The sequence below is a fragment of the Chitinophaga sp. RAB17 genome, from assembly GCF_052114225.1.
Classification (GTDB): domain Bacteria; phylum Bacteroidota; class Bacteroidia; order Chitinophagales; family Chitinophagaceae; genus Chitinophaga.
Window position 1 is genome coordinate 1 of record NZ_JBFREI010000007.1, and the last position, 115,343, is coordinate 115,343.

Annotated in this window: 103 protein-coding genes and 1 pseudogene (1 of these 104 running past the window's edge); 55 read left to right on the top strand and 49 right to left on the bottom strand. The window is 45.9% G+C overall.

Annotation, left to right across the window (positions count from 1 at the left end; genetic code table 11):
* The 4 genes and pseudogenes from AB4Z08_RS22255 to AB4Z08_RS22270 all read right to left on the bottom strand — a co-directional run.
* Nucleotides 1-257, bottom strand: a pseudogene (locus tag AB4Z08_RS22255) (acyl-CoA desaturase); the annotation flags it as partial.
* Between the two features lie 112 nt (nt 258-369).
* The gene (locus tag AB4Z08_RS22260) at nt 370-969 is read right to left on the bottom strand and encodes a Crp/Fnr family transcriptional regulator (protein ID WP_441575989.1); all 600 of its coding nucleotides are present in this window, start codon (nt 967-969) and stop codon (nt 370-372) included.
* A gap of 148 nt (nt 970-1,117) precedes the next feature.
* Nucleotides 1,118-1,531: a VOC family protein gene (locus tag AB4Z08_RS22265; protein ID WP_441575990.1), complete on the bottom strand. Its 414-nt coding sequence runs from the start codon at nt 1,529-1,531 to the stop codon at nt 1,118-1,120.
* Between the two features lie 70 nt (nt 1,532-1,601).
* Nucleotides 1,602-2,027, bottom strand: a complete 426-nt coding sequence (locus AB4Z08_RS22270) for a helix-turn-helix domain-containing protein (protein ID WP_441575991.1) — start codon at nt 2,025-2,027, stop codon at nt 1,602-1,604.
* Nucleotides 2,028-2,459: 432 nt separating this feature from the next.
* Here AB4Z08_RS22270 and AB4Z08_RS22275 point away from each other — a divergent pair, with 432 nt between their 5' ends.
* On the top strand, nt 2,460-3,740 hold the full coding sequence (locus AB4Z08_RS22275; protein WP_441575992.1) for a TCR/Tet family MFS transporter: 1,281 nt from the start codon (nt 2,460-2,462) through the stop codon (nt 3,738-3,740).
* A gap of 425 nt (nt 3,741-4,165) precedes the next feature.
* Here the strand turns inward: AB4Z08_RS22275 and AB4Z08_RS22280 are convergent, their stop codons facing one another.
* Entirely contained in the window at nt 4,166-4,909 is a 744-nt protein-coding gene (locus AB4Z08_RS22280) for a hypothetical protein (RefSeq protein ID WP_441575993.1), read from the bottom strand.
* Nucleotides 4,910-5,222: 313 nt separating this feature from the next.
* Between AB4Z08_RS22280 and AB4Z08_RS22285 the strand changes: the two genes are divergently transcribed.
* Complete coding sequence (locus AB4Z08_RS22285; RefSeq protein WP_441575994.1) at nt 5,223-5,894, top strand: DUF7691 family protein; 672 nt, start codon at nt 5,223-5,225, stop codon at nt 5,892-5,894.
* Nucleotides 5,895-5,918: 24 nt separating this feature from the next.
* On the opposite strand, the gene budA is transcribed toward AB4Z08_RS22285, so the two are convergent.
* A complete protein-coding gene (budA, locus tag AB4Z08_RS22290) occupies nt 5,919-6,713 on the bottom strand; it encodes an acetolactate decarboxylase (protein WP_441575995.1) in 795 nt (264 codons plus the stop codon).
* A 189-nt stretch (nt 6,714-6,902) separates the two neighbouring features.
* On the opposite strand from budA, the gene AB4Z08_RS22295 reads away from it, so the two are divergent.
* The 3 genes from AB4Z08_RS22295 to AB4Z08_RS22305 all read left to right on the top strand — a co-directional run bounded on the left by AB4Z08_RS22295 (nt 6,903) and on the right by AB4Z08_RS22305 (nt 10,872).
* The gene (locus tag AB4Z08_RS22295; RefSeq protein WP_441575996.1) at nt 6,903-8,162 is read left to right on the top strand and encodes a cation:dicarboxylate symporter family transporter; all 1,260 of its coding nucleotides are present in this window, start codon (nt 6,903-6,905) and stop codon (nt 8,160-8,162) included.
* 35 nt (nt 8,163-8,197) lie between these two features.
* Complete coding sequence (locus AB4Z08_RS22300; protein WP_441575997.1) at nt 8,198-9,001, top strand: helix-turn-helix domain-containing protein; 804 nt, start codon at nt 8,198-8,200, stop codon at nt 8,999-9,001.
* A 71-nt stretch (nt 9,002-9,072) separates the two neighbouring features.
* The gene (locus AB4Z08_RS22305; RefSeq protein ID WP_441575998.1) at nt 9,073-10,872 is read left to right on the top strand and encodes a DUF885 domain-containing protein; all 1,800 of its coding nucleotides are present in this window, start codon (nt 9,073-9,075) and stop codon (nt 10,870-10,872) included.
* A 136-nt stretch (nt 10,873-11,008) separates the two neighbouring features.
* On the opposite strand, the gene AB4Z08_RS22310 is transcribed toward AB4Z08_RS22305, so the two are convergent.
* Nucleotides 11,009-13,291: a glycosyl hydrolase family 95 catalytic domain-containing protein gene (locus AB4Z08_RS22310; protein ID WP_441575999.1), complete on the bottom strand. Its 2,283-nt coding sequence runs from the start codon at nt 13,289-13,291 to the stop codon at nt 11,009-11,011.
* 186 nt (nt 13,292-13,477) lie between these two features.
* On the opposite strand from AB4Z08_RS22310, the gene AB4Z08_RS22315 reads away from it, so the two are divergent.
* Nucleotides 13,478-13,852 carry a hypothetical protein gene (locus AB4Z08_RS22315; RefSeq protein WP_441576000.1) on the top strand — a complete coding sequence of 125 codons (375 nt, stop codon included), beginning with the start codon at nt 13,478-13,480 and terminating at the stop codon, nt 13,850-13,852.
* On the opposite strand, the gene AB4Z08_RS22320 is transcribed toward AB4Z08_RS22315, so the two are convergent.
* Nucleotides 13,849-14,532, bottom strand: a complete 684-nt coding sequence (locus AB4Z08_RS22320) for a response regulator transcription factor (RefSeq protein ID WP_441576001.1) — start codon at nt 14,530-14,532, stop codon at nt 13,849-13,851. The genes AB4Z08_RS22315 and AB4Z08_RS22320 overlap by 4 nt on opposite strands.
* 1 nt (nt 14,533) lies before the next feature.
* Nucleotides 14,534-16,126, bottom strand: a complete 1,593-nt coding sequence (locus AB4Z08_RS22325; RefSeq protein WP_441576002.1) for a sensor histidine kinase — start codon at nt 16,124-16,126, stop codon at nt 14,534-14,536.
* A gap of 149 nt (nt 16,127-16,275) precedes the next feature.
* Here AB4Z08_RS22325 and AB4Z08_RS22330 point away from each other — a divergent pair, with 149 nt between their 5' ends.
* Nucleotides 16,276-17,076 (top strand): GLPGLI family protein, encoded by an 801-nt coding sequence (locus AB4Z08_RS22330; RefSeq protein WP_441576003.1) that lies wholly within the window; start codon nt 16,276-16,278, stop codon nt 17,074-17,076.
* A gap of 64 nt (nt 17,077-17,140) precedes the next feature.
* Here the strand turns inward: AB4Z08_RS22330 and AB4Z08_RS22335 are convergent, their stop codons facing one another.
* Nucleotides 17,141-19,942: an outer membrane beta-barrel protein gene (locus tag AB4Z08_RS22335; protein WP_441576004.1), complete on the bottom strand. Its 2,802-nt coding sequence runs from the start codon at nt 19,940-19,942 to the stop codon at nt 17,141-17,143.
* A gap of 157 nt (nt 19,943-20,099) precedes the next feature.
* Complete coding sequence (locus AB4Z08_RS22340; RefSeq protein ID WP_441576005.1) at nt 20,100-20,771, bottom strand: hypothetical protein; 672 nt, start codon at nt 20,769-20,771, stop codon at nt 20,100-20,102.
* 176 nt (nt 20,772-20,947) lie between these two features.
* Here AB4Z08_RS22340 and AB4Z08_RS22345 point away from each other — a divergent pair, with 176 nt between their 5' ends.
* The 4 genes from AB4Z08_RS22345 to AB4Z08_RS22360 are packed head-to-tail and all read left to right on the top strand — an operon-like array spanning nt 20,948 to nt 23,572.
* The gene (locus AB4Z08_RS22345; RefSeq protein WP_441576006.1) at nt 20,948-21,904 is read left to right on the top strand and encodes an SPFH domain-containing protein; all 957 of its coding nucleotides are present in this window, start codon (nt 20,948-20,950) and stop codon (nt 21,902-21,904) included.
* A 10-nt stretch (nt 21,905-21,914) separates the two neighbouring features.
* Nucleotides 21,915-22,163 (top strand): hypothetical protein, encoded by a 249-nt coding sequence (locus tag AB4Z08_RS22350; RefSeq protein ID WP_441576007.1) that lies wholly within the window; start codon nt 21,915-21,917, stop codon nt 22,161-22,163.
* A gap of 3 nt (nt 22,164-22,166) precedes the next feature.
* Entirely contained in the window at nt 22,167-22,991 is an 825-nt protein-coding gene (locus AB4Z08_RS22355; RefSeq protein ID WP_441576008.1) for a hypothetical protein, read from the top strand.
* Nucleotides 22,992-23,002: 11 nt separating this feature from the next.
* Nucleotides 23,003-23,572: a DUF6620 family protein gene (locus AB4Z08_RS22360; protein ID WP_441576009.1), complete on the top strand. Its 570-nt coding sequence runs from the start codon at nt 23,003-23,005 to the stop codon at nt 23,570-23,572.
* 60 nt (nt 23,573-23,632) lie between these two features.
* Here AB4Z08_RS22360 and AB4Z08_RS22365 read toward each other — a convergent pair whose 3' ends face one another.
* The 7 genes from AB4Z08_RS22365 to AB4Z08_RS22395 all read right to left on the bottom strand — a co-directional run bounded on the left by AB4Z08_RS22365 (nt 23,633) and on the right by AB4Z08_RS22395 (nt 32,370).
* On the bottom strand, nt 23,633-24,142 hold the full coding sequence (locus AB4Z08_RS22365; protein ID WP_441576010.1) for a hypothetical protein: 510 nt from the start codon (nt 24,140-24,142) through the stop codon (nt 23,633-23,635).
* 77 nt (nt 24,143-24,219) lie between these two features.
* A complete protein-coding gene (locus tag AB4Z08_RS22370; RefSeq protein ID WP_441576011.1) occupies nt 24,220-27,012 on the bottom strand; it encodes a hypothetical protein in 2,793 nt (930 codons plus the stop codon).
* A 63-nt stretch (nt 27,013-27,075) separates the two neighbouring features.
* Nucleotides 27,076-29,238, bottom strand: a complete 2,163-nt coding sequence (locus AB4Z08_RS22375) for a HEAT repeat domain-containing protein (protein WP_441576012.1) — start codon at nt 29,236-29,238, stop codon at nt 27,076-27,078.
* Nucleotides 29,238-30,872 carry a hypothetical protein gene (locus AB4Z08_RS22380; protein WP_441576013.1) on the bottom strand — a complete coding sequence of 545 codons (1,635 nt, stop codon included), beginning with the start codon at nt 30,870-30,872 and terminating at the stop codon, nt 29,238-29,240. Before AB4Z08_RS22380 ends, AB4Z08_RS22375 begins: the two co-directional genes overlap by 1 nt.
* Before the next feature lie 36 nt (nt 30,873-30,908).
* Nucleotides 30,909-31,106: a hypothetical protein gene (locus AB4Z08_RS22385; RefSeq protein ID WP_441576014.1), complete on the bottom strand. Its 198-nt coding sequence runs from the start codon at nt 31,104-31,106 to the stop codon at nt 30,909-30,911.
* A 63-nt stretch (nt 31,107-31,169) separates the two neighbouring features.
* Entirely contained in the window at nt 31,170-31,694 is a 525-nt protein-coding gene (locus AB4Z08_RS22390; protein ID WP_441576015.1) for an SRPBCC family protein, read from the bottom strand.
* A 175-nt stretch (nt 31,695-31,869) separates the two neighbouring features.
* The gene (locus AB4Z08_RS22395) at nt 31,870-32,370 is read right to left on the bottom strand and encodes a hypothetical protein (protein WP_441576016.1); all 501 of its coding nucleotides are present in this window, start codon (nt 32,368-32,370) and stop codon (nt 31,870-31,872) included.
* A 152-nt stretch (nt 32,371-32,522) separates the two neighbouring features.
* On the opposite strand from AB4Z08_RS22395, the gene AB4Z08_RS22400 reads away from it, so the two are divergent.
* The 3 genes from AB4Z08_RS22400 (at nt 32,523) to AB4Z08_RS22410 (ending at nt 35,254) form a co-directional block, all read left to right on the top strand.
* On the top strand, nt 32,523-33,101 hold the full coding sequence (locus AB4Z08_RS22400; RefSeq protein ID WP_441576017.1) for a Crp/Fnr family transcriptional regulator: 579 nt from the start codon (nt 32,523-32,525) through the stop codon (nt 33,099-33,101).
* Nucleotides 33,102-33,188: 87 nt separating this feature from the next.
* The gene (locus tag AB4Z08_RS22405; RefSeq protein WP_441576018.1) at nt 33,189-33,635 is read left to right on the top strand and encodes a DoxX family protein; all 447 of its coding nucleotides are present in this window, start codon (nt 33,189-33,191) and stop codon (nt 33,633-33,635) included.
* A gap of 68 nt (nt 33,636-33,703) precedes the next feature.
* A complete protein-coding gene (locus tag AB4Z08_RS22410) occupies nt 33,704-35,254 on the top strand; it encodes an MFS transporter (protein ID WP_441576019.1) in 1,551 nt (516 codons plus the stop codon).
* Between the two features lie 37 nt (nt 35,255-35,291).
* Here AB4Z08_RS22410 and AB4Z08_RS22415 read toward each other — a convergent pair whose 3' ends face one another.
* Both AB4Z08_RS22415 and AB4Z08_RS22420 read right to left on the bottom strand, forming a co-directional pair.
* On the bottom strand, nt 35,292-35,918 hold the full coding sequence (locus AB4Z08_RS22415) for a hypothetical protein (RefSeq protein WP_441576020.1): 627 nt from the start codon (nt 35,916-35,918) through the stop codon (nt 35,292-35,294).
* Nucleotides 35,919-35,931: 13 nt separating this feature from the next.
* Nucleotides 35,932-36,381 (bottom strand): hypothetical protein, encoded by a 450-nt coding sequence (locus tag AB4Z08_RS22420; protein ID WP_441576021.1) that lies wholly within the window; start codon nt 36,379-36,381, stop codon nt 35,932-35,934.
* A 77-nt stretch (nt 36,382-36,458) separates the two neighbouring features.
* Between AB4Z08_RS22420 and AB4Z08_RS22425 the strand changes: the two genes are divergently transcribed.
* Together AB4Z08_RS22425 and AB4Z08_RS22430 are read left to right on the top strand one after the other, a co-directional pair.
* Nucleotides 36,459-36,644, top strand: a complete 186-nt coding sequence (locus AB4Z08_RS22425) for a hypothetical protein (RefSeq protein WP_441576022.1) — start codon at nt 36,459-36,461, stop codon at nt 36,642-36,644.
* Between the two features lie 212 nt (nt 36,645-36,856).
* Nucleotides 36,857-37,675 (top strand): HAD-IIA family hydrolase, encoded by an 819-nt coding sequence (locus AB4Z08_RS22430; protein ID WP_441576023.1) that lies wholly within the window; start codon nt 36,857-36,859, stop codon nt 37,673-37,675.
* A 66-nt stretch (nt 37,676-37,741) separates the two neighbouring features.
* Here the strand turns inward: AB4Z08_RS22430 and AB4Z08_RS22435 are convergent, their stop codons facing one another.
* Complete coding sequence (locus AB4Z08_RS22435; protein ID WP_441576024.1) at nt 37,742-38,146, bottom strand: hypothetical protein; 405 nt, start codon at nt 38,144-38,146, stop codon at nt 37,742-37,744.
* A 137-nt stretch (nt 38,147-38,283) separates the two neighbouring features.
* On the opposite strand from AB4Z08_RS22435, the gene AB4Z08_RS22440 reads away from it, so the two are divergent.
* On the top strand, nt 38,284-38,637 hold the full coding sequence (locus tag AB4Z08_RS22440; protein WP_441576025.1) for a hypothetical protein: 354 nt from the start codon (nt 38,284-38,286) through the stop codon (nt 38,635-38,637).
* A 30-nt stretch (nt 38,638-38,667) separates the two neighbouring features.
* On the opposite strand, the gene AB4Z08_RS22445 is transcribed toward AB4Z08_RS22440, so the two are convergent.
* The 3 genes from AB4Z08_RS22445 to AB4Z08_RS22455 form a co-directional block, all read right to left on the bottom strand.
* On the bottom strand, nt 38,668-39,051 hold the full coding sequence (locus AB4Z08_RS22445; protein ID WP_441576026.1) for a response regulator: 384 nt from the start codon (nt 39,049-39,051) through the stop codon (nt 38,668-38,670).
* 238 nt (nt 39,052-39,289) lie between these two features.
* On the bottom strand, nt 39,290-40,210 hold the full coding sequence (locus tag AB4Z08_RS22450) for a dihydrodipicolinate synthase family protein (RefSeq protein ID WP_441576027.1): 921 nt from the start codon (nt 40,208-40,210) through the stop codon (nt 39,290-39,292).
* A gap of 36 nt (nt 40,211-40,246) precedes the next feature.
* Nucleotides 40,247-40,723: a cupin domain-containing protein gene (locus AB4Z08_RS22455; RefSeq protein ID WP_441576028.1), complete on the bottom strand. Its 477-nt coding sequence runs from the start codon at nt 40,721-40,723 to the stop codon at nt 40,247-40,249.
* A 116-nt stretch (nt 40,724-40,839) separates the two neighbouring features.
* Here AB4Z08_RS22455 and pdxR point away from each other — a divergent pair, with 116 nt between their 5' ends.
* Nucleotides 40,840-42,285 (top strand): MocR-like pyridoxine biosynthesis transcription factor PdxR, encoded by a 1,446-nt coding sequence (pdxR, locus tag AB4Z08_RS22460; RefSeq protein WP_441576029.1) that lies wholly within the window; start codon nt 40,840-40,842, stop codon nt 42,283-42,285.
* Between the two features lie 236 nt (nt 42,286-42,521).
* Entirely contained in the window at nt 42,522-44,294 is a 1,773-nt protein-coding gene (locus AB4Z08_RS22465) for an ATP-binding response regulator (protein ID WP_441576030.1), read from the top strand.
* A gap of 16 nt (nt 44,295-44,310) precedes the next feature.
* Here AB4Z08_RS22465 and AB4Z08_RS22470 read toward each other — a convergent pair whose 3' ends face one another.
* The 4 genes from AB4Z08_RS22470 to AB4Z08_RS22485 all read right to left on the bottom strand — a co-directional run bounded on the left by AB4Z08_RS22470 (nt 44,311) and on the right by AB4Z08_RS22485 (nt 48,695).
* A complete protein-coding gene (locus AB4Z08_RS22470; protein ID WP_441576031.1) occupies nt 44,311-45,438 on the bottom strand; it encodes a terpene synthase family protein in 1,128 nt (375 codons plus the stop codon).
* A 574-nt stretch (nt 45,439-46,012) separates the two neighbouring features.
* A complete protein-coding gene (locus AB4Z08_RS22475; protein ID WP_441576032.1) occupies nt 46,013-46,216 on the bottom strand; it encodes a helix-turn-helix transcriptional regulator in 204 nt (67 codons plus the stop codon).
* 112 nt (nt 46,217-46,328) lie between these two features.
* Nucleotides 46,329-47,480, bottom strand: coding sequence for a serine hydrolase domain-containing protein (locus AB4Z08_RS22480; RefSeq protein ID WP_441576033.1), 1,152 nt, complete (start codon nt 47,478-47,480; stop codon nt 46,329-46,331).
* Nucleotides 47,481-47,483: 3 nt separating this feature from the next.
* Nucleotides 47,484-48,695, bottom strand: coding sequence for a 6-bladed beta-propeller (locus AB4Z08_RS22485; RefSeq protein WP_441576034.1), 1,212 nt, complete (start codon nt 48,693-48,695; stop codon nt 47,484-47,486).
* A gap of 261 nt (nt 48,696-48,956) precedes the next feature.
* Between AB4Z08_RS22485 and AB4Z08_RS22490 the strand changes: the two genes are divergently transcribed.
* The 5 genes from AB4Z08_RS22490 (at nt 48,957) to AB4Z08_RS22510 (ending at nt 58,152) form a co-directional block, all read left to right on the top strand.
* Nucleotides 48,957-49,532, top strand: coding sequence for an RNA polymerase sigma-70 factor (locus tag AB4Z08_RS22490; protein WP_441576035.1), 576 nt, complete (start codon nt 48,957-48,959; stop codon nt 49,530-49,532).
* 64 nt (nt 49,533-49,596) lie between these two features.
* Nucleotides 49,597-50,781, top strand: a complete 1,185-nt coding sequence (locus AB4Z08_RS22495; RefSeq protein WP_441576036.1) for a FecR domain-containing protein — start codon at nt 49,597-49,599, stop codon at nt 50,779-50,781.
* A gap of 248 nt (nt 50,782-51,029) precedes the next feature.
* Nucleotides 51,030-54,353, top strand: a complete 3,324-nt coding sequence (locus tag AB4Z08_RS22500) for a TonB-dependent receptor (protein ID WP_441576037.1) — start codon at nt 51,030-51,032, stop codon at nt 54,351-54,353.
* Between the two features lie 18 nt (nt 54,354-54,371).
* Entirely contained in the window at nt 54,372-55,805 is a 1,434-nt protein-coding gene (locus AB4Z08_RS22505; protein WP_441576038.1) for a RagB/SusD family nutrient uptake outer membrane protein, read from the top strand.
* A 1-nt stretch (nt 55,806) separates the two neighbouring features.
* Nucleotides 55,807-58,152, top strand: a complete 2,346-nt coding sequence (locus AB4Z08_RS22510; RefSeq protein ID WP_441576039.1) for a peptide-binding protein — start codon at nt 55,807-55,809, stop codon at nt 58,150-58,152.
* A gap of 80 nt (nt 58,153-58,232) precedes the next feature.
* Here AB4Z08_RS22510 and AB4Z08_RS22515 read toward each other — a convergent pair whose 3' ends face one another.
* Nucleotides 58,233-59,066, bottom strand: a complete 834-nt coding sequence (locus AB4Z08_RS22515) for an alpha/beta fold hydrolase (protein ID WP_441576040.1) — start codon at nt 59,064-59,066, stop codon at nt 58,233-58,235.
* 103 nt (nt 59,067-59,169) lie between these two features.
* On the opposite strand from AB4Z08_RS22515, the gene AB4Z08_RS22520 reads away from it, so the two are divergent.
* Nucleotides 59,170-59,766, top strand: coding sequence for a TetR/AcrR family transcriptional regulator (locus tag AB4Z08_RS22520; RefSeq protein ID WP_441576041.1), 597 nt, complete (start codon nt 59,170-59,172; stop codon nt 59,764-59,766).
* 6 nt (nt 59,767-59,772) lie between these two features.
* Here the strand turns inward: AB4Z08_RS22520 and AB4Z08_RS22525 are convergent, their stop codons facing one another.
* Nucleotides 59,773-60,333 (bottom strand): dihydrofolate reductase family protein, encoded by a 561-nt coding sequence (locus AB4Z08_RS22525; RefSeq protein ID WP_441576042.1) that lies wholly within the window; start codon nt 60,331-60,333, stop codon nt 59,773-59,775.
* 103 nt (nt 60,334-60,436) lie between these two features.
* Here AB4Z08_RS22525 and AB4Z08_RS22530 point away from each other — a divergent pair, with 103 nt between their 5' ends.
* Nucleotides 60,437-61,018, top strand: coding sequence for a PhnA domain-containing protein (locus tag AB4Z08_RS22530; protein WP_441576043.1), 582 nt, complete (start codon nt 60,437-60,439; stop codon nt 61,016-61,018).
* A 108-nt stretch (nt 61,019-61,126) separates the two neighbouring features.
* Here the strand turns inward: AB4Z08_RS22530 and AB4Z08_RS22535 are convergent, their stop codons facing one another.
* The 4 genes from AB4Z08_RS22535 to AB4Z08_RS22550 form a co-directional block, all read right to left on the bottom strand.
* Nucleotides 61,127-62,341, bottom strand: a complete 1,215-nt coding sequence (locus tag AB4Z08_RS22535; protein ID WP_441576044.1) for a glycosyltransferase family 87 protein — start codon at nt 62,339-62,341, stop codon at nt 61,127-61,129.
* A 207-nt stretch (nt 62,342-62,548) separates the two neighbouring features.
* Nucleotides 62,549-63,535 carry a transglutaminase family protein gene (locus AB4Z08_RS22540; RefSeq protein WP_441576045.1) on the bottom strand — a complete coding sequence of 329 codons (987 nt, stop codon included), beginning with the start codon at nt 63,533-63,535 and terminating at the stop codon, nt 62,549-62,551.
* Nucleotides 63,536-63,547: 12 nt separating this feature from the next.
* A complete protein-coding gene (locus AB4Z08_RS22545) occupies nt 63,548-64,483 on the bottom strand; it encodes an alpha-E domain-containing protein (protein WP_441576046.1) in 936 nt (311 codons plus the stop codon).
* A gap of 17 nt (nt 64,484-64,500) precedes the next feature.
* Complete coding sequence (locus AB4Z08_RS22550; protein ID WP_441576047.1) at nt 64,501-65,949, bottom strand: circularly permuted type 2 ATP-grasp protein; 1,449 nt, start codon at nt 65,947-65,949, stop codon at nt 64,501-64,503.
* A gap of 340 nt (nt 65,950-66,289) precedes the next feature.
* On the opposite strand from AB4Z08_RS22550, the gene AB4Z08_RS22555 reads away from it, so the two are divergent.
* Both AB4Z08_RS22555 and AB4Z08_RS22560 read left to right on the top strand, forming a co-directional pair.
* A complete protein-coding gene (locus AB4Z08_RS22555; protein WP_441576048.1) occupies nt 66,290-68,680 on the top strand; it encodes a glycoside hydrolase family 2 protein in 2,391 nt (796 codons plus the stop codon).
* Nucleotides 68,681-68,866: 186 nt separating this feature from the next.
* Nucleotides 68,867-70,054 carry a hypothetical protein gene (locus AB4Z08_RS22560; RefSeq protein ID WP_441576049.1) on the top strand — a complete coding sequence of 396 codons (1,188 nt, stop codon included), beginning with the start codon at nt 68,867-68,869 and terminating at the stop codon, nt 70,052-70,054.
* 60 nt (nt 70,055-70,114) lie between these two features.
* Here the strand turns inward: AB4Z08_RS22560 and AB4Z08_RS22565 are convergent, their stop codons facing one another.
* Together AB4Z08_RS22565 and AB4Z08_RS22570 are read right to left on the bottom strand one after the other, a co-directional pair.
* On the bottom strand, nt 70,115-70,948 hold the full coding sequence (locus AB4Z08_RS22565) for a ThuA domain-containing protein (protein WP_441576050.1): 834 nt from the start codon (nt 70,946-70,948) through the stop codon (nt 70,115-70,117).
* Between the two features lie 71 nt (nt 70,949-71,019).
* Nucleotides 71,020-71,910 (bottom strand): LysR family transcriptional regulator, encoded by an 891-nt coding sequence (locus tag AB4Z08_RS22570; RefSeq protein ID WP_441576051.1) that lies wholly within the window; start codon nt 71,908-71,910, stop codon nt 71,020-71,022.
* A 116-nt stretch (nt 71,911-72,026) separates the two neighbouring features.
* On the opposite strand from AB4Z08_RS22570, the gene AB4Z08_RS22575 reads away from it, so the two are divergent.
* Together AB4Z08_RS22575 and AB4Z08_RS22580 are read left to right on the top strand one after the other, a co-directional pair.
* Entirely contained in the window at nt 72,027-73,199 is a 1,173-nt protein-coding gene (locus tag AB4Z08_RS22575; protein ID WP_441576052.1) for an MFS transporter, read from the top strand.
* Nucleotides 73,200-73,320: 121 nt separating this feature from the next.
* The gene (locus AB4Z08_RS22580) at nt 73,321-73,794 is read left to right on the top strand and encodes a VOC family protein (RefSeq protein WP_441576053.1); all 474 of its coding nucleotides are present in this window, start codon (nt 73,321-73,323) and stop codon (nt 73,792-73,794) included.
* 6 nt (nt 73,795-73,800) lie between these two features.
* Here AB4Z08_RS22580 and AB4Z08_RS22585 read toward each other — a convergent pair whose 3' ends face one another.
* Complete coding sequence (locus AB4Z08_RS22585) at nt 73,801-74,220, bottom strand: VOC family protein (RefSeq protein ID WP_441576054.1); 420 nt, start codon at nt 74,218-74,220, stop codon at nt 73,801-73,803.
* A 122-nt stretch (nt 74,221-74,342) separates the two neighbouring features.
* On the opposite strand from AB4Z08_RS22585, the gene AB4Z08_RS22590 reads away from it, so the two are divergent.
* The 4 genes from AB4Z08_RS22590 to AB4Z08_RS22605 all read left to right on the top strand — a co-directional run bounded on the left by AB4Z08_RS22590 (nt 74,343) and on the right by AB4Z08_RS22605 (nt 79,167).
* Nucleotides 74,343-75,335: a GlxA family transcriptional regulator gene (locus AB4Z08_RS22590; protein WP_441576055.1), complete on the top strand. Its 993-nt coding sequence runs from the start codon at nt 74,343-74,345 to the stop codon at nt 75,333-75,335.
* Between the two features lie 2 nt (nt 75,336-75,337).
* Nucleotides 75,338-75,778, top strand: a complete 441-nt coding sequence (locus AB4Z08_RS22595; protein ID WP_441576056.1) for an SRPBCC family protein — start codon at nt 75,338-75,340, stop codon at nt 75,776-75,778.
* 91 nt (nt 75,779-75,869) lie between these two features.
* Complete coding sequence (locus AB4Z08_RS22600; protein WP_441576057.1) at nt 75,870-78,494, top strand: glycoside hydrolase family 2 protein; 2,625 nt, start codon at nt 75,870-75,872, stop codon at nt 78,492-78,494.
* 196 nt (nt 78,495-78,690) lie between these two features.
* Nucleotides 78,691-79,167, top strand: coding sequence for a GNAT family N-acetyltransferase (locus tag AB4Z08_RS22605; protein ID WP_441576058.1), 477 nt, complete (start codon nt 78,691-78,693; stop codon nt 79,165-79,167).
* On the opposite strand, the gene AB4Z08_RS22610 is transcribed toward AB4Z08_RS22605, so the two are convergent.
* Together AB4Z08_RS22610 and AB4Z08_RS22615 are read right to left on the bottom strand one after the other, a co-directional pair.
* Nucleotides 79,159-80,238: a mechanosensitive ion channel family protein gene (locus AB4Z08_RS22610; RefSeq protein WP_441576059.1), complete on the bottom strand. Its 1,080-nt coding sequence runs from the start codon at nt 80,236-80,238 to the stop codon at nt 79,159-79,161. The two genes, AB4Z08_RS22605 and AB4Z08_RS22610, sit on opposite strands and share 9 nt — an antisense overlap.
* 44 nt (nt 80,239-80,282) lie before the next feature.
* The gene (locus AB4Z08_RS22615; RefSeq protein WP_441576060.1) at nt 80,283-81,314 is read right to left on the bottom strand and encodes an NADP-dependent oxidoreductase; all 1,032 of its coding nucleotides are present in this window, start codon (nt 81,312-81,314) and stop codon (nt 80,283-80,285) included.
* Between the two features lie 81 nt (nt 81,315-81,395).
* Here AB4Z08_RS22615 and AB4Z08_RS22620 point away from each other — a divergent pair, with 81 nt between their 5' ends.
* Entirely contained in the window at nt 81,396-81,779 is a 384-nt protein-coding gene (locus AB4Z08_RS22620; RefSeq protein WP_441576061.1) for a winged helix-turn-helix transcriptional regulator, read from the top strand.
* Nucleotides 81,780-81,894: 115 nt separating this feature from the next.
* On the opposite strand, the gene AB4Z08_RS22625 is transcribed toward AB4Z08_RS22620, so the two are convergent.
* A complete protein-coding gene (locus AB4Z08_RS22625) occupies nt 81,895-82,563 on the bottom strand; it encodes an NAD(P)H-dependent oxidoreductase (protein ID WP_441576062.1) in 669 nt (222 codons plus the stop codon).
* 92 nt (nt 82,564-82,655) lie between these two features.
* On the opposite strand from AB4Z08_RS22625, the gene AB4Z08_RS22630 reads away from it, so the two are divergent.
* Nucleotides 82,656-83,015, top strand: a complete 360-nt coding sequence (locus tag AB4Z08_RS22630; RefSeq protein ID WP_441576063.1) for a winged helix-turn-helix transcriptional regulator — start codon at nt 82,656-82,658, stop codon at nt 83,013-83,015.
* Here AB4Z08_RS22630 and AB4Z08_RS22635 read toward each other — a convergent pair.
* Nucleotides 83,010-83,651: a VOC family protein gene (locus tag AB4Z08_RS22635; RefSeq protein ID WP_441576064.1), complete on the bottom strand. Its 642-nt coding sequence runs from the start codon at nt 83,649-83,651 to the stop codon at nt 83,010-83,012. The genes AB4Z08_RS22630 and AB4Z08_RS22635 overlap by 6 nt on opposite strands.
* A gap of 82 nt (nt 83,652-83,733) precedes the next feature.
* On the opposite strand from AB4Z08_RS22635, the gene AB4Z08_RS22640 reads away from it, so the two are divergent.
* From AB4Z08_RS22640 to AB4Z08_RS22650, 3 genes are all read left to right on the top strand, one after another.
* Nucleotides 83,734-84,318 carry a TetR/AcrR family transcriptional regulator gene (locus AB4Z08_RS22640; protein WP_441576065.1) on the top strand — a complete coding sequence of 195 codons (585 nt, stop codon included), beginning with the start codon at nt 83,734-83,736 and terminating at the stop codon, nt 84,316-84,318.
* A 112-nt stretch (nt 84,319-84,430) separates the two neighbouring features.
* Complete coding sequence (locus AB4Z08_RS22645; RefSeq protein ID WP_441576066.1) at nt 84,431-85,075, top strand: hypothetical protein; 645 nt, start codon at nt 84,431-84,433, stop codon at nt 85,073-85,075.
* Between the two features lie 31 nt (nt 85,076-85,106).
* A complete protein-coding gene (locus AB4Z08_RS22650; protein WP_441576067.1) occupies nt 85,107-85,565 on the top strand; it encodes a GNAT family N-acetyltransferase in 459 nt (152 codons plus the stop codon).
* Here the strand turns inward: AB4Z08_RS22650 and AB4Z08_RS22655 are convergent.
* Nucleotides 85,531-86,070 carry a hypothetical protein gene (locus tag AB4Z08_RS22655; RefSeq protein ID WP_441576068.1) on the bottom strand — a complete coding sequence of 180 codons (540 nt, stop codon included), beginning with the start codon at nt 86,068-86,070 and terminating at the stop codon, nt 85,531-85,533. The two genes, AB4Z08_RS22650 and AB4Z08_RS22655, sit on opposite strands and share 35 nt — an antisense overlap.
* A gap of 304 nt (nt 86,071-86,374) precedes the next feature.
* Here AB4Z08_RS22655 and AB4Z08_RS22660 point away from each other — a divergent pair, with 304 nt between their 5' ends.
* Entirely contained in the window at nt 86,375-86,695 is a 321-nt protein-coding gene (locus AB4Z08_RS22660) for a hypothetical protein (RefSeq protein ID WP_441576069.1), read from the top strand.
* A gap of 397 nt (nt 86,696-87,092) precedes the next feature.
* On the opposite strand, the gene AB4Z08_RS22665 is transcribed toward AB4Z08_RS22660, so the two are convergent.
* The 3 genes from AB4Z08_RS22665 to AB4Z08_RS22675 all read right to left on the bottom strand — a co-directional run bounded on the left by AB4Z08_RS22665 (nt 87,093) and on the right by AB4Z08_RS22675 (nt 89,092).
* Nucleotides 87,093-87,836, bottom strand: a complete 744-nt coding sequence (locus AB4Z08_RS22665) for a hypothetical protein (protein ID WP_441576070.1) — start codon at nt 87,834-87,836, stop codon at nt 87,093-87,095.
* 277 nt (nt 87,837-88,113) lie between these two features.
* Nucleotides 88,114-88,578 (bottom strand): glycine zipper domain-containing protein, encoded by a 465-nt coding sequence (locus AB4Z08_RS22670; RefSeq protein ID WP_441576071.1) that lies wholly within the window; start codon nt 88,576-88,578, stop codon nt 88,114-88,116.
* 52 nt (nt 88,579-88,630) lie between these two features.
* A complete protein-coding gene (locus tag AB4Z08_RS22675; protein WP_441576072.1) occupies nt 88,631-89,092 on the bottom strand; it encodes a GNAT family N-acetyltransferase in 462 nt (153 codons plus the stop codon).
* A gap of 221 nt (nt 89,093-89,313) precedes the next feature.
* On the opposite strand from AB4Z08_RS22675, the gene AB4Z08_RS22680 reads away from it, so the two are divergent.
* Both AB4Z08_RS22680 and AB4Z08_RS22685 read left to right on the top strand, forming a co-directional pair.
* Nucleotides 89,314-90,267: a pectinesterase family protein gene (locus tag AB4Z08_RS22680; RefSeq protein WP_441576073.1), complete on the top strand. Its 954-nt coding sequence runs from the start codon at nt 89,314-89,316 to the stop codon at nt 90,265-90,267.
* The gene (locus AB4Z08_RS22685) at nt 90,264-91,880 is read left to right on the top strand and encodes a glycoside hydrolase family 43 protein (protein WP_441576074.1); all 1,617 of its coding nucleotides are present in this window, start codon (nt 90,264-90,266) and stop codon (nt 91,878-91,880) included. Before AB4Z08_RS22680 ends, AB4Z08_RS22685 begins: the two co-directional genes overlap by 4 nt.
* Before the next feature lie 9 nt (nt 91,881-91,889).
* Here AB4Z08_RS22685 and AB4Z08_RS22690 read toward each other — a convergent pair whose 3' ends face one another.
* Nucleotides 91,890-92,930, bottom strand: coding sequence for a LacI family DNA-binding transcriptional regulator (locus tag AB4Z08_RS22690; RefSeq protein WP_441576075.1), 1,041 nt, complete (start codon nt 92,928-92,930; stop codon nt 91,890-91,892).
* Nucleotides 92,931-93,154: 224 nt separating this feature from the next.
* Between AB4Z08_RS22690 and AB4Z08_RS22695 the strand changes: the two genes are divergently transcribed.
* From AB4Z08_RS22695 to AB4Z08_RS22730, 8 genes are all read left to right on the top strand, one after another.
* Nucleotides 93,155-96,112 carry a SusC/RagA family TonB-linked outer membrane protein gene (locus AB4Z08_RS22695; RefSeq protein ID WP_441576076.1) on the top strand — a complete coding sequence of 986 codons (2,958 nt, stop codon included), beginning with the start codon at nt 93,155-93,157 and terminating at the stop codon, nt 96,110-96,112.
* Between the two features lie 17 nt (nt 96,113-96,129).
* On the top strand, nt 96,130-97,770 hold the full coding sequence (locus AB4Z08_RS22700; protein WP_441576077.1) for a RagB/SusD family nutrient uptake outer membrane protein: 1,641 nt from the start codon (nt 96,130-96,132) through the stop codon (nt 97,768-97,770).
* Nucleotides 97,770-100,001: a glycosyl hydrolase family 28 protein gene (locus AB4Z08_RS22705; RefSeq protein WP_441576078.1), complete on the top strand. Its 2,232-nt coding sequence runs from the start codon at nt 97,770-97,772 to the stop codon at nt 99,999-100,001. Before AB4Z08_RS22700 ends, AB4Z08_RS22705 begins: the two co-directional genes overlap by 1 nt.
* The gene (locus tag AB4Z08_RS22710) at nt 99,991-101,169 is read left to right on the top strand and encodes a glycoside hydrolase family 88/105 protein (RefSeq protein ID WP_441576079.1); all 1,179 of its coding nucleotides are present in this window, start codon (nt 99,991-99,993) and stop codon (nt 101,167-101,169) included. The genes AB4Z08_RS22705 and AB4Z08_RS22710 overlap by 11 nt, the downstream gene beginning before the upstream one ends.
* 4 nt (nt 101,170-101,173) lie before the next feature.
* Entirely contained in the window at nt 101,174-102,637 is a 1,464-nt protein-coding gene (locus AB4Z08_RS22715) for a tagaturonate reductase (protein ID WP_441576080.1), read from the top strand.
* Nucleotides 102,638-102,656: 19 nt separating this feature from the next.
* A complete protein-coding gene (locus AB4Z08_RS22720; protein WP_441576081.1) occupies nt 102,657-104,312 on the top strand; it encodes a UxaA family hydrolase in 1,656 nt (551 codons plus the stop codon).
* A gap of 19 nt (nt 104,313-104,331) precedes the next feature.
* On the top strand, nt 104,332-105,735 hold the full coding sequence (uxaC, locus tag AB4Z08_RS22725) for a glucuronate isomerase (RefSeq protein WP_441576082.1): 1,404 nt from the start codon (nt 104,332-104,334) through the stop codon (nt 105,733-105,735).
* 136 nt (nt 105,736-105,871) lie between these two features.
* Nucleotides 105,872-106,396 carry a DinB family protein gene (locus AB4Z08_RS22730; RefSeq protein WP_441576083.1) on the top strand — a complete coding sequence of 175 codons (525 nt, stop codon included), beginning with the start codon at nt 105,872-105,874 and terminating at the stop codon, nt 106,394-106,396.
* A gap of 2 nt (nt 106,397-106,398) precedes the next feature.
* Here AB4Z08_RS22730 and AB4Z08_RS22735 read toward each other — a convergent pair whose 3' ends face one another.
* Nucleotides 106,399-107,370 carry a GlxA family transcriptional regulator gene (locus AB4Z08_RS22735; RefSeq protein ID WP_441576084.1) on the bottom strand — a complete coding sequence of 324 codons (972 nt, stop codon included), beginning with the start codon at nt 107,368-107,370 and terminating at the stop codon, nt 106,399-106,401.
* A 141-nt stretch (nt 107,371-107,511) separates the two neighbouring features.
* Between AB4Z08_RS22735 and AB4Z08_RS22740 the strand changes: the two genes are divergently transcribed.
* Together AB4Z08_RS22740 and AB4Z08_RS22745 are read left to right on the top strand one after the other, a co-directional pair.
* A complete protein-coding gene (locus AB4Z08_RS22740) occupies nt 107,512-108,006 on the top strand; it encodes a DinB family protein (protein ID WP_441576085.1) in 495 nt (164 codons plus the stop codon).
* 17 nt (nt 108,007-108,023) lie between these two features.
* Nucleotides 108,024-108,236, top strand: a complete 213-nt coding sequence (locus AB4Z08_RS22745) for a hypothetical protein (protein WP_441576086.1) — start codon at nt 108,024-108,026, stop codon at nt 108,234-108,236.
* 36 nt (nt 108,237-108,272) lie between these two features.
* Here the strand turns inward: AB4Z08_RS22745 and AB4Z08_RS22750 are convergent, their stop codons facing one another.
* Together AB4Z08_RS22750 and AB4Z08_RS22755 are read right to left on the bottom strand one after the other, a co-directional pair.
* Nucleotides 108,273-109,850, bottom strand: a complete 1,578-nt coding sequence (locus AB4Z08_RS22750; RefSeq protein ID WP_441576087.1) for a RagB/SusD family nutrient uptake outer membrane protein — start codon at nt 109,848-109,850, stop codon at nt 108,273-108,275.
* A 20-nt stretch (nt 109,851-109,870) separates the two neighbouring features.
* On the bottom strand, nt 109,871-112,945 hold the full coding sequence (locus AB4Z08_RS22755; RefSeq protein WP_441576088.1) for a SusC/RagA family TonB-linked outer membrane protein: 3,075 nt from the start codon (nt 112,943-112,945) through the stop codon (nt 109,871-109,873).
* 183 nt (nt 112,946-113,128) lie between these two features.
* Here AB4Z08_RS22755 and AB4Z08_RS22760 point away from each other — a divergent pair, with 183 nt between their 5' ends.
* The 3 genes from AB4Z08_RS22760 to AB4Z08_RS22770 all read left to right on the top strand — a co-directional run.
* Nucleotides 113,129-114,010, top strand: coding sequence for an AraC family transcriptional regulator (locus tag AB4Z08_RS22760; RefSeq protein ID WP_441576089.1), 882 nt, complete (start codon nt 113,129-113,131; stop codon nt 114,008-114,010).
* Nucleotides 114,011-114,152: 142 nt separating this feature from the next.
* The gene (locus tag AB4Z08_RS22765; protein WP_441576090.1) at nt 114,153-114,842 is read left to right on the top strand and encodes an RraA family protein; all 690 of its coding nucleotides are present in this window, start codon (nt 114,153-114,155) and stop codon (nt 114,840-114,842) included.
* Between the two features lie 18 nt (nt 114,843-114,860).
* Nucleotides 114,861-115,343 carry the 5' portion of a glycoside hydrolase family 2 TIM barrel-domain containing protein gene (locus tag AB4Z08_RS22770; RefSeq protein ID WP_441576091.1) on the top strand. The gene runs 2,382 nt beyond the window's last position, so 483 of the gene's 2,865 nt are visible here — the first part of the coding sequence; it begins with the start codon at nt 114,861-114,863; its stop codon lies beyond the right edge, outside the window.

Consider the following 115,343-nt stretch of genomic DNA (forward strand, 5'->3'; position numbering starts at 1 on the left):
ACGTCTTTAAAGAAGTGTGGAGAATGCGGATCGTGCTCGGTATCGCTGAATTCATGGTGCATGCGGTGCATAACGCCATAAGCTCTTGGAATCAGGTATGATGAACCCTGGAAAAACCAGGTACTGAAATAAAAGAAACGTTCCCAGAATTTACTGGTAGTATACATCTGGTGAGATGCATACCTATGTAAATAGAAAGTGTGAAAGAACAATGAAAAGAACCAATGCACACAAAAGAATATCAGAATAGCTGTCATTTCTATACGTTGATATGTGATGAAAAATTGTTAGGGGAGAATTGATGTCTCCTGCTTTACGCAACAAAAATAAATCTTCCCTATCTCCTTTTCGTTCACAAATGTGAAGAAATCAACCTCCGTTCATAATTTCTCTTCTTAAGCGGCTTAAGCTCTGTGGAGCAATGCCCAGGTAGGAAGCAATGTAGTAGTGGGAGAACTTATTTAACAAATAAGGCGTTTCTTTTAACAATTGGAGGTAGCGCTCTTTGGCGGATTTTGTAAATAGGTTGAAAGCGCGCTGATACGTATAGCTAAACCCGTTGTCGGTAAATATTTTTACGATGTCGTGCATTTTGGCGGATGCAGCCATCATAATTTCAAAGTCTTTGTACTGCAGCTCTACCGCGTCCAGGTCCTTGATCACTTCTACTGTAAGTGCGGAAGGTGTTTGGTTAATGAAGCTATGATGGTCTATGATAATGGAATTTTCGAAGGTGGCATCTTCGTCATTGAAATTGAATGTCCAGGTATATTCCTGTCCCTGATCGTTGACAAAAAAGGATCTGGCGGAGCCTGAAATAACAAAATACATCGCTTCACATACATTGCCTCCTTTAAATATCACCTCGTTTGCTTTATATTTTTTCTCTGTCAGAAAGCTGGATAGATATTCGGCATCTTCATCACTCACTGTGGTGAACTTAGAAATAAAGTCAACAATCATTTTCATTGGCCAAAGATAGATGTAAGGGTGGTAAAATAGCCACTAACTTACACATTTTAGGCATTTGGAGCTAAAAAATATAACATAGTCCGACTAACACGGCTCCGTATTAAATGAAATGCCAGGGAATAGTCCCTGGCATTTGGCCGATGATTTATTTTTCCAGCTGGGCGAGCGAAGCCCAGTTACCTGAGTCATCTTTGAATAATGCTTCCAGTCCATAGAACTCCTGTTTAGGCGCTTTAATAAATTCAACACCTTTGGCTTTTAATTCCTCATAGGTAGCGTAGATATCTTCGCAGGTAAAAACACCAAATCCAAAGGTACCGTTTCTCACCAGGTCTTTCACTACTTCGATGGTTTCTTTGGGGAATTGTTTGCTTTCCACGATGGGGGTTAACACAATTTCGAAACCCGGTTGCTCAGGCGGCGAAACGGTTAACCAGCGGGTATCTTTTCCCATAGGAACATCCGTGATAACTTTAAATCCCAGCTTGTTAACGTAGAAATCGTAGGCGCTGTCCTGGTTAATAACATGTATACCTACATGCGTTAATTTAGTGATCATGGCTTGTATGTTTTAATTACTTGAACAAAGAAAATGTATCCAGTGAGATTCCATTTCTCCGAAATTGCTATTATTGTAACCAACCGTTTTTATCAGCAATACAGGCGGGTATAAAGTTTAATGGCGATGTCAATATTTGCGTTTTTATTTTTTGTTGCTGTGCTAAATAGGCAGAAGGCGTAATGCCCATCATACGTTTAAACAAGCTGCTAAAGGAGCCCAGGCTTTCAAATCCGACGGCATAACAAACATCTGACACGGGCATATTGGCTTTCAGTAATTCTTTTGCTTTTTCTATTCTTACAGATACGAGGTACTGATGTGGTGTTTTCCGGTAAATAGTTTTGAACAGCCTGATGAAATGAAATTTAGAGAAGTACGCTTCATCTGCAATATTTTCCAGGTCAATAGGTGCTGCGTAGTGCGCATCAATGAAAAGTTTTGCCTGCACCAACCTTCTGTATAAATATATTTTAGGGTACTGCTCTTCCATCATTTTCATTTTTTATTTTGCTGTAGCTGTCTTGTAAAATTAGGCTAACAAACGTAATAGTAAGCGGTGTGAATGGGCCTAATACAGGGCAAATCAGGACATTTAAGCGGCTTTTGGGGCAATGTCGTAAACAGCCCGTTTATTGTCTCATATCCCCCTTTTGATTCCTGGAAGAACGAATACCTTTGTGAGGTGATGATGATTGATGCGTGTGATAACATCTACCAGGTTCCGTCATTTTTACCGGTAATATCAAGTCTTTCACCGGTAAAACGATGATGCTGACCGGAAAGTTTTTTGATTAGTGTGAGTCATCTATATCTTTGAAGAAAGATTGCCACTTTTCACCACAACGATCTGAAAGTCCCGGTAGAAAGAAAGTCTATGTAAGTCGTCATCCAACTAGAAATCTATTTACGTTTCCAAACAAGTACTATGCATACGTCCAAAAAAGCCGCTATTAGCTTTATTTTCGTCACGCTGCTAATTGACATTATGGGGTGGGGGTTGATTATTCCCGTAATGGCAGATTTGATTGCCCAGTTAAAACATATCCCGGTTAACCAGGCCAGCACCTATGGTGCATTGTTATTATCCGTTTTTGCGATTGCGCAGTTTTGTTTTGCGCCAGTAATCGGCAACCTGAGTGATAAATATGGACGTCGTCCTGTTTTATTATTGTCTTTATTCGGCTTTGGGGTGGATTATATCATCCTGGCGCTGGCTCCGGCCTATGGTTGGTTATTTGTAGGACGGGTGATTGCCGGTATTACAGGTGCCAGTTTTACCACTGCTACCGCCTACATTGCGGATGTGAGTACAGATGAGACATCCAGGGCCAAGAATTTTGGGTTGATTGGTGCTGCTTTCGGTCTTGGTTTTGTGCTGGGACCTGCACTGGGAGGCTTGCTCGCCCACTGGGGTATTCGGGCTCCTTTTTATGCTGCCGCGGCACTCTGCCTGTTGAATTGTTTGTACGGCTACTTTTTCTTACCTGAGTCGCTCAGTAAAGAAAACAGACGTCCATTTGAATGGAGAAGGGCTAATCCACTTGGTTCGCTGAAATTTTTAACCCAACATAAAGAAATAGGCGGGCTGGCATTGAGCTTTTTCCTGATTTACCTGGGCGCCCAGGCGGTGCAGGGCAACTGGAACTTCTTTACGATCTATCGTTTCAACTGGAGCGAGACAATGGTAGGTATTTCCCTGGCCGTAGTAGGCGTGCTAGTAGGTGCTGTGCAGGCCGGGTTAACGAGGGTCGTTAATCCTAAAATCGGTAACGAAAAAAGTATCTACCTGGGATTATCACTTTATACACTGGGGCTGGTCCTGTTTGCCTTTGCCACACAGGGCTGGATGATGTTTGCTTTCCTGATCCCTTACTGCCTGGGAGGTATCTGCGGACCCTCACTGCAATCAGTCATATCAGGCCATGTACCACCTAATCAACAAGGGGAATTGCAGGGAGCACTTACCAGTTTAATGAGTCTTACTGCCATTATAGGCCCGTTGATGATGAATGGTACGTTTGCTTATTTCACTTCCGCTAAAGCGCCATTCTATTTCCCTGGCATACATTTCTTAATTGGTGCCGTGTGCATGTTGCTCAGCATCATTATTACGTATAAGGTGCTGAACCGGGAAAAAATAACCCGCCCGGAATTGTTGAGCGTAATTAAAGGGAGCGAAGAATTAAAAGGTACACCAATGCACTAAGGATTGGTGGATTCATTATAAACAAGCGGCCTTCCAATCGAAAGATTGGAGGGCCGCTTGTTATGTTTTATTGCTAACCATTAGAGGGAATGCAAAACTCTCAGCACTGCCGGGAGACATTAGTGCATCAGGAACACTCATCATTATAGTCAGTATTACCCTTTCATTATGTAGCATCCGGTTATGCTATGCTTAGCACCCGCTTAGTACCTATAGAAGCAGTGCAGCAGAGGTGGACTTGATGCGGGGATGAGTTCCGGGTGTATAACTCCGATGAAATTCTATCAGAAGACGGATGGAGGTTAGCACTGGCCATAGCAGGACCGCTTCAGTACCTGACTGTAGCTGTGGGAAGAGATGTACTATTAAAAGAAAGCTGGTATAAGGGGTTTATTCATCAAAATATCTCCAGGGACAGGATCGCTTTATTCCAGTTGAATGATAGCTGGATATGCGTATGTATAGGTAAGTTTGGGAAGCAATGTCGTCCGCTTTGGATAAGTACGTTTTTTAGCATATTTGGGTACCTGTGGGGCTGCCACCGCAATGATATCGGCGGCCATGTATTGTCTGCTGTTGGATGGGCCATCTTTGTACAAGCCTCTTACCTGGAAAACTACTACCAGTGAACCTTCTCCAGGTACATCCAGTGAAACATTTGTTTCCTGGAAAGTGGTATCGGGGGCTATCAAGAGTGTAGCCGTTTCGCTACCTACTACCTGACGTGATGTAAAATCAATACGCGTGGCGATCACTTTTACTTCCAGGGCAGCCATACCTTTATACCCAGCGATGGTTTGTGCGGGAATATTTAATATTCCGTTACTCAGAAGCCGGGGAGCCACCGGAAAAAAACGATCTATTCCGGTATGCTGATTGAAGCGGAAGCCTGTCAGGGCGGCATGATGATCGCCGGCAGTAATGAGCAGCCTGTTCAGCCGATTGATGTGCCCGCCATCGCAATGGATATCCAGGTGGGGGTAGAACGCCTTACGGATAAAAGCGCCTTTCCTGCTGGCGATGCCAAAGCGCCGGGATGCGCGGCGGGTAGCAGCCGTTTGCTGCACGCTTTGAGGCATGGAGCGCAGGAAGTATTGGCCATTGCGCTTATACCCAATGAGAGGACCGAGTTTTCCCGTAAAGGGAAGGATAGACATTTGCTTTGCCATAAGAGATTATTTTGATTACTATAAATATAAGATAATCCGGGGAACGTGTTTTCGGGGCAGATGGAAGATTCGCTAAAGGGAGTGTATTGAGCATTAGATAATATTCAAAGGGAGTGTATTAAGGATTTGAGAATGGCAAATGGGAGTGTATGGGCATTTAGTGAATATTGAAAAACGATATTCCCAACTTTTCAACCTGATCAGCAATTCATCGGACCAGGTTTTAGACGGTTGGTAGGTATAGGATTTGACAACTTTTGTGTATTTTAATGCTGACGAAGAATTGATATAAATATTTAAAACAGGGCAGTTTATGGGTACAGTAGCCATCCCTTTTGCGGTTGACATTAAAAAGGTGCAGCAGGTTTTTGGGTCAAAAGACCGGGAGCTGCTGGATAAAATTAAAACAGCTAAATTATATAAGCATTATTCCCGTGATGATAGTACCCCTGCTGAATATCGGTATGATTTTGACCAGCTCCTGGAAGACATTATATTTAGATATATTCCACCTGGTGAAAGGAAAGTATCCACCGGTTTTTTAGGAATGTTTAAATCGCCTCCGGATACCGGATTGAATAAAAAAATGGGTTATGCTTATGGCTATGTTCTGCTGGTGATTTGTGATTATTTAGGCACCCACTTAATGCCTCAGTGTGATGGATTTTATTATGGACGGGATTGGGATTCGGCCTGTGAAATACTGAATGAAAATGGGTTGACCATTAACCTCAGTAAGATTTTTGAGGCGCAGCCCATTTTCGATATTCCTATTTCAATAGATGATTTTCCTGCCATCAGCAGCTTGTCAAAGGAAGAAATTGCTCATATTTACGCGGTGTCCAAAACGATTGAAATAGATGAAGCCGCCGCAGATATGAATAGAAATGATTTTGATGAAGTGCAGGTGATGTTAAAGGATATCCGGAATAGTATCAGTACTTGCTATGATGCGCAGCTTGATTTTATATCTTTTGCGCACTAGGACATCCTACTACAAAAATGACGCTTACTTCGCCGAACCCCGTTCCACGCTTTTAATATCTTCTTCCCTGTTCTTTTTAAAATCAAAATGATTAAAAGCAGGTGTGCTGGGTACTTGAATCGTATAGCTGTCCAGTAATGATATCTCCACGATAATGTCGCTGGTGATCAGGTCTACGATATGTCCGCCTGCATCTTTCTGGTTGGATAGATAATGAAAATGATAACCGGAGATGTTGGTATTGTCCATGTACACAGGTAAACGATATCCAATGAGATCGCCGCTGCTTTCTTTGTATTCGAAGAAATGTTGGCGGTCCAGCATACCCGCCAGCTGTGGGTAGGGTTGTTTGTTTACCGGTGGGAAAGCCCGTGTTTTGATATACTGAAATGTACCTTTTATATGGATGGCATACATGCCATTTGCATTGGGCATAAGACTGTCCAGGTAGTGGTAGAAGTCGGCCTTGCTCATATTTTTTCGTACGTGCAGCACCGTATTAGCTTCAAAGTAATTGACCATGCAGAAAGGAACCAGGTCCTGCGAATGGGGCATTTCAAAAGTTTTGCCGCTGGACTGTGTCTGGTAGAACTTTCCGTTTAGTACCATGATTTCCCCATCCAGCTTATCCGGTGCGCCCAGGCCAAAATCTCCTTTTGTTTTTAAAGAGTCAATGGAGTAGAAGCCATCGTATAAACCACCCATTAATCCGCTGGCTACGCCTGCTGTAAAAAGGTGGTGATGATCAGGATGAAAAGTAGTATCCTGTTTGTTGACAGCTGCGGTTGCAAATGCTGGCAATACCAGTAAAAGAACCATTATTTTGTAATAAATTCCTTTTGTATGTTGCATAAGTAATGTCGGAAGAAGTGTAAGAAAACAGGCCATAGCGGCCTGAAACAAGGTACTAAGTTATATGATTATAAATTACCATAAAAATAAACGTTCGTTATTTCTACAGGAATTTCGTTAATTAAAGGATGATTTCAACAAAATCTATAGAAACCTATGCTTGAAAATATTTCATCGGGGCAACCGGCCGCCCCGCGAAAATTACATATCCGTATTATTACCAATCTCACCTTTTGGGTGCTGATCGCCATTATTGCCGGCATATTGCTGGGCAGCCTGGCGCCCGCCACTGCCGTGAAAATGGAAATTATCGGCAAAACCTTCATCGATATCATCAAGCTGTTTATAGCACCGATCATATTTCTGACCATTGTTTTAGGAATCAGCGGCATGGACGACCTGAAAAAGGTGGGGCGAATAGGGGTGAAGTCGCTCGTTTATTTTGAAGTGGTATCCACTATTTCCCTGGCAGCAGGAGTGCTGATGGCGCTATTGATTCAGCCGGGAAGAATTGATAAGTCCAGGTTGCAGGTCCAGAACGCGTCTAAATATACTTCCGGGGCAACAGAAAGTTTTGATTGGTTGAACTTCTTCCTGAATAACCTCACGCTACAGGTGCTGCTGGCAGCCATTGTTATTGGTATTCTGTTGAATTATTCCCGGCACCGTCAAAAAGCGGTTGCAGGGCTGAGTAAATTATCCAAACTGGTTTTCAAAGCATTGAAATATGTGATGTACCTGGCGCCATTGGGTGCTTTTGGTGGCATGGCCTATACCATCGGTAAATTTGGTTTGCATACGCTGGTGCCGCTAGCCAAGTTAATGGGAACTGTTTATCTCACCATGGCCATTTTTGTTTTCCTGGTGCTGGGAAGTATTTTGAGGTATTATAAGATGAGCATCTGGAAGTTCCTCAAATATATCCGGGAAGAACTGTTGCTGGTATTGGGTACTTCCTCTTCAGAGTCTGCATTGCCTTCTATTATGCTGAAGCTCGAGAAAATGGGCTGCAGTAAATCGGTGGTGGGACTGGTAGTACCTACCGGGTATTCCTTTAACCTGGATGGCACTTCTATCTATTTGTCGATGTCGGTTATTTTTATTGCGCAGCTATATGATGTACACCTGAGTATCGGGGAAATGCTCAGCATTATAGGGATACTGATGGTTACTTCCAAAGGGGCAGCGGGCGTAACGGGCAGTGGGTTTATTGTGCTGGCATCTACCTTAACGGCCATACATAAAATTCCGGTGGAAGGATTAGCCTTTTTATTGGGAGTAGACAAATTTATGAGTGAAGCCCGGGCGATCACCAATATTATAGGCAACGGGGTAGCGACGATTGTCATTGCCAAAAGTGAAAAGGAATTTCATCCGGAAGCAGCCACCGCACCCGAGTATGCGGATGCCGCTTAGTGGATAGGTTATAAAATATTTTTTAATTTCAGGACATGGGGGATCGTCCAGTTCAGTTTGCAACAGGCACTTATGTAGGTAAAAAGGTGAAGGAGCGTATGTTTGGGCATATTCACACCAGCGAAACTTCTTTCGCTGCCGATATGTCATCGGAGTGGCACTATCATGTTAATCCGCATTTCTCACATATCATTACCGGCGGCAGCAAAGAAGTCAGAAAGGACGGGGCGGACCGGCAGTTTGCCGGCACCGGATTGTACTATCACCCGGGTGTGCCTCATCAGAATGTTGATTACCTCCCCGGGACCCGCATCTTCAATATTGAACCGGGGGAAGCGTTTTTTAAAACCTATGGATTGTCGCATCCTCCCGCCTCCCTGATGTTTGATCATAACACCCAACTGAATACCAGCGGTATTATGAAGATGATGAAAGAACATTACCTGAACGATACGGACTCGGAAATTGCTATTGCGCAGTTGTGTATTGAGCTGCTACATCCCTACAAAGATGATTTTCGCTGCTTCCCGGAGTGGACAGAAAAGATAAAAACCATTATGTACGATCATTGGAATGTGCCGCTGTCGCTGCCCTTTCTGGCGGAACAGCTGGGACTTCATCCGGTTAGCATTTCCCGGTATTTTTCCAGATATTTTGGCTGTTCTGCGGGGGAATATCTCCGGAAGATAAAAATAGAAAAAGCCATTTCCCTGATCAGAACAAATGATCATTCCCTCACCAGCATTGCCTATGAATGCGGTTTTACGGACCAGGCGCATTTCACTAAAACCTTCCAGCGAATCACCGGATTATTGCCCCGTCAATACAGGAATATCTGACCGGACAGGTTAATTGCATACAATTTCAGGGGAGCAGTGACAGCTACCTTTGCAGGATAATCATTAGATGTATGCAAAGGGAATCTGTTGTTAAAAGAAGAAGTATCGTAACAATGCTGCTGATAGTGGGAATGTTGTTTGCCGGTCATCTGCAGGCGCAGCAAAACAACCCGCAACTCCGGCAGCTTTTTGACAGCTATTATGAAGCAAGAATGGAGCTCTTTCCGCTGGAGGCCACTGCAGCCGGCTACCATCAGTACGACAATAAACTGGCCATTGAAGGAGGTGCGCCCAATATCGCAGCTATCGCTACATTTTACAGGAAATATTTGGGAGAATTGAAAAAATATGACCGGACAGCATTGACGGAAGCAGACCGGATTTCTTATGATATACTGGTCTATACAATTAATATGGGCCTGGAATCTTTAGCCTTGCACCTGGAATACATGCCGATGAATCAGTTTGTATCTACTCCGCTGGAACTGGCAGCGTTAGGGGCAGGTAGTGGCGATCAGCCATTTAAAACAGTGGCCGATTATGAGCGCTGGTCAGAAAGAATGCTGGCCTTCATGGAATGGACAGATACCTGCATCGCCAATTTCAACAAAGGTATTTATGCAGGAATGGTACTGCCCAGGGCACTGGTCATAAAAATGATTCCTTCCCTGGAAGCGCTGGCGGAAAAAGATACTGCGAAAAATATATTTTATAAACCTTTATCGCAGTTCCCGGCCTCTTTTAGTGCCGCCGAAAAGCAACGGCTCACCACTTTGTATCACCAGGTGATTGCCACCAATATGTGTCCGGCTTATGCGAAGCTGGCTACTTACCTGAAAGACATCTATCTGCCCGCAGCGCAAACCCATGCCGGGTTAAATGCCATCCCCGGCGGGAACAGGATTTATCAGTACTGGGTGCGTTTCTTTACCACCTCACCGGAACTTATGCCGGAACAAATTTATGCCACGGGGCTGGCAGAAGTGGCCCGGATCAGAAAAGAGATGGAGCTGGTGCAGCAGCAGGAGGGGTTTAAAGGCACCTTACCCGCTTTTTTTTCGTATCTGAAAACAAATCCCCGCCTGATGCCTTTTAAAACGCCGGAAGAGGTGCTGCAGGCTTACCAGGATATCTACAACAGGGTACAACCTCATTTAAAAGAGTTATTCGGACAGCAGCCTGCCACACCTATGAACATACGCAGGGTGGAGGCCTATCGGGAGGCCGCATCAGGAGGTCCTTTCTACATAAAAGGTAACCTCGATGAAGGCCGGCCTGCTATCTTGTATGTGCCGGTACCCGATGCCCGCAAAATCAATGTTACCTTTTATGGAATGGAAGCCACTTTTCTGCATGAAGCCATACCCGGGCATCATTTCCAGATAGCTATCCAGCAGGAAAATAAGGAGATCCCCGCATTTCGCCGGCAACCAACTTTCAGCGCCTATTTCGAAGGCTGGGCTTTATATGTGGAGTCGTTAGGAGAACAGCTGGGATGTTATAAAGATCCGTATCAGAAAATGGGAGCGTTGAATAACGAAATTCACCGGGCCATCCGATTGGTATTGGATGTAGCCATTCATACCGGCAAAATGACCCGCGAAGAAGCGATAGCTTATATGATGGCCAATGAATCTGTCAGTAAAAGCATTGCTACCGCTGAAGTAGAACGATACATGGCCATGCCGGGCCAGGCGCTGTCTTATAAGATCGGTGAAATGAAGTTAAAAGCGCTGAAGACGAAATTAGCTTTACAGCTGGGAGATAAATTCAGCCTGATTAAATTTCATGATGCATTGCTGAAATACGGAGACATGCCCTTGCAGGTGCTGGAGGATTATATGAATGCCAATGGGAATTACGAATTATGAATTACGAATTACGAATTTGTGAGTAGATATAAGCGAATGTTGATCTTCGCGTTTACTATCTCCGCTAAATTCGTAATTCGTAATTCGTAATTCGTAATTCGTAATTCGTAATTCGTAATTCGTAATTCTCAATTCCTCACTCATACCCATTCTTCAGCAGCAGCACTGCTCCGGGTTTGGCTGTTAGTTCCAGGAAGCCATCGCCGATATTCTTAATTTCGAATCCCTTATTGCTGGCGGCAAAATAGGTTTTGAACGGTAGCTTCAACCGCGTATGTCCGCCTTTCTCCGCCACAATTTTTACTTCCGTTACTTGTCCATCTTTCTTTGCGCTCAGCAGAAATGCACCTTCTGCGCGCAGGTTTTCAAACGATACATCGCTCCAGGAAGCAGGAATAGCGGGCATGATGGCGATGAAGCCGGCATAACTCTGTAACAGCATTTCCTGTAATCCCGCAGCAAAAGCAAAGTTGCCTTCGAGCGTAAACGGCCGGTACTGAAATTTGGATAAGCCTGTTTTGGTTTGATCTCCATTCAGGTGAAAGCTGTTGATAGAACAAAAAGCCCTGGCAAAGATCTGTAAGTCTTTGGCGGCGCCTTCTCCATCTTTGGCCCTGGCTTTCAGGTTGGCCATCCAGGAGTAGGAATAACCGCACCAGTAATCCGGGCCTATGCTATCAGTAAGATGAATAGAGTTTTTGATGATAGCTTGTGCCTGGGCGCCATCTTCCCAACGGATGAGGCCCAACGGATGAATCGCCATCATATGGGAGAAGTGGCGGTGCGACTGATTATACGCCATTGTAGGCGCAAACATCAGTTCCTGGTTAGCCGTGAGTGCGAAATCATCAAATTCCGCCAGTATCTTATTCCAGTGGGCTGCTTCACTGGTCAGTTTTAATTCGGTAGCCAGTTCTGCGGCTTTGCTGAAAGTAAATTTCATTAGCGCCAGGTCATAGTTGGTGTTTTGTGGAAACCAGGCTTCCAGGCTGTTATCATTTATTTCAGGACTGGAGCTGATTTTCAGTTGCCGGTGTCCATCTGCATTTTTTATAGTAATGCTTTCGAGGAAGGTGGCAGCGCCTTTCAGCCAGGGATATGCTTTCTCTTTCAGAAACTGCTGATCCATGCTGTAACGCCATTGCAGGTAGTAATGCTGTGCGAGCCACGACGATACTGTAGGAGAGAGGGAATATTGTATCCAGCCACCCATTTCCGTACCATCGAGGGTGGTAACACCGGGGACGGCAATACCGGCGGCGCCGAAATAAGTTTTCGTATAGCGTTGGTAGTTAGCTTTATTCTTTTCGAGGTGATTTAAATATCCCATGGCTTCTTCGAGATGATTGGCACTATAGGAAGGCCAGTAACTCAGTTGGGTATTCAGATCGTGGTGATAATCTCCTTTCCAGGGGGCGATGCGGCCGTTGTCGGCAGTCCATACGGCCTGCAGGGAAATAGGCGGGGCATCTTTGCGGGCAGCCGCGCCAAACTTATATTGTTCCAGGTACCACTGTTTTTCCAGCAGGGTATCGGGTACATGGATGGCGGACTTGCTCCAGAACCGTTGCCACCAGCTGCTATGTGTGGTCAGCTGCCTGTTGAAGTCGGAAGTACCTGCGGCGGCAGTTACTTTGTCTGCCTTCACATTTACCGGTTGACCCGGATATTGTGAGGAAATACTCCATACGCCTTCTATTGTGGTGGCATTTATTTTCTTCCAGCGTACATTGATATCGTACGTAAATCCATTCCAGCCAGCCTGGTGATAGGTGATGCTGTTGCCGGTTTTTACAATGCTGCCCTGTTGATAGCCCAGCCTGGATAAGTCATCACCACCTACGGGATCGCCGCTATTGGTAACAGCTCCCTGGTATTGAGGGGCTAACAGTTGCGGTACTACGTCAGCGTTCACATTTTCGAAGCGGAACCACCCCAGCGGCTTATCCGCTGCTACAAAGGTTTTTAGCCGGGTACCATTGGCCCAGCGCACTTCACACAGGGCATTGGAAAGCGTAAGATGTACTGATTGTACGGCTCCCCAGCTTTTGGTATCAAACTCGAGAGCGCCTCCGGGAATTTTGGAAGGAGCTGGTTCCCGGTCATAAGGAGCATCAAAATATTGTTGTACCGGTGTATAATCTTTTTTGTTTACCTGGCCTATGACCCACTGATAGCTGAATTCTTTACGATGCAATCCTTTCATGGGCCGCAGGTCCCACAGATCGGCCCTGTCGAGCGAAAACCGCAGGTGGTCGCCTTTCTGCCAGATCAGGGCTCCCAGCACCCCATTGCCTAATGGTACGGCTTCATCCCAGCGGGGGGCCAGCTTATCAAATTGCATATCATGGGGAGACGATTGACTGTAAGAGGTCATTGTGGCGACGCACAATGCCAGGGACATCATTAACTTGTTCATCTGTTCTGTTTAATAGGACTACTATATAAGTCCAATTTAACAGGAATAATTAATATTTTTCGGAAAATAAAGGAACCGTGGAATATAGTGCTACCTAAATGTGGTTAATATCATCCATTACTAAATGTTGTTTGGGAAATAGATTATTTTATCTTTGGATGTTTTTCCCTTACCTATAGATTTTGTATGAACTATTTAGTAGCTGCCTGTTATTTAATTCCTGGCCTAATCATCATTATTGTGACCGACATACTGGGAGCCATCGCCTCCAGAAAGTATCACTTTAATTACAGTTACCTGAGTGTTGTATCCATAGCCATGTATATTATCATTGGCTTCCTGGCCTCGAGGCAGGCAGGTTTGGTAACAGCTGTTTTGGTGAATTGTCTGTTGGGACTCTTTGATAGTACGGTGGGACTCTATATATCGATTAAGTTGAAGGCAAATACAGTATTGAGTCCGGAAAGACTTGCCAGATTGTTGAATCCCAATACCGCTTTGATAATGATATTATTTGCTTTTTTATTAACGATTGCCGGCCATCTGCTCACCTTTCTTTAATCCAGTACAAACCTGTATCCAACCCCCTTGATGGTGAGGATCTGGAGGCTTTCATCATCTTTCAAACAGGTACGCAGGCGGGTAATATATACATCGAGGTTACGACTATTAAAAAAGGAATCATGGCCCCAAAGCAGGTCGAGTATACTTTTTCTGTCGATGATACCGTCACGTTTTTCATATAATAGCCGGAGCAATTCACTTTCCCGGTAAGAGAGTTTCTTTTCTTCGCCGCCACTGATCAGCACCTGCCGCTTTGTATAAAACAGGAACTTGCCTATTTTGATTTGATCCGCTGGAGGAGTGTTGGTTTTAGGTGTTTTGCGTAGTACATTTTCGATACGCACAATCAGTTCTTCCATACTGAAAGGCTTGCGGATATAATCATTGCCGCCCATTGTAAAGCCTTTTACGAGATCAGCAGTCTGTGTTTTGGCGGTGAGGAACAGGATCGGTACTTCAGGATTGATGGCACGAATTTCTGCAGCGACTTCAAATCCATCCTTGTTGGGCAGCATTACATCTAATACGCACACAGTAGGGTTTACCTGTTTGAACAGCGACAGCACGTTATCACCGTCACTTTCCATGATTACTTCAAACCCTCTGCGCTGCAGACTTGTCTTCACAATTTTACCCAGCGACAATTCATCTTCAACGTATAAAATTCTAATGCTCATCTCATATTTTTTTAAACTTTACAATCCGGCGGTTTTTATCGTAGTAAACTACCGGGGCTTCTGCAAAAGGAAGTTTCACGGAGAACGTACTGCCTTTACCTAATTCACTGTCTACCTCAATAAAGCCCATATGACGTTGTACAATATGCGATACATAGCTTAGTCCAAGTCCATACCCTTTTATATTATGGCGGTTACCATTGGGTATCCGGAAGAATTTTTCGAAGATTTTAGTTTTGTATTCCTGCGCAATACCTATACCGTTGTCGACTACACGAATTTCAAGATATTGTTTATGATCAATGATATGAACAAGGATATTCGGACTTTTGGTGCTGTACTTTAAAGCATTGTCCAGTAAATTATATAATACACTTGTGAGGTGTAATTTGTCGGCCGTAATAATGAAATTGTTACCGGTTGTTTGCAGGGCCGTAACGGTCAGCTGTCTTTCGAATTGCAGCTTCATAGAAGCCATTACTCCTCTGGCCAGTGCCCGGACATCAAACTGTTCTTTGTTCAGGGCAATCTCCCTGTTCTCAAACATCGATAATTTCAACACTTTATCTACCAGCAAACCCAGTCGTTGTATTTCCTGCGCGGAGATATCCAGGTATTCGTTGGTGGTTTCCCGGTCATCCAGCGCATCAAAACTCCTTAATGCCTCAATAGCTACGCTTACGGTGGCAATGGGCGTTTTCAGCTCATGCGTCATATTACTGATGAAATCATTCTTGAGTTGGGCCAGCTTTTGTTGCTGTTTCAGATTTCTATATAAAAGTAAAAAAGAAAAAATGGTGACGCCCAGCAGGAGTACCGAAACCAGTATAGGTTGACTGATACGTCTTAGCAGGTACCAGGTATTGTTTTGAAATAATACCTGGTAGCTCAGCGGCCGGGTAAAGCCAATAGTGACCACATTATCTTCGAAGTCATCGGGGAAGGTCCGGAAATATCTGCCGGTATCCACGGGGATGACTTTAATAGCAAAATCAGTGTTGATCTTTTCCCGCTCCAGTGCGGCGTGGTATCGGTCAGTAATTTCTTTTACGGTAATAGAATCACGCAGGGAATCCACTCCTGCCAGGAAATCATATACCCTTACTGTCTGAGCCGGCCTGGTGACCGCATATTGTACATTGAAGGAATCTCTCTCAGGGAAAGGAGGCTCTTTTAGTGCCACCATCATGGTAGCGGGCATAGCAGGCATGGCCACACCTCCAATGGCATGCACACCAGGAATGGGACACGTATCAGACAAGGGAGACAAGGGAGACGAGGCAGACACTGTGGATAAAGTATTCATAGCGATTCTTGGCATGGTGGAGTCGCGGTATCTCTCCGTCAGCACATTCGAAAAGCGCATCACGCCTTGTCGGTCCTGTATGCGCAGACTTATATTGGAGTCCAGTTTCAGCTTGGCTGCCTGCAATCGAAAAATCGTTTCCCTGAAAAGAATATTGGTACGACTGGTAAACAACTTTTCCTCTTCGCGATAATTCTTGCTTAGCCAGTAAGCCTGGAAAGCACTAATCAGCAGGATTGTTAACGCAATCAAAAAAGCAGTAACCGGTATGGAAAGTTTGTAGCGCATGTGTTGATAGTAATAGCAATACTAAGACAAATGTATCGTTTACTTTCCTCCCGCAGTAAGAACATTAACCTAAATTAACATTAAGTAAAGGCATGTTAACCTCCGTTGCAGCAGGAAGGGAATAGCTTTATTCCTTAAATGGTAATGGTATGAAAAAAGTAATTTTAACATTTTCTATGGGATTACTGCTGCTTGCTGCACATGCGCAGCAAAAACAAGGCAGGGTATTGTATGAACGCACCATACAAATGGACATGCATATAGAGGGACTGGTGCCCGCAAACGATGGACCGGCATTACCCCAGTCACATAAGGATAAGCTGGAAGTATTGTTTGGCAATGACCAGTCACTGCGCCGAACAATGGACGAAGAAATGCCCGAGGAGTTCAGCGAACGCGCAGGGGCCATGCATGCCACCATGATGGTAGGGGACGCTGCTGATGTTACCTATAACAATTTCGCTACAGGGCAGGTGATCGCTCAACGGGAATTCGGTGCAAAGAATTATATCGTGACAGACAGCGTCCACAAATTAAACTGGAAGCTCACGGGCAAAACGTCCACCATTCTCAACTATCCCTGCCAGGAAGCTGTAGCACAGCTCATCGGTAAACGCGCCGTTATCCGTATGGAAAACGATCAGCTGAAAACAGAAGAAGTGCCTGATACTTCCAGCATCGTTGCCTGGTTTACATTGGCCATTCCGGTACCTGCCGGCCCGGAGTACCAGGGACAACTACCTGGTCTGATCCTGGGCATCAACATCAACGATGGCCGCACCATTTATACCGCTACAGAGGTATCTGAGAAAACAGATGTAGCGGTCATTAAAGCACCCTCCAAAGGAAAGAAAGTGACCGTTGCGGAGTTTAATAAAGAACGGGATAAGATGATCGCAGAAATGCAAAGGAACGGAGGAGGAGTGCGGGTAATGAGCACCAGGCAGTAAAAGTATTCACTACATAAAAAGGCTCCGGAAAAATATTTTTCCGGAGCCTTTTTTATTTGTCTGCTTAACGTATCATCCTGATGGTGCGTAGTCCGCTGCCCCTGGAAAGACCGTTTTTACTCAGACTATAAGTGAAGCTTAACTGGAAAAAACGTTGCAGATTTTTCGTGCGGCTGTCTTCAATATAATTCTGATTGGTGCTGCGGTTAATACCTACGTTTTGATTCAGCAGATCAAAAGCACTGAATTTGAGTTCTCCCCTGTTGAAGCGCAGGAATTGACGGCTGAAAGACGCATTCCACAAAGGTACATTGGTATTATAACCATTTGCCCGGCGGCTGTTAATAGTATAAGTAAAGTTGGTAGAAAAATAAAAATCAGCAGGTAACTGCCAGTTGATTTCTCCTTCATACTGCTGCGAAAAGTAGCCGGTGTTCAGCGTTGGTTGCAGCGAGTAATCAGTTTTGTAATAATTGAATCCACCGCTAAAGGATACATCTATTTTACCGGAAGGGTTCAGGTCAAAGCGTACATTGGGGCCCAGCGAAAATGTGCGGATATTATTAGGAGCGGCATTGATAAATTGTTTTGTTTTGCTGTAACCTACGTTGCTGCTGAAGTTGACGCTGCCTGGTACTAAGCGCAGCGGTAAACTCAGGCTGATGGTACCGGTGATGTTATACACGCCGTTTACATTTACCGGACGGGTGTGCTTGATACCTAAACTATCCACTACATCATAGTCTACGATCTTATGTTGCGTTTCCTGCAGATTGAAAAAAGCGAACAGGTTTTTATTCCTGAAAGGATCTACCGCCATGAAACTCAGCTGTGCGAGATGTGAAAACTCCTGTTTCAGATAGGGGTTACCTTCCCGGATATTGAGTGGGTCCGTGATATCAGGAACGGGTTGCAATTGCGACATGGTAGGCTGATTGGTAATGGCCGTATAGTTGATACTGAGGTTACGGTAACGGGTGAAATTATATTGAAACCGTAGCGATGGTAACAGGTTGTTGAACGTTTTGCGGGCAAGGGAATCTTTAGTGCCTGCCATGATCCTGCCTTCCAGGGCTGCCTGCTGCCAGTTGAGCCCCGCCGCTAAACTGAATTTTTGCTGTTTGGTACGTATCCGGAATCCTGCATTCGTATAGCCGTAGGTGTTTTCGAAATCATTGGTAAGGTCAGTGTTCAGGTGATCGAACTGGCCGGTACCGTGATTATAATCATAGGTGATTTTATTCGCCGTGCTCCGGGTATTGCTTCTACCCAGGCTGAATTCAAGCAGCGACCTTTTAAATAACGGTTCCGTATATACGGCACGCACATTATAACTCTTCATGTCGCCTTTGATGGTATTGTGCTGATAGATGGAATCAAATTCCGGTTTACGATTATAAAAGTGATTCACGGACAGCAGGCTACCATTGCTTTCTGTATTGTTGAAGCTGGTTTGCAGTCCGAGTGAAAAGGTTCTCCCTTTGCGTTGAAACCTTTTCCGGTATAATAGGTCACTGCTAACATTGCTGCCTTTTCCGGAAGATTGGTTGTTACTGAAGCCTTCATTCGCCAGCTGTTGATCTTCGGTCAGTGTTTTATAGTTGCTTTGACTGCTGCTGCGATTTTCCTGGTAGCCGGCAGCAGCCGTTATTTTAAGCGATTGGGAAGAATCTATCTGGATATCGGCACTCACATTGGCCCGATGCGTATTGTTCACGTTATTGCTGTTGGTATGTTGCTGGTAAAAGTAGGAGGAGTCGGGCAGGAAGTACTGTCGCTGTACATCACTTTCCTGTTGAGGGTTATAGTGGTTGTAGAAGTAGTTGCTGGTAAAATCGATCTTTTTGCCAATGATGTTATTGTAGTTTAATCCGCCGCCGCCCACAGTTTTAATGCCGCTGCCGTTACTGCCGCCCATCACAGCAGAAACAGGATCTTCTGCATTGACCGTGAAGCTGGCATTGCCACTTTGTTGCATACGGTTTAGTTCTCCGTTAAAACTCATCATGTCCATAAAAGAGAAGCCTTCTGCATTGGTGTTGTTTGCCATGCCTATGGCAGACAGTTGCCGGGCGCCTTTAAAAGAGTTGAGATTGAATTTTCCATCATAGCGGTCGTTGGTACCACCACCGGCCATAGCTTTTCCAAACCAGCCTTTCTTTTTGTCCTGCTTTAGTTTCAGGTTGATGGTCTTTTCACTGTTGCCATCGTCAAAACCGGTTAGCTGTGCGGCATCACTCAGCTTGTCATATACCTGCACTTTGTCTACGGCGTCTGCAGGCAGATTTTTGGTAGCAATCTTTGGGTCGGTACCAAAAAACTCTTTGCCATCCACCAGGATGCGTTTTACTTTCTGTCCCTGTGCTTTTACAGTCCCATCTTTATTCACCTGTATCCCCGGCATTTTTTTGAGGAGTTGCTCCACGTTTGCATTAGGGATAGTTTTAAAAGAGCCGGCATTATACTGTACCGTATCGCCAATCAGTGTAACAGGCGGAGATTCGGCATTCACCACTACTTCATCCAATGTTCTGTTCAGGTCATGCAGGATGATGGTGGGAAGATGAATGTCTGATTCGCTGGCACTAATGGTAACAGCGCGGCTCACGGGATGATATTTTACATGCGTCACCAGCAAGCGGTATTCCCCGGCGGCGATGCCCGTCAGCTCAAAGTCCCCTTTGTTGTTGGTCATGGTGAAGGTCACCAGGGAGGAATCCTTTTTTTTCAACAACGTAATCGTGGCGGATGCCACGGGTTGTTGAGCTATGGTGTCCATGAGGGTTCCTTTGATGGACCCTGTTTTTTGTGCTTGTGCAACAAATGCAAAACAGCAGGCAATCAGCAGTAAGTAATTTTGTTTCATAGTCAGCGTTTACTTCGTAAGTGATAACGAAAGTAGCTGCACTGCTGCCAAAAGGAGGTTAACGAGGGTTGCTTTAATGTTAAGGAAGGTTAAAGAAAAAGGGCAGTGCCGGGATTTATCCGCACTGCCCTTTATTATATTGTAAGATAGGACTCCACTACTTATCCAGTATGCCTTTGGAGAGGCGCTCCCTGTTATGATCGGCAGGCGCCACTTTTTCAGCTCTTTTTTCTGAAATGAAATCAGCATCATGTGCTACGCGGCCTTTTCCTTCCGGAATAAATACGCCTCCGCCATTGCTGTCGTCGATGTTAATAATACCAATCTTAAAGTTCCTGAGACCATTCGCTTCTTTCGTGGCCGTCATAATAATGGCTGCGATGGCTGAGTGGCTACCTGATACGGATTTTACTTTACCATATACCGTAAAATTATTACCACTGCCGGAAATGGCGGTAGTGATACTGGTATCTGAATCCGTGAGGAAATGTTCCCCAATCAGTTTTATACTGAAATCCTTGTTGTTTTGCCCCGATAAACGCACTACACCATCGTGGAATCTGTAGCCACGGGGTTCATCCACGTCCAGGTTGCTGGTATCAAGAATATAAGGCTGGATATCGTAGGTGCCTTCTACATTAGGCGGAGTTACCCCTTCATTGATATTAAACCCTAATACTTTCAACGTGTCGAGATACTTTTTAGGAATGATATCTTCAATTCTTTTGTTCAGTATATCTTGATCAGTCGGGGCTTTGGTTGCGTCGTCCTTGCCACAGGAGTAAAGAAGTGTGGAGAGCGCAATCGAAAAAAGTAATGTATATTTCATGTTTTAAAGATGATGGTTTCCGAAATGAATAATAGGTGTGTTAACTTGTCACAAAATTATTAAAACCTTAACTTGGGGAAATACCCGGAAACTGGTATTTTCATTTCACGGGAAGTGGGTAGCTGCCCGTAGGAGCCATATTTTCAGCACCTTTTGAATGTTTAAACCCAGACAACATGACCATACCGTTTGTTGAAATCATTGAATCTGTGCCCCCCGATCCGGACCTGCTGATGTGGAAGTTTCCAGATGAGGACAAAGAAATAAAAAATGGCGCAGTGCTAACAGTAAGGGAAAGTCAATCGGTGCTTTTCCTGAATGAAGGCCGCGTGGCAGATGTTTTTACTGCAGGGAAATATACACTGGACACGGCGAATATTCCCATACTCACCCGTCTGAAAGGTTGGAAATATGGCTTTCAGAGTCCATATAAGGCAGATATTTATTTTTTCAATACGCATCAGTTTGTCAACCTTAAATGGGGAACACCCGCGCCGGTACTGATGCGCGACAGCAGCTTCGGACAGGTGCGTATACGTGCTTTTGGTGCTTATAACATTCGTATTGTAGACGTAGTCAAATTTTTCCGGGAGTATGCCGGCACTTTCCCGCAGCTCGGTATCCGGGAGCTGGAATGGCAGCTGCGAGATTTCATCGCTCCTAAATTTGCTGAAGCGTTGGCCCGCGCTAATATCTCTGTGGTAGATGTGGCGGGCAACCTTACTGCATTGAATGAAAAAATACAACCACTCATTCAGCCTTATTTTTCTGATTTTGGTCTGGAAGTAACCCGCTTCACTATCAGCAATGCTACGTTACCGGAAGAGGTACTCAGGCATTTCGATAAAGTGAGTGGCATGAATATGGTTACGGATATGAATAAGTTCACACAGTTTAGCCTGGCAAATGCGATGGATAAAGATAACAACGCCATCGGAAATGCAGCACAGCAGGCCATGGCGATGGGCATCCTCCTGAACCAGGTGCAGTCAGTGCCTCCGCCTGCGGAACCTGGCCCGCCACCGGAAGATGTAACTACCCGGCTCGGGAAACTAAAGCATCTTTTTGAAGCAGGCCTGATTAACCAGGCAGAATACACCGCTAAAAAAGAAGCATTGCTGAAATTATTATAACACATCATCCATGAGTGAAGAAGAAAAAAAACGGACATTGACCTATCTGGAAAAACTGAAGCAAACAGCCTTACAGCAAAAAAATTATGGTGGGGAAGTAAAGAAGGAAGATGCCAGTATAGATGCGCGTGATTGCCCTAATTGTGGTGCAGGCAGAGCATTTCGGCACGGCCTTACTTCCTGTGCCTATTGTGGTTTTGTATTCATGGAGGTAAAACTCACCGATGGTATTCACATCAAAAAAGAGAATAATTCTTAGTTCATGTTTGGTTTTTTTGAGAAGAAATATGATAACCCGGCACTGATGGCCCGTGTGAATGAAACACAGACAAGATGGTTTGCTTTTCTTGATAAGCTGGAAACACGGATAGCAGAAATGTGTAACGCAGCGATACCAGAGTTGAAGGCCGTTTTTGAGCAAGACACCGATCCGTATAAAAGAGCACATGGTCATATGCTGTTAGGCTTGCAGGGACAGCTATCGCAGATGCGTAATAAAGTTAACCAGGTGAGAGAGGAACAAATCGTTGGCACCATTGATGCAGGCGAGGCGGCTATTCCGTCTATCACCTCCAATGCCGGTCGTCAATACCACGACCTGTTACATACCTTCAGGATGGCCTGTCTGAACAGGCATTATATTTTTGAAGAAAAACTACATGCCGCTTTCCTCCGGTTAAAGGAAGCAGCAGGGGAGCAGGATCTGGAAGCAGCGTACCAGGAGCAGCTGGCCGCCTTTGAAAAGATAAAAGATGAGTTCAATTGTCAGCAATGTGGTGGCAATATCAGCATTCCTAAAATGTTCTTTATTGCAACCTATGTCAGCTGCCCATTTTGTCAAACCCAGAATACTTTTATGCCATCTACCGAAGCGCAGATGGTATTGCATAATGCACGTGGCCTGGCAGAGCAGCGAACCGCTCATCTTCGTAAAGTAGCCGAAGGCCAGCCTAAAAATCCGGAATTACAGCAACAGTATTTACGCGCCATGTTTGATGAGTGGAATAAAATCGTACCGGATATGGCTGCAGAGAATGAAAAATTTTATGAACGTCTGTTGAAAGACATCGCTATTGGTCATTACTAAATATCAACTATATGTCAGAAAATCCATTATTAGCACCCATTCACGGTATTAGCTTAGAAGATTACAGCGCTGCCTGCGCAAAGATGGGAAGTGGCCTGAGTGAGCAGGATGTCGCCAGTGCTTTGGGGGTGGAGTTACCCGTATGGCAGGAAGCCAACCTGCTTTGGCCCGAACGTATGAAACAGGACGAAACCTTTCATATTGTAACCCTGTTTGGTCAATATTTTGGTCAGGCTGATCAGCATCCGAAGTTCAGCAACGTAAAGCCCAATCTTTCTCCCGCAGCCGCAGGGAATACTGAAAAGATTAAAACCGACAAAGATTTTTATGATGAACTGGAAGTAGCACGGCAGGTTGCCTACGACTATGGCTTAGACGGTGCTCAGTGGATCGTGGACCAATATGGCATTTCGCTGGGCGACTTTCAGATTGCCGCCAGTAACTGGAACGAACAACTTCACCGTGAAATAGCGGCAGATTTTGACGGCTACAATAGAAAGCAGGCTGCTTACAGAGCGAAGTATGAAAAACTTTTTTCTGAGGCACAGGGCGGAAATGTAGCGGACGATATCGAGTTCTAAAAAATAGCTTACTTAAAAAGGGGCCGTCTCATCAGTGAGGCGGCCCTTTTTTGCGAAGTACTAGATGATTTTCCTGAATATCAGCGTATCTACCGTACGCCATTGTATGCTGTCCTGGCTCATTTCAAAAGCCATCTTAAATGTGGCAGGAGATAATTTTTCGTAAATAAAATGTTGATAGGCTTTCCTGCCTGCCTGGTTAATATCTGTATTAGTTAGCACCAATCTATCTTTTTGTGTATAGTCACCATGAAATTGCCGGTGTCCCTGGAAGCTATCAAATATAAAAGCAAGCAACGAACCATCTTTTTCTGTACCCCATAAAGAAAGTGCCTTATAACGATTGGGTGGGATATCCTCATGTTCATATTGTAACCAGCTGCTATCAAGCGACATAGTAAAGGTGGCTGTAGCAGCTATTGACCTGCCATTGGAGAAATTGCCTTTTCCTTCCCATTTTCCTGCAAAGTATTGAATTAAGTCTGTTGGTAATCTGGAAGATGATTGCTGTGCGGTGCTATGGAAAGCTATACCCAAACAAAAGAAAAATAGGATTGATACCTGCTTCATTTTAATTTTCAGTTCTAAAGATGATAGCAATGAATGTACTTAATTTATTTTTGAGACATCATCATTGTATAAGAATACTATTTTGCTGCGAACTTTGCGTCCAGTTCCTGGATGGCATTATTAATCACCGCCAGTTTCTCTTTCACCTGCCGGGTATGCGGATAGTACTGCAACAGTTCTTTCAGCAACTGATAGCCTTCTTCCAGTTTGTCCGACTGTAAAGCGCTGGCTGCCCGTTGAAATAACTGCATGGCAGATTCCTGATCGGGATCTTTCTTCGGAAAATATTTATATTCAAAAGTCTCCCAGAACTCATTGTTCCATGGCCAGTTTTGCTGTATCACTGCACTATTCATCCCCTTCAGCACATTAGGAAACTGCTTGCCGTTAAACGCCGGCTCCAGTTGTTTTAACACCTGGCATATGCCGAGATAGATATGAGCTGCAGCATCCGCGAGCATGACCGGTACCGGTTTGCCATTTAACAGCTGTACATAGTCATTCCACTTCTTCCAGAAAACAAACAGCATCCGATCGCCCAGCGCATTGTTGGCAGATAGTTGTCTGTAGCCATTATACAGCCATGTCAGGAATTGCTCAAAGCGGTCTTCATCTTTATACAGATATTTTGCCCAGATACCATTCGAATTTCGGAACAGGTGTTCCAGTACCAGGTAAGGTAGGGTGGCGGCAGATTCCAGGCTGCTGTCGGGTAGTTCGTTGAATACCTTTGCGGGAAGATCGCCGGGTTCTATCGCAAAGATGAGCGCTGCCACCGGCCACTGGGTATAGGGACAAATCCATCCGCTGTATTCCCATTCGTTGAGCGTGGTATAACGTTTTTTGGAATTGATTTCCGGTGCATTAAACTGCATGTATCGCTGGTAGTGCGCTTGTGTAAAAATGCTCACCAGCCTTTGACGGTATTCCAGGTCAATGAATCCGACCTGCTCCAGGTATTTTCTCACCTGGTAAACACCGTCTTTGTCCTGCGATACTAAAATATAGTCGAGACTCAGCGTTACCAGCTCCGGTGTGACCAGTTTACCCTGTTGCATGATGCTGAGCAGCTGTTGCAACAGTCCGTCCGATTTAGGTGTACGCAGCAGCATTTTATACAGCTCCACCACTTCATTCTTTTTGATGGTTCTGTTATTCCATGCTTCGGTAAGTAGTCGCTGGGCTTCCATGTAGGTTTGCATACCATTTCTTTTCAGCATCGTTTGCTGAAAAGCGGGGAGGAAGGCGCCTGTCTGATCGGCTTTGTCTGCGCCTTTCAGCAGCCAGTTCGCTTTGGTAAGAGATACGAAGTAAGGCAGTTCTGCCCGTATCTCCGCATGTTGGTCTGCCAGTTTACCTAACAGCTGTACCCATTCATCGAGCGGTTGTTGCGGATACCAGGCAATGTGCCGGTACAAAGCACGGAGCAGGGAAGGGGCCAGCTGGCTGAAATCTGTTTCCAGCGTTTTTAGTAAACGATAGATACGATCCAGTTCATAAATATCTTTTGCCTGTTCGAGGAGTAAGCCCATACTTTTTTTAAGGTCCGGATCATCACTATAGGCGAAGGTCTGCAACCGGTTACTCACTTGTTGTTTCAGGGTGGGCGGGTACCAGGCACCTTCCATGATGCCGGCAAACAGCTGCAGTAATGATGGTCTGTTTTCGTCTGTGATGGTGATTTCACAAACGGCGGTGGCCAGTTTTATTTTCAGGGCATGATCTGTTTCTGCTACAGCCAGCGTTACGAGCAGGGCTTCTGTTTGTGGCGACTTGCGTCCTGTTTGCAGGATCACATCCAGGAGGGCGCTGCGCAAGCCTGTAAGTGGCTCTGACTGTATGGCCTTTGCCAGTGCCGGTTCCAGCTGTTCCTGTTGTTTCGGGAACTGATGAATCAGCAGTGGCAGCACCGCTTCGCGGACGTAGGGGTTTTTATCCCGGAGTCCACTGATAATCAGATGCGGCAGATCATGTTGTTGTAAAAGTGTCAGCAGCCGGATCTTTAAACCGGCAGATGTTGTTTGTGCAAACAGTTGATTAAAGTCTTCCTGCAGGTGGGGATTGGCTACCAGTCTGCCTGTGACCAGTGTCAGCAGTTCCGGCTGATCAGGCATCCGTTGCAGTGCCGCAAACATATCTGTAAAGAGCGAAGGGTCCACGGTTCTCATGGCCGATAGCAACTGAATGATGGCATTCCGCACATACAAAGATGTTTCGCCGGATAACCTTGCAGTTAGATCGGCCAGTATCGGCGCCGGCAGCAAAGGCATACCAGCAAGGAACTGTATGGCTGATTGCCGGATATGTTCCTGCTCTAATGGGTCCAGGAATAATAAGGCCAGTTCTGCTGCATGTGGAGACGGAAACTGTTGCACCAGGGCCAGTAGAGACTCCCGGCATTCCGGTGGCGCCACAGGAATATACGCGGCGATTTTAGTAATGGTGTCCGTTGTTTTTTCCACACTGTTACGGAGTCCTGTGATACAAATGAATTGAATGTTGGTATCCAGGTCATTCACCAGTGTATCTGTCAGTATTTCGGCAATTTCGGGTATATGTGATACCAGTGTGGCCAGCCGCTCCAGCGCAAGGTATCTCAGGGGGCGCTCCGGATCAAGGCAGGCGATGATAGCCAGGGCATGTATGTATTGAGCACGTTCTGTGATGCGGGTAATATCAATGTTGCAAAGCAGGCTAAGCATGGCGTGCTTCACTTCGATACTGTTTTCTGCCTGGATGGCTTCCGTCAGTTTGTTGACGCCTTCTCCTGTTTCCAGGAACGGGCGTAGTCCGCGAAGTGCCTCCAAACGATCGGTGGTACTACGTTCTGTTGATAAAAGTATATCGAATAAAGCTAGTTCTTCTGCCATATCCATGTTTAATAGAGATGATTAAATTTTTTGTCTCCTTACCAGTACTCACTATTCCTTCACTCAGTCGGCGAAGCCGGGGCCATCATCGTCTGTACTTGCTGCTGCGGGAGTAGCAGTACGGAGTAATGTTTCCATATCCCAGCCACCGTTGCGACAGGCTGTTTTAAGTATTTCCTGAAAATCGCGTTCGGAGGAGTTGCCTGTTATTTGAAGTGTTGCTTTCAACAAATCAAATGCAGGCTCCCAGGTGTTGTTGGCTGCCAGGTAGGCCATATAAGGCAGTACGCCGGCAACGGTGGTCTGGCGCAATAGCCGTTGCCTGAATGCTGCTTCCAGGTCTGCGCCCCATATCATCCGCATCAATTCATCCAGTTGAATAAGCGGAATATACCGGCTTCTTTTTTCCAGTAACATCCACAAACCGTCTTTCAGTTCAGGGGTGGTTGGATTACTTTTCAGCACCAGCAGATAATGTTTGAATTTTGATTCATTGCCTAAATCGGTATGTAGTAACTGATGAAGTATGTACCTGCTCAACTGGTCATCGAGGCCTGCATTAGCGGCCAGGAAACGCAGTATTTCCACATCAGACAGACCTTCCTGGTAGAGGCTGCCGCTGCTGTTGGGGTCAAGTGTTGCCACGAGAATGCGGTTAGCCATTTGCGGGTTGTCGTTATAAAACAGCCAGAGATGCGGGAAGATGCCGCTGAGATCATGTGCTACGCTGACTTTATGCAGCCATTGTTCCCAGTTGATATGTTCACCACCTGATTGTGCAATGGCTTGTTCCTGTACCTGAGTGCAAATGTGCCTGATCTGATCATTGGTTTCATGATCTGCGAGGCGAAGAAAGATCTGCACCGTTGCTGCCGGCAACTTCGGAATGCAGCTGATTTTTTTGGCCAGCAGCGCACGAAGTTGGGTGTTTAGCTCCTGGTGCAATAACACCGGTGCGGCCGCAGCTACTACCGCGGTGTTTTCTGCCGTGAGTGGTATTAACAGAAAGCCACGGATGGCCCATTCCTTAATAGCTGTAGAAGGGGCTTCCAGCGCTTTGGTGTAGAAGGCATTCAGTTCATCACMAAAGGTGACAGCGGTGGTAATAGATTTTAATATGGCTGCTTTACAATCATCCCGTTGTTCTTTTTCATATGCCGAGATGAATTTTTCGAATAAAGGGTAACGTACAGGTACCTGTCTCCCTAAAATATCATATAGCTGCACGGCCAGTGCAGCTTGAATTTCCTGATCCAGCAAACCCAGGAGGGCATTGGTCAAAGACTCATTCCGCTCTGTATAAGGGGCGAGTAGTTGTAACAACTGTCCTGCTGCGGCCATATCTTTTTCGGTTAATAAACAGGCACACAGGTAATCAATATTAGCGGGAGTGAGTGATATGCTGTATTCAAATACATTCAGGGCTGCCTGTCGCACTGCGGAATCAGGATCCAGTTTCAGCGCATGTAAAATAGTATCTGTTACGTTGGTCTCCCGGATACCATTTACGGCCAGCAACTGTATACTCCATTTTCTGAGCAGCGGGCTTTTATCTACGCGGATCAGTTGGCACAGGGCTGCCTCAAAAATAATGGAGCGATCCACACAATAGCGCAGCACCATTTCCTTGATGGTAGCCGGTTCTTCGGGTTGCAGTAATTTTTCTATGCTGCCTGTTGCCAGTCTGTCCTGTAATAATAGGCGGTTAACGAGCACCAGTTTATCTGTTTCATCTACTTTGTCGATGAGCGTTGTATAAAAGGCGATGTCTGCTTCATCAGCATCCACGCGTATCAACAGCCAGGAAAGGATTTGCCGGGAAGTATCCGCATTCGTTTGTTGTGTATAAAAGGAGCGTAATTTTTCCCTGGCGTAGGTATCGGTGATAGAAAATCTGCCCAGCAGTGGGAGGATGATATCCCGTGATTCATCCTGTTGCAGCATGTCGGCCAGTAATTCAATAAAATGGTTTTTGTTGGGGATGGCTTGTATCCCGCCGGCAGCCAGGCGATACAGCATATCCGCTTTCAGCCGGGTATCTGTTTCACCAGCCAGGAGGTTAATCCATTTTTCCATGATGGCAGGGTCCTGCAGATAGTGACCTGCGGAGGCCAGCAAAGAATATTTAGTATCTGTATCAGAAAGCGGTACCATGTCCAGCATCATCAATGATTGCTCTGTGTTGGCCGTTCTTCTTGTTTTAATTTCATCCAGTAAGCTACTCATCAGGAAGTTTTTAGAGTACCAGGTTTCATGCCGGATAAGGCATCCGCCAGCATGTTCTGTTGTTGTTCGTTCAAGGAAAGTTTGATCAGCGCATCCAGTGCTTTCTGCCGCGAGCCGGTGTCTATCATTTCATTTTTCACTACGGCCAGCAGGATGTCGAATTTCTTTTCTATTGCAGGACGCAGGTAGCCGTCGAGGCTCAGTCGCACCAGTTCGCGGTCGTTATCGTATAACAGCACCTCTTCCAGTGCGGGCACAATCTGCGGGTACGACTCGGCCGCATTGGCGAGTATACCGGCGCAGGTAACCCTGAAAGGAGATCCGGGTTCCACCAGTTCTTCACAGAAAGCATCCACCAGTTCCGGGTGCCTGGTGACAGACAAGGCTTTCACCTGGTTAAATAAGATGTCGCGCAGTTCTTCATTGCGTTCCCGCTGAAATAATTGGAGTACGGGCGCCAGTACTTTTTCTATACTTACCTTACCCAGTACGAGCTGCAGTACTTTCTTACGCTGCACGGTGTTGGGGAGGTCTTTAATACTATTCATTAGTAGGGTGCTGATTTGTTCATCACGTCCGGCATAAGGCGCCAGCATATCGGTGAGCAGGTTAAATTCATCGGCGTCATATACACCTGGATTTCCGGAGAAGGCGGTGGCTACTGCCTGCCGGATCTCCGGAATGCGCATCACGGGTTTTAATAATTGCAGCAGCGTTGTCCGTACGCCGGCGGAATGGTCCGATGACAGGAGCCCTGCTAATTTTATCAGTTGTTCGTTGTTGAGTTCCGGTAATTCGTTCTGCAACTTGAGGGCGGCACTGCGTATAGTGGCTTCTCCATCCTGCGTAGCTGACCAGAATAGTTGGAGTATGATTTCCTCTGTCCATGGTTTAATCCTGGAGAGGGCCATCAGTGCTTTTTCGCGGGCATATACATCATTGTCTGTTTGTAAAACAGGGATGATCACCCCTGCATAGCTGACATCCAGCAGGCGGGCATCTGCCAGTCTGGACAAAATACGGAAGCGTATTCCCCTGTCATTTTTTACATCAAGATAAGGTTGTAAGCCGGCCACCATGGTATTGTCCCATACGGGGCATCGTTCTGCCAGTTCAATGGCCTGCTGTTGTAATAACGTAGGTGCGTGTACGTTTTTCAGCAACGCTGCCAGTGCAGTCGCTGCTGATATGGATGGCAGGGAGGTAATGGCTTCCTGTACTGCCAGTCGTTCCGGTTCACTCAGGTTTTCTTCTCCGCTCAGTTCAATGAAAAATCCGGCCAGCCGGGGATCCTGATGTATACTTTCCTGTAACCGGTACAATAAGGAAGTTCTTATCTCCCTGTCTTTTTCCTGTTTGAAAAAATCCAGTAATGCAGCAAATAAAGGGGCTGTATCCGGGAAGCGGGATGTATTTAATCCGGATAGGAACTGTACCAGCCTGTCACGGGTTTCTTTGTCTTTTGTTAGTGGCAGCACTTCCAGTAATGCAGTGGTGACTTCCGGTACATGCAGGTTTTGCGATGCCAGTTGTATGATCTGCGCTTTTATTACCTGCTCGGAATGTGGGCTGCCTAATACTTTACGGATAAGTCCCGGTAAAGCATTATTAGGTTTTTGCGTTGTCTGGTCCATGCTGTAAAATTCAATAAAGAAAAATATAGGTTCCTGTTAAATGCTTTGTATGGCTTCAATTTTATGCAGCGCTATTATGCAGCGTTTGCCACTATCGTCCCTGATTTCTGCAAATTCAGGATAAACGTTAGTGACAATGCCGCTGAGTACCGCCTGCGTTAAAAATATGTTGATGGGAAGTTGCTCTGATTGACTGTTCTCGAGCATGACAATAAACAAATTCGATGCTGACATATGGTTAACGTTTTTTATTTTATTTCGGGCAGCGGTAAATATAAGCAATTCAATGAAACCAGATTACTTTTCCGCCGCAGTTTTTAAGGCCGCCAGCCAGGATGTTAAGGAATTGTCAAGCGCTGTTTGGAAAGTACCTTTTAGTAGCCACACCAGCCAACCTTCCATGCTTTCATCTACAGCTACTTCTGTCGTATTTCCTTTTGCCGTAAATGTCCAGTTATGAATGGCAAATGATCCAAAGGCCGTACCAGACCAGCCTATTTTATGTAAGGAGTCCACTGTGTGTAGCGTAGAATGAATCGTCAGCCCTTTATTTTTCCAATCAAATGTAGTACCTGCCTGTAGTGGACCATTGAGCTTAATGGAAGGGATTTCCTTTTGCCAGGTAGGCCAGCGGTCGATATCACCGAAAACGCTCCATACTTTTTCTATCGGCGCATTAATCACGATAGTGCGGTGTGTAATGACGGGGGCAGCGGTATGGATAGACGTAGAAGGCTTATAAGTACTGAACAGTTCTAAAGCGCCAATGGTAATGCCAGCCAACAGTATCAGGTAAATGAAGTATTTCAGCAGCTTTTTCATGATGAAGTTTTTAGATGTAGTAATGTTTAACACTTCAAAAGTACGATGGAGGATAGGCGGGGCATTGTAAGAAAACGAAACCGGGGTTATGGTTTTTTTGGGAATGGTGCTAGATGTTGTGAGGAAAAAGAGCATACAGCAACTGAACCTGGTGCAAAATTAGAATATTTGTGAGTCAGTCAAATAATTCATCGCCATGTGTAATGCATGTATCCTCTCTGAAACCGCTCAGCGTTCCTTTGCGTGTTGCTGGATTTCCGGGTATATTGGTAATGCTTTTTGAACGGAGGTTAATAACTTTGACGCCTATACTTTTTTTGTCCCCTTCCGCAAAGTAAGTATCATAAATAACATACCTGAAATTATCACTGGTGAAGTAAACATAGTTTAAGTCGATACCTGCATTGGCAACTCCACCACCACGCAGCCAACCGGAATAGGTGAACGCTGACCAGCTGCTTTTTGATTTGCCGGGGAATTCAAATTCCGTTTTATTTTTAGTACCAAACCTGTAAATAAGATACCTGCCTTTTTTGTCTTTGGATAATGTGACCGTTTTCCCATTCTGCGTGTCAAATGAGAAGATCACTTTTTCATTTGGCAAAGTTTGTCCAAAGATGGTGAGGACAAAGATGACCAGGAGGAGAAGTGTACCTGCAGTTATTTTTAATTTCATATAGGACGAAAGTTAACCTGATTTTATGCTTTACCGCAACAATTCCAGTAATACGCCAAAGGTAGGGGATATCGTTTATCCACCGGGCAAGGTAGTTAACAAAAGAATGCAGCAACAGCGTTTTTGGCGGTATAAACTTTTATCTTTGACGCATGTATACACGCCTGCTGAATCATATAGCCCGGTACATTACCCTTGACGAAACCGACCGGCAAATATTTTGTAACGCACTGGAGTTAAAGAAGCTGCGGAAGCATCAATACCTGCTACAGGAAGGGGATATCTGCAAGCGTGATCACTTCGTGATAAAGGGAGGAGTGCGCCAATATGAAGTAGATTCCGAAGGGAGGGAGCGCATTGTTCATTTTGGGTTTGAGGATTGGTGGATTACCGACAGGTATAGTCTGCTCACTCAAACGCCTTCCGTTTATAACATAGAGGCATTGGAAACAACGGAGGTGCTGCAGATAAATGCGGATGCCCTGGAAGCATTGTATAGCAAGATGCCTGTGTTAGAGCGGTATTTTCATAAAGTATTGCAACAAGCTTTTGCGATCGGACAAAAAAGGGTACTGTTGTTACAGAAGTCTGCAGAAGAGCGCTATCACGCGTTCCTGGAGGATTATGGTGCTATTGAGCAGCGACTGTCCCAGCAACATATTGCGGCTTATCTGGGCATTACCCGGGAAACCCTGAGCCGTATCCGAAGCCAGGTCGCCAGGAAAATGTGATATTGTTGGCAATTATTTTTTGATAAATGTCACAGGATAACAGCTGCCTGTTAACCCACCTTTGTATCAAATAAAATGTACAAAGAAATGATGCATCAACTTTTAGCAACGGATAACAGCTGGACTTCCCTGGTATTAAGACTGACTGTAGGTATTGTATTGTTCCCACATGCCGTGCAGAAAATGTTCGGATGGTTTAATGGACCGGGATTATCCGGCGAAATGAAGTTCATGACGGGCGTAGCCGGATTGCCCGCTTACATAGCGGTGCTGGCCATCATCATTGAATGCGCAGGGATGATCATGCTGCTCACAGGTACCGGCACCCGCGTGGCAGCCATTGGTATTTTTGGATTGTTTATCGGTATGATCACCTGCATCCATGGCAAGAACGGTTTTTTTATGAACTGGTTCGGGAAATTACCTGCCGGGCAGGAAGGCTTCGAATATCATTTGCTGGTACTGGGAATTTGTATCGTGCTGTTTATAGCCGGTGGTGGCAGGTATTCGGTAGACAGGTGGTTAACGGTATGATAAATGCTGGTGGAGAGGGAACATTTTGCAGGAATGTATGTTAAATTGCTATTCTCATCTCCACCATTATGACAACCGTATCGCTCCGTAGCGCCGAAGGCAAATGGATTATGGTGACCACCATATTAGCTTCTGCCATGGCTTTTATAGATGGCACCGCATTGAATGTGGTGTTACCTTCACTGCAAAGAAATTTGAAAGCTTCCGGCGCAGACCTCTTCTGGGTCTTAAATGCTTACCTGCTGATGCTGGCTTCCCTGATATTGATAGGAGGTACGCTGGGCGACAGGCTGGGGCGTAAGAAAGTATTCATGATCGGGATCTTTATTTTTATCCTCGGCTCTGCGGCCTGTGGCCTGGCGGGTAGCGCCACCATGCTGATCATTTTCCGGATGATACAGGGCATCGGAGGTGCGCTGATGATACCGGGAAGCCTGTCGCTGATTTCCTCAGGTATCAATGAAAACGAAAGAGGAAAAGCCATTGGCACCTGGTCGGCCATCACTACGCTGGTCACCATGGGCGGACCGGTATTAGGCGGTGCATTGGCAGATGCGGGTTTATGGCGCTACATCTTTTTTATCAACGTACCGATAGGTGTGATGGCATTATTGTTTTTGGGGTGGAAGGTATCTGAAAGTAAAGAGATAGATCCACAAAACGGACTTGATTTTCCGGGAGCTATACTCATTGCCTTTGGGTTAGCCTTGCTCACTTTTGGTTTCCTGCGTATGCCGGCAGAGGGTTTAGGGGATGTAAAAGTATACGGATCTATTATTGCCGGGATCATATTGCTCGTTGCCTTTATAGTGGTAGAGCATAAAAGCAGCCATCCAATGCTGCCTTTGCCTTTGTTCGCCAACCTGACCTTTAGCGGGGCTAACCTGCTAACTTTCTTTCTGTATGCCGGTCTGGGAGTTGGTATGTTGTTCCTGTCGCTGAATATGGTGCAGGTGCAGGGGTACAGCCAGCTGGAGTCGGGGCTTACTTTTCTGCCATTCACGGTGTTGATGATCGGCATTGCCCGTTTTGCAGGGAGCCTGGCAGACCGGCATGGGCCCAGACTATTCCTCATTACAGGCCCTTGCCTGGCAGGTGCCGGTTTATTGCTGCTGTCTTTCGTTGGGGAAACAACCGGCCCTGGCGATTATTGGACCACTTTCTTCCCGGGTATCGTGGTATTGGGGTTGGGGATGTCTTTTACGGTAGCTCCTCTTACTGCTACTGTGATGGGGGCGGTAAGTAATCATTTATCGGTTACGGCATCGGGCATCAATAATGCGATCACCCGTATTGCCGGTGTGTTTGCCAATGCTGTTTTTGGGTCACTGGCGGTATTGTTTTTCTCCACCGCGGTGCAAAAGGATATGAATGCCTTTCCGTTGGAGCAGCAGCAAAAGGAAGCAGTAGTAGCACAGGCAGTAAATCTGGGAAACGCCCAGCCACCGAAGCAGTTGGACACTGCAAAACAGGCGGCTGTTCTTAAAGTGTATCACGCCGGCTTTGTGGAGGCCTATGGGAAAATCATGCGTCTCTCTGCAGCGCTGGGGTTCCTGGGCGGTTTGATGGCGCTGTTGTTTATCAGGTCATCCAAAACGGTTATAAAAGATGCTGCTTAGCTTATTGTTCAGTGCTGGTTGAGTGGGATGGAGCAGGTTATTTATCTGCAAGTAAAGCAATGGCCATTGCGCGGCGATAGAAATCCCCGAACTGCTCCGGTGTATATTTCGCCCACATGGCCTTTAAAACATCCAGCAGGTCTAATGACACCCATTCCCAAAGGGTGGTATCAAAGTTATATTTCAGCATCTGCATTTTTACTTCCTGTCTTAATGTATAGATGAATTCGTCGCTGAGCCCCAATTCTTCCAGTTTACGGGTCAGTAATTGATCTGTTGCTGCCGAATACGGTGTATCCAGAAAAGGTTCGAGTATCCAGCTCCAGATGTTAGTCCGGCGTACGATAGGAATCTGATGTGTATTTGCAAATGCTTTCAGTGTTTTCACAGGAATGGCGGGAGCAAAAATTAATTCATTTCCGATCTGTATAGTGGGGGGCGAAGATGTCAGATCTATACTGCGTATATCTTTCGCGGCAAAAGTAGTTTGTTGATAAGCAATGGAAGGCTGGAAAAGATAATGGTCGACATTGATGGTATCAGCTGTGGGCATCACTTCTCCTAATCGTGTCGCAAATAGTGCCATTTCTTCCCTGGAGGTAGTAAATGGGATGAATCCACTGGTCCAGATATCTTCATTTTCATTGCTGCCGGTTGTTTCCATACATCACAGTATTTTAAAATCTCAGGGCTTTTTTTATCGTTGGCACTTCTGCAAACGTTTCTTTTATCGTTTGAAAGATATCGACTGTCTCATAATCAATCTTAAATTGTTCCACTTTGAAATCTCTTTGCCGGATCAGCTCCATCCATTGGGACGGAATCGCAAAGTCATCCTGTTGGATATAATCTGAGAGAAAGTTGTTGAATATGATTTCTCCGTCTGTATAATAGGCGAATTCGAAAGTGAAAGTGCCCTGATAGGGGCGGATTCTCCTGATACTGGTAGCTACCAGCGGGTGGCAGTTAGCTACATAATCGATCAATTGTGCTCTTAACGCTGCAGGATATACATTTTTCTGCTGGAATGTTTTAATAGAGGGCAGCGGATATTGGGCTAAGTCATTTTCCATTTTTTCTTCGATGAAAAAAGGCACACAGCGATAATTCCAGGTTAAGTACGACATACGTCAATGGTTCAAGTTGTCAGATGGCAGCGCCTTGCGGCATAGATATTGTCCTATATACCGTCAAACGCTAATATATGAATGTAAAAAGACTTTTCGGGACCATTCTGACCATTTTGGGGATAATAGGCCTCATATATGCTGGTTTTGGTTTCATTAAGCACAGCATGCAATGGCGTGAATTGCTCGTAGCTGCTATTATAGGCATTATCTTCTTCGTATCGGGCATTGGCCTGGTAAGGAATACGAAAGACGAAGCATAACCGTTTATTTTGCGTTTAATGGATCACTTTTTCTAAATAATTTCCATTCCCGGAAATTATTATTATCTTTAGCCCGGATAACAATTCTACTTGTTATCTGTACTTTATGTACTGCTGTATCTACGCAGCTTCCCGCCTTTATCCATTCCATAGTTTTTTATGAATGTTATTTTTTACTGTTCAACTTATAAAGTAACCAACATCGAATTGCTATGAAAAAAAAGGGATTTCTTATCGACATGGATGGTGTAATCTACAAGGGAAGTGAACCAATTCCCGGCGCTGTGGAATTTATTAATGGTCTCCGGGATAAAGGGCTTCCTTTTCTGTTTCTGACGAACARCAGCCAAAGAACCAGCAGGGATGTTTGCTACAAGCTTAATAAGATGGGCTTTAAGGTAAATGACGAAGATATCTTTACCTGCGCCATGGCTACCGCCAGGTACCTGGCATCCAAAAAAGAAAACGGAACTGCCTATGTAATCGGCGAAGGTGGCCTGCTCACAGAACTGCACAATGCCGGCTATTCTATTGTAGATGACCAACCTGATTATGTGATTATTGGTGAAGGCAGAACGATCATGCTCGAATCTGTTGATAAAGCCATCAATATGATTATGAAAGGCGCTAAATTAATCGCTACTAACCTGGATCCCAATTGTCCCATAGGTGATGGCAAGTACAGAGCAGGATGCGGCGCACTCGTAGCGATGCTGGAATCTGCCAGCGGTATCAAAGCTTTTAGTGTGGGTAAACCCAGTCCGGTAATGATGCGCATGGCCAGGAAAACACTGGGATTGACTACCGATGAAACCGTGATGATAGGGGATACAATGGGTACTGATATCCTCGGTGCCGGCTCCATGGGCTTCACCACTATCCTGACGCTGTCAGGTGTAACACATGAAAATGACCTCGCACACTTTGGTTATTCTCCCGACTTTATTATTAAATCTATCAAAGACTTACTGAATGAACAACTGTTTATGAAAGTAATGGGAGAATCTTTGCTGATGGACGCAACTTACTAATATAAAATCCACCCGAAAAACGGAAACCTCACGTTTAACGTGGGGTTTTTTGTTGTTCCGGATCTATTATTCCATCAGCTCGACTCCTATCAGTTCCAGATCTTCCAGCTCCACTACCAAATCATAGTCAGGTGCAAGATCTGTAAGAAAGGTGATCATACATTCAATGGGTGTTTTTTGGGAAGTGGCAATGTATATGGCCAATAGCCGGAAGTCTTTTGAGAAATCATCAAAGATGAATGCTTCCTTTTTTCCGGCGCTGTTGGTGGCTGAAGTGATACGTGAAGAAATATCGGGGAGCATGGACGTATAGTGCTGCTCCAAAGACCGAAAATAGTCTGTTTGTGCCACTGTAGGCCCGTTTACATCCGCCTCAATGTTAAGGGTGATCTTTGCGGAAGCAGGCTTGAAATATTTCTCACATCGAAAATAATTGGCAGCTTTATTCAATTTGTTATACACGTAGGTCATGTGACCAAAGTAAGGATGCTGAATGGAAATGTCAGGCTTCTTTTTAAACAAAAAACTAAATAATCCCATAGGTAATTGCAGGCTGGTGATAATAATAAGATACGAATTTTAAATATCTTTCCGCCCAAATTATTACGATGGATCATATCCGCCAATTGTTCGAAAAATGGGAGTTGCCGCAGGAAGACCTGCAGGCATTGATGGACTATGAATGGCGGGATGCTTTTCGGCTAATGCCCTTAGTAGCGTTTGAAGAACTGATAGAATACAGAGACGAGTTTGGGTTACCGGAAACGGTTGCACCGCTGATTGATTGCGGTGGTTCCAATTATGTGGGCATTCATATATCCGGTACTATGAAAAATAAAATTTGTTTCCTCGACCACGAGGAAATGAATGTAACGCCTGTTTTTGAAAATGTGCAGCAGCTGTTGGCGGCCATCACTGCTGCACCGGAATGTTATGATTACCGCGATATACCTGTCGGCTGACCGGGTGATATGAACGCCGCCGGTATTGCTTTAGTTCAGCAGTTCCATGATAGACTGACAAAGCGTGCTTTTATTGAACGGCTTTTCCAGGAAAAGATCTGCCCCGTTTTCCAGTGCAATATCTTTCGCCGCTGCATCCATTCCCGAAATCATAATGATTTTGGTGGCAGGATATTTTTGTTTGAGATAAGTGATGAAATCAAGTCCGAAACCATCTGGCAGCCGGTTGTCGAGTAACACAATGGCCGGTGGCTGTTGTTGAAAATATTCCACAGCATCGGTAATGGTTTGTACATGTTCTATCTCCATTCCCTTCCCATCCAATAAAAGATTGATGAGTAAGCACATCTCTCCTTCGTCTTCAACAATCAGTAGCTTTTGCCTGGTAGTAGTGTCTATGGCGGTATTGGTCATAAAATCAGATTTAACAGTATTGGTTTAATTTGCAGGTATGTTATAAAAAATCATACCAACGTGCGACTGTTTATCTGTTCTTCTTTGCATCAGCTACCGTGTACCAGGGGATATGCAGGTATGTCGTAAGGATTGCTTCGACGGAAGGTTTGTATTCAAACAGGCAGGATTCTCTTCTCCCAAAATATTATTAATAATCCGGGAGAAGAGAAAGTAATAAAAACAAAAGTTTTTTTACCTATGAGCCTTGCGCTTGTGAGCACTGGTTTATACGTCCCAGGATCGCTGACAATTGCTGATAATCTTGATCACTCAACGGCTGCAGCGGACTTCTCAGGTAACCACTTTCAATGCCCAGTATTTTTAATCCTGCCTGAATAGCGGCCGGCAGGCCTTTGCTGACAATGAACTGCAACAGTCCAAACTGCTGATAAAAGATATCCCTTGCAGTATCCAGCCGATGCTGACTGATGGCGTCATACAATTGCTGGTTAAGCGCCGGTATTAAATTAAAGGCTGCGGTACACCAGCCACTGGCGCCCGCTGCAAACGCACCCAGCGCCAGCGGATTGGATCCGTTATAAAAGGCCACTGCTTCTCCCAATTCTTTGCGCAGGATATGCATACGCTGGATATCTCCGCTGCTTTCCTTGATCATGGTCACGTTGGGAATTTGCAACAGCCTTTTAAGCAGTGCTGGCGACATGTCAATACCACCGGTAGCCGGATTGTTGTAAGCCATAATAGGAATAGACAACTGAGCCGCCACTTGATCATAGTGACGGAAAATTTCATCATCCGTCAGCTTCCAGTAACTCATAGGGATGATCATTACCGCGGTGGCGCCGGCTTTTTCCGCGAATCGTGCATGATAAATTGTGCGTTCCGTAGTCAGATTGGATACCCCTGCCAGTACCGGCACGCGACCATTTACCTGCTGCAGTGCAGCTTCTGTGATAGCTTCCTTCTCTTCATCACGGAGATAGGGGAGCACGCCGGTACTGCCCAAAGGCGCGATGCCGTGGGCGCCGGATTGTACCAGGCGCTCTGTCAGCGTTTTAAATAAAGGGAGATCTATTTTTTCTCCGGCATCAAAAGGAGTGATGGGGTAGGCAATGATACCTTTGAATGTTGCGGTGTCGTTCATATTCTTTTTCATTTAGTGAGATGATAATAAAGAGGCAGATGCGTTGACTCATGCGGGATCACGGCCTTCTTCTTCCCGCAATGCCACGCCCAGGTTTTGTAGCTGAGGCGCATTTTCACAGGCAATATATCTTGCCGGCTCATTGTCACTTAAGTTCTGATGACGATGCCATGCCCAGCTGGGAATGTATACGGCATCGCCGGCCTGCCATTCCACTTTTTCGTCTTCCACTTCGGTATATCCTTTTCCTTCCAGAACAAACAACACGGTTTCGTAGGTATGCCGGTGCCTGTTGGTGAGTTGTCCAGGGAGCAGGCCACCAATGGTCATGCTCACGTTTTTGGTGGGGAGGTCTACAAAGAATACCGGGTGTTTACGTTCGGTGGAAAACTGGGTATGGGCGCCTGCCTGTTCTACATTTTTGTGGATCAGCTTTTCCTGCTTTACGTATACGGGGCGGGCAAATGTTTGATGAAAGTCTTTCGAAGAGAAAGCGGTGGGTGTTGCTGCGGTATTTTTTTCCATGGGTAAAAAGTTTTTTAGTGAAAAATGTTTTTCCGTCGATTCGATCTGACCCTACAAAATTTGCCTATTTTTGGATGACCTTAATCATCCAGTTTTCACTTAAATAGATGGTCCAGATGCTTAGACCCTGGAATACGATACTTCCGATTGATGTAGACAAACAGTTGTCGGTGTACCAGCAGATAGCTGATGGTATAATCGCTGAAATCCGTAAGGGACGTTTAAAGCCGGGGACTCCGTTGCCGGGCAGCCGCGTGCTGGCAGCAGATATTGGTGTGAACAGGAAGACAGTCGTGCTGGCCTACGAGGGATTGATAGCAGAAGGTTGGCTGGAAACCGTTGACAAGAAAGGGACCTTTGTATCTCATGAACTCCCACTGCAAAAAAAGCCGGCAACGAGGAAGGGAAATACTTTTGCCTTCAATCATACTACCGGGATGCTGCCGGAGCAGTCCGCCGTCCCTTCCGGCCTGATCACTTTCAATGATGGATTACCGGATGTGCGGCTGGCGCCTATGGATGAACTGGCGAAAGCTTATAAGCGCATCTTCCAGCAAAAAGCGCGCTGGCGTATGTTAGGCTACGGACATCCACAGGGAGAAGAAAGACTACGGGTGGCGCTGGTTAATATGTTATCGTTCAAAAGAGGTATGAATGCAGGCAAGGATAGCATCTGCATAACAAGGGGAAGTCAGATGGCATTGTACCTGACGGCGCATACACTGCTTCAGCCTGGTGATACCGTGGCGATGGAATGTCCCGGCTACCTGCCGGCCTGGCAAACATTTGCCGGAGCAGGTGCCAGTATGGTCAATATGGCTGTCGATGATAAAGGATTAGTGGTAGATGAGCTGGAACAGCTGTGCCGTACAAAGGTGGTGAAAGCCGTGTATGTGACGCCGCATCACCAGTTTCCTACTGCGGTGAGTATGAAAATGGAACGCCGGCTCCGGCTCATTGAATTATCTAACCGTTATGGATTTGCTATTATAGAAGATGATTACGATCATGAGTTTCATTTTGATGCTAAAAGCCTGTTGCCACTGGCCAGCCACCAGGATGCGGCCAATGTAATTTATATCAGCTCTCTGAGTAAACTGGTAGCGCCTGCGGTAAGGATCGGTTATGTAACAGGACCTGCTGCATTTATTGCCGCCCTGGCGCAGCTGCGAGGGCTGGTAGACCGGCAGGGTGATCCAATGATGGAACAGGCTATCGCTGAACTGATGGAAGCCGGCGCGGTGAACCGCCATGCGAAAAGAGCATTTAATATTTACAAGGAAAGAAGGGATCACATGGAAGCACACCTGTTAACCTATCTAGGTAAAAAGATGACGTTCCGGAAACCGGAAGGTGGACTGGCCTTTTGGGTGAAATTTAACCGCACAATTAATACGGAAGAGTTGTCTTTAAAGCTCCTGAAAAAAGGAGTGTCTGTGATGCCTACAGAGCGCTTTTCCTTTTCGGGTAAGCCTTTGAACGCATTACGGCTGGGCTATGCTTCGCTGACTCCGACAGAACTGGAAGAAGGTATCCGCATCATTGCAACGGCGATCCGCTAGGAAACGATGTAGTGGCATTTACATTTAATTTACAGTTGCTAAGTAAAATAGAGATATCTTTCGGAAACATTCCCGGGGATAAAATTAATAACACCCAAAGCAAGTATATACCATAGTAAAAAGGTATATTAGTAAAATTGAACCGACCCAAAGAAAGGAGATTTTGTTACAGGAATACTACATACTATCTCAAAATAACTTAAGGTGCCGCACCTTGATCTGAAAACCTACAAGACATGCGTTATTTGAACCTACATCTTAACAAAACCGGCAGTTTTAGAAAAAAAGTCAGCAATTTCATCTCCGCTATCTGGAATATAGGTACCACGGGTGTAACCGATCCTGAAAGTATAAAAAGGATCCGCTTAACCAACTCCATTGGTAGCTGCGTGGCGTTAATGGTATTTTTGATTGCCCCTGTTTATTTTGTATTTACACACAATAAGGTGATGTTGGCCGCCGCCGGCGTGGATGCGCTGGTTGCCTTATCTGTACTTCCCTTTAACTATTATAAAAAGCATTTAACTGCCAGTCTCGTGATCTACTTCCTGCAATGTTTTGCAGTGCTGGCATTCGGTATCATTTTAGGGGGTGTACTGCAACTACAATTCATGATTGTATTCCTGATCTCTATTCTTTACCTGATGTTTAAGGAAAGACGGTTAAGGATGTTTTGCCTGGTCTCCGCTATTTTAACACTCGGCGTTTTACAATCTATTTATTACTTTAATTCTGTAGAGTTACAACCCATTGGGTTAGGCACCGGTTACATTATTCAGTCGCTGGCCCTGGCAGGTGTATTGTTTCTGATCCTGGTAATCAGCAAGCCCTATGTACACAGTAATGATTACTATCCGGAACTGGAAAGAGCCAACCGTTTCAAAAAGATTTTTATATACCAGGTTTCACACGAACTGAGAAATTCACTGAACCAGGTTTACCTGGCTTCCAACTTACTGAAACAGGAGGCGTTGCTTGATGAAAACCTGAAAAAGAATGAGTACCTGATTGATGTGCTCCGATACTCCGCCATAGAGGCCAAGAATATTGTGAACAATGTACTGAGTATGTCAAGGATTGAATCCGGACTGGTAGAACCTATCGTGCTGGCTACTTTTTATGCTGCACCATTTTTTGAGAAAAGTGTAGCGGTATACCGGCTCATGGCCCGGTCAAGAGGACTGACCCTGAAACTGATGATCGATGCCAACATGCCTGCTGTCATGGTAGGTGATCCTTTGAAGTTAAATGAAGTGATCAATAACCTGTTGGGTAATGCCATTAAGTACGCACATAAAAACAGTATCATCTATTTAAGAATAGGAGTGAGCGGAAAAACGTACTGCATAGAAGTCACCAATAAAGGGGAAACTATTCCAATGGAAAAAATGACCGCCATTTTTGACCCCTTCGTGACCAATAAAAGTAACCGCAACATTGAAGGCACGGGTATCGGGCTTTCACTCGTGAAACGGCTGGTGACGACTATGGGCGGTAAAGTGGCTGCTACCACGCCCATGCCTGAACATATCAAGTTCACAGTGATATTGCCGCTGCAGGCAGGTAAGGTGGAAGATATTCCCGAAGAAGATGATGAAATGGATGTTTTCGATTTTTCGTTGAAGATAGTGCTGGCGGAAGACAATGAAATGAATAGTATGCTCCTGTCTAAATTGTTACAGAAACTAGGCTGTAAGGTGGTGACCACCACTAATGGACAGGAAGCATTGGAAGCCATTGAAAAGTATGCACCGGATTTAGTTATCCTGGATAGCGAAATGCCGGTATTAGACGGAGAACAAACACTGCTCAAATTAAAATCCCAGTCCCATACCAGCCACATACCTGTAATAATCGCCACAGCAGACGCTTTTGCAGAGAATCAGGGTCGCTTTACCGAAGCCGGTGCAGCTGCAATTCTGTCCAAACCCATTGAGCCCAAAGAATTGGCAAAAGTGCTGAACCAACATTTTAAACGCCACTGTGACGATTTATTACTACAACAGTAAGAGGGGCTGACGCTTCTTATACGGCTTTCGCTATCGGATCAGGTAACTGTGTTTCGAGCCAGATCGAGGCTGGGCGCTTGTACCGTTTGGTATACACCTGCCACAACCAACTCGCCTGCACACATTTGTCGATGCCTTTCAAATGCTTATTCAGCCTGGCTGTTTTATCCGCATCCGCCGCACTGGCTTTGCTTAGCTGCCCGTTGATTTTGTCTATTAAATCCAGCAATTCAATTAATATATCCTGCACAATTTTGGCGGCGCTGCCAATCACTTCGTTGAAAGTATACGCCGGATGATTCAGGGCAACGGCCATTAAAAGATTGGCGTCAGTACTATTGTCGATGACCTCTTTTTCAAACGAAAAAAGATCATTCGACAAACAGCCAAATGCTGCTGTTAAGAAATTGACCCTCCGCAAATAGTCGTCAATACCCGCTGCTGCACACCATTCTTTGCTCAGGAAGTTGCCTTCCGCATATTCAATAAGCAGTACAATGTGATGCATGCCGGAAGTATGGCAGCGCAGGTCAATGTACTCCTCCACTGTAGGAATGTGCCCAAGCGCATCTGAATTACCATCTCTGTGTGTTACATCAATATGATAACAATACAATTGCATGAACTCCTCAAACCAAACGGCGGGAGACGTTTCTTTCATGAATTGAAGAATTTCCACATTGGCTTTTTCTACCGGCGTGGCATCAGCCGGCAGCAATAAGTGATGATCTACGCTGGCCATTCTCTTCATTAAATTCCTCGCCTCCAATTGTTCGGTTGCTTTCAGATGACCGAAAAGATCCCGCCCAACTACGTCATTTAAGTAGTAGTCGATTGCATTGTTTTCCACCATCGCCAGCATGCGGTCGAACTGCGCATCCGGATACAGGTACAGTTCACAGGTGATGTAATGTTTGGCATTATCGCACCAGATACCATGCTCTTCACAGTATTGCTGTGCAATCCGGATAATCTCCCCGCTTTGAGGATGTGGATACAACTGCTTACAATATTCATCTAACCGGAAATTGCCAAAGTTGAGGAAATCAGCAATTGAAAAAACAGTTCCCTCCAGTAGTTGGTGGGAATACTGTTGCTGAATCTGCGCCATTCTAAGGGCAGTCAGGGACATTGTTTCATTCATAAATGTTGTTTTTTTTAATGTGTGTAAAAATAGAAGTCCATTCTATTTGCGTATAGCCGAACAGTTAGCCGCAGCCTGGGTAAGCATTGATGTAAGTAGACAGTAGGTGGCAGACGAAATAGGAAATAGACCGAAATAGACATAGGAACCATATCGGCTTTTTTACTATTGTTTAATGGTTATAGTAACCTTGCTGTAGTTGATAGGTAAATGTGATTACAATATAGCTAAAATGGACAAACCAATTGACGGGAAAAATAACGGTAAGGGCGAATACTAAAGCGGAATACAGCCGATTGTCACAAAATACACTGCGGCTTTAAAGCAGTGAAGGTAGCCCTTTACAGACTAAGGAAAAGATTATCAGGTGAAACGGTGCAATGAGGAAAGCGCCGGAGCAAACCGCTTTTTTATTGACGTAGATCAAAGATTAACAAAAAAGAGATCCGGCAATTTTGTGACATGAATCAAAATAATATGAACCATGCTGACCATACAGCAATAATACAGCAGGCAAAGGTGCTTTCCATTATGCAGATAGCGGCACATGCCTGGCACCTGAAAAATACGCCGGTTACTCATCCGCTGATTCCAGCATAAACAACTGCTGCACCGTTGTATGGAGAATCTTTGCAATTTTTAAAGCCAGTAACGTAGAGGGAACAAACCTGCCAGGTTCAATGGCGTTAATGGTTTGCCTGGATACCTTCGCTTTTTCAGCCAGGGCTCCCTTTGTCATGTTTTGTTTGGCCCGCTCTACTTTAAGGGTGTTTTTCATGAAGACTTACTACAAGCAGTAGCGAAAAGTTTGGTGTAGCAAATAATAAAGTGCTCTCATTTCATTAAAAGTAAAGTAAACTTCAGAAGAAAAGACAAATGTAATTAGCACTTTATGGAATTTGTTCCAGCATTTTCCGGGCAATCGCCTCTACCGGTATGTGCTGATTTACGGCCACCGCCACAAACGCTTTCGTAGCTGTATCATAGAGTACAATGGCGCGATAGGTTTCTGTGCCGCCACTGTGCCCGATCCAGCTATCCGTTGTATTATTGATCTCCCTAAAATCAAATAGCATGATCCCTTTACCATAATAAGTCCCTTTGTCGTACATGGGATACAAATCACGGAGACGGTCGTACGTTAATGAGAGTGTACCAAGCTTGCCGGTGAGTAAGGCATACAACAGCACTACCATATCTTTTGCGTTAGCAACAATGTTGCCGGCACCCAGCGGAATGGAATAGTCGGTGGCCACGATATGACCGTTTTCATGCGCCAGCGCCAGGTTCGCCGGTAACTCCTGCGGCGATAGTGCCCGGAGGGAATTGAGTTGTAAAGGTAACGCCATTCTTTCCTGTACTATATCCGCATAGGTTTTCCCTTCAATTTTTTCTGCGATCATAGCCAGTAACAGGTAGCCGGTATTGCTGTATGACCAATACTGACCGGGTGAAAACAAATTCTTTTTGGAGATGGCGAGGTCAATTAATTCCTGCGGTGCGTAATAACGGTGGCTGAAATGAAAAGTACTATCTGCATTAAAACTATATATACCACTGGTATGTTCCAGTAGTGCATCTATCGTTATCTTATCTGCATCGGGTATCTGCGGAAACCATTGGGATAGCCGGCTGTTACCGTCCAGTTTCTTTTCCTGGATCAATGCGGTAATGATGGTAGCCGTTATCAGTTTACCTGCACTCGCCCAGTAAAACACCGTATGTGCGTCTACTTTATGTTGATCAGGTAGCGAGATAAAGCCTGTATCTATTTGCCAGAGCCCTTTGCCGGGCACCAGCATCGCCGCTGTGATGCCAGGCATGCCGGTACGTGTAAACATCTCCCGCATCTTTTTATGCAAACTGTCATTGAGTGCACCGGAAAGAGGTAGGTGAATATCATATTGACTGGCATGCGGCAAGATATCCTCCTGTAGCGGTGCATGTTTAGCGCCGCCCTTGTAGCGTGCCTGTGCGGCTGCGTTTGGCAGGTTATAGCCGGTAAGCAATAGGATTAATATTATCAGGCAATAGTTTTTCATGGACTACATCTCCGCTTTAAATGTCACTTTAATAATTACCGGGTTACCTTTCCTGTTTTTGGCATCCTGGAAGTAGCTGGCGAGGGCAGGAGGATACACTGGTTTTTTATCAGCCGTGGCCTCTTTTTGCTGGAATAATACCAGGGAAGAATAGGAGGTATAAAAAGAAGTACTGTCTGTTGCCAGAAAATTATGATTAGCAAAATCTACGCCTCCCACCCGACTATCTGTTATAAAAAGAAAATGCGTGCGTTCATCCGCGGTGATTTTATCGAGGGCGATTAAATGCTTTGTTGCCAGGTTGTAAACATACCCGTCATTGCGGCCGGAATAGCTGCATGGACGGAAAAACAGGTTGTTGCCCATTTTAAAGATGCCATCCAGGTTATAATAAAAGGTTTTATTCTTTTCCACGCAGGCAATCCGCTTGCCGTTCAAAGAGGAGTCCGTAGGAAAATCGCGCGGCAGCGTGTTTGACATCGGGAACACAAATCGATATACCGGGTAGAAGGTGTGGGCACTGAGGTAATATACATTGAAATCATAAGGACGAACAAAGTAAGCAGCAGTATCATCGGTTGGATAAAAGGTACTGTGGTTGCTGTACAACATATCCCTGTTTTCGATGGGCGCGTATTTGAAATTATAGGGAAGATGTTTTTGCGATATTCCCTGCTCATCCATGATCGCTACCTGGTAGGCAATAGAATCTTTGTTCCTTCTATCGGCGCCATAAGAATGTCCGGCTGTTTTCCCTTTGGCGATGTTCAGCATGTCGTAGCCATAGCTGTACGTGTTTATTTTCTTAATGAATTTTCCATCGGTATCAAAACAAAAGGCCTCTTTGCCGTCAGGTAACCGGATCAGCTGATTGAATTTATCATAGGAAAAGGAATTCATGTAATAGTTGTTGCCACTGTTTACGGCACGTGCTTTTATTTTTGCATGGTACTTGCCTGCTTTGTCAAAAATCAGGACGGCATTGGTGGATCTATCCAGGATAATATAATATTCCGGCGTTACTACCAATTGTTCAATACTTCCGAAAACACTTTCAGGTGTGGATTCCAGCACAGTGAAGGAAACGTTTTCTATCAGCTGTGACGCGCTACCTCCCATAGCGGTAGTTGGATCAATACGAAGGGTAGTTATTTCCTGGGCATAGGTGACGGCAGCAAAAAAGAAGGTGATCACGAATAAAAATGAACGGCGCATAGCGAAAGGGAAAATTTGTCGCTTTAAGATATGCAATTAAATGCTGGGTTTATTCATGATAAGCTGAAACGGCTGGCTATTCCGGGTGAATGCCGATATGATTTTCTTTTTTATCAATATTTTTTTCGCAACTCTCTCTTTTTCCGCTGTGAATGTGGACTTTATCTTTATATTTCAAGTACAGAGCAAGTCATATACCCGGTCAGCACGCCATGACGGGTAGCTCAATGCCACGTATTTTTCATGAATAATATTAGCTGTATGTCAAGGGGAGTGCATCTGCTCAGTGATGAGGAACTGATATCTCTGATGGCGGAAGATAATGAAGCAGCATTTACCGCTTTATATCACCGTTATTGGGAGATGTTGCTGGGCATGGCTTTTAACCGTTTAAAAGATCTGCCGGCGGCGGAAGATATTGTACATGATGTATTTGCCAGCATCTGGCGTAACAGGAACAAACTGGCAGCGGACTCTTTAAGCCACTACCTCGCTGCTGCCGTAAAATATATGACCATCGCTCATTTCCGGAAGAAGGAGTATGGCCACAAATACCAGGAAACGATCTTAGATCCCGACCTTTGTGATGGCAACATGGAAAACAGGTTGCATTACCGGCATATCCTGCAAATGGTCAATGAAGAAGTAAATAATCTCCCTGAAAAATGTCGCGTGGTATTCCGCTATAGCCGCCAAAACGGGATGAGCTCCAGGGAAATAGCCCAGGTGATGGGTATCAGCCATAAAACGGTAGATAACCAGCTGAATAAAGCCATTACACACCTTCGCCATAAGATGAAGCACCTGATCCATTCCTGCTTCACTTTTCTTTTTTGATTTTTTTTGAAACTGCATAGGTATTTTTTCCTGCCCGGCTCACTTATATAGTATAACGGGCATTATGCAGGATTTACAACAAGCCATAGAAAATTACCTGGCAGGCAAGGCTAGTCAGGAAGAGCAGCAGTTAGTCAACAACTGGTACTATTCCTTTAATGATGAAAGAATAGATATTCCGGCTAATGACCGTGCGCTGCGCGAAAAAATCCGTGACCGCATTCAACAGCGCCTGCAACAAACATTGCAGGAAAGCATGTCGCCTTCCGGACGCGCTACTTCTTTCTACATCAAAAGAATAGCCGCGGCCATCCTGTTACTGATCGGTTTGGCCGGTACCACCTGGCTTTTTCTCTTCTCCCGAAAACATACTACACCAGATAAAATGGTCGCAGGCACTCCTCATCCCGGCGGCATTGTACCTGGCGGCAACAGGGCGGTGCTGATGCTGGCTAACGGTGATAGTATCCTGCTGGACAGCGCGGGCAATGGCATGCTCAGTCAGCAGGGAGGCACCCGCATCATCAAACTGAACAACGGTATGCTGGCCTATAAAGCCACTAATACCCCCGGAGAAGCGGTAGCCTATAATACCATCCGTACACCCCGTGGTGGCCAATACCAGGTGACCCTGCCCGATGGCACCGAAGTATGGCTCAACGCGGCTTCGGCCTTGCGATTTCCTACCGTTTTTACCGGCAGTAGCCGAGAAGTAAGTCTTAATGGCGAAGGATATTTTGAAGTGAAACCATTCATCGATAACAAAGGACAGAAAATACCTTTCATCGTAAAAGTCCTTTCCGGCAAAGACGAGATGAAAGTAAAAGTATTAGGCACCAAATTTAATATCATGGCTTATGAAGATGAAGCCACCGTAAGCACCGCCCTGCTGGAAGGTTCCGTAGCGGCCACCAGTATCCGGGACAGTGTGATGATCAAACCTGGTCAACGCGCCAGCATGGCCCATGGACAAACCACCTTTAAAATGGGTACGGCCGACTTTAAAGAAATATTAGCCTGGAAAAATGGAGAATTCCGCTTCCGCGAAGCAGGCATCAAAGACATTATGCGGCAGTTGTGCCGCTGGTATGATGTAGAAGTGGAATACCGCGAGGCCGCTGATAATGTAAAATTGTCCGGTATCATTCCCAAAACAGAAGACATCTCCCTGCTGCTGGATGCGCTGCAGGCCACCGGGAAAGTACATTTCGAAGTCAACAACCGGAAAATTATCGTACAACCATTATAGGATTGCTTTACCCTTACCACTTAAAATATCAACCACATATGAAAACATAATCTTTTACCTGGCCGCCACATAAAAAAACCGGAAGTGCTTGCAACACTCCCGGCGAAATATCTGGACCGCCAGTTTCACAGCCACGCATTGACTAACTGAAATTTAGCACATCCAAACAATACAAAAATATGGAACCACACTCCATTATCAAAATTCCGCTGTCCGCCAATAGGCGACCCAGACAAATATTCCTGGTTATGAAACTGACTGCAAGTCTTCTTTTATTAACGCTGCTACAGGTAAGTGCCAAAACATTCTCCCAGTCGGTGACCCTGAAAGGGCACCAGCTGCCGGTGGAACAAATTTTTGACCGCATTAAAGACCAGACGGGATATGCTTTTGTGTATGATGCCGCCCTGGTAAAAAAAGCGCACCCTGTAGAGCTGGATATTAAAAATATGCCGCTGGCAGATGCCCTGCACCTGATTGTCAGAGATCAACCCTTTACCTGCGAAATCAGGCATAAGATCATTGTGGTGAAAGAAAACAGCACTCCTAAACTGTTGACTGTCAGCTCCGTCATCGCCCAAACGATCAGCGGTAAAGTGGTGGACGAAAAAGGGAACCCGGTGGAAAATGCCACCGTGACGCTGCTGCCCGGCGCCAAAGGTGCGCTCTCCGATGCTAAAGGCGCCTTCACCATTACCGGCGTAGCTCCCGGCAGCTACACCCTGCGCGTGAGCTTTATTGGCTTTACTACCTATGAACAGAAGATAACCATCGACAAAGATCTCAGCAGCCTGCAGATTATTTTAAAGGCATCTTCCAGCTCATTAAATGATATCGTGATCGTTGGGTATGGGGCCGCTAAAAAGTCGGACATAACCGGCGCTATTTCTTCTGTTACATCAGACGAAATTACCCAGGTGAATGCGGTATCGAATGTATCCCAGGCATTACAGGGCCATGTAGCAGGCGTACAGGTAAACCAGGCCTCCGGACAACCGGGCGAGTTTATGCGTATCAAAGTACGCGGTACTACCTCTATCGGCGCCAGCAGCAACCCCTTATATGTGGTAGACGGTTTACCGCTCGATGGCCTCACCTCCCAGCTGAACCCCGATGATATAGAAAGACTGGAAGTGCTGAAAGATGCTTCTGCTACCGCTATCTACGGTTCGCGCGGCGCCAACGGCGTTATCCTCATCACCACCAAAAGAGGTAAAACCGGTAAAGCCAGGGTATCGTACAACGGCTATTACGGCGTACAACAGCTCCGTAAAAAAATGGACCTGATCAATGCCCATGATTTTGCGACACTGCAAAATGAAGTGGCACAAAACGATGGCACCCCGCTACCATGGACGGCCGCACAAATCGACTCTCTCAGCAGCAAAGGAACCGACTGGCAAAACCTGGTATACCGCAAAGCTCCCGTACAGGATCATAATATCTCTATATCCGGTGGCAACGAAACCACGAAATACTTTACTTCCTTTGGCTACTTCAAACAGGATGGTATCATCGAAAACTCTTCTTTCAGAAGATTTTCGTTCAGAACAAACCTGGACCAGGTAATCAACGATCATTTTAACGTTACCTCCAACTTATCTCTTCAGCAGTCTAAGTACGTGCAGGCACAGTACCAGGGTGCAGAAGGTGGCGGCGGCGTACCCTGGACCACCATGGTGATCCCGGCTACCCAACCGGTATATAATGCAGATGGATCCTACACCCGCTTTACAGGCGTACCCTGGGGAGAAACCAATCCTGTAGGTATCTCCAAAGAATTATACCAGCCTTCCAACGCTACCCGCATCATCGGCAACGTGGCACTCAATTATAAAATTATTCCGGGTCTCTTGCTGAAACTTTCTGCAGGCATCGATAAGAATGATGTCAAAGAAGATTATTACGCGCCTGGTACCATCACTATCGGCCGCGGTACCGATAAAGATGGTAACCCGATTTCCGGTGTGGCCAGAAGGAACTATGCCAACAACCTGACCTTTATCAATGAAAATACACTGAGCTATAACAAAACTTTTGGTCATCATACCATCGATGCAGTAGGTGGTATCACGTACCAGCAAACCAGCACTGATGGATTACAGAGCGGCAACGCTACCGGTTTTATTTCCGATCTCTATAAAAACAATAATTTAGGCGCGGCCGTAGTGCCCGCACAGCCTTCTACCAGCTACAGCGATTATAAACTCGTTTCTTACCTGGGCAGGATCAACTATAATTACAAGGGTAAATACTATGCTACCGTTACCGGCAGGTATGATGGCTCTTCCAAATTTGGTAAAGACAATAAGTTCGCATTCTTTCCTTCCGCCGCTATCAGTTGGAATGTGTCACAGGAAGACTTCCTGAAAAACAGTCCGGATGTTACCAACCTGAAACTGCGCCTCAGTTATGGCGCCGCTGGTAATCAGGCCATCAACCCGTATCAGACCCTGGCTTCCATGAGTGCCGCCACGGTGGTATTTAATAACACGCAATACAATGGCTTTACACCATCTTCATTGCAGAACGCAGGCCTGAAATGGGAAACCACCCGGCAGTTTGATGCAGGATTCGATCTTGGTCTGTTTAAAGACCGCGTGATGATCACCGCAGATTATTACAACAAACGTACCAGCGACCTGCTGTTATCGGTGAACCTGCCTTCCTCCAGTGGCTACAATGATGTAATACAAAATGTAGGCGTCATAGAAAACAAAGGCTTTGAATTCCAGGTTAACACACAAAACCTGACAGGTGCCTTCAAATGGGGATCAGACATCACCTTTACCAGCAACCGCACTAAAGTACTGGACCTTGGTAAAGACGCACAGGGCAAGGAAATTACCTATAAGGAAATTGGCGCCGGCGGTAACTGGTTTCCTACCATCGTAGGACAATCCATGATGCAGTTATATGGCTACACTGTTACCGGCGTATACCAAACGGATAAGGAAGCCGTCGACAACGGCGAACCAGCCAAACATGCCGGTGATTATAAATTTAAGAACTGGGACGGAAAAGGTACCGTCAACGATGCGGATGATCGTACCGTGATCTCTCACCTGGAACCGAAGTTTACGTTTGGCTTCAACAATAATTTTTCCTACAAAAACTTCGACCTGTCTATCCTGTTTGTAGGCTCCTACGGTAATGATATCGTGAATGAATTCCGCAAGTACAATGTTACCATGAACGGAAAATGGACGCCTACACAAGCCGCCTTTGACAACAGGTGGAGAGGAGAAGGTACCAGCAATACCATCGATAAGCCTTCTGCCAGCAGCGGCAACTCCATTCGTGATTATGCCAACACGTTATGGGTGGAAGATGGTTCTTACCTGCGCGTACGCGATATTACCCTGGGGTATACTTTCAATGCAAAGCAATTGTCTTTCGCGAAACTATCTGCTATCCGCGTGTATGTAAGTGCACAAAACTGGTTAACACTGACCAACTACTCCGGTTATGATCCGGAAGTATCCTGGGCTGTTCCTACAGTGAATGGATGGGACAGGGGAAACTATCCTTCTACCAAATCTATTACGGTAGGTGCTAAAGTTAATTTTTAACATTGTAAATGTTGAGAGATGAAAAACTGCTTGTTATTACTTGTCTGCATATGCCCGGCTATCTTCCTGTTGCCGGCCTGTTCCAAATTACTGGAAGAAAGTCCGCGTTCTTCTATCAGCCCGGATACTTATTTTAAAAATCCGGAAAGCTATGAGTCCGCCGTGATCGGTGTGTACGACGGGCTGCCGCTGAACATCACAGAGCTGAATGAAATGTTTTCCGACATCTACGGTACACCGCAACCGGGAGAACAGGTATTGCCTATTTATCAGAATCAGCCTTCCGCTAACTTCTATACTTCCCGTGATGCGTGGGGAATACCTTTTAAGATGATCAAGAATGCCAATTTTATACTGGAGAAATTACCGCTGGCACCATTGGCAGATGCAAAGAAAGCACAGCTGACAGCAGAAGCGAGGTTCCTGAGAGGCTACGCTTTTTTCTACCTGGTGCAGATGTTCGGTGATGTGCCGATGCCATTAAAAGCTGCCAGCAACTACCAGGACGTACAGCTGCCGCGTACACCACAGGCGGAGGTATACGCACAGGTACTCAATGACCTGACGTATGCAGAAACCAATTTGCCGGAAGCGGCTCCTCAGCAGGGCAGGGTATATAAGCTGGTGGCAACAGCTGTGCTGGCAAAAGTATATCTTACAATGGCCGGCAACCCGCTGAATAAAACAGAAAATTATGTAAAAGCAAGAGATAAAGCACTGGCGGTAATTGCTTCCAATAAGTTTACCTTAAAAGATAACTACGCAGACGTGTTCCATCATGTAGCTTACACCAGTGAATCTATCTGGGAAAAGCAATACATCCCCGGTCGCCTGGGTAATCCTATGCAGGGGCAAACCTGTCCGGCGCCTGGTTATGTGCCTATCCTGTTACCAGCTACCTGGTTTATCAACAGCTTTGCTGCCGGCGATCAGCGCAAAGCCTGGGGGATCAAAACAAATTACCCCTTACCGGCAGGAGGTACGTTGCCCTCATTTTTTGCGAAGTTTGTAGATCTGACCACCATTGATCAGAACATCGGACCTTCTACTGCTTTGGTACCTTATTCTTTTCCGATATTGCGACTGGCAGAAATGTACCTGATTGCAGCGGAAGCAGAGAATGAAGCGAATGGTCCGGCGTTGGCCTACCAATATGTGAACAAGATCCGGTGGCGCGCAAGGATAGACAAAAGCAGCACCACAGCAGTGCCGGATCTGAAAAACCTGAGCAAGGATCAGTTTCGTGATGCGGTGCTGATGGAACGTAAATGGGAATTGTCGAACGAAGGAACGGCATGGTTTGACCTGAAACGTACCAATACTTTCCAGCGCATACAAACGGTACGTGGTGCATCGCTGAGCGTACCTATTGGCGTGTATAACCAAACATGGCTGATACCAACACAGGAAATTACCAATAATAATATTAAACAGAATCCGCAGTATCAATAGTATGAAACAGATCTTCTTCTTTTGTTGTATCATGTTCACCGTTCAACTGGCCGGTGCGCAAACCGTTTTGCATGTCTATGGAAATGGCAATGACCGCCAGGCCGGCACCGCGGCAAAGCCTTTGAAAACAGTTAACCGGGCAGTAGAACTGGCCATGAAACGAAAAGGAGAACAGGTAAAGGTGTTGCTGCATGGCGGCACCTATTACCTGGAAAAGGAAATCAGCCTGCAGGCCGTTGACATGGCCTGCAGCAGTCTTGAGATCAGTGCCTATCAGCAGGAGAAAGTCTTCATCAGTGCAGGCAGGTTATTATCGCTGCAATGGAAGCCCTGGAAAAATGGTATTTATGTGGCATCAGTGCCCGCAGGTGTTACCTTTGAACGCCTGTATGTAAATGGTCGTTTGCAGGTGCTGGCGCGTTATCCCAATTATGATTCCACCGCAAAAGTATTTCACGGCACTGCCAAAGATGCCCTGGACCATGCCCGTAAATGGCAGCATCCGGAAAATGGTTATGTGCATGCACTGCATGCATCCGACTGGGGCGGTTTTCATTACCGCATCATTGGTAAAAAAGATACCACCCTCACCCTGGAAGGTGGCTGGCAAAATAACCGCCCCAATGGCATGCATCCGGAATATCGTTTTGTGGAAAATAACCTCGAAGACCTGGATGTTGCCGGTGAATGGTACCTGGATAATAATGCCCGTCAATTGTATTATTACCCTTCGGGAGATGTGCAACTGTCGCAGGCCCGCGTAGAAGCAGCGCGTTTGAAAAACAGCATCGTGTTGCGCGGATCTGCTGCTGCTCCGGTAAAAAATGTGACCCTGCGTGGACTGCATTTCCTACACAATGAACGCACGTTTATGGATACCAGGGAGCCGCTGCTGCGCAGTGACTGGACCATCTATCGTGGTGGCGTGGTATTGTTTGATGGTACGGAAAACTGCCACATCACCGATTGCGAGTTTAGTGAAGTAGGTGGTAATGCCATTATGCTGAGCAACTACAATTACCATGATACAATTAGTGGTTGTTATATTCATCACCTGGGCGCCAGCGCAGTTTGTTTTGTGGGAGATGTGAAAGCAGTGCGGTCGCCAAATTTCAGGTATGAAGACTTCACACCTTATGCGCAGCTGGATAAAACACCCGGCCCGGCCAGCAATAATTATCCGAGGGAATGTATAGTCACCAACAGTCTCATTCATCACGCCGGCGAAATAGAAAAGCAGGCTACCGGTGTGGAGATAGAAATATCTTCTGCCATCACGGTGAGTCATAACAGCATCTATAATACCCCACGTGCGGGCATCAATATTGGTGATGGTTGTTTTGGCGGTCACCTGCTGGCATACAACGATGTATTTAATACGGTGATGGAAACCGGTGATCATGGCGCCTTCAATTCGTGGGGTCGTGACCGTTACTGGGCACCTGACCGCGCCTATATGGACAGTCTCACCGCGGTACACCCGGAATTGATTCTGCTGGATGCACAGCAGATCACCACTATCCGGAACAACCGTTTCCGTTGTGATCACGGCTGGGATATAGACCTGGACGATGGTTCCTCCAATTATCATATTTACAATAACGTATGCCTGAATGGTGGACTAAAACTGAGAGAAGGATTTCACCGGGTAGTAGAGAATAATATTATGGTCAACAACTCTTTTCATCCGCATGTTTGGTTTAAACAAAGCGGTGATGTGTTTACACATAATATTGTGACCCGGAAATATTTCCCGATCCAGATCAGTGACTGGGGCAAACAGGTAGACTATAACCTGTTCCCGGATGCAGCCTCTTTACAGGAAGCGCAACACAATGGTACTGATGCGCATAGTATAGCAGGCGATCCGCAGTTTATCGATGCAGCCCGGGGCAATTACCGCGTAGCGGATAACTCACCGGCTTTGCGTATTGGTTTTCATAATATCGCGATGGATAGTTTTGGTGTGATGCAGCCTGCTCTGCGGAAAATAGCACAGCAACCGGAAATACCGGTATTCTTAAATCCGAGCAGCGGTGCCGCGGCTGGTGCGGAAGGGCTCGTGTTGCTTGGTGGAAAAGTAAAATCAATTGTGGGACTAGGGGAGCGGTCTGCTTATGGCCTGGCAGATGAATCCGGCGCGCTGGTGCTTAGCACCGGTGAAAACAGTTTGTTGTCATCTTCCGGAATAAAAGTTAAAGATGTTATCATTACCGCAGACGGGAAAAAGGTAAAAACGGCCAACGACCTGTTGGATATTGTAAAAGCCGCTGCCTGGAAAGATAAAATTCCGGTGATGGTGATGCGTAATCAGCAGCCCCGGGAAATAATACTTCGGCTGAAATAAATGAATAGCAGTACCAGCGTTCAGCTATCTGCATAAAAAACGTGATACCATTGGGGTGGTATCACGTTTTTTTATTGTTGTCAGGCAAGAAACCGGATGATTTCTCCGGCGATGGTTTCCGGTGCTTCTTTATTTTCCGGTGACAGATGGCTAAGACCTGGAAGTGTCTGGCACTGTGTGTTAGCGATAGTATTGGCCAATAGCTGATTGGTAGTATGTACAAATCCGGGGCTCTTCTCTCCGGCAATTAATAATATGTTGCTGTTAATCTCCTGGTAACGGGAATAGGTACCGCTTAGCTTTTTAATTTCTTTATGCTCATTCAGGTTGGTCACCAGCAATTCATCTATTCCCTGCCAGTGATCGCCTCTTATCATCATACGAAGTATGAAGCCGGCGAACCATTTGGGCATCTTGCTCAGCGGTGTATGGCCGGCACCCTGTACAAAGCTGGTGAAGGCTTGTCTGGGCTTTCCTTTTTTCAGGGCTTGTTCATAGGTGTTGATCCATTCCCAGGTAGTGGGGCCATCCTGAACAGAAACGCCGGGTTCGTACAAAACGATGCCCTTGAAGTCTGGGTACCTGGTGGCCGTTTCCAGGGTCACCAGTCCGCCAAAGCTATGGCCAAATATATAAGAGGCGCCGGTAGCATCCTGAAGGGCTTTTACATCCTCACATTCTTTGCCCATGCTGTAGGAACCGCCTTGTGCGCCGCTGGCACCGCGTCCGCGGCGGTCTATGATATATACCGTAAAAGTTTTGGCCAGCATAGTGGCGATCCTGGTGTAATCGGCTGATGTGCAGAGTGTGCCAGGTACAATAATGAGACCCGGGCCGTTGCCGCCTTGCTGATAACTAATGGTGGTGCCGTCTGCGGACTGAATGCTGGAATATGTAAATAGGTTCGTAGTCATCGTAATTGTTTTATAATTGAATAATGTTTCAATGATAAAACAAAAGTGATTTTATTTTTCGAATAAAAAAAATTATTATTGAAAAATATTTCAATAATAAAAGATGCCAAAGCAAAAGGAGCAATTTGAAGAAATGAGACAGCTGACCATCGCCCGGTTAAAAAAATCCGGGCTGGAGCTTTTTTCCAGGAAAGGCCTGGCAGCCACCAATATCAAAGAGATTGCGGGGCATACGGGGATCAGCCTGGGGTTAATGTATCATTACTTTTCGTCCAAAGAAGAACTGTACCTGCTGCTGGCTAATGAGGCCATGGATAAATCCCAGGCACTATTTGACCAGCTGCAGGCACAGGATATCTCTGTAAAAGAAAGGATCACACAGTTTCTTGCCGCATTTATGCAGGGGGTGCATAAAGAATCCGGCATTTATTATTTTATCCTGATATCGCAGCTATTTGAAACGGGCAATAAAACGGAAGACCGTAAGCTGATGAGCCGAAAGATGCAATCCATCAGGAACCTTGCTGCCATTGTAAGTGAAGGACAACAAACCGGTGAATGTGTACCGGGAGATCCGTTTGATCTGGCGGTCACCTTTATTTCAGCCACCCAGGGTTTAGCCGGTTTTAAGCTGATGTTCAAAGATAAATTTCACATGCCGGATGCGGCGGTACTCACCCGTATATTGCTGAAAGAATGATGACGGCTACCGTCGTGGCTGGTATTGCAACAATACCGTTCCGCTTTTGAATGTTCTGGCCTGGATCAGCTCCAGGTCCAGCTGTGTGGTTAGTCCTTTGAAAATAGAGCTGCCACTGCCCAGTGCCACCGGGTCTATCATAAACTCATATGCATCAAATAAACCCGCAGCAGCAAACTGGGTGAGGATGCTGCCACTGCCCAGCAGGGTCATATCATGTCCGGAAGTTTGTTTCATTTTCCGGACTGCGTCCACGATATCATTTTTTATCAGCCGCGTATTTTTCCAGGCAGCTTTATCCATGGTCCGGGAAAAGACGATCTTATCTGCGTTATTCATGCCGGCAGCCAGTTCCGGGGTATGCGCTGATGCCATAGGCGTAGGCCAGTAACCAGCCATATGCTCATAGGTGATACGTCCAAATAACAAGGTATTGCCGGATTGGAGCATATCGGTGGCAAAATTACTTTCTTCTTCGCCGTGCCGGTGCCAGCTGAGGTCTCCTTTGGCGGGTCCTTCAAAATAACCATCCAGGGTCATGAAGTTGAATACTGTTAACTTTTTCATGAAATTAGCTTTAGTTACTATTATAACAAATGAACCGGCGGGAATAGGACCGCAATCCCAAAAACATTACCTTCGTGCACATTTTTTTACAATAAGGGATATTATGAAGCTGAACGAACTATTACTGCAAAGGAGTGACAATAAGTGTGAGCTATGCCAGGCCACTGATACATTGAATGTTTATGAAGTGCCTCCCCAATCTTCCAGCGATCAGGATAATTGTATCATGATCTGTGAACAATGTCAATCACAGATTGAAAGGAAAGCGGAACTGAATAGTGAGCACTGGCGCTTTTTATCCGATTCTATGTGGAGTGAAATACCGGGTGTGCAAATCGTTTCCTGGCGCATGCTCAACCGCTTAAAGCATGAAAGCTGGGCGATGGACAACCTCGATATGATATACCTGAATGATGAAGCACTGGCCTGGGCAAAAGCTACCGGCGATCATGATAATGATGCCGCTGTAGAACTGCACCGGGATTGTAATAGTGCCGTATTGCAAAATGGTGATTCCGTAGTGCTGATCAAATCCCTCGATGTAAAAGGTTCTACCCTGAATGCAAAAATGGGTACTGTGGTAAAGAATATTCGTTTAGTAGAGGATAACACCGAACAAATTGAAGGTAAAATAGAAGGACAACTGATCGTTATTCTTACGAAGTATGTAAGAAAACAAAGCTAAATAAAATTACGAATTAGGAATTACGAATTACGGATTTGTGAGTAGATAGCAAACGCCTGCATCTACCTACAAATCCGTAATTCGTAATTCCTAATTCGTAATTCCTCTCTAAGCCGCCTTAAGATGCTCTTCCACTAGCACCACTTTGCTTGCTTCTGCTACAAAGAATGGTTCCAGTACAATTTTCATCCATACAATGGAACAAAAGACTGCTTTTACAGCATAAGGCTCCACATATGTTCTGGCAATCCAGTACGGCGTAATCAGATCGGTAGAAGAGAATGAGGTAAATATCAGCGTAAGCACTGCCAGCGTGGTATTTAACCGGGTAGGTGGTTGTGTGAAATACCAGATAGCTACCCCGGTCAACGCAATAATATAGGTGGGCGACTCGCCTTTGTGATTAAAAATAACTACCCATATCAGTACAGACGCCAGCATACTCAAATTAAACTTCGTTTCCCTGCTGTATAATATTTTTATAAATGGCAGGATAAAGATGGCTGCTGCAGTGAGCATGAATGCCTGTTTGGAAATGTCCATATTAAACCAGGTATGCCACCAGCCCATCACAGATACCCCATAAGAAGCAGAGTAGTCATTGGCCAGCAAATATGCCCAGCTCTTGTAAAGGAAGGTCAGTTGCTCCGGGGAAATGACCAGCAAAGGCATCACGGCAAGCACCAGCGTCCAGAAAGCCGTGTATAAAGCTGCTTTCCAGCGTTGCGGATACAGCAGGAACAACGACAAGGCCACGATGCCAAATATTTTGATATAAATGGTGATCACCAGCAATAAAGCGGCCAGCCAAATTTTCCTGTTCTCCATGCAATGCCATGCGAGGATGAAAAAGCCGGTGATCAGCACGTTGATTTGTGAACTGGTCAGCGCAATCATCATCTCTATGGCGAGGAACAACAACAGCACAGATTGTTGTTCTTTTTTCACGGGCAGCTTCCTGATGGCAATCAGAAATACCACCACGTTCATAATGTTCCAGCAAATCAGCGCCGGCACATCCGGCATCCATGCAAAGGCACTCATCCACATGGCGAAAGTAGGACTGTATTTATACAGATCATAATACTCAGCCGGATATAATACATAGAGGTCCTGATTGTGTATCAGGTGCGACCAGGCATCTTTAAAGATCAGGAAGTTATTGTAACGGGTCCATTTCTCCATATCCTGAGAAGAATACCAGGAGTGAAATGATATGCCAACGGCCATCAATAAGAACAATGTATACAGATACTTCGGAGGAATGCTGCCAACTGCGCGACAGATAGCATCCCAGCGGCCTTTCATGGCTATGCGTTGCATGTTACTCTTTTAAAGTTGTGACAGTTTCAGTTGTAGTTGCAATACTTCGTATTAGGTTGTTGAGCGCAAAACTATATAATTTTTTCTTTATTTGTGAATTATGAAATTGTTTTAAGAAATTAATAGCAAATCGCGGCAGGGCACGCCAGTTGCCCATTTTGCCTTTGGTCGACAGGATTTCCCGGTTCAACCGGGAAATCCGTGTATTCATTGCTGTTGTTGCTGCTGTTGTTGCATAATATCTTCCAGATGCCGCTGATAACTATTTTTTTGAGGTTGATGTGATACCGGAATTGGTTTCGCTGCCTGTTTGAGTGGTGTAAGATTGTCGGCCTCAAAATGATCATCCTCTGCATAACCAACAGATACCGTCACTTCCAGCGTATGTCCGGAGCCGCCACTGTACACGCCTTTTACCGGGGAGCAATCGCTGAAATTTCTACCTACTGCCAGTCGTACGTGATTTTCATTGGCAATGCAGTTATTGGTAGGATCAATACCGAGCCAGCCATATTCAGGAATATATACCTCTGCCCATGCATGGGTGGCACCTTCTCCCCGCATTCCGTTTTTATTCGGACAAATATATCCGCTTACATACCGTGCCGGAATTTTTATAAACCGCAGCATGGCAGTGAGCACATGCGCAAAATCCTGGCATACACCTGCTTTCAGCTCCAGGATTTCTTCCAGCGTACTATCTACAGTAGTAACGCCCTTGATATATTCAAAATGAGTATACACGTAATCACAGCATCTCACCGCTGTTTGGTAAGGTGTATCGTTTGTTTGTTTTAATTCGAGAGAAGTATCCCGCAGCAGTGCTGCATGATCAAACATTTCCTGCTTGAGGTAATCGATGTAGGCCACATCGTATTGGATGTCATCCAGGAGCTGCCACTGTGTAGCAGGCGGAAGCTCATCTTTGGGCAATGGCCTGGCGGTGGTTTCCACGCAACTTCCTGAAAAAATTTTTAATTCATGATGTGGTTCATGCTGCGTAAAAATACCCACCTCATTGCCATAATAGTCTTTAAATACTTCCAGTTCCGGATGGTGAGAGATGTTGAGCTCGTGACGGATTACCTTCTGGTACTCATCTTTAATGGGATACAGGACAATCTGGTTGGCACTGTCGCGCACCGGTGCTTCATAGGTGTAATGTGTGAGGTGTTTTATTTTAAAAACGGGCATATACGATAAAAGTTAAGCGTTCGCGAAATAGTATTCATTTAAAAGATTGCCGATGCCATATAATTCACTGCGGATTTTAACAAGATAATTATGCAGGCCTTCTGCTTTCATACTGTTGACAGAACTATAGGTGATGGTGCTGTTCAGCCGGCCGATGTTAAAAGACAACTGGTTATAATGATCTATATTCTTATCACTTTTCAGCCGCTCAAAATAGCGGTGAATATTATGCACCGCATATTTGGCGGATCTGGGGAAATCGTTATTCAGCATCACGAGTTCCAGTACATTTTCTGCTTCGAAACCTTTGCGGTAAGTTTTCAGATATAGTTCGTAGCCACCAAGCGATAACAGCAGATGTTGCCAGTAGGAAGTATCGGTGAGCAGATCGGGGTTGTTGGAGATAGAAATGAATTTGATATCGAGGATATCGATCGACTGGATACTTCTTTCGAGGTATTTACCGATGCTCATGAAGCTCCTGCTTTCGCCACGTTCCATGATACTGCCGGCGGTGCCATAATAAAGCATGACCTGTTTGATGAGGATGTCGAGTGCGGTAACAGGATCATCTTTTTGTACATACCAGAGTAATTTGGGATCTTTTACGGTATGATAATATTCATTCAGGCATTGCCACAGATCTTTGGCAATATGTTCCTGTACGCTGCGGGCATTTTCACGTGCCAGCGTAATCATGTTGATGATAGAGTTGGGATTGTCGCGGTTAAAAAGAAGATATTCCACTACCGAGCGGCTATCGTTTTTAATAGCCGATGTTTCGGCTGTTTCACCGCCGGAAGAAATCCGGATCACCGGCGTCCAGGTAAATTCCTGGATGGTGTCCTGGGAGGAGGCGTAGTTGATTTTCAGCATTCTCAGGATGCCGTCACTGCGTTCTACGTACCTGCTTAACCAATATAAACTGGATGCTACTCTGCTTAACATAGGCGATAGATATAAATTTAAGATGCTAAAACCCAGGTGTCTTTACTGCCACCACCTTGTGAACTGTTTACTACGAGCGAACCTTCTTTCAGTGCTACCCTGGTAAGACCGCCGGGCACAATGGAGATGCCATCGGGGCCTACGAGCGCATAAGGCCTTAAGTCTACCCGCCGCGGTTGCAACATCCCATCCATGTAACAAGGGGCGGTAGACAGGCTGATTGTGGGCTGTGCGATGAAGTTGCGGGGATCTTTGAGTATTTCCTTTTTATAATTTTCGATATCGGCTTCACTGGCCGCATGGCCCATTAACATGCCATAGCCGCCGCTTTCGTTGGTTTTCTTGATCACCATTTTGTGCATGTTATTGAAAACGTATTCCTTGTGTTCGGGGTTACCTAAACTGTAGGTAGGTACATTTTTCAGCAGGGGATCTTCATTGAGATAATAGCGGATCATGTCCGGCACATAGCTGTATACGGCTTTGTCATCGGCCACACCGTTGCCCGTAGCATTAATGATCGCCACATTGCCTTTGCGGTAAGCACTCATTAAACCGGCTACACCCAGTATACTTTTAGGATTGAATACGAGGGGATCAATAAATTCATCATCCACTCTTTTATAAATCACATCTACCTGTTGCAGGCCGGTGGTGGTTTTCATGTACACCTTCTGATCCCTGACAACCAGGTCGCGTCCTTCCACCAGCTCTACCCCCATGAGGCGAGCCAGCGTGGTGTGTTCGTAATAAGCAGAGTTGTACATACCCGGACTTAATAACACAATGGTAGGATTGGCTACTGGTCGGGGCGACAGTGCCAGCAGGTTTTTGTACAGGATCGCCGGATATTCTGTTACGCTGCGTACCCTGCACTGGGGGAGCAGATCAGGAAAAAGTCGTTTGGTGATTTCCCGGTTTTCCAGCATATAACTGACGCCGGAAGGGGTTCTCAGATTATCTTCCAGCACATAGAAAGTACCGTCATAATCCCTGATCAGATCTATGCCGGCAATGTGGATGTAAATATCATAGGGTACGTTCAGCTGATGCATTTCCCGTAAAAAGTGAGGGCAGGAGTAGATTAATGAGGCCGGGATTACCTGATCTTTGATGATAAACTGGTTGTTGTATACATCTTTCAAAAAAAGATTCAGCGCCTTTAAACGCTGCTTAATGCCCTTTTCTATAAAAGACCATTCTGCAGAGGTGATGATCCGGGGAATGATATCAAAGGGAAAAATCTTTTCTATTCCTTCTCCGCTGTCGTATACCGTAAAGGTGATACCCTGACTCATGAATAATCGTTTGGCCAGTTCCTCCTTTTTATTCAGATCATTGGCAGATTCATTTTCCAGGTAGCCAATGATTTTATGATACTGTTCCCGGAGGTGATTATCAGAAATGTACATTTCATCCCAGGTGTTGGAGACATGCTGATAGCGGTTGAGGTTTATAGTATTCATATTTGTAATATTTTATCTATTCCATGACGAAGGGTCGTTTTTTCAATAATATACACAGAATAAATTAAAAATTACAGAGATAATACGTTTATTTTCTGTTTTGTGGAGATAAATAGTTGAATTATCATATTTATTAATATTAATAAAAATTGAAAATAATGAGATTAACATCTTACAAAAGTTAGCGCTGTTTAATCCCCGATAATTATGTATATTTTGATGCTTTTTGTTTAACGCCCGGACCTGTTTCAGCGACGAATTATATCATCAACCGACTTTCATAGCCTTACCCCTGCCGCAGTACTCAATTAACCAATAAAGAATAATTTTCAACATCACTATGTTAAAACTAATCGTCAAACATTTGTTGCCGGCTACGGCCATGTTCACTATTTGCATGCAGCTGTCCGCACAGCAGGGATATAAAATGCAGCCCATCGCTATTCAGTCGAGATGGGCGAAAGAAGTCACTCCCGAAAATGCGCTGACAGCATATCCCCGCCCCCAGATGGAACGTAAAGACTGGCAAAACCTCAACGGCCTCTGGGAATATGCCATCACCAGTGCGGAGGCAAACGAACCAGCCAGGTTCGATGGACAAATACTGGTACCCTTTCCCCTGGAATCAGCCCTCTCCGGCGTAAAGAGAAGCTTACAACCGGAACAACGCCTCTGGTATCGCCGGAAGATCAATATCACTCCAGCCGGTGGTGAAAGAACCTTGTTGCATTTCGGGGCGGTAGACTGGCAAACCAAAGTATATCTCAATGGGAAAGAAGTAGGCACTCACACCGGCGGCTATACGAACTTTACCATTGATATTACAGCTGCGGTAAAACAAGGAGAAAATACGCTGGTACTCAAAGTGTACGATCCCTCCGATCGTGGCATTGGCCCTCATGGCAAACAGGTACTGAATCCGGCTGATATTTATTATACGCCCAGCTCCGGCATCTGGCAAACTGTATGGCTGGAAAAAGTACCCACAGATTATATCTCCGGCCTTCGTATCACTCCGGACATCGATAACGGAATACTGAATATAACGGTGAATGCACCGGCAGGCTATACGGTAGAAGCAGTGGCGCTAAAAGCGGGAACCGAAGTTGGCCGCATTAAAGGCAACAGCGGCGTAAAGCTGCCGCTGAAAGTACCGGATGCCGCGTTATGGTCACCCGCGAGCCCTTTCCTGTACGACTTATCCGTGACTTTACTAAAGGGAAATAAAACCGTGGATAAGGTGAAAAGCTATTTCGGTATGCGGAAAATTTCCATCGGTAAAGATGCAAAAGGAGTGGATCGCATCCTGCTCAATAACAAACCTTACTTTAACCTGGGCACCCTGGATCAGGGCTTCTGGCCCGATGGCTTATATACCGCGCCAACCGATGAGGCGTTGTCTTTCGACATCAAAGTGATCAAAGCCATGGGCTTTAATACCATCCGCAAGCATATTAAAGTGGAACCGGCAAGATGGTACTACTGGGCAGATAAACTGGGCATACTGGTATGGCAGGACATGGTGAGTCCTAATCATAGTTTGCCGGAAGGCGCCAAAGCAGCCTTTGAACAGCAATGCAAAGAAACGCTCGCACAATTACAAAACTATCCCAGCATTACTACCTGGGTGCTGTTCAATGAAAAGTGGGGACAATTTGATCAGCAACGACTAACGGAGTGGATTAAACGTACAGACCCTTCCAGGCTGGTGAACGGGCATTCCGGAGAATATCTCTATGTAAATGATAAACTGCGCAGTCCCAGTCCCAATGCCTATATCAGTGCAGACCTGACCGATGTACACAGTTATCCCAACCCCATGAATGCGATCCGGATGCCTGGCAAAGCACAGGTGCTGGGCGAGTTTGGCGGCATCGGCGTATTTATTCCGGATCATCAGTGGAATGTGAGCAGTGCCTGGGGATACATCCTGGAAAAGCCCGGCGCACTCAAAGCAAAATATGCCATCATGAATCAGCACCTGCAACTCCTGCAGCGACAGGGATTATCTGCAAGCATCTATACCCAGCCATTTGATGTGGAAGGAGAGCAGAACGGATTACTTACCTACGATCGACAGGTAGTGAAAATTCCTTTCGCTGAAATAAGGAAAATACATGCAGCGCTGAATCCGGATATTGGTCCTGTCCCTGAAGTTACCGCTGCAGACGCAGATATCACAGAACCCGCAGCCTTGTACAGCGCCGTACTACAGGAATATATAGATGGAAAAAGAGAACCGGAGTTTTTACGAAAGATGGCGATGATGGCCGTGCAGGCCGGCGATAAGGAAGGTGCCGCCATGGCAGGCGCCGATTATTTTGCGATGATGAAGCAGCCATATTCTGAAGAAGATCTCCGTTATGTGATGCAGGTAACCGGCAGCACCAGGGATACGGGATTCACTATTATCCGCAATAATGTGGATGCTATCGATAAGGCCATGGGCGCGCGGCAAGCCGCCGTGAAAATGATGAACCTGATTTACCAGGATTTCATTGCACCAGCGGTGCCGGATGGAGGCGCTAACCCAGACTGGTCAGCTATCTATGCCAACGTAAAACCTTATGGAGCCCCCGGCGAAGAAATATTTCTGCGGGCAAAAACTATTTACCTGTTGAATAAACAGGATAAAGCAGGGTTTATACCGGTAGCAAAAGAGTACCTGGATAAGTATGGTCAGTTTGTGAAACTGTCTGAAAAAAAGAAGATAGAAGCGTTTATGAATTGAATATAAAGCGTAGAAAAGCGGCGGACAATGTCCGCCGCTTTTTTTATGGTGGCACGTTTTTCTCACTTTCTTTGTGATGAAATCCGATTCTTTTGGAACTTAAAAAAGTTAACCCATTTTTGCTGCAACTTTATTCGGATGCTTTAAAACCTGTTCGAGTACTTATACCTTTTAATAAAAAAAAACATGAAAAGATTATTGATGCTGTTAGCGGTTCTGACAGCTGTAACTGTTAATGCCCAAAATACAAATCTTGTTGGCCCTACTGGCAATATTGGTATTGGCACCATTAATCCAACCAGTAAATTGCAGGTGTTTGATAATAACCGGAACTATTATGTGAACCGTCCGATTGCCGGAAACACGGGTGACTCACAAGGCTTGAATTATATCCTGCTACATGATATATACACAGGCACGCCTATAGCAGACCGCCATGTGATGGGAAAGATAACAGGTATCCGGGGAGCAGTAGGGGCCTCTAACAGGAAATTTACTGTGGAAGTGAACACTGCTTCCGCCTATACAAATAACAGGGGCTCACTGATATCTTATAATGAGAGTTCGAGATTGGTAACCCTGGTATATAATAGCACAAGTTATCTTGCACTTGAAATTGCCAATAGTTCTATGATCTATTCTTTTTCATTTACAGGTTATGCCGCCAACGAAACCTTAAAGCTGGCGTACACCAACGAAGTGACCAACGTACAACCGTTTACCTCCTATGATCCTATTGCCATAACGGGAAGTCTCGTTGTCGGTTCCCCGTTTACAGCAGGAGGAGGCGCATCTCTGATCGGTGGAACAACACTTACCGGTGGCCCCACATGGACCACCAATAGCTGGGCAAAAACATTGAAACTGTCTGCTGGTGGCGCCATCGAATTTACCGGTGCGACCAGGTCGTTTGGTTTGGGTGCTACCGGCGGCTCCCTATACTTTTCTACAGAAAATGTAGACGGCAGTGGCGCCGCTAATTATTTTATGATAGCAGATGCTAATGGAAATATGAGTATTGGCAATACGGTCCCATCGGCTAATTATAAGCTGGCCGTTGAGGGTACAATAGGTGCCCGCCGAATTAAAGTAGTACAAACCGGCTGGCCAGATTATGTGTTCCATGGTGACTATCAACTGCCATCCTTACAGGAAGTGGAAGACTTTGTCACCACCCGGCATCATTTACCTGGCATCCCTTCTGAAAAAGAAGTGACGGCAGATGGATTAGACCTGGGTGATTTCGACAAGCAATTACTGAAGAAAGTAGAAGAGCTTACGCTATATATTATCCAGCTGAATAAAAATGTAGATAACCTGAATAAAAAAGTGGCAGCGCAGCAGGAAGTGATAGCGGAGCTTACAAAGAAATAAAAGCGCTTATATAGAAATAGTGGAAACGCCGGGATGAATGTTTTCATCACCGGCGTTTTTTTATTTCCCTGTACCCATCCACTGCAGGGCATCCAGGATTAGTTTATTCTGCGTTTCATTTGCAAAGGTGAACGATAATTCCTTATTGGTGTGGTGTTCATAATCAATATCATTATGCCCCATATTCAGGTAAAGCATTTTGTATTTTTTATTGGTCCATACCACCGGGTAGTAACCACTATGCCATATCTCGTATGGCTTAGGACCGGTGCCCAGCGGGAAGCTGCTGGAATCTATTGAGAGCAGTATGCTGATGTCCGGATTTTTGCGCAGGTCATTGCTCCAGCGGTACCATTCATTTGGTGCAGCAGAAAAGGTATCCGGTAAATTCCTGGTGGCCGGGTGCTGATGATTTTCTACCCGCAGTACTGCGGAAGTGGGCCGCCAGGTGTTGCTGCCATAGGAACCGGAGCCGAGAAAGGTGTTGTGGTACCAGTCCCAGTTTTGTGGAAAGTCAGAAGGGGTAAGGGCAAAGGCAGAGAAATGGAATCCCATCCAGCCGCCGCCTTTTTCCATATACTCCTGGAATGCTTTCCGCTGTGCCGGATCATCGGGGCGGGTATCCAGGAAAATTACTACCTGGTAATCCGACAGAAATGCGGGGTTGAGATTTTTCCAGTCGTTGGTGGAGTCGTAACTGAAATGATATTGCGCCGCCATTTTTGGAAACCAGGTATTGGCTTCATGTACAAAACTGATATGTGCCTGGTCATTTTTAGCCGTATAGAAGGCAATTACTTTGAATTTGGGGGTATGCTCCTGAGCATAGCCTATGGCGCTGCCAATCAGGCTTAAAATAAGCAGGAGGAGGCCTTTGTGGAATCTTAGCTTCATAAAATGAGTAAATGAATAACAAAATAACTCATTTAGGGAGAATATTCTTTTTTTTCGTGCAAGGGTGTTCGTTAGTGCATGTCCAGCAGATCCCTGACTATTTTAACCCGGTTGCTGGCTGTTTTGGTAGGGTCATAAGCCAGGTAAAGGGTATTGAGTGCCGGTACTATACCTTTCCAGACTTCCTTCAACTCCCCGTTTTTAATGCTTTCTCTTACCATATAATCGGCCGTGATGGCTACGCCTTTTCCATGACGGATAGCTTCGAGAATGATGCCGCTATCCGGTATGGTGAATTGTGGTTTCAAAGCGGGTCTTTTTCTGAAGTTTTCCCTCCAGAACCGCCGTATCACCGGCAGGTCGCTGCTATAGGCAAACCACTGCTGTTCGAGGAGCCATGCTTCGGCAAGGGCCATTTCTTTTTTCTTCAGGAAGTTTTTGAACGGCCGCAGATCCAGGTCAGGATGAGATACTACCAGGAAGTGCTCTGTAACAATGGGTTCGTAAATAATATTTTTCTCTTCAATTAATTGTGTGGCAATCACGAAGTCGAGGTCATTTTTTTGCAGCCGGCTGATCAGGTCTTTCGTAAGACCAAATTCAACAATAAAGTTGGCTGGGGCACTGCTGATACGTCTGGCTACTTCCGCCTGGAAGTATTCTTTCACGGTACCGATATGTATGTTGGGCAGTTGTTTGGTCATGCAGAGGTGCCTGAATTCTGACTCTACATTTTCCAGTTTTTCCAAAGGCTCTACTACCTGGGTGTAAAACTGTTTACCATAATCGGTAGGCACTATTTTAGGTTTGCGCTCAAAGAGTTGTTTCCCGATATGTGCCTCCAATGCCGACAAGTGCTGGCTCACATTGGGCTGCGAAATAAACAGCAGCTTTGCCGCTGCTGTCAGCGATCCTGTTTGATAAACCGCTTTAAATGTCCTGTACCATTCCAGATTCACCATCCTGCAAGTTATAAATATTTTTATGAGCTTTCATAAATCATATTATTTTCTTTATATGATAAGGAGTGGCAAATTTGCATAGAAAAGAAAGGCAGGCATTATCAACAAAATGGTCAATGAAAAAAATAGCATACATAGGAAGTCTCGGACTGATTGGCATTATTACAACTGAATTTGGTGTCATCGGTATTCTGCCGCAGGTAGCGGAGTATTATCATATCAGTATAGAAAAAGCGGGGACCCTGCTCAGTGCATTTGCGCTCGTCATCGCATTGGCAGGGCCGCTGATGACGCTCTGGTTATCCGGATATAACCGTAAAACGGTGATGGTGATCAGTATCGCGATGTTCCTGATCACAGGGGTGGTATCGGCTTTGTCGCCACCGTTCTGGCTACTGCTATTGGTGCGGGTATTACCGGCATTTTTGCAGCCGGTATTTATTTCTACCGCCATTACTGCCGCTATAGCGGCGGCAGATAAAAAGGATGAGCATAAAATGATGGCCATTGTAATGGGCGGCATCGGCATGGCTACGGTGACGACTATCCCGTTAGCTACTTATATCGCGGGCATCTTCGGTAAGTGGCAATTGTCATTTGTGGTACAAACGGTGATCAGTGCGCTGGCGTTGATCGCCATGCTCACGGCATTACCTTCCATGCCGGTAACAGAAAAGAAATCTTACGGTGCACAATTGAAGATACTCACCAGGCCGGCTTTTCTGGCCAGCGCTATCATGGTATCCTGTATGATCGCGGCGATGTTTACCACCTACAGCTATTTTGCAGACTACCTGGGAAAAGTAAACAAGATGTCGCCCGACATGATCAGCATAATGCTGTTGTTATTTGGTGCTGCCGGACTGCCTGGTAACTATGTGGCCGGCAAACTGCTGGGGCGCAGCGTTACGGGGGCTACCGGTATTTTTTTAGCAGGGATCACACTGATATCTGTAGGTATATATTTTTCTCCACAGCTGGCAGTGCCTTTGGTGATCGTATGGGGATTTTTACATACGCCCTGTTTTCTTACCGGTGGCGCCTATATGATTGCTGCAGCACCGGAAGCGCCAGGATTTGCCAATAGTCTCGCTATTTCATTCGGCAATCTCGGCGTTTCTCTGGGTACCGCTATCAGTGGATGGGTTATTTCTTCCTATGGTATACACAGCGCTCCCTGGGCCATGCTGATATTAGGAACCGCGGCTTTGGGAATGTTGCTGGTGAAAGAGGTGCTGGAAGCAAGAGAAAAACGGTATGCATTAAAGGCTGTTCCGGTGGAGGCATAACCCCTGATCTATATTTGTCGCGATTGCCCCTTTAGAATGTCGCTTTTGCACCTTCGATATGAGTAGAAGGGCCGGTATCTTTGTAAGGAAATATAACCTTATCAAAATTAAAAATACCGTTATGCAAAAGATCACGCCGTCACTATGGTTCAACAACAACGCCGAGGAAGCGATTAATTTTTATGCTTCAATTTTTAAACAATCCAGGGTGCTGAATAAATCCTACTATGGAGAAGGAGCGCCTATGCCCAAAGGGACGTTACTGGTCGCCACGTTTGAATTGGACGGACAACAATTTACGGCGATGAATGCGGGTCCTATGTTTCCTTTTACAGAAGCGATTTCCCTGACCGTATATTGTGACACCCAGGAAGAGATTGATTATTATTGGAGCAAACTCACCGCTGATGGTGGACAGGAAAGTCAATGCGGCTGGCTGAAAGATAAATTCGGCTTGTCCTGGCAGATTACACCTTCCATCCTCCCCAAACTGATATCTGATAATGACCCCGCCAAAGCCGGCAGAGTGTTCGGAGAAGTGATGAAAATGGTTAAGCTGGATATTGCGACACTGGAAAAGGCTGCCAGGGGATAATCATCACTATTGCCGGGAATTACCTTCAAAATTGATGAGCCAGTGATGACCAAACTGATCTGTCAGCGCACCAAATAATGCTCCCCAGAAGGTACTTTCCAATGGATGTGTGGCGATACCGTTTTTAGATAACTTGTCATAAAAACTCCTCGCTTCGGCTTCACTGTTACAGTTTAGAAATAGAGAAACAGTATTACCGGCAGTAAGCCCCATTTCGGGCACCATATCGGAGCCGGTAAGTACCAGGGGGCCTTTGGTAAGACAGGAATGTAAAATGAACGGTTTCATAAACGCAGGGATACCAACAGACATAGGGGATTCTCCGATAGTTTGAAGGGTTAATTCTCCACCCAGGCATTCTTTATAAAAAGTCATTGCTTCCCGGCAGTTGCCGTTAAAAGTAAGGTAGGTATGGATGATTGTCATTGCAGCCGGTTTTGTGAGTGAAAAATATATTACAAAAGTCGTAAGGTACCGGCACAATGAAGGGGGGAGATAGCGACAATTCGTAGGTTAATTGCGGCATAAATTACTTTATATTCACTCTTATGATACATATCTCCATACTGGTTCCGCTTGGGCATACCAGCGTTGTTAATATCGAAGGCAGCTATCAGATCTTTTCCGAATTGAACAGCTTCCTGGCAGAGAAGGGAAGGGCGCCCATATTCCAGGTGCAGCTGGTAGGACTCAGTCGGGTGGTTAATCAGCCCAACCGGTTATTTACCATCTCACCGGATGTATTGGTAAAGGATGTAAAGAAAACAGACCTTATCATCATCCCCGCTATTCATGGCGATCAGGCGCAGGCAGCCAGAGAGAATAAAGCATTTATTCCCTGGATGATCACACAACATGCGAAAGGTGCTGCTATCGCCAGTCTTTGCCTGGGCGCATTTTTCCTGGCGGCCACCGGTCTGCTGGATGGCAAGGCCTGTGCTACACACTGGAAAATGGCCAAACAGTTCAGGGAAATGTTCCCGGCTGTGCACCTGATGGATGATAGAGTGATCACAGAAGAAGATGGTATCTATACCAGCGGTGGCGCCTATTCTTATCTCAACCTGATAGTGTACCTGGTAGAGAAATATGCCGGCAGAGACATTGCTATCATGGCCGCGAAGGGGTATGAAATTGATCTGGACCGGCAAAGCCAGTCTCCCTTCATCATCTTCGAAGGACAAAAGACCCATAACGATGAGCCCATTCTGAAAGCACAGGAATTTATTGAAGCCAGTTACCAGGATAAAATCACGGTGGAACAGTTATCTGATCTGACAGCCATCGGAAGAAGAACATTTGAAAGAAGATTCAAAAAATCGACAGGTAATACTGTAGTCGAGTATATTCAGCGGATTAAAATTGAAGCAGCAAAAAGGGATTTTGAAACCAGCAATAAAAATATCAATGAAGTAATTTATGATGTAGGTTATGTGGACACCAAAGCATTCAGAACGGTGTTCAAAAAAGTAACCGGACTAACACCACTGGAGTACCGAAATAAATATAATAAACAAACCTCTAATTTTGTAAACGCGTAGCTATGGAAAAGTTAACATTCAAAACATCGATTAATGCTCCCCGTAACAAAGTATGGGAAGTGCTTTGGGGCGAACAGAGCTATCCTGCCTGGACCGCCGTTTTTGCAGAAGGCTCCAAAATGGAAACAGACTGGCAGGTAGGTGGCCGGACATTGTTTGTGGATGGAAGTAATGATGGCATGGTATCTACCATTGCAGCCAAAGTGCCCAATGAATACCTGTCGTTCAAACACCTGGGCTATATTAAAGGTGGTGTAGAAGACCTTACGAGCGAAAAGGTAAAAGACTGGGCCGGCGCTACTGAAAACTACACACTTACAGAGGCAGGTGGTGAAACATCTTTACTGGTGGAAGTGGAAATGGAAGAAGCGTATAAAGACTTCTTTTTTACCACCTTTCCAAAAGCGCTGGATAAAGTGAAGGAACTGGCAGAAAAAGGATAGCTAGTCCCGCCGCTTATCATGATCTGTTTTGACGGGGGAGCAGGTTACGCTATCTTTGCTCCCTTGACAACAGGCCTGTAAAATAGATCTCATGATATTTCGGACATCAACAATCTCCTGCCTGCTCTTAATGGCTTTTTCGCAGTTATCGGCACAGGAAAAATATGAACTCAACAGCGGATGGCAATGCAGTAGCGTTGCCGGGATAAAAGCAACCGGACAACAGATTTCAGATCCAGCTTACCGCCTGTCGGACTGGACACCCGCTACAGTGCCGGGTACGGTGCTGACTACTTTACTGGATAATAAGCAGGTGCCGGATCCGATGTATGGTATGAATAACGAAAAGATACCGGATATCTATCATGTAGGCCGCGATCATTATACCTACTGGTTTGTAAAAGATTTTACGGAGAAGCCGGTTACCGGAGATGCGCAGGTATGGCTGCATTTCAGAGGTGTGAACGATGGTTGTGACATCTTCTTAAATGGACATAAGATAACCCCATCCACTCACTTTGGCGCTTACCTGCGTCAATCATATAACATTACGCCCTGGCTGGCAAAGAGCGGTAAAAACCGCCTCGCTGTGATCGTGTATCCACCGGTGTTTCCGGGCAATCCTAACGGCGGACAGGGAGGCGATGGTACCATCGCCAAAAACGTAGGACCCCAATACACCGCTGGCTGGGACTGGATTCAGCCTATGCGCGATCGTAACACCGGTATATGGGATAAAGTGACCATCGAAAAAACAGGCGCGGTACGTATCAAAGATCCACATGTTATTACCCGGGTGCCGGGCATCAGAAAGTCGGATGGGCCACAGGCACCGGCCACGATCCTTGTATCGGCAGACCTGGAAAATGCCAGCACTAAAAGTATTACCGGCACTTTGCGCTATAAGATAGAAGGCGGCATGGCTACGCAAAAGGTAACACTGGCGCCGCATTCCACCACTACCGTGCAACTGCCGGACCTGTTGCTGAAGCAGCCTTCCCTGTGGTGGCCTGCCGGATATGGTCCGCAGCATTTGTATCATATGCAGTTGCAGTTCCTCAACAACGGCAACACTGATGATACAGAAGACGTAGAATTTGGTGTACGTGAAATACAAACCTATTGGAATACACATACCCGCAGCCGTGAGATCGCGGTAAACGGGCAAAAGATATTTATTAAAGGCGGTAACTGGATCACCTCTGATGCCATGTTCCGTTTCAGCAAAGAAAGATATGATGCAGAAGTGCGCTTTCATCGCGATATGAACCTGAACCTGATCAGGATTTGGGGTGGTAGTTTAACAGAAAGACCTGAATTCTTTGAAGCCTGTGATAAATATGGGCTGCTGGTATTCCAGGATTTCTGGATGTCGGGCGACTGTAACGGCAGGTGGCAGGATCCTTTGAAGAAAGAAGATCAGTGGACCCGCCGTCAGTATCCGGATAATCATTCCCTGTTCCTGGAAAGTGTGGCAGACCAGGTAAAGCTGTTACGTAATTATCCTTCCCTGGCTTTCTGGTGTGGTGGAAATGAAATTACGCCTCCGGCAGATATTTTTCATGCCATGAAAGATTCTATTATACCAGCATTGGACGGTACCCGGTATTTCTTCGACTATTCCAATTCCGACAGCATGTCTTATAATGCCCTGGGAGGTAACGGCGATGGACCTTATGGTATTCAGTCAGTGCCTTACTTCTGGAGCTATCGTACTTTTCCATTTAACTCAGAAGTAGGATCTGTAGGTACCGGTGACTATGAATCACTGGAAAGATTTTTACCGGCGGAAAACATGGTGACACCCAATCCACAAACGGGCAAAACAGACGCAGTATGGGATTATCATAAGTATATCGCTTATAATAAATCGATCGATCCTTATGGTAAAACCACAGATTTAAAAGAGTGGGCCAACAAGGCACAATTAGTGAATTATGACCAGTATCGTGCGCTCATGGAAGGCTTCAGTGCACATATGTGGGATTGGTATACAGGTGTGATCATCTGGAAAACACAAAACCCCTGGACTGCCTTAAGAGGACAGATGTACGATTATTACCTGGACCCCAACGCCTGTTTGTATGGTAGCCGTAAAGGCGCAGCTCCGCTGCATGTAATGTACGATCCTACGGATGGCATGGTGATGGCGGTGAACAATACCTTTAATTATGCCCGTGATCTGATGCTGGAGTTGAAAGCCTATGATATGAAGGGCCGCGACAGCTTATTGACACAGTTGTTCGTAGAAGTAGGTCCTGCTACCGTACAAAAATTCATGTCGCTGAAAGGAGTGCTGGATAAATTAAGTGAAAAAGAGGGCGTATTCTTTTCTTTGCGTCTCCTTAATACCAAAAAGGAAATAGTAGATGAAAACCTTTACTGGTTGGCAGATGCAGGGGGTAACTATTCCGGCCTGCAAAAGATGCCGGCAGCAGACGTAAAGGTAACAGCGCACAAAGCAGGAGCAGATAGCATTGTGGTGACGATCAGCAATCCTGCCGGTGGACCGGTGGCATTCTTCAACCGCTTATCGCTGGTGGATGCACAAACGAAGAAAAGGATTTTGCCGGTGTTTTACAGCGACAACTACATCTCTGTATTACCGGGCGAACAGAAAAGTGTTAGCATCAGTGGTGCCGCTGTAGCCACTCATAGCACCGCACAGGTGGAAGTGTATGGAAATAATGTGAAGCGGTTAGCGGTTAGCTTTTAGCTTTTAGCAAATGCAGCGAAGATCATATAGTATAGTCTTCGCTGCATTTGCTAAAAGCTAATGGCTAAAAGCTAAAAGCTTTTTTTGTATATTCATTTTGTTAATCGTTCCCTAGACCCCGTTTGTAGCTGTTGCCCGGGACCCGGTTTCAGAAAAGAGAAAGCATTTACTTTAATAGCGACAAAATCATTCAGCGATGACCTCCCTGCAGGAAGACACTATTATCCGGAAATTAGGTCCGGGCGAAAAGATTCCCTATGACCTGTTATTATTGGCCGATCCTTCTATTATAGCCCTCAATGCCTATTTATCACTGGCGGAAGTATACGTTATGGAACAGGATCAGCAGGTAATAGGCAGCTATGTATTACTGGCAAACGATCCGGAAGAACTTGAGATTAAAAATATTGCTGTAAATCCAGCCTACCAGGGAAAGGGTTTTGGTAAGATATTATTGCAGGATGCCGCACAACGGGCCAGGGCCAATGGTTTTAAACGGATTACCATTGGCACCGGCAATTCGAGTATTGCACAACTGTATTTATATCAACGGCAGGGATTTGAAATCACCGCCATTAAGAAAGATTATTTTATGATACATTACCAGGAGCCGATCTATGAAAACGGCATTCAGTGTAAGCACCTGATCCTGCTGGAAAAGCGACTAAACTGATGTTTCCTTATTTTCAATATAAGCCCTGGTTTTTGGTAAACTGTCAGGATGATGTTCTCTTACATATTTGATCAGATTTTCCCGGATGTAGCAACGGAGATCAAATGCATTGCCAGAGTTAGCAGCGCTCATTAATGCCCTCACTTCAATGGTTCGTTCGCTGGTATTGGTTACCTGCAGGGCTTTTGCGCGCTTATCCCATAATGGCGACAGTTCCAGGAGTCTTTCAAATTCTGTTCTCAGCTGATCTACCGGTACCGTATAATCCATATAGAAAAAGGCGGTGCCCAGTATTTCTGCGCCGGTGCGGGTCCAGTTCTGAAAAGGTTTCTCTATAAAATAGTTAATAGGTAAAATCAGTTTACGCTGGTCCCAGATATTGAGTACTACATAGGTCAGTGTAATTTCTTCCACACGTCCCCATTCACCTTCTACTACGAGTACATCATCAATACGAATGGGCTGTGTAAAAGCAATCTGGAAGCCTGCGAGGAGGTTGCCCAATGATTTCTGCGCGGCAAAACCAATAATGATACCGCCTACACCTACGCCGGTGAGGAGTCCTGCACCCAGTTTACGCATGCTGTCGAAACTGAGTAATATTACGCAGGCAGTGAGTATCAGTATCAGGGAGATGGATAACTTACGGATGAACTGCAGCTGCGTGCGTATTTTTCGTTCTTTCAGGTTGTTGGCTTTATTCAGATCATACGCGTGATAGATATAATCTTCCATCACTTTGATGATACCTATCACCAGTGCTGCAAACGACAGTGTTAATGCAATCTCCGCCAGCTTGCTCATCACCGGCACATAATTGGGATTTACCCGCATCAGGGGCAATGCCATATTCAGCAGGAGCAGGGGCAAAAAGTAATTGAATGCCTTACCTAACCGATACAGGATACTATGAATCAGCGAAAATTCCTGTTGAACGGAGACTGACTTCCGTAAGAATAAGGAGAGTAACAATTTGATGAGCCATCCCGTGATGACTGCAATGCCTGCCAGCATCAGGTTCCATAGGAAATTAGGCAGGTGGTCCGCATTTTCTATAAATTGATTCCACATGCGCGCCCATGCCCCAAAGATGATGCCGGTATGTGCCAGCAGTACTATTCATTTTCCGGAAATATTGTCATGACCAGCTTGCGTCCTCTGCTCTGATTGCGTTCCAGCAGATCGTGTGATTGTTGTACTGTTTCCACACTTAACATACCTGTAACATACACCGGAGACGGAGTGAGGATTCCTTTCTCCAGCATGGCCGTGATCTGCCGGAGGCTATCTCCGTAATAACGCAGTTGCCTGGTAAGAGAATAAGCGTAATTGGAAATATTCATGATGACGGTTCCCTTATTGAAAAGCGTTTCCCTGGCTGCCGGAGTAGAGAGCGCTGTTACGTCCTGGTAAATGCCATTGGTGAGGAGTACATCGGCACATAGTTCGGAGAGATGACCACCTACAAGGTCGATACTGGCATCAAACAACTGACCGTTCTGCTGTATTAAAATTGTCTGCAATAAATCTGGCAGGCGGTAGTCGATGATCTGCGATGGAAGCAATCCTGCCAGCAGCAATTGTCGTTTGCTGTCTTCATTACCTGCCGTTACGCAGAGCTGCGTATATCCTGCAGCTATGAGGAGTTTTACCAGCACCAGCCCTACGCCTCCGGCAGCGCCGCTGATGAAAATGCGGGCAGAGGCAGGCAGCTGCAGGCGTTTATAGCATTGCAGTGCGGTGAGCGCTGCAGTGGGCAGGGCAGCAGCTTCTGCAAAGGATATGTTGGTGGGCTTATGTACCAATATTTCCTGCGGCAGACTGATATGCGTAGCATAGGTGCCGTTGGAGCCCATACTACCCGATGCGGCCATCACAGCATCTCCTATGGCAAATTGTTGTACCCCTTTGCCTGTTTTAATGACGATGCCTGAAAATTCGCGGCCCAGTATCGGGGAGTGCATCCGTTTGCGTTCTGTAGCTCCTTGTCTCATCTGATAATCGATCGGATTAAATGCGGTGGCCATTATTTTTACCAGCACCTCATTATCTCCCGGTTCGGGTATGGGCAGTGTGGCAGCAGAAAAGTTTTCTACGCCCCCAAAATCATTTAGTACAATTGCCTGCATGTTTTCTAGCTCTTTCATGCATCAAAATTATTGTGATGTTCTGTTATATTTGCTATGAGTATACCGGAGGTAACCGGTTTACAATGGAAACCAACAGCTATGGCAATTATAAATATAAAAGGAAATCTGCGGGAAGCGACTTGCCACGAAGAACTTACTGCGATGCGCGACAGTATTGAATTATTCAGTGGCAAATGGAAGCTGCAATTACTGCGGTATCTGGCCTACCGGCCTGAGGAGAGTAACTATTTTAAAAAGATATTAAGGGAGATAGAAGGCATTTCTGCGAGGATGTTATCAAAGGAACTGAAGGTGCTGGAAATGAATTTCCTGGTGACCAGGACCGTCCTGAAAACAAAACCTGTTACCGTAGCATATGCCATTACGGCTTATGGTCAAACGATATTGCCGGTAGCGGAGAGTCTGGTGGAATGGGGGCTGTGTCACCGGCAAAAAGTAAAGGCCGCTATCCTGCATAATTAAACGATTGGATCCTGCAGTGGCAAACTCACTGCAGGACCAGATCTTACCCGCTATTAACATCCGCTAACATCTAACGGCTAAAAGCTAACAGCTCTATTGCTGAGGGGTACTTAAATTAGTAACTCGTGATGTTGATGGGGGATTCTTCAAAGATAGTATTCAATCTGGATGTCCAGTTGCTGAGTTCCTGGCTGCGGTCTTCCGGTGTTTGTCTGGCGGGACCGTACACTACCTGTGGCGATAATACGGAAAAGCCGGTGAACTGGAATATGCCGCGGTGCAGGGGTTTCAGCATGTTATCCATGTCGCCGTTGGCGCCACCGTCTATATAATCTTCCTTTTTTCCGCCGGTGGTGAGCGAAAGCATTGCTTTTTTGCCACTGAAGATACCGGTTTCGTAAATATGTCCTTGTCCGTAGGTACGGCCCATGGCAAACACGCGGTCTACCCATCCTTTCATGATCGCCGGTACACTGAACCACCACAGTGGAAATTGCCAGATCATCAGGTCGCACCAGGCTACTTTTTCCTGTTCAGCTGCGATGTTGGGTGCGAAGCCGTTGACGCTGGTGGCATGTAGTTCTTCCAGTTGTTGTTTAAAAAAATGATGATTGTGCGTGCTGGTGAAGTTGGTACGGTCTGAGGCCGCATTAAATTCCATGGCGTATAGGTCAGATGTTTTTACCTGGTGGCCTGCGGCCTGGAGTGTGGATATAGCCGTGTTAAACATAGCGCCGTTCATGCTCTTTGGTTCCGGATGTGCGTATACAATAAGAATATTCATGTGATTGTTCGTTTATGGGCTCAAAATTATTATATGAATATTACATTTGTAGTACAGCAGCCTATTGTATGCTGCTCACAAAAATGTAAGTAATGGCGAAGAGAAAGGAAACATCAACCAACACGATTAACCTGGAGGAGATCCGCGAAGTATGCGGGATGGCCTTCGCAATGGATATACTGTCCGGCAGATGGAAGTTGAAGATATTATACAAGCTGGAGACCAAGACGCTTCGTTTCAGCGAATTGAAAAAGAAGATCCCCAACATTACGGATCGTATGCTCACGTTGCATTTGCAGGAGCTGGAGCGGGATGGCCTTGTTAAGAGAACCGTTTATCCGGAAGTGCCACCACGGGTGGAGTATAGTCTTACAGACAGTGCCCTGTTGCTGGTGCCTATCTGGGACCAGTTGAACGAATGGGGGCATATGCACCGGGATCGCGCGTTATAATGCGAAAGTGTTTGTTTCTCCGTTGTGTTCAATCGTTACTGTAGCAGGGAAGGGCTGTGCCGGTATTTGTGTCGGAAACCAGTTCCTGCCCTGTGCCGCGATGATCAGCAACCCATTGTCGTCCCCCAATGCTGTAAAAGCCTCCATTCTGGGCTGTTTCGCGAAAACCGGCAAATGCCAGGTGCTGATCAGCTGATCAGCATATGCAGGCACTGCGGCAGCAGCAATTCCTATCTCACTGATATTGATAATGGTTAGTGTGTTTGCTTCATTTGGCAGGTCGTGCCGTGCAATCAGTTCCAGCAGATTGCCATTATTATCATAGAAATAAACTGCGTGAGCATTCCAGTTGTCGAAAGCGGCGATAGGACTGTTATCTGTCACGGGTAACAGTGTGGTGATTTGCTGCAACCAGGTGATGGCTTCTTCCAATAAATCAGGTGTGATATTAAATGCAAAGTGGTACACGGGATGTGTAATGGCTGTTTGCTGTTCAAACGTCAATACAGATGTGCCGGCCTGAAAGCTGATGCTGTTACTGCTTTGACGGAGTATGGGCAGTTGAAGTTTTGTGGTATAGAAAGCGGTAGTTTGCGCAATATCGTTGGTGTATATACTGATTTCTTTAATATTCATGATATCCGTTTTATTAGTACAAATGTACTAATAAATTTCATTCTTGTACATTTGTACTAATTTTTCTATTTTCGCTGTAGCTATGAATACAAAAGACAAGATATTAATTACGGCGCTGCGGTTATTTAACGAGCAAGGCATTGATGTGATCACCATCCGGCACATTGCGAAGGAAATGGAGATCAGTCATAGTAACATTCAGTATTACTTCCCCAACGCAGATGAAATTATTACTGCTCTTTATACCCGGCATATTGATGAGCTGAATGCATTGCCGCCACTGGAGAATGGGAGCATTGCCTCCCTGCAGGAGTCGATTGCCGGCATATTACAACATATTTATCAGTACCGGTTTATCTATATTCACTTTGTGGTAATAGCACGGCGTATACCTGCTGTGAAAAAAGTATATAGTCAGCGGTTTCTTGCCCGGCGGACACAGTTGCTGCAGGTGTTTGAGCATTTCCGGCAGCAGGGCCTTATGCGGAACGATATACCTGCTGCTGTGTGGGAGAGCTTAATCAGGAGTATTTATATCATCGGCGATTTCTGGATATCAGCGAATGAGCTGACAACGGGGTTGAAGGGAAAGAAAGCAGTGGGGTATTATGCGGAGATGATTGGAGATATGGTGTATCCGTATTTGACGGAGAAGGGGAAGAAATGAATTTATCTAGTATTTGCCCGGGCATTGTTTATGTAAGGGAGAGCTACTATATTTGAACGAATGTTAACCTTTTATAGTGTAGTCATGTTTTAAATCCAGTTAAAAATATATTATGATACTTACCAGTCAGGCCCTGAATGATCTTGAACAGAATACCGCATTAAAGAAAACCTATGCCAGCGCAGGCAGCTGGGGACAAAACAAACTTATGTTCCTGCCCATCGTTATCCTGGTATTCAGCGCATTTGCGCTTTACTTTTTTTATGATTTATCGAAAAGAGATGCCAGCTACTCCACTTATTCGTTGGTTTGTGGCGCCCTGATATTACTATCCATCGTGGCTATTGCAGTGATGCAGAATAAGGCAAAGAAGAAGATATTGGAAAACATCGTTTCGGTACCTGTATGCATAGCGAAGAAAGTGTATGGCAACGATGATACCGGCGTTTACTATTGCATTTACACCAACGGCAGTAAACGTCATGATATCGCATTTATTGAAGGAATCGCCGATAAAATATTCAACATCGATCAAGAGCCGGATGCAGCGCTGCGTAAGAAAATTAACAATTTGTTTGAAGTAAAACTGGCGAATACCAATGCACCCGCAGTACTTTTGCCGGAGCAGTTTACCGGAGGTGAAAAGGTATACCAGAAACAGTTTGCTACTACGGCATTGAGTCACGTGGTGGCGGAGAACGATGGTAAGTTTGCAGTGCTCGATTTTAACGGTGTGGCTGTGCCTGTGATGAAATGATTGTTTTGAAGAATACATAAACCAGATGAATATGGAACTTACATTCAGRTTGGCTACGAAAGAAGATATTCCTGACATTGTTAGTATGCTGGCAGACGATGCACTCGGCGCTGACAGAGAGAATCCAGATAATGCGCTTTCCGACAAGTATCAGAAGGCATTCGAAAGAATTGCGGCAGATTCCAACCTGGAATTAACGGTGGTGGAAATGAATGGTGAATCAGTAGCTACATTTCAGTTGTCGTTTATTCAATACCTGGTCAATGAAGGCGGATTGAGAGCACAGGTAGAAGCCGTAAGAACCCATTCAAAATACCGCGGACAAGGCATCGGTAAACGCGTGTTTGAATATATTGTTAACCGTGCGAAAGAGAAAGGGGCCTATATGGTTCAATTGACTTCTGACAAGAAAAGAGTGGATGCGATCAGGTTTTATGAGTCGGTGGGGTTTAAGGCTACGCATGAGGGGATGAAAATGAGGTTGGGGTAGTTGTTTTTCCATATTGTAAGCGGGCATATTCATGTAGAAAATCGGAGAGCATTTTTTCATCAAATCCCTCTGTACTATTGACCCAGTATTTGGGTTGTCCATTTTCGATAATCACGAGGGTATAAAATTGCGGCATCCTTAGATAGCGGGCCTGGAACCTAAGCTCCAATGAAGTGGTAGATATGGGGAAATAAATGCTTTTCTTTCTAAAACCCTGGAGGTAGGTCACTATCAGCTGATCTTTTAATACCTGTACTGCAATTGTGTATTTATTGTATAGTGTGAATTTTACGTATAAATAAGTAACTGCTGAAATCAATAGGATGGGAACCAAATACTTATATGGATTGACATTATTGTAGTGGCGGGGGATGAATAATAGTAGCATGGCGAAGTATGCGATGCTTTTGCCGACTAGCTCAAACAGGTGGCTATTTGTAGATTTGATTTCCATGTTTTTGGTATAGGTAGGAGTGAAATTACTGCGTTTTAACAATGGTAACAACTTTCGCCCATTTTTCAGGGAATAGTCTTTATGACCGTTAATTTATGTCAATTAGTGTTAAATAGTCTTAAGAAAATCACTTGTATATTTCCCGCTATTATCCGTTAAATTCAGTACTGATAAGCATTATAAGCTACCGGCTGGTAGTAGTACCTCATTTCCCGCATTATCCTTCACATTAAACTTCGACACCTAACAGCTATCCAAGAGTGCAATCCTAATATGCTGAACTAATTCTTACCACTTGTGGCAATTCAGTGTATACCCTGGAGTTAAAATCATCAATAACTTAAAACACACAATTATGATGAAGCATTTTCTTGTAGCAGGTTTGTTAATGGCAACACTTGTATCCGCAAAAACTTATGCGCAACAGCCGCAGCAACAGCAACCACAGCAACAGCATGACCATGAAGGTTTTTTTAAGAAAATTGACACCGATGGAGATGGTAAACTCAGCAAAACTGAGGTAGATGCAGCTGCGAAAGATAATAAAAGGGTTTCCAAATTGAAGGAGAATTTCGACGCCATAGATGCTAATAAGGATTCTTTTCTTGACAAAGAAGAACTGAAGGCTTACCGGAAAAAAGAGGGCGGTCAGAAGAAAGAAGGAGGAACGAAATAATTGTATTTTTTTTAAGCGGGGCGGCCATCGGGATATTAACCGTGGCTGCCCCGCTTTCTTTTCTATAAAGCAATAGTTTTTATCTCATTAAGAACCCTCATCATTATAATCAGTATTACCCACAAAATGTATTGCCATTATGTAGATTCCGTCCAGGCTATGCTTAGCACCCGCTAAGTACCTATAGAAGCAGTGCAGCAGAGGTGGACTTGATGCGGGGATGACGTCCGGAAGTATAATCCCGATGAAATCGCATCAACAAATGGAAAGAGGTGAGAACCGGCCATAGGAGGGCTGCTTCAGTGCCAGGCTGTAGCTGCGGAAAGAGAGGTAGTATTTAAAGGAAGCAGGTACAAAGGGATTATTTATCAAAATATCTCCAGGGGCAAGGATCGCTTTATTCCAGTTGAATGACGGATGTATATTTATGTGGATAGGTGAGGCCCGGAAGCAATATTGTCCGCTTTGGGTAGGTACGTTTATGAGCATATTTGGGTACCCGTGGCGCTGCCACCGCAATAATATCGGCGGCCATGTATTGTCTGCTGTTGGATGGGCCGTCCTTGTACATGGCTCTTACCTGGAAAACTACTACCAGTGAACCCTCCCCGGGTACCTCCAGTGAAACATTTGTTTCCTGGAAAGTGGTATCCGGCGCTATCATTAGTGTGACCGTTTCGCTACCTGCCACCTGATGTGATATAAAATCAATACGTGTTGCAATCACTTTTACTTCCAGTGCAGTAATACCTTTATACCCGTCGATGGTTTGTGCGGGAATATTTAATACTCCGTTACTCAAAAGCCGGGGAGCCACCGGGAAAAAACGATCTACTCCGGTATGCTGATTGAAGCGGAAGCCAGTGATAGCCTCGTGATGATCGCCGGCAGCAATGAGCAGCCTGTTCAGCCGATTGATATGGGCACCATCACAGTGGATATCCAGGTGGCCGTAGAAAGCATGCCGGATAAAAGCGCCTTTTCTGCTGGCGATGCCAAAGCGTCTGGATGCGCGGCGGGTGGCAGCCGTTTGCTGCACGCTTTCCGGCATGGAGCGCAGGAAGTAGTTGCCATTGCGTTTATACCCAATGAGAGGGCCGAGTTTTCCCGTAAAGGGAATGATAGACATTTGTTTTGCCATGGGAGATTATTTTGATTACTATAAATATAACATAATTCGGGGAACGTGTTTTCGGGACAGCTGGAAGATTATCTAACGGGAGTGTAATGGGGATTATATAATATTCAAAGCTAGTGTAGTAGGGATTTGACAATGACAAATGCGCGTGTATGGGGCACTTAAAGAATATTGAAAAAAGTTGAAAACTTTGATTTATAAGCATTCAGCATCCACTAATAGTATACACAAAAAAAGGCGCATCCACTGGAATGCGCCTTTTCAAAATTATATCAAAGCATTACTGCCCCTGTTTCTTTTTCTTATGATCCACAATGGCTCCTGTACCTGCACCTACACCGGCGCCAATCAGGGTTCCTATTGCGGCTCCTTTCAGTCTGTCTTTATTTACAATTGCTCCGGTAATGGCACCTGCACCTGCGCCTACAACGGCGCCTTTAGCAGTGTGGCTCCATCCTTTCCAACCTTTCTTCTTTGCTGGGGCTGCTGGAGCTGGTGCTGCCGGAGCGGGACTGTTCATCTCTGCATCGGCATATCCTGGTGTTACAGCAGCGTTGGAAGTATTATGTCTGTGTTTCTTTAAGTTATTCATTGAATCCACTACCTGTTGTTTAATGGAACTTACATTATTCATGGAATCAATGGTGGCTTTCTTCGCGCTCTCTATAGCGGCGGCATTATCAGCATTGCTTTTGCAGGAAAAGAAAATGACTGCTGCTGCTAAGGCTACAAGTAACTGTTTCATGGTTAAAATCCTTTTAACAGCCAGCTAGCGAAAATTATGCCAAACTCAAAAATTACAGTGGTAATCGCATTTCTACGAGGTTGGTGCGGAATCCGGCTTTCTCATAAGCTTTAACGGCAGCCTCGTTCCCGCCATATACTTCCAGCCGCATTTCAACCATTCCCTGTGCGGATGCCCAGGCTTTAAGTCCTTCGACGATCAGCTTGTTGACCCCTTTACCCCGGTGTGCGGGTTCTACATACATAAATCCCAGGTATGCATATTGGGGAAATGTAAGATAGGGTTTGGCTTCCTTTATACGTGCATAGCCAGAGCCTATCAGCTGGCCATCATACTCCGCCACCAGTACTTCCGCATCGGAAGCGGCGATCATAGCGGCAATATCGTAATAATGAAAAATACCGTCTTTTATAGTCGGGTCATAGGGCCGTTCTGAGTTGATAATATGCTGCTCAAATTCAAGCAGAATGGGTAGGTCAGCCAATATTGCCTTTCTGATGTGAATAGTTTCCATGATTGCTTAATTGTAACTAGTGTAGCGCAAATATCAGTTTTTTACTACTTATAACCGCTTAATCTACCAATTACTGTCGGGCGAGCGAGGGTTTTGTTTGCACGGATTATTAAAGAACTGTTCCTGACATATCTGCCAATACTCCGGGAACGATTGCGTAAATATCCCCGCAGTTCTGCACCCCATTTGCTATTTTGACGGGTGCAATTCAATACCACGCTATGAAACAAACTATCTTAACAGCCATAGGCCTGTTCATTAGTCTCTTCCTTTCTGCGCAAACGATAGCGAAAACAGTCGCGAAAGATGGCAGCGGTGATTATACCACCGTGCAGGCGGCATTAGATGCGATACCCCTTAACAACAAAATACCTGTACGCATCTTCATAAGAAATGGCATTTACAGGGAAAAAATAAAGCTGGATTCCACCAAAGACTTTGTTACGTTAATAGGAGAAGATGAAAATAAAACGATTCTCACCTACGATGATCATGCAGGCATGCGCAATGCTGCCGGTGATAGCATCACTACCTATTCTTCTCCCTCCTGTATGATTTCTGCCAGCGATTTCAGGGCAGAACACCTCACCTTCGAAAATACTGCCGGCGTAAAAGCGGGACAGGCTGTGGCGCTCAGCGTACGGGGCGACAGGGCTACGTTTGTGCATTGTCGTATGCTGGGTTTCCAGGACACTTTGCTGGCCGGAACATTTTACTGCAGACAATACTACAAAGCATGTTACATTGAAGGAAGTACCGATTTCATTTTTGGCTATGCGGCTGCATTGTTTTATAAGTGTCTTATTAACAATAAAACAAACTCCTATATTACGGCAGCGGCTACACTGCAAACATGCCCGGTGGGGTATGTATTTAAAGATTGTACACTGACTGCAGACAGCGGCGTAACCAAAGTATACCTGGGGCGGCCCTGGCGGCCCTACGCCAGCACTACCTGGATTGACTGTTACATGGGCACACACATTTTGCCGGAAGGTTGGGACAACTGGCGAAAAGAGTCGAATGAAAAAACGGCCCGTTACGCAGAGTATAACAGTCGTGGCCCCGGTGCCAACCCGGCGGGGAGGGTAAGATGGAGCCGGCAACTCACCAAAAAGGAAGCGAAACAATTTACAAGGGAATATATATTCGGAGACTGGAAATTTAAATTATGAAGATAACAGCCTGTCTGTGGTGCCTGCTGGCAACCACACCGGTGATGGCACAATCTGTATCAGAAGTGTCGAAAGTATGGGTAGCTGATAATGGAGATGGCACTTATAAGAATCCGGTACTATATGCGGACTATTCCGATCCCGATGTCATCAGGGTAGAAGACGACTATTACCTGGTAGCCTCCAGCTTTGACGCCGTTCCGGGCTTGCCGATCCTGCATTCCAAAGACCTCGTCAACTGGCGTATTATCGGGCATGCTTTACTGCGTCAGCCACCCTATGATCATTTCGCGGTAACGCAGCATGGTAACGGCGTTTGGGCGCCCGCTATCCGCTATCACAATAAGGAGTTTTATATTTATTACCCGGATCCCGATTTCGGCATCTATATGGTAAAAGCAAAGCAGATCACAGGTCCCTGGAGTATACCGGAACTGGTAGTTGCCGGTAAAGGACTGATAGATCCCTGCCCTCTATGGGATGATAACGGACACGTATATATGGTGCATGCTTACGCAGGTAGTCGCGCCGGTATTAAAAGTATCCTCATAGTAAAAGAGTTGAATGCCACCGGTACTAAAGCGCTTGATGAAGGCGTGCTGGTATTCGATGGACATGACGATCAACCTACACTGGAAGGCCCCAAGATCTATAAGCGTAGTGGGTACTACTATATTTTCGCACCTGCTGGTGGCGTTAGCACAGGTTGGCAACTGGTATTGCGCTCGAAAAATATTTATGGTCCCTACGAAAGTAAAACGGTGATGGATCAGGGGCATTCCCCGATCAATGGACCTCATCAGGGCGCCTGGGTACAAACGCCAAAAGGGGGCGACTGGTTTCTGCATTTCCAGGATCAGGAGGCGTATGGCAGGGTTGTTCATCTACAGCCGATGAAGTGGGTGAATAACTGGCCGGTGATAGGTATAGACAAAGATGGTGATGGCAAAGGAGAACCCGTACTCAGTTGCCGTAAACCAGATGTAGGCAGCACTTATCCGCTGGCCACTCCACAGGAGTCAGATGAGTTTAATAAAAGCACATTGGGACTGCAATGGCAATGGCAGGCGAATCCGGCTGCCGGCTGGGCTTTCCCGTCTGCTGCGCATGGCAGCCTGCGTCTCTTTGCAGCGCAACAGCCCGACAGCGCCCGGAATTTGTGGGAAGTACCTAATGTACTCCTGCAGAAATTTCCGGCGCCGGCATTTAGTGCTACCGTGAAGTGCCGCTTTAAACCCAGACAGGAAGGAGATCGTATGAGCATGCTGGTAATGGGGAGCGATTACGCCGGACTATCACTCGTGAAAAAAGCAGACGGCATTTATTTATCCCGATTCAGCTGTAAACAGGCAGACAAAGGCCATCCCGAAACGGTTACCGTATTGGAAAAGATAACGTCCACGGATATATTTTTCAGGGTGCAGGTGAGAGAAGGCGCTGTTTGTCAGTTCAGCTATAGCCGCGATGGACAAACATTTCACGATGCAGGAGCACCGTTTACCGCCGTTGCCGGCAGATGGATAGGTGCCAAAATGGGATTGTGCTGTACCAGGAATGTTAAAACAAACGATGCAGGCTGGGCTGATGTGGACTGGTGGAGAGTAGATAAATAGTTACCGCGATTATCGTTTCTTTTTAGCTGGTGCCACCGGAGGAATCAATAATTCCGTTTGCAATACCCGCGTTTCGAAATCTTTCACGGGCCTTTTGCTTTCTATCAGTTGCAGTAATAATTGAGTGGCCACCTGTCCCATTTCAAAGGCGGGTTGCCGCACTACGGTGAGTGGCGCATGCAGTAGTTCAATCAACTCTGAATTGGAAAATCCTGTCAACGCCATTTCACCGGGGATGGCCACCTGCGCTTTTTTCAGCGCACGCATACAACCTGTAGTAAGCTTATCTGAAGTGGTAAAAATAGCATCCGGCCGTTTCTTTTCTTTCAACAGCTCCTCTACGGCATCTGTTACTTCCTCCAGCAGCATGCCGCCATGGAAGCAATATTTGATGAGCGAAGGTGGGGGCTTGATACCGTGTTTTTCCAATGCAGCCATATATCCCGCCACCCGTTCACGGGTAATGGAAAGATGCGCTGAGTTGGTAATACAGGCAATACGCCTGTATCCCTGCGAAAGCAAATGCATAGTGGCATTATACGCTCCCTGGAAATTATCCACCATTACTTTATGCGTGGCAATATCTTCTACAATCCGATCGAAGAATACAATGGGAAAACCGTATTGATGTAGCGCTTTCAGATGCGTCAGGTCCTTAGTCGCACTGGATACCGAGATCAGCAGGCCATCTATGGAACGGGAAGCGAGGTATTGTAATGTTCTTACTTCTTTTTCAAAAGATTCATGACTCTGGGAAATGATGACCGTATAGCCTTGCTCGTTAGCAACTGATTCAATTCCGTTAATTGTCTGCGAAAAAAAGCTGTTGGCAATCTCGGATACGATTACGCCAATTGACCTGCTTTTTTTCTCCTTTAAACTTAAAGCAATAGGGTTGGGATGATAGTTCAACTGTGCAGCATGTTCCAGTACCAATTGCTTGGTGGCCGCACTGATTTCATGGCTGTCACGCAATGCACGTGATACCGTGGAAGTAGACAGGTGAAGTGCCTGCGCAATATCTTTTATAGTAGCTGCTTTATACTTCATAAGGCTTCCGGACTATGTTTTCCGGCATTCAGGTAGGAGGTGAAAGTACTGATTTTTCCGGGAACGATTGCGTAAATAAACTTCACGATTAATAAATAGTTCTGTAGACTTGTAATCACACGACACAGAAAAAAAGCGCTCCTGTTTCAACCAACAAATCACCACGTTTAATCAATAGCGATTAGCACAACCTTTATTTGCCATTTAAATTCACGCCAAACGTTATGAAAAGAATTTACCTTATTTGCTTGCTGCTGTTGGGTTTTAGCGGCTGGGCGATTGCACAGACCCGCACCGTAAAAGGGAGGGTGACAGATGCAGCCTCCGGCGATGCACTGCCACTTGTAAGTGTACAGGTGAAAGGAACTACCAGTGGAACCCAAACAGATACACATGGAAATTTTACGCTGCAGGTGCCAGACGGGAAAAAAACGGAACTGTTGTTCAGTTACGTAGGATACGCCCCGGTAACTATAGTAGCGGATAATGTCAATATGACAGTAAAAATGGAATCGAATAATAAAAGACTGGATGAAATTGTAGTAGTAGGGTACGGCATGGTGAAAAAACGCGATCTCACCGGTGCGGTGGTATCCGTAAAAGGGGAGGAGTTGAAAAAAGTGCCTTCCACCAATGTGATGGAAGCGGTGCAGGGAAGACTGCCAGGTGTGGACATTACCCGCAGCAGCGGTGCTGCCGGGGCTAAAGTGAATGTCACGGTAAGAGGTAACCGCTCTATTACAGCAGGCAATGGCCCCTTATATATCGTTGATGGCGTTCAGTATGAAAATATCCAGGATATCAGTCCGAATGATATCCAATCAATGGAAGTGCTGAAAGATGCATCTACTACAGCTATCTATGGTTCCAGAGGCGCCAACGGCGTTATCATGGTCACTACCAAAAGAGGTACAGCCGGCAGACCACGCGTAAATATCAGTTCCTATGCCGGCATATCGGAAGTAAACGGTTATCCCCGCATGAGTAACGGGGAAGAATATACGGCATTGAAACGCGAAGCGAACCGCACCACCGGCAGATGGGCCAGCCCCGCCGATGATTCCAAAATATTCAACGCATTTGAACTGGATGAAATCAAAAATAATATCTGGACAAATTATGCTGACGAGCTTTTGCATAAAGGTTTACAGCAGGACTACCAGGCAGGCATCTCCGGAGGATCAGAAAAAACAAAAGTCTATTTCTCCTTTGATTACTTTAACGAAAAAGGGCTGCTGAAACTGGATGACCTGAAACGCTATGCTACCCGCTTAAACATTGATCAAACCATTAATGATGCGATCAAAGTAGGTGTACAGAGCCAGATCACTTATTATGATCAGAGTGCCCGCCGCGATCCGCTGAATCAGGCCAATAAGTATATTCCGCTGGGTGTTCCCTATGATTCTGCCGGCAACCTCGTATTATTCCCTAACAGCGGGTCCGCTATCAACCCGCTGGCAGATGAACAACCGAATGCCTATCAGAACATTACACGCACTACCCGCACCTTTATCAATGCTTACCTGGAACTTACTCCCTTCAAAGGATTTATGTTCCGGTCTAATTTTGGTGTAACCCTGGAAAATGCAAAACAAGGCATCTTTGCATCTAAAAGTTCCATTGACCGGTCCACTGCATCTACTTCGCGATCCCAGTCCAACAGCAATACCCGCAGGTATCTAAGCTGGGAAAACGTAGCCACCTATAATAAAACGATCGGTGATCACTCCTTCGGGATTACCGGCGTAGCCAGCGTATTGTCAGATCAGCGCGATTCTTCCCTCATGCAGGGAGAAGGACAGCTGCTGCCCTCTCAACTGTATTATGCGCTGCAAAATAGTGTGAGCGGCATTGCTATCCGTAACAGCTTCCAGGCCAGTAAACTGATCTCTTTTACAGGCCGTTTGAATTACGCATTCAAAGGAAAATACCTGTTATCACTCACGGGGCGCTCCGATGGCTCCTCTAAATTAGCGCCTGGTAATAAATGGGCTTTCTTCCCATCCGTGGCAGCGGCATGGCGTATCAGTGATGAAAAGTTCATGAAGTCACAAACTTTCCTGAGCGATCTGAAACTGCGGGTGAGCTATGGCATAGCAGGCAATGATGCGGTACCTCCTTACTCCAGCACGGCCTACCTCACTAAAATTCCATTCTCTTTCGATGATACCAATGCCGCCATGGCTTATGCCATCGGTGATCAGGCGGCTAACCTGGGGTTGAAGTGGGAACTGTCTACCACTAAAAATATCGGACTCGATTTCGGTATCATCGCCAATAAAATCAGTGGTAGCATCGATTACTATGATACACAAACCAAAGACCTGTTACTGCTGCGTACTTTACCTACTTCCTCCGGTGTGAGCGTTGTAATGCAAAACATTGGGAAAACCCGTAACAGAGGGATTGAAATAGGTATCAATACCACGAATATTGCTACGGCTGATTTCAGGTGGACTTCCAACATCGTGTACTCCCGTAACAAAGAAGAAATCGTGGCACTGGCAGATGGCAGTACCAACGATGTGGCCAACGGCTGGTTCATCGGATCTCCGGTGAAAGTGTATTTCGATCAGCAGAAAATTGGTATCTGGCAAACAGCAGATGCGGGGGAGGCCACGAAATACGGTTACAAACCCGGCGATATCCGCGTGAAAGACCAGGATGGTAATGGGGTTATCAATTCTGCTGACCGCATCATCCTGGGGGCGCAGGTGCCTAAATGGAGTGGTGGCATAAATAACGACTTCCGCTACAAAAATTTTGATCTCAACATTTATGTGTTTGCTCGTATAGGGCAGTGGATCAATTCGGAATATGCCGCCAAATTTGATCCACAGGGCCTGGAAAACAGCGCCCCGCTTAACTACTGGACACCTGAAAATCCATCCAACGAGTATCCACGCCCGAATGCCAGTCTCTCTAAAGATGGCACGCCGTTTATTAAAACACTGGGTTATAAAGAAGGCTCTTTTGTGAAGATCCGCAATCTATCTCTGGGGTATACCTTCTCCGCTCAGGCGTTGAAACCGCTGCACCTCAGTAGTCTTCGTTTATACGTAACCGGTAAGAACCTCTTTACCTTCAGCAAAATAAAAGATTACGATCCGGAAAGAGGTGGTGATCTGAGCAACCCGCTCACCAAAATGTATGTGGCAGGAATAAATGTTGAGTTTTAATTTTCAAAAAAGCAGTTATGAAACCAAACATAAACAAGTACTTTATCATACTCACCATAGCCGTTGCAAGTCTTGCCAGCTGCAACAAACAGCTGGAAGAATATAACCCCGGCGGCACCACCACCGATGCGGTATATTCCACGCCGGAAGGATTTGAAACACTGGTAAATGCAGCGTATACCTATAACCGTTGGTGGTATGGAAAGGAAGAAGGATATAGTATGGCAGAAATGGGAACGGATATATGGACCAGTGGTACCGGTGATAAATATCCCGACATCACCAATTACAACAACCTGCAGGCCAGCAATACGGTGATGAGTGGGTTGTGGAAACAATTGTATGCTGCTATCAATCTCTGTAATGCCGGCATCACGCGCATCGATAAAGCCGGTCTTGCAGCAGATAAAAAGAAAGTACGCAATGCGGAATTGCATTTCCTCCGGGCCTTTTACTACTGGCATATTGTGGAAACCTGGGGGCCTGTACATTTTACCCTGGAGGAAACCTCCGGTGCCATCACCACTGCTAACCGTACGCCGGTAGAAACTTTCTATAAACAGATTTTTGCTGACCTTGATGTGGCCGTAAATAACCTGCCTGCTACTACTACCGATTATGGCAGGGTTACCAAACCTGCGGCAGAAGCCTTTCTGGCGAGAATGTACCTCACCCGTGGTATGAACCAGCAGGCCGCTGACCTGGCTGATAAAGTAATTAATAATTACACCTATACGTTATTACCAAAGTATGCGGATCTCTGGCGCATGGATAACCTGCAAAATAAAGAAGTGATCTGGGCAGTTAACTATATGAAAAACCTGGTATTCGATGACCGTACAGATGCAACACTCTTTCCGAACGGACACTCCCGTGGCGCCAACAATGGTCACCTGATGTTTGCCATGAAGTACGATGATCTGCCGGGGATGCAGCGTGATGTGCTGAACCAGCGTCCGTTTAACCGTTACATGCCTACGTTGTTCCTGTTAAACCTCTTTAATGACAAAGCAGATGCCCGCTACCAGGCTTCTTTCAAACAGGTATGGCTTTGCAATAATCTTAAAACAGCACCAGCAGGTATGAAGCTGGGAGATACGGCTGTATGTTGTAGTAAGGACGTATTGGCAGCAACAACCAGGTACCGGTTATATGATAGAAACGCAGTGTATAATAGTGCAGGTGGCGGCAACGATCGTACGCACTATGTATCTCTGCAGAAATTTGATGACCCTACACGGGCATCCCTGAACGAAGAACAAAGTGCCCGCGATGCATTTATTATTCGTCTCGCTGAAATGTACCTGATTGCCGGAGAAGCACAGTTTAAATTAGGCAACGCAGCCAGGGCGGCAGACTACATTAACGTGATCCGCAAACGCGCCGCTATTCCCGGTCAGGAAGCAGCCATGCAAATTACTGCAGCGGATATCAGTCTGGACTTTATCCTCGATGAAAGAGCCAGGGAGCTGGCAGGAGAGCAGCTACGCTGGTTCGACCTGAAACGTACCGGTAAACTTGCGGAAAGAATTGCGCTCCATAATCCGGACGCCAATAAATATTTCCAGTCGTACCATACCGTGCGGCCCATTCCGCAGGATCAGATTGATGCCGTGACCAATAAGGGAGAGTTTAAGCAGAACGATAAATATAACTAATGAGATATCTACAGATACTATTATTATCATTATTGGGACTGGCACCTGCCGGTCCCAAACCCACTATATTCCTGATCGGTGATTCCACCATGGCAGACAAGCCATTGGCCGATAATCCCGAACGTGGCTGGGGGCAGCTGTTACCAACGTTTTTTGAACCAGGTATGAGCATAAGAAATTATGCTGTGAACGGTCGCAGTACCAAAAGTTTTATTGATGAACACCGTTGGGATACGGTGCTTGCACAACTACATCCCGGTGATTGGGTGATGATCCAGTTTGGACATAACGATGCTAAAATAAGTGATAGTACCCGCTATGCCGCAGCACAGGGAGCCTATAAAACGAACCTGGAACGCATTGTAAAAGAAGCCCGCGCCAAAGGAGCAAACCCGGTGCTTATTACACCTGTAGCCCGCCGTAAGTTTACCAATGGTATTCTGGAAGATACCCACGGCGAGTACCCTGCAGTAGTAAAAGCTGTAGCTGCGGCGATGCAGGTTCCGCTGCTGGACCTCCAGCAAAGTAGTGCAGCACTGCTGACGCGGGAAGGAGAAACGGGTTCCGTGAAAATGTTTAAAACTACACCTGCCGGACATTATAACTCTCTGCCGCAGGGCATTACAGACAATACCCATTTTTCTGCTTATGGTGCCGCAAAGATAGCCGCATTGATAGCTGGGGAAATCAAATCGAAAAACCTACCGTTGTCGGTCTACCTGAAAAAGACCGCCTTCGAAAATAAATACAGTTACGAACTACCGCTGATCTATGAACCGCATTTCAGGAAGGATACATTCAATATCCTGCGTTATGGTGCTAAAGCAGATGGTATCACGTTGAATAGTAAAAGCATTAATGATGCGATGGCCGCCTGTAGCAACAAAGGTGGCGGAGTGGTGCTGATTCCGCCGGGGCTGTGGCTCACAGGGCCACTGGTGTTGCAGAATAATGTTAATCTTCACCTGGCGGCAAATGCCGTGTTGCAGTTTACGACCGACTTTGATCAGTATCCGCTTATCTCCACTACCTACGAAGGGCTGGCTGCGGTGCGCTGTCAGGCACCGGTTTCCGGCAACGACCTGGAAAATATAGCCATTACCGGTAATGGTATCCTGGATGGTGGCGGTGATGCGTGGCGAATTGTAAAAAAGGCAAAGCTCACGCAATCGCAGTGGGAGAAATTGGTGGCCTCCGGTGGTTTGACGGGGGAAGACAGTGTTACCTGGTATCCATCCAGATTATCTTATCTGGGTGCTAAAACCAACCAGGCCGGTGTTATTACTGCAGGGAGTAAACCTGCGGACTATGCTGGTATCAAAGATTTCCTGCGCCCTAATATGATCAGTATTTCCGGCTGTAGAAATGTGTTGCTGGAAGGGGTTACTTTCCAAAATTCTCCTGCCTGGTGCCTGCATCCTCTACTCTGTGAAAATATTACGCTGAGAGGCATTTATGCTAAAAATCCCTGGTACGCGCAAAATGGCGATGGGGTAGACCTGGAGTCATGCAGCTATGCACAGATCCTGGACTGTACTTTTGATGTAGGTGACGATGGTATCTGTATCAAATCCGGCAGGGATGAACAGGGACGTAAACGTGGTAAGCCTACAGAGAACGTGATAGTGCATAACTGTACCGTTTATCATGCACATGGTGGCTTTGTAATAGGCAGTGAAATGTCTGGTGGTGCACGCAACATTTATGTGTCTGATTGTTCTTTCCTGGGTACCGATATCGGGTTGCGGTTTAAAACTGCGCGTGGGCGCGGTGGTGTAGTGGAGAATATTTATGCCGCCGGTATCAACATGAAAGATATCCCGGGAGAAGCCATCCTGTTTGACATGTATTATGCAGCTAAAGATCCGGTGCCATTGTCAGGTGAAAAAAGGGCCGCACCTAAAGTAGAAAAGCTGGCGGTAACAGAGGCGACACCACGGTTCCGCAACTTTTACATCAATGATGTGGTATGTAGCGGAGCTAAGAAAGCGGTATTTATCCGTGGACTGCCGGAAATGCCTGTCGACCATATTTTCCTGCGCAACCTGGTGATAAAGGCGGAGGAAGGGATTAGTTGTCTGGAGGCGGACAATATACATTTCAGGAATGTCTATCTGCTGACGTCCTCCGGTACGCCTCCTTTGCAAACCCGCAACGTCAACGATATTACACGAGACAGTTGTCATTACCGGGATACTAAAAATAAATCAACGGAAGATCATGCGTTTTAAAAAGAGAATCATCATCGCAGGGCTGTTGTTCATCAATATGCTCACCACGCAGGCCCAAAACGGTGCTGCCGGTATGGCGGCTACGGTCATGCGCATTTGGAAAGACTCACTCGTATTGCATCCTGGTACACCGGTAAAATGGACCTATGATGAAGGCGTAGTATTGGAAGGATTTACCGGGCTATGGAAGCGATTCCATGATCAGCAATATTTCCGGTATATACAACAGCGTATGGATTTTTTTATAGGAGATAACGGTGATATCCGTACGTACCGGCAGAAAGATTACAACCTTGATAATATCAAGAATGGCCGGGTACTGCTGACATTGTATAAAGCTACCGGCAACGACAAATATAAGCTGGCGGCAGGGCAGCTGCGGGAACAGCTGCGCGGGCAACCCCGCACGCATGACGGCGGTTTCTGGCACAAACAACGCTATCCTTACCAGATGTGGTTAGATGGTCTTTACATGGGGGAACCTTTTTATGCAGAATATGCGGCATTGTTTCATGAAGACAGTGCCTTCCGCGATATTACCCGGCAGTTTGTGTTGATGGAAACACATGCACGTGATACAGCAACAGGTTTATTGTACCATGCCTGGGATGAATCGCGGGAACAGCGCTGGGCCAATAAAAGCACGGGCCAGTCACCGCATTTCTGGGGCAGGGCTATGGGCTGGTATGCTATGGCGCTCGTAGACGCGCTGGAATATTACCCGGCAGGAGATCCCGGCAGGGACAGTCTGATCGCTATCTTAAATCGTACAGCCGCTGCCGTGAAGAAATACCAGGATGCCGGAACCGGTTGCTGGTTCCAGGTACTGGACAGAGCAGGCAGCAAAGGTAATTATGTGGAAGCATCTGCTTCCTGCATGTTCGTATACGCGTTGGCGAAAGGTATCCGCTTAGGGTATCTCCCGGATGGCTACAGGCAGGTGGCTATAAAAGGCTATGCTGGTATCCTGAAGCAGYTTATCCGGAAAAATAAAGAGGGAGATATCACCCTTGGCGGTACCGTCAGCGTAGCGGGACTTGGAGGCGAACCCTATCGTGACGGCAGCTATGAATACTATCTCAGTGAAAAGGTAATTGACAACGATCCAAAAGGCGTAGGTGCGTACCTGTTAGCCGCCAACGAAATGGAAATAATGAGTAAAAAATAATGGTATGAAACTATCCAGAGAAACATTGTCAGGGCTATACGGAAATGAAGCGTTGCAGCTACCTTTAAAGAGCTGCTTCGATCTGCCGGAGAAAGTGCTGCAGTTTGGTACAGGGGTGTTGCTAAGAGGTTTGCCCGATGCTTTCATTGACAAAGCCAACCAGGAAGGCCGTTTCAACGGAAGGGTGGTAGTCGTGAAATCGACCGGCAATGGTAGCACCACTGCTTTTGATGAACAGGATAACCTGTACACGCAGTGTATACGGGGTATTGAAGGTGGCCGGAAGATGGCCGTTAATATCATCAACGCCTCCATCAGCAGGGTATTGAATGCTGCTTCCCAATGGGAGCAGATCCTGGCATGTGCCACGAACCCGCAGATGCAGGTTGTTATTTCCAATACAACTGAAGTGGGGATTGTATATGTGGAGGAGAATATCCATACCACACCACCGGCCTCTTTCCCTGCCAAGCTGCTGGCTTTTCTGCACCGGCGCTATCTTCATTTCAACGGAGATGAAACGAAGGGCATGGTGATCATTCCTACGGAGCTGATACCGGATAATGGCAGCCGGCTCAAGGAAATCCTGTTGCAGTTATGCGTCTTCAATGAACTGGATACTGCTTTTACGGACTGGCTGCATAATAGTAGCGACTTTTGTAATTCACTGGTAGACTGTATTGTGCCGGGGGCTTCAGATCTCACACTGGCATATGAAGACGACCTGATGATCATGACAGAGGTGTACCGGCTATGGGCAATTGAAACCAGCAGTGAAAGGGTGAAACAGGTATTGTCTTTCCATGAAGCGGATGCCGGTGTGGTGTTGTCACCGGACATCAATATATTCAGGGAGCTAAAGTTGCGGCTGTTGAACGGTGCCCATACGCTTAGCTGCGGACTGGCTTTCCTGGCCGGTTTGGATACGGTGAAAGCTGCCATGAATCAGGAGTCAATGGCCGCATATATAGAAGGGCTGATGATGCAGGAAATTATTCCCGCTATAACGGACCGGCATATACGTCATGATGCAGCGATTCGTTTTGCCGGTGCTGTACTGGACCGTTTCCGTAATCCTTACATAGATCATCGCTGGTTGAGTATATGCAGTCAGTATACGTCTAAATTGAAGATGCGGGTATTGCCGGTATTGTTACGTTATTACGAACGTACCGCACAGGTACCTGCATTGATTTCACTGGGCTTTGCAGCACACCTGCTGTTTATGCGCGGAGATACTACGTATAGCGTCTCCGATGAATACGCCGGCTGGTACCGGGAACAATGGCAATTACATTCACCGGAAACAGTCGTGAAAAATACACTTGGCAACGAAGCGGTCTGGGGCCATGATCTCACCACCATTACCGGTTTTGAGCAACTGGTGACGGTGATGCTGAAGGCATTACTTGCAGAAGGCCCTGCTGCCTATCTGGACCGCATTGCAGCAGAAATAACTATATCATAGATTTTTTAAGCAGACAGGTATGAAACAGAAAGTATTAAAGGTGCATCCGCATGACAATGTGTTGGTAGCGCTACAGGATCTGGATAAAGATGATACGGTACAGTATAACGGCACTGTATATACGATGCAGGAAAAGATCCCTGCCAAACATAAATTTGCCGCCAGCTCTTTTGATAAAGGGGATGCCCTGATCATGTATGGCGTACTGGTAGGGCGTGCGCAGACGCCCATTACTGCAGGCAGCAGGATCGCGGTGGAAAATGTACACCATGCGGCCAACGGATACGCACTGGCTGCACAGCGGAAAACAGCATGGCAGGTGCCTGATATCTCCCGATGGCAGCAAAAAACATTCATGGGATATCACCGGCAGGACGGTAGTGTAGGTACGGCTAATTACTGGCTGGTAATACCATTGGTATTTTGTGAAAACAGGAATATAGAAGTATTGAAAGAAGCCCTGCTAACAGAACTGGGTTATAGTCGTCCCGCAAAATATGCTGCCTTTACACGCTCCCTGGTGGCGCAACAACAAGCCGGTGCAGATGCGGCGGGTATCCTGGAAACAATATACACAGAGCAGGACGACAGCCAGGAAAATATGCGCCTTTTTGAAAATGTGGATGGCATCAAATTCCTGACCCATGATGGAGGTTGTGGTGGCATCCGGCAGGATGCACAAACGCTTTGTGGCCTGCTGGCAGGATATATTACACATGCTAACGTTGCCGGTGCTACAGTGTTGAGCCTGGGCTGCCAGAATGCGCAAGTCAGCATGTTACAGGCGGAAATTAACAAACGCGATCCGGCGTTTTCGAAACCACTTTATATATTGGATCAGCAACAGACCGGCGCAGAAAGTCTGTTGATCACACAAGCCATTCGTCAGACTTTCGCAGGACTGATGGAGGCCAATCAATGTACGCGACAACCGGCTCCTTTAAGTAAGCTTTGTATAGGACTGGAGTGCGGCGGCTCCGATGGTTTCTCCGGCATCTCCGCCAATCCCGCCATCGGTTATACTTCTGATTTGCTGGTAGCTTTAGGCGGTTCCGTTGTGCTGGCCGAGTTCCCGGAACTATGTGGCGTAGAGCAGGAGATGAGTGATCGTTGCTGTCATGTGGAAGATGCGTCCCGCTTTATTCAGCTCATGCGCACGTACCAGCAACGCGCAGAAGAAGCAGGCTCCGGATTTGATATGAATCCATCTCCCGGAAATATTAAAGATGGCCTCATTACAGATGCCATTAAATCTGCCGGCGCCGCTAAAAAAGGTGGTACCTCTCCGGTAGTAGCAGTATTGGATTATCCGGAAAAAGTACAACAGGCAGGACTTAATTTACTATGTACGCCGGGTAATGATGTGGAGTCCACCACCGCGGAAGTAGGCAGCGGCGCCAATATAGTCCTGTTTACAACAGGACTGGGAACGCCCACCGGCAACCCGATTGTACCAGTAATTAAACTGTCGAGCAACACAAAGTTGTATCAGCGTATGCAGGATATCATCGATATCAATACCGGATCTATTATAGATGGAGAGGAAAGCATTACCGCAGCAGGAGAACGTATACTCGACTACGTTATACAGGTGGCCAGCGGAACCATTACCGCAAAATCCGTGATAAATGGTCAGGATGATTTTATTCCCTGGAAAAGAGGAGTGTCATTGTAATGCTTAAAATATATTATTGATGAGGAAAAAGTTCATGGATGAAAATTTTCTCCTGAATAGCGATGCTGCGGAAAAATTATATCATTATTACGCCAAGGATATGCCGGTGATTGACTACCATTGTCACTTGCCACCCGCGCAGATTGCGGCAGATACACGTTTTCAGAACATCACAGCGGCATGGCTATATGGAGATCACTATAAATGGCGGGCCATGCGCACCAATGGCGTACCGGAAAGTTATTGTACCGGTAATAATACCGACTGGGAGAAGTTCGAAAAATGGGCTGCCACGGTGCCACAAACGTTGCGCAATCCCCTGTATCACTGGACACACCTCGAATTACAGCGCTATTTCGGTATTTCAGAAATACTGAATCCTGCATCCGCGGCGCATATTTATGACACCTGTAATCAACTGTTACAAACGCCGGAATACAGTGTGCGTAACCTCTTAAGAAGCAGAAATGTGGCACTGATCTGTACCACCGATGATCCGGCTGATGACCTGCAATACCACCGGCAAATAAAACAGGATGGCTTTGAAATACCCGTGATCCCGGCTTTCCGGCCGGATCAGGCCATGAATGCAGATGATCCGGAGGCATACAATGCTTACCTGCAAAAACTGGAACAGGCAGGCAACTGCAGCATCAATACGTATGATGATTTGCTGCAGGTGTTAAAAGACCGGCATGATTTCTTTGCTGCTCATGGCTGTAAAGTATCTGATCATGGGATTGAGGAAATATATGCGGAGGATTTTACGGAGACAGGTATCAGGCAGATCTTTCTGAAAATACGTGCCCGCAACATGTTGACACCGACAGAAATAAGGCAGTTTAAATCCGCGCTGCTGTTAGAACTGGCTATCATGGACTGGGAAACAGGGTGGGTGCAGCAATACCATCTGGGTGCATTACGGAATAATAATTCCCGCATGATGCGCCTGTTGGGACCTGACACCGGCTGGGATTCTATTGGTGATTTTTCGCAGGCACGTGCGTTGGCAAAATTTCTTGATAGATTGGATAGCCAGGATAAGCTCACTAAGACGATCATCTATAACCTGAATCCGGCCGATAATGAACTCATGGCCACGATGACCGGGAACTTCAACGATGGTTCTATAGCCGGCAAAGTACAGTTTGGCGCCGCCTGGTGGTTCCTGGATCAGAAGGATGGGATGACCAGGCAGCTGAATGCCTTGTCCAACATGGGCCTCATTTCCCGCTTTGTAGGTATGCTGACGGACTCCCGGAGCTTTCTCTCTTATCCTCGCCACGAATATTTCCGGCGCCTGCTCTGTGACCTTTTTGGAGAGGAAATAGAACGCGGCGAAATACCGGATAATATAGAAGAGGTAGGGGCGATCATACAGGATATCTGCTATGGCAATGCGAAATCCTATTTTGGCTGGTGAGTAAAGGGGGGAGTGTCTTTGGAAGAGGCCGAAGGCCTTCCCCTTCGACAAAAAAATATTTTTCAAACCCTGCTGACATAGGGTTGTCACACCCCCTTGTTTTCTTTGTACTGTAAACAAATAAAAATACAGTTTTATGGAAAACAACACATTAACGGCAACTGCACCTGCAACCCACGTAATTCTGAATCCGCAACAACTCCTGGCGCACTGGCAGGGGCATCGGGATCTGACCCGCAGGCTGATTGAGAAGTATCCGGCTGATAAGCTGTTTACTTACAGTGTAGGCGGAATGCGTCCTTTGTCCGTACTGGCGATGGAAGTATTGGGCATTGCTTCTGCCGGCGTACATGGCTTTGCTACTGATGGCGACTGGAAAACCATGGACGAATTGCTGCAGCATACCGGTTTAACCAAGCCAACCACCAAAGAAGAATTATTAAAGTTATGGGATGTGGTAACAGAGCAGATTAACGAATACTGGCCTAAAATAGCCGCGCAGGATTTTCAAAGACAAATGAAGGCGTTTGGCCAGTATGACGGCACCGTTATCAGTCTCCTTTTGTACTTTATTGATAATGAAATTCATCACCGCGGACAAGCATATGTATATCTCCGCACCCTGGATATTGAACCTCCGTTTTTCTGGGATAGACACTAGTCTTATCTCGCAGCATTGAACTTCTCCCGGTATTCAGAAGGTGTCATTCCCACGGTTTTGCGGAAGACCTTTCTGAATGCTTTGGGGTCGTTATAACCCGAATTAAAGATCACCTCCATCATTTGCTGACCGGTTTGTTCGAGCAATTTTTTGGCGGCTTCAATGCGGGTGAGCTGCAGGTATTCAATAGGTGTGACACCGGTTACCTGTTTAAATCGTCTGACAATATTTCTGCGGCTGGAAGGAATGTCTTTGATCATTTCCTCGATGGTACCAACGTCCTGATAGCTGGTTTCAATTTTTTGCTGGGCGGAGGCCACCAGGTCATCGTGGTGATTGCGGGTAGGCTGGAATGTGCTGAAATAGGATTGTTTATCCCTGCCCATATCAATGGCAAATATTTTGGCTGTTCTCACCGCGATCTCGATGCCGCAGTGTATTTCCAGCAAATGAAGTAGCAGGTGAAAGGTAGATGTAGCACCACCACTGGTATAGATGCCGGAATCGTGGGTAACGGTTTTATCTGATAGCAGGTTTACCGCCGGAAATGCTGTTGTAAAATCTTTGCAGGCATCCACATGTGTAGTCGCAATTTTTCCATCCAGTAAACCGGAGGCTCCCAGTAAAAATGCGCCAGTACAGAAGCTGGCTAACTCTGCACCAGTTTTATATTGTTGTTTTAACCAGGGCAGATATTCCCTGTTGGCAACAATAGATTGCTTCAGATCATCCGTAGTAAAAGAAGGGATGAGTACCAGGTTAAAAGTAGTGGCAACACCTATTTCTTCTGAAAGGTAATCGGGGAAAGCAGCTGCAAGGTGTGCGGTATCTGCGGTGTAAACAAGACTGATGATAAAGGGGGTTGACTGCCCGTTTTTATAGTAAATCTTATTGACGGTTTCGAGCACATCTGTAATCGCCGCAAGGCTTAGCAGCTTGTAGTGGCGCATAAGCAGGATCCCTATCTTGATCATATGGCTTTCAGTTTTGAATTAACTACTCAAACATAACGTTTTTGTCGCAAATACCCCCTAAGATTGGCTTTATCAGCATCTTCCTTTCAGGGGATTATCTGCTATCTTACAGAGAGTTTGAATACCAAAAATAAAAATAATATGGAAACTGCAAGCAACAGGATGCTAGGCATTCTTTCACTGTTTGATCTGCAAACAGGTCTTTACCCTAAAGCACTGTTTGGATTATCTGATTCAGATGCGCACAAGCGTCTGGACACAGCTGCCAACCATGTGGCCTGGCTCGCCGGTAGCCTGGTTCAACAACGATTTGATCTGGCTGGCTTTTTTAAGGTGGATATAAAATCATCCTCCGATAACCTGTTTAAGCAAAACCAGGGAATAAAAGATGGTGTTACCTACCCATCGCTGGATGTATATCAGAAGGATTGGGAAAAAATTACCCCCATATTAAGGGCTGAATTGGTGAAAGCAACAGATGAACAACTGGATAGTATGTTGAGTTTTCCGGAAATGAAAATGTCTTTTCCATTATGGGAAATGGTAACCTTCTCCATTTACCGGGAAGCAAACTGCATAGGTCAAATCGCATTGTGGCGGCGACTATTGGGGTATCCTGGTATAAACTATATGTAATTTAAATTTTTTACGGAATGGTAGAAGTCTTTGTAACAAACGTTAAACGGGTAGCTGCTGCAAAAGAAATTGTGGCACTGCTGTTAGAGAATTTCCCGGATAGTAAAATAAATTTTGACCTGGAAGATCGGGATAAAGTATTGAGGGTAGAAGGAGATAATTTCCAGCCGGGAAAAGTAATGATGCTGGTAAATGAAACAGGATTTCATTGCCAGGTAATGGAAGGTTAAGTATCCGGCTCTACAGCGCCGGATACTTTTTTTTATTTAGTAAAGTGGGTTCTGACTCAGCCCGGGATTGATATCACGCTCACTCTGTGGAACAGGCCACAGGTAGTTTTTCTTGATATCAAAAGTACGTTGCTCCACCAGGATGCGTTCCGTTCCCAGTGTTAGTTTACCTGTAGTAGCATTCACATTGCCCAGTCTCGCGCCATACATGGTACCATTCATCACCTTATCGCCAATTTCCCAGCGTTGTACATCAAACCAACGAAGACCTTCCATCGCCAGTTCCACACGTCTTTCCCGTCTTACCAGCTCCCGTAGTTTGGTTTGTGTATTGTAAATAGCTCTGTCTACCACCGGCATACCAGCTCTTGTTCTTATAGCATCCAGCGCAGTATACATGGTATTGTCCAGCTGATTGAGTTCTATTTTAGCTTCTGCCTGCGATAACAATACTTCTGCATAACGAATGGCGATAATGTTTAAACCGGCATTCCACATATCTGCATAATCACTGAGGTCGGTGGTGAACTTCCTTACCAGGTAACCACTTTTTGAATTACCATAAGGAGAATAGTAATCGGAAGAGGATTCGTTGATAGGATTGTAATAACTACCATTATACATCGCGCCCGGATAAATAATTGTGGCGGCTAAACGTGGATCCCTGTTGTTATACGGATCATCCGCATTGTATCCGGAGGTGGCGTCATCAATAGTTTTGCCGTTTTTCATTTCATAGGCATCTACCAGTCCCTGTAACGGATTAATAGAGCACCAGCCCCCGGAAGATGCAGGTGGCATCACCCCCAGGGATTCAAATGGCACATCGTTTTCTTTATACTGCACATCCAGTATCACCTCCGAATTGTTTTTATGCTGAATGCGGAACAGGTCGCCGTATACCGGGTACAGTTTATAAGTGCCTGTAGCAATAATAGCGTTACACGCGGCAATACATACATCGTATTGTTTGGTAAATAAAGCCATCCTTGCTTTCAGGGCCAGCGCCGCACCGCTGGTAATGCGGCCTACATCGTTGCCGGTGTAGCTGGCAGGTAAATCAGGCACGACAGCAGTCAGTTCATCCATTATAAATTTTACAACCTCTGTTTTGGGGGTGCGCTTTGAGCCGTTGGCTTCTGCCGGAGTGATATTGGTGGTAATCAGCGGCACATCCCCATATAACTGGGTGAGAATAAAATACTGGTAAGCCCTTAAAAAGCGTGCTTCTCCCTTCATACGGGCACGCAGTTTATCATCCATTTTGGCTTTGTCTACACCTGCCAGGAACCAGTTACATTTTTGTATCACGGTAAAACTCCAGCGCTGATCACCTGTATTGTTTGGTGTAAGATTGCCACTGCCCAATACGGTATAACCTTCCCACGGATAAGGGTTATAAGCGTTGTCTGATCCGCAGTCGAGGTAGATCAGGTGTAGCCCCGATTCCCAATCCTTGTAGCAGCCGTTGATCGCTGCCAACGCATCTTTATCTGATCCCCAGAGTGAAGATTCACTATAACCGTCCAATGGCTGTCTTTCCAGGAAATTCTTTTTACAGGCAGTCATTGCTACTGTTCCGGAAAGGAGTATATAGAAAAATGTTTTTTTCATGATGATTGTCTTTAACACGGTTAGAAAGTAAGGTTGATGCCCACAGTATTTACTTTTACCTGCGGGTAGTCGTAGCCGCTGGCGCTGTTGGTCGCTTCAGGATCTACCCAGCTGTAAAAATTCGTGAAAGTGAGGATGTTCTGCCCGCTGTAGTACACTCTGGCTCCCTGTATGCCGGCACGTTTTAACCAGGTGGTAGGGAAAGTATAGCCTACCTGCAGGTTCTTTAACCGGAGGTAAGATGCATCTCTTACCCAAAAGGAAGATGGATTGGTAGAAGCATCATTTTGCGTATAAGTGTTCCATAAACGGGGGAACTTATCAGTAGGATGCTCCGGCGTCCATCTGTCGAGTAATGCAGAAGTAGGGCGACCAATTTTATCGCCTGCGGTACCCAGCAAAGCACCCTGTATGAAGCCTTTCACACCGGCTGCTCCCTGCAGGAATACAGAAACATCAAAGCCTTTCCAGCCACCACCCAGGTTCACACCGTAGGTCACTTTAGGAAAATAACTGCCCAGGTATACGCGATCATTACCATCTATCACACCATCGCCATTCTGATCTTTGTATTTCAGATCACCGGGTGCGATCTTACCACCGGTCTGTTTTGCATGCTTATCTACTTCTTCCTGTGTCTGGAATATACCTTCTGCCTGATAGCCGTAGTAAGAGTTTGCCGGATGGCCCACTTTCAGATAGGTGGCGCCGGTAATAATCGGATCGGTACCATCCAGGTCCGTGATTTCGTTTTTAATGAAGGCCGCATTGGCGGTAATGCTGTAGGAGAAGTCACCTTTTTTCTCGTGGTAACCAGCTGCTACTTCCCATCCTTTGTTTCTCATGGTACCGGCATTCTGCACAGGTGCAATGAAGCCATAGGTGCCGCCTACAGGTACATTCAGGAGGATATCACGGGTGTCTTTGATGAAGTAATCTACAGACAAGGAAATGCGGTTGTCAAGAAATCCGGCGTCTATACCCAGGTTGGTAGATTGCAGTGACTCCCAGCGTATATCCGGATTTGCGCCCATGACAGGGGAAATACCACCGGCAATACTGTTGCCAAAGGTGTAGTTCTGTCCGGCGCTGATTACTGGTATATAAGGATAGTTACCCAGTTTAATATCGTTTTTCTTCACACCGCCGATGTCCTGGTTACCCAGTTGTCCCCAGGAGCCACGCAACTTTAACTGTGGTACAATATGTCTGGCTTCTTCGAAAAATGCTTCTTCAGAAATATTCCATCCGGCAGAAAAGGAAGGATACAGTCCCCAGCGGTTTTGGGACGCAAAACGGGAAGTGCCATCGTAGCGAAGATTAGCTTCCAGCATGTATTTGCCTTTGTAATCATAGTTAATCCTGCCAAAGAAAGATTGGAGTGCTACTTCATAAGCGGAACCGGTTGCCTGCTGACCATCTGCGGGTCCTGCATTGAGTTCACTCAGCTGGTTGTTGAGGAAGTTTTTGCGGTATCCCTGCAGGAAGCTATACTTCGTGTATTCGTGAGAGTAGCCACCCAGTATTTTGAAGTGATGGTCTTTGATGGTTTTCTCGTAATCCAGCAATGCCTGGAGCGTAATCACATTGTAGTTGTCATTAAAATCCGTGAGGGAGTTAGGTCCCTGATACAGTGTTGGATTACCGGTTTTGGCATCGTAGTACTGAATATCTTTAATAAACTTTTTAGACTGTGTGAGGTCCATAGTGTATCCGAGCGTAGGCTTGAAATGAAGCCCTCTGGCTATTTCCAGGTCAACGCCGGTAATGCCGAGTAAGCGGTGACGGAACTCTTTGTACTGCGCGCCGGATTCCAGCCATGCCATCGGGTTACCATCGTTGATATAACCGTAGTAGCCATTGCTGGTTTTGTAGGGCACGTTGGCGCCTATACGATTTGCCTGCCGGATCACCTGTGAAAAGTCGCCTGTATAAGGGTTGGTAGGCTCCCGCATATCGGAGAGGGAATAGGAGATATTGGCGAAAACAGACAGCCTGTCGTTAATTTTGCTGTTAAGGTTCAGGCGTGTGTTATATCTTTTAAGGCCGGAATTTTTGATGATACCATCCTGTGCCAGGTAGCCCAGTGAAAACAGGTACTGTGTTTTGTCGCTGCCTCCGCTAAAGTCCAGGTAATGATTTTGCTGGTTGCCTGTACCGCTGAAAACAAGGCCTTGCCAGTCGGTATTGGGATAGTTATCCGGATCAGATCCGTTTTTAAATTTCTCGATTTCAGCATCGGTATAACGTACGGGTCTGCCTTCGTTTTTCTGCACCTCGTTGAATAAGGAGGCCGCCTGCCAGGAAGGTAGATAGTCGGGCAGATGTGTAGGTTTTTGTTTACCGAAATAACCATTGTAGTGCACCCTTATGGTGCCGGCCTTTCCTTTTTTGGTAGTGATGATCACCACGCCATTAGCCGCTCTGGATCCATAGATGGCCGCAGATGCCGCGTCTTTCAGTACGGAAATAGACTCAATATCATTAGGATCTACGTTCGTCATGGCACTGGCATTATCATCGTTGGTAGACATCACAATACCATCTACTACCACCATGGGGTTTTTATTGTTAAGGGTACCGATCCCCCTGATACGGATGCTGCCGGCATCTTTACCGGGTTGTCCGCTGGTTTGCGTAACTGTTACGCCTGGCATTGTTCCCTGCAATGCAGAAGCCACGTTGGTAACGGGACGGTCTTTCAGCTCCTTGCCGGTGATAGCACTTACCGCACCGGTGAGATTTGCTTTTTTCTGCGTACCATAACCAACTACTATTATTTCACTCAAACTGCTGGAGCCACTGGCCATACTGATATTGAGTACGCCGGAGGTACCCGCTGCCTGTGCAATTTCATCATATCCTACTGCTCTGAAAATCAAGATAGAACCGGCGCTGACAGGCGCCTGTAAAGCATAACTGCCATCCGGTTGCGTAACCGTACCTTTGGTGGTGCCTTTCAGCAATATGGTGACACCTGGAATAGGGGCACCCGTACTTTTGTCTTTTACTGTTCCTGTAATGGTTTTGTTCTGCGCATGTGCTGCCCCGGCCAGCGCCAGCAGCAGAATAAGAAACCTGGTGAAACGATGCATTTCTCGGAAGTTTTGGTTAATAAAAAAGCGATGTTGACACAAAAACAAAGTTGGCTACAACCCTCGCCATTACCTCCAACTGGATTAACCGCTTTTGAAACTATTTTAACCACATATTTATATTTATATGTTAATAAAGGTGAAATCAGTTTGAATGTCTGGGATATCCCTTAATTTCAATGTATGAAAGCGCAGTTTATTGAAGTGGGTACACCCGCTACGAAGACGATTCATATTAAAAAGATCAACACCGACTATCTGCAATCCCCCTTTCATTTCCACGAACTATGTGAGTTGGTCTGGATACAGGAAAGTCACGGGCAAAGAATTGTGGGAGATCATATTGATCATTTCCTGCCTGGTGACCTGGTCCTGATGGGACCTAATCTGCCGCATATCTGGCTGAATGATGCCACCTTCCAGGACGCGCCGGTAAAAGGAAGTGTGAAGTCTATTGTGGTCTATTTTCCCGCTAACTTCCTGCAGCAGCTGTCGGAAGAAGAAGAAATTATTGCACCCGTAAAGCGCTTGGTAGAAAGAGCGGAGCGGGGCGTGCGTTTCAAAGGGAATACACAACGGGAAGTGGTAAAGCTGCTCGCCGGAATCACCCGGCGTAAAGGGCTGGGTAAACTACTGGACTTTATGAAGATACTGGAACTGCTTACCGACTCCGCGGAATTTGAATACCTGAGCAGCATGCAGTTCGAAAATTCCTTTCAGCCCAAAGACACGGCCCGTATTAATGTGGTATACCAGTACCTGATGAATAATTTTTCGGGAGATATTTCCCTGCAGGAAGTATCCGCATTGGCGAATATGACGCCACCTGCTTTCTGCCGTTATTTTAAGAAACATACGGGTAAGTCGCTGACCCGTTTTATCAATGAAATAAGAATAGGTCACGCCTGCAAACTGTTACTGGAAGACAACCTTAGCATAGGAGAGATCTGTTATGACAGCGGTTATCAGAATCTCACCAACTTCAATAAATTCTTCCGGAGCATAAAAGGAGAGAGCCCCAGTCAGTACCGCAAATCTATGAGAGCATCTACGGGGAAAGAATAGCCATTTCGAAATTTTATTAATATCAAAAAAGATATTTGCAGCTATTTTGGGTTAAAAAAGTTGTGATGTTGATTAAATTAGTTGGATGATCCCGGGTAAAGGAGAAATATCTTTGAGTTATTTAAAGGTAACCTGAATAGCCATGGATAAATGGAAAAATGACGATGAACTTTTTTCACTGATAAAAGCGGAATTGTTTACCGCCGTAGTTGGTGATGTAATGGATAAAATTGGCCTGCTACGGCAGTTTTTACCACCACAGATCCAACCCCTGGACGCCGCCATGGTGGTAGTTGGACGGGCAATGCCGGTACTGGAAGCGGATATGATTTCCGGAGAGCAGAGTGTGCACAATACGGTATTGCAGCAACCCTTTGGTTTGATGTTGCAGGCACTGGATGACCTGAAAAAAAATGAAGTATACATTTGCTCCGGTTCATCGCCTACCTATGCTTTATGGGGAGAGCTGATGAGTACCCGCGCCATGAAGCTGGGCGCTGCGGGTGCCGTTGTAAACGGCTATTCCCGTGATACACGGGGTATTTTACAATTACAATTTCCTGTATTTTCTTACGGTCGTTATGCGCAGGATCAGGGTCCGCGTGGTAAAGTAATGGATTTCCGGGTACCCATTGAAATGAATGGCGTTATTATACGTCCGGGTGATATCGTGGTGGGTGATTTAGACGGCGTTTGTATTGTGCCGCAGGAAGCCGCCACGGAAGTGTTCCGTCTGGCGCTGGAAAAAGCGCGGGGAGAAAAAACGGTGCAGGACAGGATAGAAAACGGGATGTCTGCTTCCGCGGCTTTTGCGAAGTACGGTATTATGTAAATGTTTAAAAACGAAACAGTGATAAAGAAAGGTGTTCTATTTGGATCCTGGTTATTATTAAGTCTGTCGGCGTGGGCACAAACTGAGGTGGCTAAATTTGATATTCCCCGGTTGTCGCCACGACCCACTACAGTAAAAGGAGTAGCGGTGCCATTGTTATCACTGAATGGAAACTGGTCGTTTTCAAACGGCCTGGCAGGTACTGCTGCACCAATAGCAGTGCCCGGAGAGTGGGTGATGCAGGGATTTCAATTGAATGAAGGCGATACAGCGATATACCGCAGGGACTTCCAGGTGCCTGCCGATTGGCAGGGTAACCGTGTCATGATCCGGTTTGACGGCATCAGCTCCTGGGGGAAAGTATTGATAAACGGGAAAGTAATCACAGAACATGAAGGAGGCTTTGTTCCTTTTGAAGCAGATATTACAGACGCACTACAAGCCGGCGATAACCGGCTGGAAGTACAGGTACAGGCACTAACGGTATCGGATAAACTGGGA

Excerpts from the sequence above, each read along its gene's own strand:
- AB4Z08_RS22640 (WP_441576065.1), top strand. The coding sequence starts at position 83,734 with ATGAATACAAAAGACAAGATATTAATTACGGCGCTGCGGTTATTTAAC.
- AB4Z08_RS22380 (WP_441576013.1), bottom strand. The coding sequence starts at position 30,872 with ATGGACCAGACAACGCAAAAACCTAATAATGCTTTACCGGGACTTATC.
- AB4Z08_RS22605 (WP_441576058.1), top strand. The coding sequence starts at position 78,691 with ATGACCTCCCTGCAGGAAGACACTATTATCCGGAAATTAGGTCCGGGC.
- AB4Z08_RS22565 (WP_441576050.1), bottom strand. The coding sequence starts at position 70,948 with ATGAAGCTAAGATTCCACAAAGGCCTCCTCCTGCTTATTTTAAGCCTG.
- AB4Z08_RS22310 (WP_441575999.1), bottom strand. The coding sequence starts at position 13,291 with ATGAACAAGTTAATGATGTCCCTGGCATTGTGCGTCGCCACAATGACC.
- AB4Z08_RS22305 (WP_441575998.1), top strand. The coding sequence starts at position 9,073 with ATGCAAAGGGAATCTGTTGTTAAAAGAAGAAGTATCGTAACAATGCTG.
- AB4Z08_RS22320 (WP_441576001.1), bottom strand. The coding sequence starts at position 14,532 with ATGAGCATTAGAATTTTATACGTTGAAGATGAATTGTCGCTGGGTAAA.
- AB4Z08_RS22415 (WP_441576020.1), bottom strand. The coding sequence starts at position 35,918 with ATGGAAACAACCGGCAGCAATGAAAATGAAGATATCTGGACCAGTGGA.
- AB4Z08_RS22475 (WP_441576032.1), bottom strand. The coding sequence starts at position 46,216 with ATGAAAAACACCCTTAAAGTAGAGCGGGCCAAACAAAACATGACAAAG.
- AB4Z08_RS22745 (WP_441576086.1), top strand. The coding sequence starts at position 108,024 with ATGGTAGAAGTCTTTGTAACAAACGTTAAACGGGTAGCTGCTGCAAAA.
- AB4Z08_RS22630 (WP_441576063.1), top strand. The coding sequence starts at position 82,656 with ATGGCGAAGAGAAAGGAAACATCAACCAACACGATTAACCTGGAGGAG.
- AB4Z08_RS22670 (WP_441576071.1), bottom strand. The coding sequence starts at position 88,578 with ATGAAACAGTTACTTGTAGCCTTAGCAGCAGCAGTCATTTTCTTTTCC.
- AB4Z08_RS22700 (WP_441576077.1), top strand. The coding sequence starts at position 96,130 with ATGAAACCAAACATAAACAAGTACTTTATCATACTCACCATAGCCGTT.
- AB4Z08_RS22385 (WP_441576014.1), bottom strand. The coding sequence starts at position 31,106 with ATGTCAGCATCGAATTTGTTTATTGTCATGCTCGAGAACAGTCAATCA.
- AB4Z08_RS22705 (WP_441576078.1), top strand. The coding sequence starts at position 97,770 with ATGAGATATCTACAGATACTATTATTATCATTATTGGGACTGGCACCT.
- AB4Z08_RS22765 (WP_441576090.1), top strand. The coding sequence starts at position 114,153 with ATGGATAAATGGAAAAATGACGATGAACTTTTTTCACTGATAAAAGCG.
- AB4Z08_RS22615 (WP_441576060.1), bottom strand. The coding sequence starts at position 81,314 with ATGAAAGAGCTAGAAAACATGCAGGCAATTGTACTAAATGATTTTGGG.
- AB4Z08_RS22575 (WP_441576052.1), top strand. The coding sequence starts at position 72,027 with ATGAAAAAAATAGCATACATAGGAAGTCTCGGACTGATTGGCATTATT.
- AB4Z08_RS22280 (WP_441575993.1), bottom strand. The coding sequence starts at position 4,909 with ATGGCAAAGCAAATGTCTATCCTTCCCTTTACGGGAAAACTCGGTCCT.
- AB4Z08_RS22355 (WP_441576008.1), top strand. The coding sequence starts at position 22,167 with ATGTTTGGTTTTTTTGAGAAGAAATATGATAACCCGGCACTGATGGCC.
- AB4Z08_RS22490 (WP_441576035.1), top strand. The coding sequence starts at position 48,957 with ATGTCAAGGGGAGTGCATCTGCTCAGTGATGAGGAACTGATATCTCTG.
- AB4Z08_RS22755 (WP_441576088.1), bottom strand. The coding sequence starts at position 112,945 with ATGCATCGTTTCACCAGGTTTCTTATTCTGCTGCTGGCGCTGGCCGGG.
- AB4Z08_RS22600 (WP_441576057.1), top strand. The coding sequence starts at position 75,870 with ATGATATTTCGGACATCAACAATCTCCTGCCTGCTCTTAATGGCTTTT.
- AB4Z08_RS22695 (WP_441576076.1), top strand. The coding sequence starts at position 93,155 with ATGAAAAGAATTTACCTTATTTGCTTGCTGCTGTTGGGTTTTAGCGGC.
- AB4Z08_RS22750 (WP_441576087.1), bottom strand. The coding sequence starts at position 109,850 with ATGAAAAAAACATTTTTCTATATACTCCTTTCCGGAACAGTAGCAATG.
- AB4Z08_RS22760 (WP_441576089.1), top strand. The coding sequence starts at position 113,129 with ATGAAAGCGCAGTTTATTGAAGTGGGTACACCCGCTACGAAGACGATT.
- AB4Z08_RS22445 (WP_441576026.1), bottom strand. The coding sequence starts at position 39,051 with ATGACCAATACCGCCATAGACACTACTACCAGGCAAAAGCTACTGATT.
- AB4Z08_RS22735 (WP_441576084.1), bottom strand. The coding sequence starts at position 107,370 with ATGATCAAGATAGGGATCCTGCTTATGCGCCACTACAAGCTGCTAAGC.
- AB4Z08_RS22350 (WP_441576007.1), top strand. The coding sequence starts at position 21,915 with ATGAGTGAAGAAGAAAAAAAACGGACATTGACCTATCTGGAAAAACTG.
- AB4Z08_RS22455 (WP_441576028.1), bottom strand. The coding sequence starts at position 40,723 with ATGGAAAAAAATACCGCAGCAACACCCACCGCTTTCTCTTCGAAAGAC.
- AB4Z08_RS22675 (WP_441576072.1), bottom strand. The coding sequence starts at position 89,092 with ATGGAAACTATTCACATCAGAAAGGCAATATTGGCTGACCTACCCATT.
- AB4Z08_RS22465 (WP_441576030.1), top strand. The coding sequence starts at position 42,522 with ATGCGTTATTTGAACCTACATCTTAACAAAACCGGCAGTTTTAGAAAA.
- AB4Z08_RS22425 (WP_441576022.1), top strand. The coding sequence starts at position 36,459 with ATGAATGTAAAAAGACTTTTCGGGACCATTCTGACCATTTTGGGGATA.
- AB4Z08_RS22510 (WP_441576039.1), top strand. The coding sequence starts at position 55,807 with ATGAAACAGATCTTCTTCTTTTGTTGTATCATGTTCACCGTTCAACTG.
- AB4Z08_RS22625 (WP_441576062.1), bottom strand. The coding sequence starts at position 82,563 with ATGAATATTCTTATTGTATACGCACATCCGGAACCAAAGAGCATGAAC.
- AB4Z08_RS22470 (WP_441576031.1), bottom strand. The coding sequence starts at position 45,438 with ATGAATGAAACAATGTCCCTGACTGCCCTTAGAATGGCGCAGATTCAG.
- AB4Z08_RS22690 (WP_441576075.1), bottom strand. The coding sequence starts at position 92,930 with ATGAAGTATAAAGCAGCTACTATAAAAGATATTGCGCAGGCACTTCAC.
- AB4Z08_RS22680 (WP_441576073.1), top strand. The coding sequence starts at position 89,314 with ATGAAACAAACTATCTTAACAGCCATAGGCCTGTTCATTAGTCTCTTC.
- AB4Z08_RS22420 (WP_441576021.1), bottom strand. The coding sequence starts at position 36,381 with ATGTCGTACTTAACCTGGAATTATCGCTGTGTGCCTTTTTTCATCGAA.
- AB4Z08_RS22265 (WP_441575990.1), bottom strand. The coding sequence starts at position 1,531 with ATGATCACTAAATTAACGCATGTAGGTATACATGTTATTAACCAGGAC.
- AB4Z08_RS22635 (WP_441576064.1), bottom strand. The coding sequence starts at position 83,651 with ATGAATATTAAAGAAATCAGTATATACACCAACGATATTGCGCAAACT.
- AB4Z08_RS22405 (WP_441576018.1), top strand. The coding sequence starts at position 33,189 with ATGATGCATCAACTTTTAGCAACGGATAACAGCTGGACTTCCCTGGTA.
- AB4Z08_RS22275 (WP_441575992.1), top strand. The coding sequence starts at position 2,460 with ATGCATACGTCCAAAAAAGCCGCTATTAGCTTTATTTTCGTCACGCTG.
- AB4Z08_RS22580 (WP_441576053.1), top strand. The coding sequence starts at position 73,321 with ATGCAAAAGATCACGCCGTCACTATGGTTCAACAACAACGCCGAGGAA.
- AB4Z08_RS22560 (WP_441576049.1), top strand. The coding sequence starts at position 68,867 with ATGAAAAGATTATTGATGCTGTTAGCGGTTCTGACAGCTGTAACTGTT.
- AB4Z08_RS22555 (WP_441576048.1), top strand. The coding sequence starts at position 66,290 with ATGTTAAAACTAATCGTCAAACATTTGTTGCCGGCTACGGCCATGTTC.
- AB4Z08_RS22260 (WP_441575989.1), bottom strand. The coding sequence starts at position 969 with ATGAAAATGATTGTTGACTTTATTTCTAAGTTCACCACAGTGAGTGAT.
- AB4Z08_RS22530 (WP_441576043.1), top strand. The coding sequence starts at position 60,437 with ATGAAGCTGAACGAACTATTACTGCAAAGGAGTGACAATAAGTGTGAG.
- AB4Z08_RS22370 (WP_441576011.1), bottom strand. The coding sequence starts at position 27,012 with ATGGCAGAAGAACTAGCTTTATTCGATATACTTTTATCAACAGAACGT.
- AB4Z08_RS22395 (WP_441576016.1), bottom strand. The coding sequence starts at position 32,370 with ATGAAATTAAAAATAACTGCAGGTACACTTCTCCTCCTGGTCATCTTT.
- AB4Z08_RS22715 (WP_441576080.1), top strand. The coding sequence starts at position 101,174 with ATGAAACTATCCAGAGAAACATTGTCAGGGCTATACGGAAATGAAGCG.
- AB4Z08_RS22720 (WP_441576081.1), top strand. The coding sequence starts at position 102,657 with ATGAAACAGAAAGTATTAAAGGTGCATCCGCATGACAATGTGTTGGTA.
- AB4Z08_RS22390 (WP_441576015.1), bottom strand. The coding sequence starts at position 31,694 with ATGAAAAAGCTGCTGAAATACTTCATTTACCTGATACTGTTGGCTGGC.
- AB4Z08_RS22660 (WP_441576069.1), top strand. The coding sequence starts at position 86,375 with ATGATGAAGCATTTTCTTGTAGCAGGTTTGTTAATGGCAACACTTGTA.
- AB4Z08_RS22585 (WP_441576054.1), bottom strand. The coding sequence starts at position 74,220 with ATGACAATCATCCATACCTACCTTACTTTTAACGGCAACTGCCGGGAA.
- AB4Z08_RS22520 (WP_441576041.1), top strand. The coding sequence starts at position 59,170 with ATGCCAAAGCAAAAGGAGCAATTTGAAGAAATGAGACAGCTGACCATC.
- AB4Z08_RS22645 (WP_441576066.1), top strand. The coding sequence starts at position 84,431 with ATGATACTTACCAGTCAGGCCCTGAATGATCTTGAACAGAATACCGCA.
- AB4Z08_RS22685 (WP_441576074.1), top strand. The coding sequence starts at position 90,264 with ATGAAGATAACAGCCTGTCTGTGGTGCCTGCTGGCAACCACACCGGTG.
- AB4Z08_RS22495 (WP_441576036.1), top strand. The coding sequence starts at position 49,597 with ATGCAGGATTTACAACAAGCCATAGAAAATTACCTGGCAGGCAAGGCT.
- AB4Z08_RS22345 (WP_441576006.1), top strand. The coding sequence starts at position 20,948 with ATGACCATACCGTTTGTTGAAATCATTGAATCTGTGCCCCCCGATCCG.
- AB4Z08_RS22340 (WP_441576005.1), bottom strand. The coding sequence starts at position 20,771 with ATGAAATATACATTACTTTTTTCGATTGCGCTCTCCACACTTCTTTAC.
- AB4Z08_RS22435 (WP_441576024.1), bottom strand. The coding sequence starts at position 38,146 with ATGACCTACGTGTATAACAAATTGAATAAAGCTGCCAATTATTTTCGA.
- AB4Z08_RS22515 (WP_441576040.1), bottom strand. The coding sequence starts at position 59,066 with ATGACTACGAACCTATTTACATATTCCAGCATTCAGTCCGCAGACGGC.
- AB4Z08_RS22570 (WP_441576051.1), bottom strand. The coding sequence starts at position 71,910 with ATGGTGAATCTGGAATGGTACAGGACATTTAAAGCGGTTTATCAAACA.
- AB4Z08_RS22440 (WP_441576025.1), top strand. The coding sequence starts at position 38,284 with ATGGATCATATCCGCCAATTGTTCGAAAAATGGGAGTTGCCGCAGGAA.
- AB4Z08_RS22665 (WP_441576070.1), bottom strand. The coding sequence starts at position 87,836 with ATGGCAAAACAAATGTCTATCATTCCCTTTACGGGAAAACTCGGCCCT.
- AB4Z08_RS22330 (WP_441576003.1), top strand. The coding sequence starts at position 16,276 with ATGAAAAAAGTAATTTTAACATTTTCTATGGGATTACTGCTGCTTGCT.
- AB4Z08_RS22300 (WP_441575997.1), top strand. The coding sequence starts at position 8,198 with ATGGGGGATCGTCCAGTTCAGTTTGCAACAGGCACTTATGTAGGTAAA.
- AB4Z08_RS22545 (WP_441576046.1), bottom strand. The coding sequence starts at position 64,483 with ATGTTAAGCAGAGTAGCATCCAGTTTATATTGGTTAAGCAGGTACGTA.
- AB4Z08_RS22295 (WP_441575996.1), top strand. The coding sequence starts at position 6,903 with ATGCTTGAAAATATTTCATCGGGGCAACCGGCCGCCCCGCGAAAATTA.
- AB4Z08_RS22525 (WP_441576042.1), bottom strand. The coding sequence starts at position 60,333 with ATGAAAAAGTTAACAGTATTCAACTTCATGACCCTGGATGGTTATTTT.
- AB4Z08_RS22620 (WP_441576061.1), top strand. The coding sequence starts at position 81,396 with ATGGCAATTATAAATATAAAAGGAAATCTGCGGGAAGCGACTTGCCAC.
- AB4Z08_RS22450 (WP_441576027.1), bottom strand. The coding sequence starts at position 40,210 with ATGAAAAAGAATATGAACGACACCGCAACATTCAAAGGTATCATTGCC.
- AB4Z08_RS22500 (WP_441576037.1), top strand. The coding sequence starts at position 51,030 with ATGAAACTGACTGCAAGTCTTCTTTTATTAACGCTGCTACAGGTAAGT.
- AB4Z08_RS22590 (WP_441576055.1), top strand. The coding sequence starts at position 74,343 with ATGATACATATCTCCATACTGGTTCCGCTTGGGCATACCAGCGTTGTT.
- AB4Z08_RS22335 (WP_441576004.1), bottom strand. The coding sequence starts at position 19,942 with ATGAAACAAAATTACTTACTGCTGATTGCCTGCTGTTTTGCATTTGTT.
- AB4Z08_RS22740 (WP_441576085.1), top strand. The coding sequence starts at position 107,512 with ATGGAAACTGCAAGCAACAGGATGCTAGGCATTCTTTCACTGTTTGAT.
- AB4Z08_RS22285 (WP_441575994.1), top strand. The coding sequence starts at position 5,223 with ATGGGTACAGTAGCCATCCCTTTTGCGGTTGACATTAAAAAGGTGCAG.
- AB4Z08_RS22550 (WP_441576047.1), bottom strand. The coding sequence starts at position 65,949 with ATGAATACTATAAACCTCAACCGCTATCAGCATGTCTCCAACACCTGG.
- AB4Z08_RS22325 (WP_441576002.1), bottom strand. The coding sequence starts at position 16,126 with ATGCGCTACAAACTTTCCATACCGGTTACTGCTTTTTTGATTGCGTTA.
- AB4Z08_RS22535 (WP_441576044.1), bottom strand. The coding sequence starts at position 62,341 with ATGCAACGCATAGCCATGAAAGGCCGCTGGGATGCTATCTGTCGCGCA.
- AB4Z08_RS22610 (WP_441576059.1), bottom strand. The coding sequence starts at position 80,238 with ATGTGGAATCAATTTATAGAAAATGCGGACCACCTGCCTAATTTCCTA.
- AB4Z08_RS22365 (WP_441576010.1), bottom strand. The coding sequence starts at position 24,142 with ATGAAGCAGGTATCAATCCTATTTTTCTTTTGTTTGGGTATAGCTTTC.
- AB4Z08_RS22540 (WP_441576045.1), bottom strand. The coding sequence starts at position 63,535 with ATGCCCGTTTTTAAAATAAAACACCTCACACATTACACCTATGAAGCA.
- budA (WP_441575995.1), bottom strand. The coding sequence starts at position 6,713 with ATGGTTCTTTTACTGGTATTGCCAGCATTTGCAACCGCAGCTGTCAAC.
- AB4Z08_RS22505 (WP_441576038.1), top strand. The coding sequence starts at position 54,372 with ATGAAAAACTGCTTGTTATTACTTGTCTGCATATGCCCGGCTATCTTC.
- AB4Z08_RS22270 (WP_441575991.1), bottom strand. The coding sequence starts at position 2,027 with ATGATGGAAGAGCAGTACCCTAAAATATATTTATACAGAAGGTTGGTG.
- AB4Z08_RS22730 (WP_441576083.1), top strand. The coding sequence starts at position 105,872 with ATGGAAAACAACACATTAACGGCAACTGCACCTGCAACCCACGTAATT.
- AB4Z08_RS22315 (WP_441576000.1), top strand. The coding sequence starts at position 13,478 with ATGAACTATTTAGTAGCTGCCTGTTATTTAATTCCTGGCCTAATCATC.
- AB4Z08_RS22360 (WP_441576009.1), top strand. The coding sequence starts at position 23,003 with ATGTCAGAAAATCCATTATTAGCACCCATTCACGGTATTAGCTTAGAA.
- uxaC (WP_441576082.1), top strand. The coding sequence starts at position 104,332 with ATGAGGAAAAAGTTCATGGATGAAAATTTTCTCCTGAATAGCGATGCT.
- AB4Z08_RS22410 (WP_441576019.1), top strand. The coding sequence starts at position 33,704 with ATGACAACCGTATCGCTCCGTAGCGCCGAAGGCAAATGGATTATGGTG.
- AB4Z08_RS22485 (WP_441576034.1), bottom strand. The coding sequence starts at position 48,695 with ATGCGCCGTTCATTTTTATTCGTGATCACCTTCTTTTTTGCTGCCGTC.
- AB4Z08_RS22595 (WP_441576056.1), top strand. The coding sequence starts at position 75,338 with ATGGAAAAGTTAACATTCAAAACATCGATTAATGCTCCCCGTAACAAA.
- AB4Z08_RS22480 (WP_441576033.1), bottom strand. The coding sequence starts at position 47,480 with ATGAAAAACTATTGCCTGATAATATTAATCCTATTGCTTACCGGCTAT.
- AB4Z08_RS22400 (WP_441576017.1), top strand. The coding sequence starts at position 32,523 with ATGTATACACGCCTGCTGAATCATATAGCCCGGTACATTACCCTTGAC.
- pdxR (WP_441576029.1), top strand. The coding sequence starts at position 40,840 with ATGCTTAGACCCTGGAATACGATACTTCCGATTGATGTAGACAAACAG.